We start from the raw sequence: 115,343 nt of genomic DNA, 5'->3' as shown, positions 1-115,343 counted from the left end.
TCCTTCTCACCACGCATCATAAGCCAGCGGGGGCTGTGCGGCAGGATCAGAACAATGCCGAGAAAACAGCTGGCTGGTACGGCCATGACCCCCAGCATCCAGCGCCAGTGCGCCCCCGGAGCCAGCAAGCTGTCAGAGACAAAAGCGAGGAAAATGCCAAGGGACACCATGAGCTGGTAAAACGAAATCATGGCGCCACGGACAGATTCAACCGTGATTTCAGAAATATAGAGGGGTGCAGCAAAGGCGGCCACACCAACCGCAAGCCCCAGGAAAAGCCGGCCTACGATCATGATCGTAGCACCCGGCGCCAGAGCGCAGAGCAGTGTCCCGATCAGGAAGAGGATCGCGGCCCCGAGCATGGCACCCGTACGGCCGAACCGGACAGAAATCCGCCCCGCAAACAGGGAACCCACCGTTGCCCCGGCCATCATCGAAGAGACAATCCAGCCCTGCAGGGCGTCACTGGCATGGAAATCGGTCGCAATGAAAGGCAATGCGCCGGCGACCACACCAGTATCAAGGCCGAACATCAGCCCGGCCAGTGCTGCCAGAATACCAAGGGTTGTCGCCCGTGCCGTGCTGCGGGTCTGCTCTGTGGACAGCTCCCCACTGGAAGACGAAGCAATCCCAACCATACCCGTAGTCACCCTCACCCGAAACACATTCCCCTCTTCATGGTGAGGGGGTACAGGACCAAACGTTCCGAAACCGGAAGCAGCTGGTCCTGTATTAATGATCGATCAGGGGTGTGGTCTATATCCAAACGAACAGAAAATCACTTTTCCGCGTAAGGATTTTTCGTTCCGCGAAGCTGCAGGCGCACCGGAACACCCGGCATGTCGAACGTTTCACGCAGCCCGTTGACCAGATACCGCTTGTAGGAATCAGGCAGCTGTTCCGCTCTGGTTCCGAACAGCAGGAATGTCGGCGGACGGGCTTTTACCTGTGTCATGTAACGCAGCTTGAGGCGACGACCATCCACAAGCGGCGGCTGATGGCGCTCAAGCGCATCCTCGAACCAGCGGTTCAACTCACCCGTTGAAACGCGGGAGTTCCAGATCTCATAGACGTCCCGCACGGCTGGCAGCAGACGGTGCACACCGGCTCCCGTCAGAGCCGAGAACGTCACGACCGGAATACCCCGCACCTGCGCGAGCGAGATTTCCAGACGATCCAGAATCGCCTTCTTCGTCGCGTTCCGGTCCTCGACCGCATCCCACTTGTTCAGCGCGATGACGCAGGCCCGGCCTTCACGCTCGATCAGACGGCCGATCTGAAGATCCTGCTCATGCACACCAAGCGTCGCATCGATCACCAGAACGACCACTTCCGCCATTTTCAGGGCTTCGATGGAGGCCGAGACGGACATCTTTTCAAGATGCTGTTCGACACGGGCGCGCTTGCGCATCCCCGCCGTATCAACCAGCCGGATCTCGCCATGCTCGTCATGCAGGGTGACCGCAATGGAATCGCGCGTCAGACCCGCCTCGGGGCCTGTAATCATCCGCTCCTCGCCCAGCAGACAGTTCAGCAGCGTGGACTTGCCCGCATTCGGACGACCAATGATGGCCAGACGCAGCGGACCAGCCGGACGCTCGTCCTCGCCGTCTTCACCTTCGGCTTTCGGAGCCTCACGACGACGGGTTTTTTCCGCAGGCGGCAGGCGCTCGGCAATTTCGCCCATAAGATCGGCAATGCCCTCGCCATGTTCGGCGGACAAGGCCAGTGGCGTTCCAAGCCCCAGTGAATAGGCTTCAAGAGCCGCATTCGTCCCAGCCTGCCCTTCCGCCTTATTGGCGATCAGCAGGACGGGCCGGTTCTGTCGACGCAGCCAGCTCGCAAAATGCGCATCCGCAGGCGTGATTCCCGAGCGTGCATCAATGCAGAACAGCACAAGATCCGCCATCGCAACAGCGGATTCGGAAGAGGCCCGCATCCGCCCGTACAGCGTATCCGGCGCCGCCTCTTCAAGACCGGCCGTATCGATCAGCCGGACACGGCGGCCGCGCAGAAGAGCCTCGCCCTCTTTGCGGTCGCGCGTGACGCCCGGCATGTCGGAGACGATCGCCTGACGGCGGCCGACAAGCCGGTTGAACAGAGTGGATTTCCCGACATTCGGGCGCCCGGCAATAACAACAACGGGCAGGTTCTCAGAGGTCATTCGTTCAGCCATAGGCCCGCAGAACGGCATCCTGCGACAGGGTCAGCACATGACCGTCACAGACGATCGGCTGAACCTGGCACGGGGCGACGGTCTTGCGGGTCAGTTCAAGTTTCCCGGTCACGGCATTCAGGACAGCCATGCCTTCTTTCGGAAAGGTGGAGAAGCAGATCAGCTTGCCGTTCACGAGAAGCGGGCCCACCCAGGCAATGGCGTCCTTTTCCGCATCTTCACGGATGAAGCGCCGCAGCTGGGTAATCCAGCGGACATGCCCGGACAGACGATCCAGACAGGCGATCTGCTGATCCGTGGACAGCACATACAGCCAGTCGCCACAGATCGCCATAGGGCTCTGTCCGCTGACTTCACGTTCCCACAGACGACGGCCCGACCGCATGTCGATCGCCACCAGCACGCGGGACATCGACACAGCGTAAGCCGTTCCGTCCATAATGACCGGCGCGCCCCGGATGCAGGAGAAATCGAGCATGGCGCCCATACCGTTGGAGCCGCCGAGACTGTCACTCCAGACCATCTCGCCCGACGCCGCACGCAGTGCCACCAGATCGCCGCTGCCAAAGCCTGCGAGAATGACACCATCCACGAAGGCCGGAGCAGACTGCCCGAAAATCACCGTGTCGGATGCAGTCGCCTGATACGTCCAGACCTGATGACCGCTATTGGCGTTCAGCGCGATCAGGCGCTCGTCGATCGTCCCGAAGACCATCAGGCCTTCCGCGATCGTCGGTGCCGAGCGGCCCGGCGTTCCCGTGCTGACACGCCATTTCACCTTGCCGGTCAGGGCCTCGACAGCAAGGGCCTGCGCCACGCCATCCACGATGTAGAGCGTGTCGCCGTCAAGAGCGAGACCGCCACCAATATTGGTCGAACGGCTTCTGGCCGTGGCAGGCTGAAGCGTCCAGACATGACGACGCTCCGGCCATGTCCAGGCCTTCACCACGCCCTGCGCGTCCGTCGTATAGATATGACCGTTGCCGATCACCGGTGGCGACTGGATGGCGCCACGGTTCGTCGGCATGATGGCGACCATCGACAGAAAGCTGGACGGATCGGTCTGCGCACCAACCGAATGGCTCCAGACCAGATCCGGGCCATTCCAGGCCGCATTCACGGCAACATGGGACGGGCTTCCACCTTCCTGCAGCCATTCGCGGACCGGCTGAACCGGACCCAGCGTGATTGGCGTGTGATCATCATGATCGACCGTCAGCCCCGCACCCGTGGAGAGGACATTCACACGATGTCCGGCCAGGGGGGGCTTCTTGTCATCTTCGAACAGGCTGCACCCGCCCAGAACGGCCAGGGCACTACCCGAGCAGGCGGTCCGCAGAAGACCACGGCGGCCCATGGGGCGGTTCATGGAAAGGGAAGAGCGGGAAAGAACAGGACGGCGCATCAACCGGCGTCTCCAAATGTCTCGAGCAGGGCCTGCGCACGTGCACGCACCCCTTCGGTCGCGTTTTCACTGCCAACGATCTGCGTCAGGATGCGCCGGGCTTCCTTCTGCTGATCAGCCGTCGCACCGGCACGCAGGTCCAGCGCAACAAGCCCTTCCTGAGCCAGCGATGCCCAGGCGCCTCCACCCTGCGCCAGAGCTTCATAGCCCGGACGAAGCGTTTTCGGATCGGCTGACGCGGTCCGGGCGTTCAGGCTCATGTAACGCGCCATGTCCCGCAGGGCCGGTTCGGCAGCGTTATCATCCGCAACACCCTGCCACGTCTTCAGCGCCGCGTCCGTCTGACCGGCCTGGCTCTGCAGATCGGCCAGACGCAGCGCTGCATAGGAGCGCACGCCTACGGGGCCATGTTCCGCCAGATCCTGGAAGGTCGCGGTGGCCTTCTGGGTGGCTGCGGCGTCATGCTTGGGGTCGGACAGAGCGGTCGTGGCGGTGAAATACCGCGCCGACGCCGCCTGCTGTGCTGCATGGCGGGCGTGACTGTTCCAGCCCCACACGCCACCCCCGATGGCTCCAATCACGGCCACGACACCCACCACGGCGCCAATGCGCCGTGCCATGGCCCGCAACCGCTGCGCCTGCATTTCTTCGTTCACCTGCGTGATGAAATCGTCTGCCACCTGGTCCCCTGCTGGATCGGTCTTCAAACTGTTTTGCCTGACCATACAGGTGCCGAACCGTCGCGGCAAACGCTTCACACGATCATTGAAGCGCCAAAGCGGACCGGAACTGTGAAAAACAGTACAGCCACAGAAAAACCGGCCGACATTCAGACTTCCTTAACAGCTCGGGAAGCATTCTGGACGCCATGAAAAAGCCCGTCCCGCTCCTGCTGCTTCCCCTGGTGTTCTGCGCGCTTGAAGGCTGCGCGCCGGACCGCATCGCGTCCGCCATCACGGGCAAGGACTGCAACACGGCCTATCTGTACGATGATGAAAGTTTCTGCGCCCGGCCGGTCGGGCCACCCCCGCCCCAGCCGTATTGCACAACAAGTTTCGAGGGCACGACCTGCTGGGCCCGCCCCGACCTCATGCCCAACGTCGCCCGACAGACCTATGGTGGCCCGACAACCCTGACCCCAGCCCAGAATCAGGAGCGCATGGGCCAGTAAAGATCACAGGCCGTACCATGAGGATACAGCCTGCAGGCGCTGACTGCTCAGTGATGGCCGAGTTTGCGTCCCGCAGCCGCCAGATTGGCAGACAGCGTCTGGAACGACGCTGCAATATGGGACTGCACAGCCGCGCTTCCCGCATGGACATGGGAAATCCGCGCACTCGCCTCCTGGCTGATGGCCGTTTCTTCCCGGTTGGCCTGAGCCGCAACACACGCATTGTAAACGCGGGCTGCTTTTTCATAAGCCGTCACGCGATCCACGCTTTCGTTATACTGCGCGACCGTCGCAGCCTTCACCGCAGGTGCCTGCGGCTCGGCACCACATTTTGAAGCAGTCCATGCCGCCTCGGCTGCACTGGCCGACCCGGCTCCGGCGATCCCTGCAAAAACCAGACCAAACAGCGCCGCCTTACGGATGGCGACAACGCAACGTCTCATACAGCTCCCTTTCCTGTTCGAAGCGTTGCGCGCCCTACGCCCAGATCAAGGCGCAAATTTGGCAGGCTCACCGGTCGGCCCACCGGAAACCTCATTGTCCTGCATCACGACCGCCCCACGAACGATCGTCGCCATGGGCCAACCCGTCACACGCGTTCCGTCAAACGGCGTCCAACCCGCCGGCGTGACGATCCAGTCATTGGTGATCTCGCGCTCGGCCTTCATGTCCACGAGCGTGAAATCGGCATCGAATCCGACAGCCATGCGCCCCTTTGTCTGCAATCCGTAAACCCGTGCCGGCCCTGCCGCCATCAGATCCACCAGACGCGCCAGCGACAGACGTCCCGCATTCACATGATCGAGCATGACTGGCACGATCGTCTGCGTCCCCGTCAGACCAGCCGGGCATTTCGGCCAGGGAAGCCGCTTGGCCTCAAGGGGATGCGGCGCATGATCGGACGAAACCACGTCCACCCGGCCATCCCGCACGGCCTGCCAGCTTGCTTCCCAGTGCGACCGGTCGCGCAGAGGCGGATTCATGACGGCCAGACCACCGAGCTTTTCGTAACATTCCGGCGCCACCTGCGTGAGATGGTTCACCAGAACCTCGACGGTGGAAATGTCGCGGTAATCCGCCAGATAGTCCAGTTCCTCAGCAGTCGAGACATGCAGGATATGCGCCGGACGGTTGGTCTTGCGCGCCAGAGCCATGATGCGCCTTGTGCCTAAGAACGCACATTCCACATCCCGCCAGACGCTATGCGTTTCGTAAGGCTGGCCTTCATGGAACATCGGCTTGCGAGCCTGAAGACGATATTCGTCCTCCGAATGATAGGCCACGCGACGATGCCCGGACCGCATGACTGCTTCGAGCCCGGCATCGTCCTCGATCATCAGATTGCCCGTGGACGAGCCGGCAAACACCTTCACCGCACACACACCCGGCTGCTGCTCGAGCATTGCCAGATCCGGTGTGTTCTCCCGCGTCGCGCCCACATAGATGCCGACATCCACATGCGCCGTCTTGCGGATATGATCGCGCTTCCAGTCGATCATCGTCACATCCGTCACACTCGGGGACGTGTTGGGCATGTCGAAAACCGTAGCGATACCGCCCAGCGCCGCAGCCCGCGTCCCGGTCTCCAGCGTCTCGACCTCGGGCTTGCCCGGATCGCGCAGATGAACATGCGCGTCAATCAGCCCGGGCAGAACATGCAGGCCACGCGCATCGATCACCCGGTCCGCCTCATCCGCCGATCCGACAGACAGCGACACCACTTTCCCGTTGCGTACGCCGATATCCGCTTTCGCCTCGCCCCAGGGAAAAACGCAGATTCCGCCGCGGATGATCAGATCGTAATGCATGTTCCGTCCTTGCAAATCAGTAAGACACTCAGGTCCAAAATCGTTCCGCTCATGAAGCGCGCGAGAGAGTTTCGAACGTATCCCCGTCCACGGGAACCCCTTCGATATGATGACGATGCCACAGCGCGAAAAACAGCAGCGTCCAGGCCTGACGCGCCACACCGCGCTGACTGGCCCGGGCGAAAAGACGCTCCACATCCGGCCCCGGCATCATGGCCCGGATACAGGGCTGACGCGCGACCAGAGGCCCAAGGCGCTGCGCCTGTTTTTCAATCCACGGCCCGACCGGCACGGTAAAGCCCTGCTTCGGCGCAAATGGACGCGCCTGCGGCAGCGCATCCTGAAGCCAGCGCCGCAAAAGCCACTTTCCGTAACCATCCCGCACCTTGAAGTGCTCCGGCAGCGGCCAGATCGCCTTGGCTACTACCGGGTCCAGCAGCGGCGTACGCCCCTCGACCGAATGCGCCATGAGGCACCGGTCCAGCTTGAGCAACAAATCGTTGGGCAGCCATTCCGCAATATCCAGCGCCTGAGCGCCTTCCAGTCCGGAGACCCCAAGGGCCAGTTCCGTCATTGCAATCCCGCACCGCCACTGCCGCCCGTGCTCTGCAAAACGCTTGCCGAACGTCCCGGACCGGTACGGCGCACGCCCGCCCTTCCACCAAGGCTTCATGACGCGCCGATAGCGGCCATAGCCTGCAAAAAGCTCGTCCCCGCCTTCACCGCTGAGAATAACGGTGACGTCTTTCCGCGCCTCACGCGCCAGAAACCATGTCGGGATGACAGCATAATCGGCGGCAGGATCATCCATGCACGCCACGATGGACGGCAGATCACGCCAGACCATGTCTTCCGTTACGGTCAGGACGTGATGCTCTGCCCCGACAGACGCCACCAGCGCGGCAGCATCAGCGGACTCATCCGCAGCCCCGGCATCAAAACGCGCCGTCCAGGTCCGCGGATGCGGCAGCCCCAGACGATGCGCCGCCGCCAGAATGACCGAACTGTCGATCCCGCCGGACAGGAACAGCCCGAGCGGCACATCCGCCCGCAGATGCGCCGACACGCTGTCGAGCAATGCCGTATTTAGCCGCGCCAGCGCCTGCTCGTCGCTCAGACGGGCCGGAACCGTATCCCGCGCTTCATGCAGAACATGCCGCCGACGCGATTCCACGATTCGCCCATCGACGATCCGCAGCGTCTCACCAGGCAAAAGCCGGCGAATGCCGTCGAAAATGATGTCCTGTCCCGTCGTGAACTGAAGCTGCATCAGTTCATCGCGCGCGCCATCCCGGATGCTGCGCTTGCCAAAACCGCCTGCCAGCAGCGCCTGCGGTTCGGACGCAAACGCGATGCCGCCCTCATAGGCCGCGATATAAAGCGGCTTGATGCCGAACGGATCACGCGACAGCACCATTTCATGCCGCCCATGCTCGTTCTCGACGATCGCAATGGCATACATGCCCCGCAGTTCATGCGTGTAGCCCGCACCATCATGCAGCCACAGATGCAAAGGCGGTTCGCAGTCGCTATGGGTCTGAAAACAGGTTTTGGGAAAGCGCCTGCGAATGGCCGGATCGTTATAGATTTCCCCGTTTGCAATCAAAGCCGCCGCGCCAAGCCTGAACGGCTGTGCTCCCCCGGCGATATCAACAATAGACAGCCGACGGTGACGCAACGCCGCACCACCCAGGTCCAGCCGCCCTTCCCCATCCGGCCCACGGTGGAAAATGGCCTGTGACATCCGCTCCAGCGCATCCTGATCCGGATGATGCCCCGGCAGGCAGGACAGACCCGCAATTCCACACATCAGGCCCGCACTCCGTCCAGAAAAGCCGACCATCGCGCCATGACAACGTCCTGGGCAAATTCCCGCTCGAACCGCGCACGCCCGTTTACGGAAAGGTTTTGCGCCACAGTCTCATCGTCCAGAACACTGCCGATCTGCGCCGCAAGATCGCGCTCGTTCTCGACCTCGGCCAGCAGACCGTCCTGCGTCCCTTCGAGGATTTCCTGCGGCCCCTGAATATTGCTCGCCACGACCGGCACCCCGGCCGACAATGCCTCGATCACGACATTGCCCAGCGGCTCGATCCGGGAGGGGCAGACCAGAACATCACACGCCCGCAACCAGGGCCCACTCTGCGCGATCCAGCCGGGAAGATGGACCCGATCCGCAACATTTTCCGCCTTTGCCAGTGCCTCAAGTGCAGAACGCTCCGGCCCCTCGCCCGCAATCACCAGATGCACGCCCGGCAGATGCTTCATTGCCCGGATCAGCACATCGAAGGCCTTGTTTTCATGCAGGCGCCCCAGAGCAAGGGCAAACGGTACGTCCGGCGGCAGGAACGCGGGCCGCTGTGGGGTTACGGACGAAAAATCCGTCGCGAAATTGGGCAGATGATGTACGCGGTCGGCCGCCCAGCCCTGCGCCCGCATCCAGTCTGCCAGGCCGCGCGTATTGCCGATCAGGTGATCGCAGCGGCGATAATTTGACAGATCGTAATACCCGCCCAGACGCCCGGCGATCTGCCACGGCCCGGACGGCACCAGCCGTGCAGCCCGACTCATCCACGCAACGACCACATCCGGCCTGAACGCTTTGAGACTGCGCCGCAGCCCCGGCGTGGTCCGCAGATCCAGCAGCCCGCCAAACCGGAAAGATTGCGTCTCGACGCCCGCTTCCTCAAGCCGTGCAACCCGGCCTTCATCCTGCCGGATCAGCGCCTGAACAGGACGTCCATCCCGCGTCTGGGCCATTGTCAGACGCTCGAAGAACAGCTCCGCGCCGCCCCTGGGAGCCCCAGCCATCACATGGGCCACACGACCCCGGTATCCATTGGACGATGCAGACTTCATCTTTCTTCTATCGGCCATGACCGACAGGGCATCAAGTCAGTCCGAACGCCTGTCCGGAACACATACGTCTTTTTCACGCAGGATTTCTTTCGCGGCCTTCAGCACAGCTGCAACACCTAAGCCTTCGATGGGCGCATGACCCTCCGGCCCTGGCGCCTCCACGAACCGCGCAAGCCGCCCGGCCGGCGCATATTCCGAGGCTCGCGACGGCCCGAACAGACCCAGCGTCGGCGTCCCTGCAGCAGCAGCCAGATGCATCAGTCCGGAATCATTCCCCACGAACAGCGTACAGCGCTGAAGAAGTGCAGCCACCTCACCCAGCGATCTGTCGCCGCCAAGGTCCAGAGCCTCTGGCAATGCCTTCAGCACCGACTCCGCCCGTGTGCGCTCTCCCTCACCGGGGCCATAAAACACGACGGGACGCAGATTTTCCGCCCTTAGCGCCTGCGCCAGTTCCACAAACCGCTCGGGCGGCCAGATTTTCCCGTCCCAGTTCGCCGTCGGCCCCAGCGCCAGCCAGCGTCCCTCGGGCAAGGCCGCAACAGCCTCCGCCCGCTGCGCTTCCGAGATCCAGACACGCGGCATGGGCGTCCTGCGATATCCGAGTGCCTCTCCAAGCTGCTCAACCCGCCGACCCGGACGGCGCCCGCCACGCACGATGATCCGACGGCGCGCCCGCAATGTCAGTCCGATCAGCGAACCGCGCAGATCCACGACCATGAACCAGCGCGTCCGGCAGCAGGCGCGCCACAGGTCAATCCAGTGCCGGTCATGTCGGCGCTTTTCCATGGTGATGATGCGCTCGCAACGCGGATCAGCCTCGAAAAGCCCCGCCGCCACCGGACCACAGACCACCGTGAACATCGCCGCCGGATAACGCTTCTGCAACGCCTCCAGCACACCGGTGGAAATAACCGCATCGCCCAGGCGGTTGGACGTGATGAACAGGATCCGCATCATTCGCGAAGCCAGACCGCATCCTTGATGGTGCTGACGAACGCCTCATGCGCCTGAAGCTCTTCCGCAGTCGGCGGCGCCATTTTGCGCGGCTTGCGGTTGGCGAGCGCATTGATCCCGTCCGTCATGCTGCGACTGCGGGACCGCCCTGCCAGCCCCAGCCCGCGCTGACGCCCGCCCATCAGTTCAACATAGACCTCAGCCAGAAGCTTGCAGTCCAGCAGCGCGTTATGGGTGCCACGCTGCGACAGATCGATGCCAAAGCGCCGGCACAGCGCATCAAGACTGGCGGGCAGACCGGGATATTTCTTCCGCGCCATTTCCACCGTGTCGATGGCCCGGCTGGCGTAATCGAGCGGCTCGCGACCGCAGGCCTTCAACTCGGCATTGACGAATTTGAAATCGAACCGGGCATTATGCGCGATCATCGGACTGCCCCCGATGAACTCCAGAAACCCGTCCGCAACCTCGGAAAATATCGGCTTTCCTTCCAGATCCTCGATCCGGAACCCGTGCACCTTGGTCGCCTCGGCCGGAATATCGCGCTCGGGATGGATCAGGACGTGATAGGCCTCCCCCGTTGGCAGATCGTCGATCAGTTCGAGGGCCGCGATCTCGATGATGCGGTCGCCCATATCCGGATCGAAGCCCGTGGTTTCCGTATCGAACAGGATGGATCGTTTCATGACGCCTCACGAAGCCGGTGCAACAGGGCATGGACCTGCCTGACGGCCTGCCCACGCGACAGGCCGGTTCGTATCACGATGTCGGCCCGGCGTCTGCGCTCATGGTCGCTCATCTGGCGCGCCAGTAATCCTTTGGCATCCGCCACGCTCATACGCCCCCCACTACGACCGCGCTGCCGGATGCGGGACAGGCGCGTGCCCATCGGAGCTTCAGCCACCACCACAACATCACAGCGGCGGTCCTCGCCGATTTCCATGAGCAGCGGAATATCCAGCACGCAGAACGGTTCCTGCCGCGCCCGACACTGCTTCAGAAACCGCTCACGCTCGACGCGCACCAGCGGATGCATGATGGCTTCCAGACGCTTCAGCGCCTCGAGCCGCCCCCGCACAGCCTCACGAAGCGCCGCGCGATCCAGACGCCCCTCAACCACGGTTCCGGGAAATGCATGCCCGATCAGCGGCAGGGCTTTCCCCCGTTCGCCCTGAAGAGCACGGACACACGCATCCGCATCAAAAACCGGCACGCCCTCCCTGCGGAAAAGCGTGGCGACCGTACTTTTCCCGGCCGCCATACCCCCGGTCAGACCAATAATCTTCACGCGTCAGTGCGCAGGCTCGCCGCCAGCAGATCGAACGTCGTCCGGTCGGCCTGCGGATCAACGCCAAACCATGCCCGAAACCCGGCCCGCGCCTGATGAACCAGCATCCCCAGACCATCCACGGTTCGCAGCCCGCGCGCCTGAGCCGCCAGCAGAAGCGGCGTCTCGCGCGGCGTATAGACAATATCCGTCACGCACAGCCCCGGTGCGGCTTCACGAAGAGCCGCATCCCAGTCCAGACCAGCCTTGCCGCCCATGCCCATCGAAGTAGCATTCACCAGCAGCGAACAGCCCGAAAGCAGCAACGGCCATTCGTACCAGGCCACGGCCTCACCGCCGCCGAGTGCCTCAACCAGTGCTTCCGCCCGTTCCAGGGTCCGATTGGCAATCACGACCTCGCAGCCCCGGTCCAGAAGCGCTGCCGCCACGGCCCGCGCCGCACCACCCGCCCCCAGAACCATGGCACGACCGGCAATCGCCACGTCATGCGCACTCAGATTGTCGCAGAACCCCGTACCATCCGTGCAGTCACCGATGATCCGTCCTGCCACGAAACAGATGGTGTTCACTGCGCCTGCCCGCTTTGCAGTCGGAGTGAGTTCATCACAGGCCAGCATCGCCGCTTCCTTGTGCGGAATGGTGACATTCACCCCCTGAAAACCGGCAGCCGCCAATCCGCGCAACGCCTGATCGAACCCTTCCGGGCGCGTCGGCAGCGGAACATAAGCCCCGTTCACACCATTCACCCGGCACCAGTGATTGTGCATCAGCGGAGAACGGGAATGCTCCACTGGCCATCCCATGACGCCCGCGAGTTTCGTATGCCCGTCAATCATGCGCCCGCTCCTTCCGTCAGTCTCTCCCAGACTTTTGGCAGAAGTACCACCAGACGCTCGGCCCAGTCCCGCTGCCCGGCCTTTTCGACGATCAGATCCTGCCGGATCTCGATTTCAAGATAAGGCAACCCTGCTGCCTCGGCGTGGCGCGGCACCGTATAGTCGGACGTATCGGTCAGAACGTAGGGCTCATTATCCCCGACACACAGGCTCGTATCCTCACGCAGCAGATCCAGCGCAATGGCTGCCATGCGGCTGTCCTGATTATGCAAAATCCCGATCTGCCAGGGGCGATCCTGCCCGTTCATCTGCGGTGTGAAGCTGTGCAGCGCGATCAGCGCGGTCGGGCGCGGCCCGCGCTCCACCAGAACCTCGGCAATCGCATCGTGATAGGGATGCAGGATTTCCTGCTCCCGCCTCGCCCGGCACGTAGCCTGCGCTGCCTGATTGGCCGGCACAGGCGTTCCGTCACTCATGAGCGGCATGGAGGTCGGATGGCCCGGCGCGCGATTACAGTCAATCACAAGCCTGGAATAGACCTGCTCGATCAGCGCCGAACCCAGCTTCTCGTGCAGGATGCGCCCCACGCCCACAATGCCGATATCCCAGGCGATATGCCGTTCCCAGTCCTCGGACTGCACCCCCATGTCTCCCAGCGCATCCGGAACCGCCCGCCCGGCGTGGTCGCTCACGAACACGAACGGGGACGGCGTCTTTTCAGGAAAAAGAAGGAAGGGCGCCGGATCATGGGCGCCAAGAAGGGGAGCAGACATCAGGACTTCACACTCTTACTATCCAGCCAGAGCCTGCACAGTATGCCTCACAGCGTCCGCAGACCAGTCCATGTTCCCGATGGACTCTGCCACGACCTCGCCTTTTCCGTTCAGGATCAGCGAACGCGGCACGCCGTGAAGGGACATGATATCCGGCGTCAGTTCCTTAAGGTCATCCGGGCGAACCTGCCGAACGGACTGCACTAAAGCCGCCTGATCCGCAGTCTCCATCATCACGCCCGAGACCGGATCAACCAGCAGCGGCAGGGCATCGATCCCGTGCGCGTCATAGAACGCCCGGACTTTCGGAACCGTACTGCCACGCACAGCCACGGCCACGATCTGCGGTCCATCCGCCCCCAGAGTCTTGGCCGTCGCATTCACGGAGGGCAGTTCCCGGATGCAGGGCGGGCACCAGGTTGCCCAGAAATGGAGGATGAACGGCTTGCCGTACCAGTGCGACAGCGGCACGTCCTGCCCCTGCTCGTTCTGCACGCTCAGCGACGGCAGAACCTTTGGCGTGGCCAGTTTGCCAAAAGAGTTCGGCTCAAATGCCAGCCCCTTGCCATCCTCTTCCTTCTCGGCTGCCGCGATGGCCCGCCCCGAAACCAGAAGGGCTCCGGCCCCGCCCAGAAGATGACGACGCGTCAGGGGAAAACTCATGTTGGAAGTCCATTCTTTCATCGGCAGCAGAGCTCAGCCGCGCATTCCGGCAACAATCTTGTGCAGGGCAGCAGCCGCATCCGGAGCCCCCCAGTCCACAGCCCCAGCAACCGATGCCCGAACGCGGCCTGCTCCATCAATCAGAATCGTTACAGGTATGGCAAGTTCCTCCTGCCCACCCCATGCCTTCAGATCACGCTCATCCACGGTCCAGACAGGCAGTCCGGCAACGTCATTTTCGCTCAGAAACGCCTTAACCGCCGCCGGAGACCCACTGGAAACCGCCACCGGAACGACCGGACAATCCGCTCCCCATGCCCGCATGAACGCTGCCAAGGCCGGCAGTTCATGCCGACAGGGCGGACACCACGTCGCCCAGACATGCAGTAGAAAAGGCGTCCCGCGACGAGAGAGCAGCGACGTTTGCGTCCCGTCGGGCCCGATCAGACTGAACTCTACCGGAGTCAGTGTCGGCCGCCCTGGAACCAGACTGGAAATCGGGGCGCCATGCCTTACGACCAGACCTGCCAGCCGCGACGCGCCAACGCCCACAAGAACAGCCATTCCCGCCGTTCCCCAGAAAACAGTCCGTCGACTGACCGGGCGCCTACTCACGCAGGTTTGGACGCCTGAAGGCCGGACAGAATTTTCTCCAGCGCGGCCTGAGCATCCGGCGCATTCCAGGCCATTTCCCCTTCAACGCTGGCCCGCAGACGGCCCTGCGCATCAATCACGCAGGTCGTGGGCAGGCTCGGCTCGCCGGAAGTGAACCATTGGGAAAATTCATGCTGCCCAAGCGTCCACGGCGCAATATGCGGCAGATTGCCCTGCGCCAGAAACATCATGACCTTCGGCAGCGGACTGGCCACGGCCACCGGGATCACAGGAACGGCCGCACCAGTTTTTTCAAGAAACGCATTCAGCGCGGGCAATTCGAGCCTGCATGGCGGGCACCATGTTGCCCAAAGATGCAGGATAAACGGCCGCCCCCGCATCGTGGACAAGGCAAGCGACGTCCCACCCGGCCCTGCAAGCTGGAAGTTCACGGGCTCAAGCTTCGGCGCACCGGGCGTGAGCGAGGGGAGCATCGGATGCGCGCCTTCCGTCTCAGCAGCGCGGGCGACATTTCCCAGCCCGCAATTGCAGAGGGAAGCCGCCGCGGCTAGGCTGGCGGCTCTTCCAAGAAGGGTTCGCCGGTCGATCTGCTTCCGAATCATCTGTTTACGGTTCCCATGAAAAACGCTCCTGTCGACACACAATCAGATGCCGCTACATCCTTTGAAGGCACAGCCGCCAATCCGCAATGGGGTGGCCGCTTTGCTTCGGGTCCTGCCGCCATCATGGGCGAGATCAACGCCTCCATCGGATTTGACAAGATCCTCTGGCGACAGGACATCCGCGGCTCCCTCGCCCATGCCGCCATGCTCCAGAAAGTCGGCCTGCTGACCGAGACCGAACTGGCCGAGATCCGTCAGGGTCTGGGTGACATTGCACAGGAAATCGGCGAAGGCCGCTTCAAGTTCTCCCCGGCCCTCGAAGACATCCACATGAACATCGAGGCCCGCCTGTCCGAGCGGATTGGCGAAGCCGGCAAGCGCCTGCACACGGCGCGCTCGCGCAACGATCAGGTCGCCACGGATTTCCGCCTCTGGGTCCGCGACGCCATCGACGGCCTGCAGGAGCAGACCGCCTCCCTGATGCGCTCCCTCGCCACCCGTGCGCTGGAACATGCCGCAACGCCGATGCCGGGCTTCACCCATCTTCAGGTCGCCCAGCCGGTCACGTTCGGTCACCACCTTCTGGCCTATGTCGAGATGCTGTCGCGGGACCGCGGCCGCCTGCGCGATGCCCGTGCCCGTCTGAACGAATGTCCGCTCGGCTCGGCCGCTCTTGCCGGAACGTCTTTCCCGATCGACCGCCGCATGACGGCCTCGGCACTGGACTTCGACCGCCCGACCGCCAATTCGCTCGACGCCGTCTCGGACCGTGACTTCGCGCTCGAATTCCTCTCCGCCCTGTCGCTTCAGGCCATGCACCTGTCACGCCTGGCCGAGGAAATCGTGATGTGGGCCTCCGCCCCCTTCGGCTTCATCACGCTGTCGGATGCTTTTACGACCGGCTCGTCCATCATGCCGCAGAAGCGCAATCCGGACGCCGCCGAGCTCGTCCGTGCCAAGATCGGCCGCATCATGGGCGATTTCGTGGGCCTGCTGACAGTCATGAAGGGCCTGCCCCTCGCCTATGCCAAGGACACGCAGGAAGACAAGGAACCCGTCTTCGACGCCACCGAAGCCATGACGCTCTCGCTGGCCGCCATGGACGGCATGATCCGGGACCTAAAAGCCAACACGACCCGGATGCGCGAAGTCGCGGGCATGGGCTTCTCCACCGCCACGGACCTCGCCGACTGGCTGGTCCGCGAACTGCGCGTTCCCTTCCGCACTGCCCATCACGTCACCGGACGTCTGGTCGGCATGGCGGAACAGAAAGGCTGCGATCTGGCCGATCTGTCGCTCGAAGAGATGCAGTCCGTCGAACCGCAGATTAACGCCGGCGTTTTCGATGTCCTGACTGTCGAGGCGTCTCTGGCATCCCGTACCAGCGAAGGCGGCACTGCCCCGGCCAATGTGAAGCATCAGGCCGAAGCATGGCTCGCCAAACTTGGAGAAACCGCATGAGATCACTGCTGCTCGTCAGCATGGCAGTCATGGCCCTCGGCCTGACCGCCTGCGGCAAAAAAGGCGCCCCGCACGCCCCGGGCCCCTCGCAGGACATCACCTATCCCGGCACTTACCCGCCGGAATAAGCTCCTGTCGGCAGGCTCGCCTCCAGAGCCTGCCGTACCAGCGGATGCTCCCGCACCTGCTGAGCCGTCCAGCCCGCCTGCCGCAGAACCCGTACCCCTTCCGCGCCATCCCGCTTGGACAGCTTGTGTCCGTCCGCATCCAGAATGAGCGCATGATGCGCATAATCCGGTTCCGGCCATCCCATCAGGTCCTGCAACACACGCTGGACTGACGTCGCCTCATACAGATCCCGCCCGCGCGTCACGGTCGTCACGCCCTCAAGCGCATCGTCATGCGTGACGCACAGATGATATGACACACCTGTATCCCGCCGCGCCAGAACGATATCGCCGAACGCATCGGCCTTCCCGGCAACGCGCCCGTGCCCGACCTCATTCCAGCCTGGCACGTCCTGCAACACATCCAGCGCCCGACCCATATCCAACCGCCAGACCGGATCACGCTCCTGCCCTTCCCGTGCCACGCCGTGCCGACACGTCCCCGGATAAACAAGGCTCCCATCCGGCGCGACCTGCGTCGCAGCCTCGGCAATCTCCCGTCGCGTGCAGAAACACGGATAGAGCAGCCCCCGCTCCCGCAGATTGCCCAGCACGGCATGATACTCCCTCAGATGCTCCGACTGCTGCCGGACCGGCCCAGCTGAATACAGCCCAAGCCAGTCCAGATCTTCACGCAAAGCCTGTGTCAGTTCCGGCGTACAGCGCGTCGTATCAATATCCTCGATACGAATCAGAAACTTTCCAGCCTTTCCGGCCATGATCCGCGAATACAGCCCCGAGACCACATGCCCCAGATGCAGGAATCCCGTGGGACTCGGCGCAAATCGTGTCGTGGCAGGAGGCGTCATGAATGTGTCACCAGCGTTTGCTTGCGGTCTGCGCAGTTTACTGGAATAGTTTTCTCAAAGAAGCCGACGACACGTGTTTTCCCGCTGTTTGTCCCTTTTCATTCGGCGCCGTAACCCCCGCATGTGTCGTCCTTGCAGAAAGGATGCGTGTGGTGTCCGTCAGCGGTCAGCATTTTCCGGCTCTTGTCCTGAACGCGGATTTCCGTCCGCTGTCCTATTTCCCGCTCTCGCTCTGGTCCTGGCAGGAAGCCGTCAAGGCCGTCTTCCTCGACCGCGTCTCGGTCCTCTCCGAATATGAAGACGCCGTCGTCCACTCCCCCAGCCAGAGCATGCGCCTGCCCAGCGTCATCGCGCTGAAAGACTATATTCCGACAGCCCGCAAGCCGGCCTTCACCCGTTTCAATGTCTTCCTGCGGGACAATTTTTCGTGTCAGTACTGCCATGACCGATTGCCCACGCATGAACTGACCTTCGATCACGTCATTCCCCGCGCCCGCGGAGGCCGTACAACCTGGGAAAACGTCGTCACCGCCTGCAGCCCCTGCAACCTTCTCAAGGGCTCAAAACTGCCAAGCGAACTGGGCATGCACCCGCACCGCAAACCCGTTCAGCCCAGCAGCCGCCTCCTTCAGGAAAACGGGCGCACCTTCCCGCCACACTATCTTCACGAAAGCTGGCGCGATTATCTGTACTGGAATACCGAACTCGAAACCTGAGCACACGTTCAGTCAGTCCAACTTCTGCAAGGATAGACTTCCATGCGTACTGGACTTCTGCTGACGACACTGGCCCTCGGCCTGTCGGTGACCGCCCTGCCCGCTTCCGCGGAAACGTTGCATCTCTTCGGCCCGTTTAAGGGCGAACATGGTGCAACCGCCCCCATCAAGGGCTCGGCATCCGCAATGCTGGATACCACCAAGAACACCCTGACCTACCGTTTCGAAGATAACGGCTTGTCCGGGCCCGTAACGGCAGCCCATCTGCATGGCCCGGCCCCGGACGGTCAGGACGCCGGTGTCCTCGCCCCAATCAACGGCCCTTACACGACCCGCATGACCGGCACGCTCCAGCTCACGCCCGATCAGGTCAAGGAAGTCCAGGCCGGACAGACCTACATTAACCTCCACACGGAGAAATATCCGGACGGAGAAGCCCGCGCCCAGCTCACGACCGAAATGACCGGCCACAAGCATCACATGGAATAAGCGTCTTTTTTAGGCGCATACAAAAAAGGCCTGCCCCACAAGGGACAGGCCTTTTTCGTAACTAGGGTTGAGATGAAGCTCTCACCTCGGAACAGATATTCTTACTGACCGGCCGCATCAGTTTTAGCGTCAGGCACCTTGTCCGAGGTCCCCGGATCAAGGTCATGAGCGGTTTTCTTCGTCCAGACGCCCGTATCGTGAACCGCCTCCTTCGTGCCGTTCTTGGTCGCTTTCCAGCCCTTTTCACTCTCCCGGCCCGTCCAGTGCGCAGCATGGGAAACACCATTCTTCGTGGCATCCCAGCCCTTCACGCTCTGCTTTTTCGTCCAGTCAGCCGCATCGGACGTCCCATGACGGACCGAGGCCCAGGACTGACGCACACTGCGGCAAAGATCGGTCTCACAGGGTTTCTCGGCAGTATCAGCCGCCATGGCCGTCGGCATAAGCACCACACCCGCCACGAGCAACGAAGCGGAAAAAGAAAGAAACCGGATCGACATCAGGATCATCCTTGTTTTGAAAGATTTCACACTGTCACTCCCAAAAGATCCGGACAAGTCCGACATCTCCCTTCGGAAATCACGGCAAAGAAAAACCCCGCATAGCTGCGGGGTTCCCAAAAGTTTCTACCGACCGATTGAATGCAGGATCATTCCCACTCAATCGTGCCCGGCGGCTTGGACGTAATATCGTAAGTCACGCGGTTAATGCCGCGGACCTCGTTGACGATACGCCCGGCCACGCGGTTCAGGAATGCGAAGTCGAACGGATAGACTTCCGCCGTCATACCATCCGTGCTGGTCACGGCGCGCAGGGCGCAGGCCTGATCGTAGGTCCGGCCATCGCCCATGACGCCGACCGTGCGCACCGGAAGCAGAACCGCGAAAGCCTGCCAGATCGCATCATACAGACCGGCGCGGCGGATTTCTTCAAGATAGATCGCATCCACCTTGCGCAGCAGATCCAGCTTCTCCTTGGTAACGTCTCCCGGAATACGGATCGCCAGCCCGGGGCCTGGGAACGGATGCCGCCCGACGATGCTCTCCGGAATACCCAGCTCACGGCCAAGCATACGGACCTCGTCCTTAAACAGCTCACGCAGCGGCTCGACCAGTTCCATGTTCATGCGGTCCGGCAGACCGCCGACATTATGGTGGGACTTGATGGTCACGGACGGGCCACCCGAGAAGCTCACGCTTTCGATCACGTCCGGATACAGCGTGCCCTGAGCCAGGAACTGCGCGCCGCCCAGCTTAGCAGCCTCTTCCTCGAAGACCTCGATAAACAGACGGCCAATCGTCTTGCGCTTGACCTCGGGGTCCGTCACGCCAGCCAGTTCCTTCAGGAACAGCTCGGAGGCGTCACGATGGACAAGACGGATATTGAAGCGGCCGCGGAACGTCTTGACGACCTCATCCGCCTCACCCGTACGCATGATGCCCGGATCGACGAAAATGCAGGTCAGCTGATCGCCGATCGCATCATGGATCAGCTTGGCCGCAACAGAGCTGTCAACACCACCCGACAGACCGCAGATCACACGCCCCGAACCGACCTGCTTGCGGATGCGGGCGATTTCCAGATCGCGGAAACCAGCCATCGTCCAGGTTCCGCTGCAACCCGCAACGTTGTGCGTGAAGTTGCGGATCAGCGCAGCACCATGCGGCGTGTGCACAACTTCCGGATGGAACTGCACGCCATACAAACGTCGCCCCTCATCCGCGATGATCGCGAACGGAGCCCCTTCGGAATGGGCAACGGCGCGGAAGCCCGGCGGAAGCTGCGTGACGCGGTCGCCATGGCTCATCCAGACCTGCTCACGCTTGCCGCGCGCCCAGACGCCCCGGAACAGCGAGCAGTCCTCGGCAATATCGATATAGGCGCGACCGAATTCACGGTGTTCGTGGCTCTCGACCTTGCCGCCCAGCATCTGGCACATCGCCTGCTGGCCATAACAGATCCCCAGCACTGGGCGGTTCAGCGCGAAGACCACATCCGGAATCGGCGGCGCATTTTCGTCATGCACACTGGCCGGGCTGCCGGACAGGATGATGCCGCGCGGATTGAATGCGCGGATCTTCTCTTCCGTTGCCGTGAATGGCCAGATCTCGCAGTAAACGCCGCTTTCGCGGACGCGGCGCGCAATAAGCTGCGTCACCTGGCTGCCGAAATCCAGAATAAGGATACGGTCTTCGTGAAGGGTTTCGTCGAGCTTTTCGACGGTGCTGGCGTCCTGCTGGGTCAATGTCATGGCCTCGCGTTCCGGTTTCATGGTGCCTTTTGAGGCTCTCCTATAAGGTGTTGTGTCGTCTGCGTCATCCATTCTGCAACAAGGAACAGGACCAACATGCGCCTGCCAGCACTTTTCGCCCTCTCCGCCACGGCTCTGCTTGCGGCCTGTGCCGGAACTCCGGACCCCGGCAATGATCCAACCGGCTCATGGGTTGGCGCACTCGTTGCCGATCAGGGTACCTGCCCGACCGAGCGACCCTCAACGCTCCGCATCCGCGACAAGGAAATTCTTTTTACACCGGCTGACGGCTCACAGGTCCTGCACGGAATCTATACGCCCGGGAATCATCACTATCATGCCGAACTCGCGATGACGGACATGAACCACCACAACACCGCTGTCGTCTTCAACGGCTACCCTGTCGGACAGGCCATTGGCGGTATTTTCGGCTCCCCATCCTGCCGCGCGCATATCACCATGACGCGAAACTGAAATTTTTTCCAAAGCGGGGTTGTCAGGTCAGTTAAGCCTCTGTAAAACCCCGCCTCACAGCGCACCCGTAGCTCAACTGGATAGAGCACCAGACTACGAATCTGGGGGTTAGAGGTTCAAGTCCTTTCGGGTGCACCAGTCTTCCTTTTCGGTAAGACTTCTACAATGTGTCCGCACCCGTAGCTCAACTGGATAGAGCACCAGACTACGAATCTGGGGGTTAGAGGTTCAAGTCCTTTCGGGTGCACCACATTGCTTTCCCCTCTTTATAATCTGTCGACAATTCAGTGCCGGACCCGCTTCAGGCAGCGATAGACCTCGTCCCATTCATAGGGCTTGGCCAGAAACATCGTGCCACCAGGCAATCGGCCCAGATCCTGAACACGCGTACCTGATGTCAGAACGACGCCGACATCCGGGCGCTTTTCATGAATGACGCGCGCCAGATCCACACCATCCATATCGCCGGGCATATTCACGTCCGAGAAAATCGTGCCGATATCCGGATGTCGTTCGAGCATTTCCAGAGCCTCGCTGGCATCCCCGGCAAGAGATGCCTCATAGCCGGCTTCCTCGAGCATATCCGCAGCAAGAAAACGCAGCAGCGCCTGATCCTCGACAACAAGGACATGCTTGCGGTTGACCTTTTTATGCTCCCCGCGTGATCCTCCTTTCGGAGTTAACCGGGACGCTGTCGCCTTCATGGGCATGGCATACATGGCAATCACCTTTGGGGTTTGAAAAACCTGTAACACCCTTTCGGGGTTCTGCCGTCTGCAACGTCACGACCGGCCAGATGTTTGCATGTGTGAATTTTTTCTGACGTGCAGTTCCTGCATGGCAACCCGGACCATTTTCGAAAATCTCAGTGCGGTAATGGCGCTGCAAACCCGCCACGACCAGAAGTTGCAAGCACGTCGACCCCGACAATACCCCACTGCCCGTCCGGCTGCTGGACCAGCAGTGGTCCACCGCTGTCTCCACGCGTTGCCGAACAGTCATGATGGATTAGCTGATTAACTGCTAACCCATTGATCTGACACGCAGTATCGCCATACGGCACCTCTGCCCGATCCTGCGGATATCCGACTAGCATGGCCGGAGCGCCCATCCGGGCTTCGCCATAAGGCACGAGATCTTCCAATGCTATGACAGGCCGATCCAGAACCAGTGTCGCCCGATCCTCGGATGCCGTTCCCCCTTCGTTGTCAGGATCATATCCGGGGGCAATAACAAAGTGTGTCACCTGCGCATGAAGCCGGTACTGACCCATCACATACCCCATCAGGACGTGAACATCCTGGGGCTGGATATAATGCCGCGTCGCCGGCAGCCACAGACAATGCGCCGCCGTGACCATCACGGTCGGCGCCACGGCAAATCCGGTGCAACGCCCACCCAGAGACGTCTGAACACGCCCCAGAATCCGCCAGGGCGCCACATTCACGTCCACCACGCTGCGATGACTGTCCGGGCCGAGTCCCGGCAATGCCACGGCCGGAGCGGCCATTGCCCCTCCCCCTGACAGACAGACCATCAGCAGCGCGGCAGCGCATTTCATCCCAGATGATCCGGCCCGAACGCGTCAGGCAGAAGCTCGGCAAGCGTCCGCGTCAGGAGCAGATCTCCCTTCGGCGAGATCATATGCACCTGTAAATCCGGCAGACCAAACTCCCGCAGCTTCTGCCGGCATCCCCCGCATGGCGTGCACGGCGCATCCCCGCCCACGATCACGATTTCCTCAATACGGCGCCCGCCACCCCGCACCATGGCGGCAATCGCGCCCGCCTCGGCACAGGTCCCAAGCGGATAGGCCGCATTCTCAACATTACAGCCGGAATGAACAACACCCTCACACCGCAATGCGGCCCCAACCTGAAAGCGCGAATAGGGTGCGTAAGCACGCGAACGGGCCTCGAGGGCCTCTCGGATCAGTTCCTGTATCATGCCGACGATATTATCCCCTGCGGGTTCAGCTTGGAACATGCTTCCAAGAGCGATACGGTAGCATCATCATGAGTGCACCGCTTCCCTCCGATCCCGCCACCGATCCATCTTTCTCCGACATGCTGGAAACCCGTCCCTCGCTGAAGATGGACGCACGGGACGGCCTGCTGTTCGAAGGCGTGCCCCTGCACGTCATCGCGGCCGCCATCGGCACACCGTGCTGGATCACGGGCGCCGAAACGCTGCGCCGTCGCGCAAAAGCCCTGCGCGCCGCGTTCGAGGCCCGGAACCTGCCGGTGAACATGCATTTCGCCATGAAGTCGCAGGACCATCAGGCCACCCTGACCATCCTGCGCCAGTGCGGCTACGGCGTGGACATCGTCAGCGGCGGTGAAATGCAGCGCGCCCTTCATGCCGGGATTTCGCCTTCGGGCATCGTGTTCTCCGGCGTCGGCAAATCCGATGCCGAACTGCGCGCCGCTGTCGAGCACGACATTGCACAAATCAATGTCGAAAGCGTCGAGGAACTCTACCGTCTGAACGACATCGCCCGCGCCTGTGGCCGCGTCGCGCGCGCCGCCCTGCGCGTCAATCCGGACGTGGACGCCGACACCCATGACAAGATCTCCACCGGCCGCGCCGGAGACAAGTTCGGCATCGAACACCGCCGCGCCGTCGCCCTCTATGGTGAAGCCGCCAGCCTGAGAAACGTCCGCCTCGTCGGCCTCGCCGTCCATCTGGGCAGCCAGATGCTCACCGCAGGCCCTTTTCGCGAAGGCTATGCCCGACTGGCCGACATGGTCCGCGAAATCCGCGCCGCCGGTCATACTGTCGAAGCCGTGGACTGCGGCGGAGGCCTCGGCATCCGCTACCGGGACGAAATCGCGCCCTCACCGGACATGCTTGTCGGCGTTATCGCTGAAACGCTAGGCGATCTCGACGTCCGTCTCAGCATCGAACCCGGCCGCTGGCTCTCCGCCCCCACCGGCCTCCTGCTGACCCGCGTGATCGAGACCAAGGCTGGCAATCCGGACTTCGTCGTGCTCGACGCCGCCATGAACGACCTCGCCCGCCCGTCTCTTTATGAGTCGTGGCACGGCATCATGCCCGTTGCCCCGAGCGGTCTGACCAGTCCCACCAAACTCTGGGACATCGTCGGCCCGGTCTGTGAAAGCAGCGACATCTTCGCCCGCGACCGCGCCCTGCCCGCAGAGACAAAGCGCGGCGACCTGATCGCCCTGCTCGATACCGGCGCGTACGGCTCGGTCATGAGCTCGACCTACAATACCCGCCCGCTTGCGGCACAGGTCCTGATCGACAACGGAAAATGGGAGATCATCCGCCAGCGCCAGAGCGTTGCGGAACTGATTGCAGCCGAAACCGTTCCGGAATGGCTGACAGCTAAGGACGACCATGGCTGAGCCAAACCCGGCCCTCCACCTCAAAGCCCTGCGCCGGAAAGCCCAGCGTGTCCTGTGGTGGGAACGCGCCTGGGAGCCCCTGCGCTGGCCCCTGCTGCTGGTCGCGTTCTACGTTCTGGCCTGCCTTGCGCGTATTCCCCAGTCCCTGCCGGACTGGCTGCATACCCTGCTGGAAGCCGGCGTTCTCGGCACGGCCCTGTGGCTGACCATCACCGGCCTGCGCCGTGTGCCTCCCGTCAGCATTCCCGTGGCCGACCGCCGGATCGAGCAGGATTCCAAACTCGCCTACCAGCCTCTTCTCAGCCTGACCGACCGGCCGGCCTTTGCTGGAAATGGCGAGCAGTCCGCCATCTGGTCCCGCCATGTCGAGCGCGTCACGGCCTCACTCGGCACGCTCCGCGTCGGCCTCCCCCACCCCGAAACCAGCCTGCACGAACGGGTCGCGCTCATTGCCGTCCCTATGGCCATCGTGGTCGCGGCAGTTCTCGGCGGCACGCACACACCCTCGCGTCTTCACGCAGGGCTGATCCCCGGCGTGGATGATGACAGCATTCCGCTCCCCACCCTTCAGGCCTGGATCGACCGTCCGTCCTACGCCCCCGGCGCACCGATTTTCCTCTCCGCCACGGGCCGCAATACGCTTGACGTTCCACAGGGCGCCATTCTGAACACCACCATCACCGGCGCGCATGGAAAACCCGCCCTGCACGGGATCGCCTCGCCCGAACAGAACAGGCTCGACGCTGAAAGCTGGAACAGCCACGGCACGCTGCAACAGTCCGGCACCATCAGTATCGTGGTCCGTGGCCGCACGCTCGGCTCATGGCGCGTAAAAGTCGAACCCGATCTGCCGCCCACCGTCACCTGGGACGGCAAACCCGGACCGCAGAAAGACGACTGGCGCACCGGCCTGCCCTGGCACGTCCACCAGACCTATGGCGTCGCCTCGCTTGAAGCCGAGATCAACCTTCCCGGCCTGACCCGGGGCCGCATCCTGCGCGTTCCCATCCCGCTCGACGGACAGCCCAAGGACGCGAAAGGCGTCGCCACACCAGACCTTTCCTCCGATCCGTTCGCCGGAATGGAAGTCGAAGGCCGCCTGCACGCCAAAAGCGCGTCAGGCCGCGAAAGCCGCAGCGATATCGTCAAATTCCAGATCGCTGCCCGCAAGTTCACCGATCCGCTGGCCCGCGCCCTCATCGCCCTGCGCCGCCGCCTCATGCTCGGCCAGCAGCGCGCCTCGCAGGCCGCAGCCGAACTGAACCTCCTGACGCAGACGACCGACGAACGCGCCATCCTCGCAGCCCTCGGCCTTGAGATCGCCTCCCTCCAGAAAGACGCCCCTGATGGCGCGGCGGACCGTGTGCCCGGTGAGCTCTGGGCGCTGGCGCTTTATCTGGACGATCTGCGCCGCGACGGTCCTGACATTGCAGATGCCGCCGCCGAAGTCCGCGCCGCCCAGCAGGGCGTGCAGCAGCAGCTCGACCACATGCGCGACCTCGGCGACAAGGGCCATAGCCTCCCCGAACAGGAAGAACTCCAGCGCCGCACACAGGCTCTCAAGGATGCCCTGAACCGCCGGATGCAGCTTCTGTTCTCGCGTGCCGCTCAGAGCGGCATCGTCATGCCGCAGTCCGGCACCAGCTCGGCCGATCCGTTCTCGGACGAAATGCGCCGTCTCCAGTCCGAAGCCAATCAGGGTCATGGCGACGAAGCCCTCAAGCGCCTCCAGCAGATGGAAGACATGGCCGAGCGCATGCGTCAGGCCAGCCCCGAGGACCTCAAGGCTCTTGCCGAACAGATGAAGGCACAGGCCGAAGCCCGTGCCCAGCGCGCGGCCCTGCATGATCTCATCCACCGCGAAACCACCCTGCTCGACCACACGCAGTCCCGTCTCTCGGCAGCTCAAAAGGCTGCGGCTCCCCCCGATGACGGCAGCCGACCGGATGTCAGCCAGATGTCCACGGCCGACCTGCTCCGTCAGCTTGGCATGCAGCCCCCGCCCGGCATGGATCAGCCAACGGACGCCAAGCCGCCCGCTCCGGTCGATCCGGTCACGGTCGCTGCACAGTCCGAAGAACGCCGCGCAGACCATGCCCTGCAACGCGCCCTTCAGCGCGTAAACGACATCCTGAGCCACCGTGTGAAGGACCTGACCGGCAAACCCGCTACGGCCTTCAACAAGGCAAAGACGGACATGCAGACCGCGCGTGAAGCTCTCGCGGACCGCAAAGATGCCGAGGCCCAGACTGCCGAGCAGAAAGTCCTCGCCGACCTCTCCGAAGCCGGAAAGCAGATGCGCCAGAACCAGAAATCAGGCGGATCGGGCAAGGGTCAGGGCGGCAGCCTGAGCTTCATCCCGTCTGGCGGCGCAGGTGGTTCCGGCAAACCCCAGCATGGCGCGAAAGGCCAGCAGGGCGATGACGGCGACCAGCCCCAGGCCGGTGACGAAGACGGGGATGACGACGACCAGAAGGATCAGGATCCGCTGGGCCGCAAACTGGGCGAAGGCGACAAGGGCAAGGATTCCGACGCCCATATCCCGGACAAGAGCGCCCGTGACCGCGCCCGCGACATCGAACGCGAACTCCGCCGCCGCGCCTCGGACCGCACCCGCCCGCAAAGCGAACTGGACTATCTGGAACGGCTCCTCAAATCGTTCTGACACAAAAAAAAGCCCGGCGCCGTCATGGCACCGGGCTTTTTCAATTCAGCTTCGGATATATCCCAGCGGGATGGCTGAATCCCACTGGAACCATCCGCTTCCCCGTTAAGGAATACGATAGAACGGATTGGGCAGCAGAAAGCCTTTCTTCGCATGACCACCCGCCAGATCGGACGGCTGATCCCCGAGGCTTGCGATGATCGTGTAACCCTTGCGCTCGATCCGCTCCCGCGTCGGGGTCTTGTATCGCGCCGCATAGCCATGAGACGTCATCGGCCGCAGATACAGCCCGTCCCAGTGCTGAATTCCCGCCAGATGCAGGTTCCGTTCCGTCGCATCCCGCTCGTCTTCATGCCGCCCCGTTACGAAAAACACCGCCACATGATGGGCCTGCGCATCCTCAATCAGCGCCCGCGTAGAGGCAAATGCCGGCGCACGCCCGCTTTTCTCCCAGGCATCTACGCCGCATGGCCCCTTGGGAAGCGCATCACACGGCCCTGATGCAATATAACCGAATCCGTCAGCCCGGATCTCATCCCAGTTCGACAGCGTCGTCTCGTCAATATCGAGCACGATCGCCGGACGCCGCGTCTTCGGCGCGGCTTCGTCAATCCACTGACGGGCCTGCGCAACAACAGCATCAAAATCGCGCTGATAATCGCCACTGTCGTGATAGGCGCTGGCGGCCAGAATGGCATCACCCACATTCGCCGGCTGTGCGGCCTGCGCTGCCAAAGGTGCCATCGCACCACCGACAAACAGGCTGGTGGCGAGCAGGAGGGAACGGATCATGGAGGAGCCACCTTTCGTGAAAGAAGAACAAGTCCGACCCCGACCAGGGCCAGAGCCGTTCCGATAACGGAAACACCGCTGTAACCCAACCCCAGAGACAGCGCGATCCCTCCCAGCGCCGCACCGATGGCATTTCCAAGATTGAACGCGCCGATATTCATGGACGACGCCAGAGCCGGCGCATCATGCGCGGCCTGCATCACCCGCATCTGAAGCGCAGGCATCAGCGAGAACGTGGCTGCCCCCCAGACAAGCGATGCAAACAGCGCACCCGGCACCGTCTGCGCCATCCAGGGAAAAATCAGCATGATGATGCCGAGAATGGGGAAGAAAACCAGCAGACTTCCATCCAGCGACCGGTCCGCGCTGCGTCCACCAATGGCATTGCCGATGGAGAACCCCACCCCCGTCAGCATGAGCGCAATCGTAATGACCGTCGGGCTCGCATGGGTGATGTGCTCAAGGATCGGCGCGATATAGGTATAGAGGACGAACATCGCCCCCGCCCCGATCGCGGTCGTCAACAGCGCCAGAAGCACATTGCCCTTCACGAGAACCCGAAGTTCCCGCCCGACTTCCGGCGCCGGACCGATCTCGCGGGCCGGGAGCGCAAACTGCACGGCCAGCATGGTCACCAGCCCCAACAGCGCCGTCACGCCAAAAGCGCTGTGCCAGCCGAAATTCAGCCCAAGCCAGGTTGCCGCCGGAACGCCGATGATGTTGGCGATCGTCAGCCCCATAAACATGGACGCCACCGCACTCGCCCGCCGCGATGGCGCGACAGACAGCGAGGCCTCAACCGCACCAAGCCCGAAAAACGCCCCATGCGCCAGACTGGTCAGGACACGGGCCGCGAAAAGCAGTTCATAACTGTTGGAAATGGCGGAGAGCAGGTTTCCCGCCACATAGAGCCCCATCAGCAGGATCAGGGCCAGCTTGCGCCGGAAACGCGCCATGAGAAGCGTGATGATGGGCGCACCGATCATCACGCCCATCGCATAGGCGGTCACAAGCCCACCGGCCTTGGGGACGCTGACCTGAAGACCATGGGCGATGACGGGCAGAAGGCCCATCGGAGTGAACTCTGTCGTGCCGATGGCAAAGGCGCCAACGGCGAGCGACAGCAGGGGCCAGTTTGGTGGCGATTTTGCTGCCAGTTTCAAGACCGGTCTCCGGAAGTGCAGATTGTTCGAGATTGATCGAACCCTGCCACACTGGAAATCACCGGACAAGTCGCAGCAGCGTCACATCATGCCGTTGGGATGCTCGCCCATATCCATGCCGTCCATGATCATCGTCTTGTGATGCGGATCGTCCAGATGGCAGGCATGATCCTGAAGTTCCTCGCCCGATCCATGGTCAAACACATGCGCCATGTCATCGAGCAGGATAAACCCGCCATGCTTGGCCGGCGTGATGACGAGCGTGTGGATGGACATGTCATCCGCCGCAATCACCCGGAACGGCGACGGATCCAGCGACGCCACGATCCGCGCCCGGTACGGATGACCATACAGCGACACGAGCGACCAGGTCTCGGTGATCATGTTCTTGTCGAGTTCGGCGCGGGCATAGGCCGTCAGGCAGTCCAGATGGATGTGCAACTGGTCCTGTGTCCGGCCGGGACGCGAATTGATGGCCATCGACAGATGGGCATCAGGAATCTCGAACCCATAGGCCTGCGCCACATGTGCACGCTCACCCCAGGCTTCTGCGAAATAGTTCGGCGTCTCCGGCTTCAGCAGAACCGGGTCTTCAACGCCCGGAACCTTCTGCGTCGGGATGACAAGATACTGCCCACGCCCGGTCTTGTCCTTGAGCAGGGCATAGCCGTCTTTCTCGTCATAGACCGTGCAGGGCTTGTGCGCGGCATCCGGCGCACACCGCCCATGCACGACTTTCCACAGCGCCCCACGATCATGGGACTTGCCACACCCTGACAGCCCGAACACCACAGCTGCCGCCAGAAAACCAACCTTGGCTGCCGTCCCGTAATTCCGCAAACTCATTCTTCCCTAACCTGACATTGAAGCTGCATCGCAGCCGCCAGCCTCTCGAAACGACGACGGACCGCACTGCCTGCCGCCCGAACACTGCGCGCGCCAAGGATCAGCACAAGCGTGCCGTCTTCCACGAGAAGCCTGCACTCATCCAGAAGGACTTTCGTCCCTGCACAGAGTGTATAGGCCAGCCGGAGCGCCAGACCCAACTGTACCGCACGGTCGATTTCCGAACGCGACAGAAGCTGACGGGAAGGTTCGATCAAAGGAGAATCCATTGAGACTTCATAACGCACGGCCAGCGTCAGACCGATAAAGGCCCGTGCGCTGTGATCAAAGCCCACGCCATGACCATGCATCACACGACGATAGGTCTGCTCGGCGCGGTATTCGGGGTGATCGTAAGACCCGATATCAGACAGCATGCAGGCCAGTTCGCGCAGACGCTTCTGAGTGCGCGTCTCTTCGCGGAACAGCGGTGCCGTCCATTTCACGAGAGGCTCGGCCAGTGACGCACTACGTGCCAGACGGTTGGCCATTTCCGTCGCCAGATCGGTCATGGGATCCAGATCCGCCACCGAAGACGCCACATGGCGCATGTACCAGCCTTCACGCAGCCCATCGACGCTGAACACGACTTTGGACGGACGGACTCGCTCCATCAGGCAGCGCAGCACAACGGCCGCAAAAGGCGCATCCGCCAGACGCTTGCGCGGCGCACCGGGAAGCTTTTCAAGCGTGCGCTTGGGGGCACTGATAACCCAGTCCGCCATCTCACGCGCCTCCCCTTCAGAGAGGCTGAACAGATGCACGAGGTTCAGCGGATACTGCGTGCGCGCAATCTGCAGACGCGCCAGAGCCCGGAAGGCACCACCCACCAGATAGAGCGGTCGCCCCGTCATGCCCGGCAGCCAGTTCACGGCCGCCAGAAGCTCGTTCGCAATTTCGGCCGCCCGCTCGATGCTGCCCTTCGCACGGTCATGCAGCCGGATCACGCCCAGCTTGGTCGTCACGGCCTCGAAATACTGGCCATCGGCCACATGTATCAGCTCCAGCGAGCCACCCCCAATGTCGGCCACCAGCCCGTTCGCTTCCGGCAGCCCACACAGGACACCACGGGCCGCATAATCGGCTTCCTCGGTCCCTTCCAGAACCCGGATCGGCACGCCCGGCATCCGCGCACGGATCGCATCCACGAAGTCCGGACCATTGGTCGCATCCCGGACGGCAGCGGTCGCAAGAACCTGAAACGGTTCCGCCCCCATCGCGCGGGCGACGGTATGGAACCGTCCCAGCACATCCATCGCCAGCGCCACGCCCTCTTCATTGAGGCGCCCTGTCGTATCCAGCCCACGCCCGAGCTTGAGCGTGACCTTTTCGTTGAAGATCGGAAGGGGATTGCGTGTCACCCCTTCAAAAACGACCAGCCGGACCGAGTTGGATCCAAGATCGACAATGGCGGAACGCTGTGCAGATGAGGACATGAAGATCAGTCTTCCAGAATCCTGTCGGGCCGCTCACGGGGGCGATGTGCCTCCGGAAGGACCTTCTCCCGCGCAGCCGATCCTCGGCCGGACAGGGACGGATTGTTCATGAAGTATTCGTGGGCGGAGAACGGATGTGCGCCCGGCGAAACCCGATGCCAGTAGCCGTCCCTCGTGAGCGTCCAGCTCTGAAGGTTGTCCTTGATGTTCATCGTCATGATCTGGCCAAGAATCTGCGCATGGACCGTCGGGTTCGTGATGGGCACCATGGCTTCTACCCTCCAGTCCATGTTCCGCACCATCCAGTCTGCGGAAGAAATGAAAACTTTTGCCTTGTGAGACGGCATCCGATGCCCGTTTCCGAAGGCAAAAACCCGCGCATGTTCCAGAAAACGCCCGACAATCGACTTGATCTCGATATTATCCGAAAGCCCCGGCACACCCGGCCGCAGACAGCAGATTCCCCGGATGATCCCGATGATCTTCACCCCGGCCTGCGAGGCTTCGTACAGTTTGTCGATCAGTTCGGCGTCCACAAGGCTGTTCATTTTCAGCCAGATGCGCCCCGGCCGTCCCGCCTTCGCATGGTCGATTTCATCGTGGATCAGCTGCTCAAGCGTCGAGCGGATGGTAATGGGCGAAAACGCCAGCGCATCCATCTTTTCCGGGATGGCATAGCCCGTCATGTAGTTGAACAGACGCGCCGAATCCGATGACAGCTTCGGATCACAGGTAAAGAACGACAGGTCCGTATAAATCCGTGCCGTGATCGGATGGTAATTACCCGTCCCGAAATGCGCATAGGACCGGAGCGACCCGTTCTCGCGACGGACGACAAGGCTCAGCTTGGCATGCGTCTTGAGATGCGCAAACCCGAACACCACCTGCACGCCCGCCGCCTCCAGCGCACGCGACAGGCGGATATTGGCCTCTTCATCGAACCGAGCCCGAAGCTCGACCATCGCCGTCACCGACTTGCCAGCCTCGGCCGCCTCGATCAGCGCATGCACGATCGGGCTGTCGCGGGATGTCCGGTACAACGTCTGCTTGATCGCCAGCACGTTCGGATCGAGCGCCGCCTGACGCAGGAACTGCACCACGACGTCAAAGCTCTCGAACGGATGATGGACCAGCATGTCCTTCGCCCGGATCGCAGCAAAACAGTCGCCGTCATAATCCAGAACACGCTCGGGAAAGCGCGGCGTATAAGGCGGGAACACCAGATCCGGGCGGTCATCCACGATCAGCTGCTTGAGATCCGTGACACCGACAAAACACGGCAGGACAACCACGTCCTCTTCGCCCACACCAAGCTCTTCACCCATCTCGCGGCCCAGCGCCTCAGGCAGCTTGCGGTCCAGCGCAAGATGGATGCACACGCCACGACGACGCTGCTTCAGCGCAGTCTCGTAGGACCGCACCAGATCCTCAGCCTCGTCCTCGAACTCCACATCCGTATCGCGGATCACGCGCAGCACACCGGCCACCCCGATCGCCAGCCCCGGGAACAGACGCCCGGCAAACAGCGTGATCAGATCTTCAAGCAGCACGAAGCGGATCTGGTCCGGCGTCTCCTGCCCTTCCTTCAGACGCGCCGGCAGTCGCAGGAAACGCGGCACCTGCGCCGGCAGCAGGATCAGACCATCCATGACATGCATGGAGGATGCCGGGTCCTTGAGCCGCATGAGCAGCGCCAGCCCCATATTGGGAATGAACGGCAGCGGATGGGACGGATCAACCGCCATCGGCGTCAGAACCGGAAAAACCCGCTCATCGAACAGTGTGGACAGCTGCGCCAGATCGGTCGCATCCAGGGAATCGGTCGTCAGAACGACAATGCCCGCATCCTTCAGCTCGCCTTCCAGCACATGCCAGACCCGCTGCTGCTCGGCCAGAAGATGCCGCGCCTTCTGTCGCACCTGCGCAAGCTGCTGGGCCGGCGTCAGCCCGTCCGGACTGCGGACAACCATGCCCTCGCGCACCTGCCCCACAAGCCCCGCCACGCGCACGGAATAGAACTCGTCGAGATTGCTGGAACTGATGGACAGGAACCGCACGCGCTCCAGAAGCGGATTGCGGGTGTTTTCCGCCTCATCAATGACGCGCTGGTTGAAGTCCAGCCATGACAGCTCCCGGTTCAGGAACCGCTCCGGCGAGGTTGGCATATGTGCGTAATCTTCGGCCTTGGCTGCGGCCGTCTGACGACGTCGGCTCCGGTTCTGGGCCGGCGTTACTGCACTGCGGGGCTTGCGGGGAGAGCGGCGGCGCGGAGCGGGCCGGGAATCTTCAGTCGTCACGATGGGGTCTTCCGGAACACACAGAAATACGGGTCGCACAAAAGGTCATGCCGCAGGATAGGCATGTCAAACGGAGTTTTTGTGTCACTCCTATGACGCCTATCCCTCGGGCGTCAGCAGATCCGGCAGCATTTCCATCGCCAGCGCCCGCGTGATCGGCTGCTTGCGCGCCAGAGCCGCCTCATCCAGCCGTTCAACCGCCGAAACCAGTGCATTGCCCGTCCGCGGCAGATGCCGCCACAGCCACTCCGTCACCGACTGTGACACCACAAGCTGTCGGTCCGCCAGCAACGACAGAAGCAGTGTTGCCCGCAGATCGTCCTCCGGCTCTCCGGTGGCCGTGGTCGCGGTCGCCCGAAGACGGCTCGCCAGATCCGGCAGCATGAAATGACTGCGCGACGGCGGAAGCTGCCCCGCCATCAGAACCCGGTCCCCCTGCGCAAACGCATCGTTCAGCAGATGCAGCATGGTCGCCTCATCGCCGGGCGAATCGGCATTGTCGATTGCAAGATTGCCCTGCACCCGGATCCGCCCACCCGCAGACGACCTAGAAAAGAGACGCGCATCCAGCACCGTCGCATCATGCTCATGCGCCCAGGCTGTCAGAAGATGCGTCTTCCCCGTCCCCGATGGCCCCCAGAGCCAGAGCCGCCCGTCAGGCCACTGGTTCCGCGCCAGCCAGGCCCGCGCAGCCGCATTGGACGGACCGTTGATGAAACGCTCGGATGTCATGGCCGTCACACGACGCAGCGGAAACGCCATCTGCGCGGACGCATGTCCTCCTGCGGCCCCGCCCGCATCCCGTTTTGTCATCCCAGGCCCCTTTTTCATGCCGTTACGCCTTCAAACAGGCGTTCCGCCAGCGCGCAGGATGCTCTAGAACGGCGTCACGTCAACCAGCGGGAACCTTTGACCATGACCGATCAGCCTGACACCTCCCCCGGCACGAGCCACAGCACGACCGGCGGCGCAAGCTATGCACAGGCCGGCGTGGACATCGCCGCAGGAGATGCGCTGGTCGACGCGATCAAGCCCGCAGCCAAGGCCACGAACCGTCCCGGCACCATGGGCGGCCTCGGCGGCTTTGGCGCCCTGTTCGATCTCAAGGCCGCAGGCTTCACAGATCCCGTCCTCGTCAGCTGCACCGATGGCGTCGGCACCAAGCTGATGGTCGCCATCGAAGCCGGCAAGCATGATGATGTCGGTATCGATCTCGTCGCCATGTGCGTTAACGACCTCGTTGTGCAGGGCGCGACCCCGCTGTTCTTCCTAGACTATCTCGCCACCGGAAAGCTCTCCGTCGAGGCCGCTGCGACCGTCGTGAAGGGCATCGCCAAGGGCTGTGCCGAATCCGGCTGCGCCCTCGTCGGTGGCGAAACGGCCGAAATGCCCGGCATGTACGCCGCGGGCCATTACGATCTCGCAGGCTTCAGCGTCGGCGCGGCAGAGCGGAACAACCTGCTCCCCGCCAACATCGCCGAAGGCGACACGCTGATCGGCCTGCCCTCATCCGGCGTTCATTCCAACGGCTTCTCGCTGGTCCGCGAAGTCGTGCGCCGCTCCGGCCTCGGCTGGAACGACCCGGCTCCCTTCGCTGAAGGTCACACCCTCGCCGAAGCCCTGCTGACGCCCACGAAGCTCTATGTCCGCACGGTCCTCGACCTACACGCCAAGGGCCTGCTGAACGGCTGCGCCCACATCACCGGCGGCGGCCTGCCCGGCAACCTGCCCCGCGTCCTGCCTGAAGGCCTTGGTGTCCGCATCGACGGCTCCGCATGGATTGTCCCGCCCGTGTTCCGCTGGCTGGCCGAAACCGGAAACGTCGCCACCGATGAAATGCTCCGCGTCTTCAACTGCGGCATCGGCATGGTGCTCGTCACCTCCGAGCCCGAGAAGGTCATGGCCGAACTGGATGCGCGCGGCGAAACCGGCTTCCTCATGGGCCAGATCGTCCGCTCCGACGACGCCTATACCCTGACGACCCCGGTCTCCTTCGCATGAAGAAGCCGCATTCCAGAACCAAAGCGAAAGCTCCGGCCAAAAAGACCGAAAAAGTCCCCATCGCGATCCTTATCAGCGGCCGCGGGAGCAACATGCGCGCGCTGATCGAGGCCTGCGCTCGTCCGGACTATCCGGCCGAAATCGTGCTGGTTCTCAGCAACCGTCCGGATGCTCCGGGCCTTGAAGTCGCCGAAGAAGCGGGCCTGAGAACCCTCGTCATCGACCACAAACCTTTCGGCAAGGATCGTGAGGCCCACGAACGCGAAATCGACGCCGCCCTTCAGGCTTCCGGCGCCATGCTGGTCGTCCTCGCCGGCTATATGCGCGTCCTGACGCCCTGGCTGGTCAAAGCTTGGGAAGACAGGATGCTCAACATCCACCCGAGCCTCCTGCCCGCCTTCCCCGGCCTGCACACCCACGAAGCCGCCATCAAGGCCGGTGTGAAAGAGCATGGCTGCACGGTCCATCTCGTCACATCCGGCGTGGACGAAGGCCCCATCCTCGGACAGGCCAGCGTCCCTGTTCTGGAAACCGACACGCCCGAAACCCTCGCCGCCCGCGTTCTGGAGCAGGAACACCTGCTCTACCCGGACGTGCTGGAAATGATCTGCGACGTCTTCGCGAAATAAAGCAGCCTCGGAAACGGTGGCCCTTTACGGCTTCGCGTAAGCGTAAGGGCCACCCTTTTCGATCGCCCGGCGATAGGCCGGACGGGCATGGATCCGCTCCAGAAACGCCCGCACATTCGGCCGCCCGAGCAGCGCCCCCGCCCGTGAGGCAGCCGCCTCAAGCGGAAAACTCATCTGGATATCCGCTCCGCTCAGATCCGTTCCTGCGAACCACCCGGTTTTCGCAAGCTCGCTCTCCCAGAAATCCATGTTCAGACGCAGCTGCGGATCCACAAATCCCTTCTCGGTTTCTGATGCAATTTTCCTGACCAGAGGTCGCAGCAGGAACGGCACCTTCTCCGGCAGCATCTGGAAAATCAGCTTCAGCAGAAGCGGCGGCATGGCAGAGCCTTCCGCATAGTGCAGCCAGAACACAAACCGCACCCAGTCAGACGTCTCTTCTGCCGGCATCAGACGCCCGTTGCCATACCGTTTGAGAACATATTCGATGATGGCTCCCGATTCCGGCAGCACCACATCCCCATCCACCAGAACAGGCGCCTTCCCCAGCGAATGCACCCGCTTGAGCTCAGGAGGCGCAAGCATCGTTTTCGGATCGCGTTTATAAAACCGGATCTCGTAAGGCAGTTCGAGTTCTTCAAGCAGCCACAGAATACGCTGGGACCGGGAATTGTTCAGATGATGGACAACAAGCATCGGGCTCTCCCTTGATCGGGAGCTAACGGTCGCAAGCAGCACGAGGTTGCCCCAGCCCCTGAGAGCAAAGACGGAGCAACAAAAAAAGGCGCGGACCGAAGCCCGCGCCTTTCCTTCAGGACAGAAAGTCCCAACCGCAGATTACGGCAGGATTTCGGTCTCGGCGAAGAAGAAGGAGATCTCGTTCTTCGCGTTCTCGAGGCTGTCCGAACCATGCACGGAGTTGGCTTCGATGCTCTCGGCGAACAGCTTGCGGACGGTGCCTTCAGCAGCGTCGGCCGGGTTCGTCGCACCCATGACTTCGCGGTTCTTGGCAACGGCGTTCTCGCCCTGCAGAACCTGAACGACAACCGGCTCGGCAATCATGGAGGACACGAGGCTGCCGTAGAACGGACGCTCCTTGTGAACCGCATAGAAAGCGCCAGCCTGCTTCTCGGTCAGCTGAATGCGCTTCTGGGCAACGATACGCAGGCCAGCGCCTTCGAACACGGCATTGATCTTGCCGGTCAGGTTACGCTTGGTTGCGTCGGGCTTGATGATGGAAAGCGTGCGCTCGAGAGCCATCTTTCTTCTCCTGGTTAGGACCGGCCCCTTCCGGGACCAGCGGGTAAATACCGCCGTTCCACTAGAGCAAATTCATCGTTCCTGATAGGTCTGTCGCAGTATTTTAACGTCCCCTGTTTCTTTTCTTCCGACTGATCGAGGCGCCCGTGAGCCTGCTCACCATCACCGACCTGACCCTCCGCATCGCGGGCCGCACCCTGCTGGACAATGCGTCCCTCAGCGTGGATCCGGGACGCAAGATCGGTCTGATCGGCAAGAATGGCGCCGGGAAATCCACCCTTCTGGCTGCAATCGCCGGTGATTTCGCCCCTGACGGCGGCACCATTACCCTCTCCGCTCGCGCCACGATGGGCCGCGTCAAACAGGAAACGCCCTCAGGCAGCACCTCCATCCTCGATACGGTCCTCGAAGGCGATCTCGAACGCACGCGCCTGCTTACGGAAGCCGAGACCGCGACCGACCCGGTCCGCATCGCCGACGTCCACGAACGCCTCATCGCCATCGACGCCTACACAGCCCCCGCCCGCGCCGGGGCCATCCTCTCCGGCCTCGGCTTCGATCAGGACGCCCAGAACCGCGCCGTCTCGGACTTCTCGGGCGGCTGGAGGATGCGCGTATCGCTGGCCACGGCGCTGTTCCTCAACCCCGATCTGCTGCTGCTCGACGAACCAACCAACCATCTCGACATCGAAGCCACGCTCTGGCTTGAATCCTGGCTCGCGAAGTTCTCCGGTGCCGCGATCATCGTCAGTCATGACCGTTCCCTGCTCGACAATACCGTCGATGCCATCGCCCATCTCGATCACCAGAAAATCAGCGTCACCCCTGGCGGTTACGACAATTTCGTCCGCATCCGTACAGAACAGGCCCTTCAGCAGAACCGCGCCGCCGAACGTATCGCCGCCCAGCGTGCCCATATGCAGTCCTTTGTGGACCGCTTCCGCGCCAAGGCCACAAAAGCCAAACAGGCGCAGGCCCGCCTGAAGGCCCTCGAACGCCTTCCCCAGATCGACAGCGTCGTGGAAGACACCCCCACCCGCTTCTCTTTCCCCGAACCTCAGCCCTTGCCCCCGCCGATGCTGAGCCTGAACAATGTCAGTCTCGGCTATGACGGCCGCGTCGTCCTCAAGGGCCTGAACCAGCGTCTGGATATGGAAGACCGGATCGCCCTGCTCGGCCAGAACGGACGCGGCAAATCCACCTTCGCCAAACTGCTGGCCGGTCGGCTGGAACCCATGTCGGGCACCTATACCCATTCGCCCAAGCTGAAGATCGGCTATTTCGCCCAGCACCAGAGTGATGAACTCGTCCTGACCGACACGCCCATCGACCATATGAGCCGCGCCATGCCGGACGCGCTCCCCGCCGCCGTCCGCGCCCAGCTCGCCCGGTTCGGCCTCGACGAAAACCGTGCGGAAACCAAGGTCGGAGAACTCTCCGGTGGTGAAAAGGCACGCCTGCTCCTCGCCCTGTCCACCCGCGAAGCCCCGCATCTGCTGATCCTCGACGAACCCACCAACCACCTTGATCTCGATGCCCGTGACGCCCTGATCCGCGCCCTGTCAGAGTTCGAAGGCGCGGTCGTGCTCATCAGCCATGACAGCCATCTCGTGGAATCGGTCGCCGACCGCTTCTGGCTGGTCGAAGACGGCACGATCGCTCCCTTCGAAGGCGACATGGCCGAATACCGCGCCTGGCTCATCGAACGCGCCCGCAAGGCCCGCGCCGAAATGGCAGAGCGTAACAAGGCCACCACGACATCAGCGGATGGCGGCTCCTCCTCCGCCCAGAAGCGGATTGACCGCAAGGAACAGACCCGCGCCCTTGCCCCCCTGCGCCGCAAAATCCGCGACGCGGAGAGCAAAATGGCCCAGCTCACCGGCGAGAAGACGAAAATTGAGGCCAAACTCGCTGATCCGGCCCTTTATCAGTCCGGCGATGCCGCAGAACTGACGTCTCTTAACGTCCATCTTGCCGCTTTGAACGCCAGCCTCGAAACCATTGAGGAAACCTGGCTCGAAGCCCAGACCGAACTTGAAGAAGCAATGGGCTGAAAACCTGCCATTTCAGCGGCAGGAAATTTTTAACAATAAGTTTTGTTATTTCTTAACCATTGCGGGAAATATCTGCTCGCCAGCGGGTTAACGCCCTGTTGCAGGTCCTGACCGGCAACAGGCGCAGGGGCTTCCGCCCTTACCTTCCCTGAGCAGATGGTTTTTCCAGTCCGACATATGGGTTGCGGGACGGAAACAGAATCCAGCTCTCAAGGTCTCTGACTTTCACAGGAAACAGAACCATGACCCGCGAATATTATTCCTCATCCGACTGCTACTACGGCCGCTCACCTAGTTCTCCGTCCTATGGAGCATATGGCTGTTCCTACAAGCCGCATCACGCGCAGTCAGCCTCAGGCCTGACCGTCAGCGGCTACGGCCGGACGCTGTATGTCCTTTATGGCGATTCCGTCACCAAGACATCCATCCTGAATGGTGGAACCGTCATTGTCGGATATGGTGGATCATCCAGCAACGCCACGATCGGCCATGACGGCCTTCAGGCTGTCATCTACGGCGGCACGTCCTCTGGCACGACCGTCCAGAGCGGTGGCCTCGAAGTCGTCTATGCCGGCGGCCGCACAGCCCAGACCGTCCTGAACGGTGGCGATCAGGTCGTGTTCGGCGGAACGGCCAGCAACACCACGGTCAACAATGGTGGCACGCAGTATGTTGCGGCAGGTCTGGCCAACGGTACCAGCATCAATAACGGTGGCACGGCCGTCGTTTCCAGCTGGGGCGCCATCAGCAATGCCTCCGTCCATAGCGGTGGCGAACTGGTCGTGAACTTCGGTTCCGTGGTCCAGAACACGAAGCTCTACACAGGCAGCACGCTCGACCTGAACTTCCTGCGCTACAGCAGCAGCACGACGGCCACGATCAGCAACGACTATCTGGTCATCAGCAGCAACCACGGAAAGATCACCTTCAGGCTGGCCGACAACTACAACGGCTACGCGAACCAGACCGTGACCCTGTCCCGTGACAGCGACGGCAGCACGCTCATCCACCTTCAGGAAGTCTGCTTCCTGCCCGGGACACTGATCGCAACGCCCGATGGCGAACGTATGGTTGAGACGTTCGAGATCGGCGACAGCGTTGTCACTCCCGGAGGCGAAACCCGCACCGTCACCTGGGTTGGCCGCGCCCATGCCCGCATCCGCGCCGGCGTCCCCGACGATCAGGCCGGCTATCCGGTCCGCATCCGCGCCAATGCCATCGCTGATGGCGTACCGCATTCGGACCTGCTGGTCACCGGCGAGCACTGCCTGTTCCTCGATGGCGGTTTCATTCCGGCCCGCATGCTGGTCAACGGCGCATCCATCGTCTGGGATTACAGCATTACGTCCTACGACTACCTGCATATCGAAACGGATGGTCATTCCGTCATTCTCGCCAACGGCCTGACGACGGAATCCTACCTCGATACCGGCAACCGCCGCAGCTTCATGCAGACCGGCCGCGTCGTTGCCTTCGGTGGCGCCCCGGCCAGCTGGGAACATGACGCCGCTGCCGAACTCGTCACGGACCGTGCCCGCGTCGAGCCTATCTGGACGGCCATTGCCGCCCGCGCCGGTGTTACCGCTGCCAGTGTCGCCATGACCACGGAGTCCGGCCTGAACCTGCAACTGCCCTGCGGAACACTGCTCGCACCGCGCCGCATCGCAGGTGACCGTGCTGTGTTCAGCCTGCCCGACGGTATCAGCGATATCCGCATTATCTCCCGCACCAGCCGTCCCTGTGACATGGTCGGCCCGTTCCTCGACGACCGTCGTGACCTCGGTGTTCTGGTCGGTAACGTGACGCTGTTCGAAAGCGCCGCCACCCGCCAGATCACGAGCCACCTCACGACGGACGCCGATGGCTGGCACGGTCGTGAATCTGACACCATGCGCTGGACAGCGGGTAACGCCGCGCTGAGCCTCAACACCATGACACCAGCGATCCTGACCCTGCAGATCATCGCCGCCGGCCCTTACAGCCTCGAAGACGATATCGCACCGGTCGCCCTGCGCGCCTGAGACAGAACCGGGCTTCGGATACTTTCCGGAGCCCGGTTTTACCCCCGGCGCCGCAGATGTTGTCCGTATGGATCGACTCTGGCGATGAGGACCCCATTGACCCTCTTTCCCTCTGCCCATAAGCCAGTCCGCGATGACTGACCAAGGACAGACCCCTTCCATGCCCATATCCTTTTCCGATCCGGCAGAACGCAGCGAGACGGAACCTCGCGCGCGGGAACTGTCCAGAATCGCCGGGCTCATGCGCATCACGCTGACCCTGACCCTGATTCTGCTGGCGATCTGGCTGGTCGGTGACGTGCTGGCCGTGATCTTTGCCTCGGCCCTGATCGCGATCGTCCTGCACGGCCTCGCCCGCATGCTCCGGCGTCACGTTCCCGTCATTCCCTATCAGGGCGCGGTGGCCCTTGTGACAGGCGTCATCCTGATCGCCATGATCGGCCTCGGCTGGAACAGCGGCCCCGCCATCAGTGACCAGTTCATCCGCCTCAAACAGGCCCTCATCACCCAGTCCGGCGAACTCCGGTCCCATCTCTCCGGCTCTACGGTCGGCCAGATGGTGCTCGATCACCTGCCATCCTCACTCGGTGGCAACGCCGCTGGAACGGCCAATCTCGGCTCACTGGGATCAGGCCTCGCCGGATCAGTCACCGGCCTGCTCAGCAGCGTTTTCGGTATTCTCGGAACGCTTCTGGTCGTCCTGATCGCAGGCCTGTATTTCGCACTCACCCCGGCGATCTATATCGACGGCATGCTCCGTCTCGTGCCGCCCCAGCATCGGCCTGCAGCACGTGAGCTGATGCTCACAGCCGGCGCGACCCTCTGGGCCTGGACCGCCGGGCAGGCACTGGACATGCTGGTCGTCGGCATGCTGTCAGGAATTGGTCTGTCGCTGATCGGCGTGCCGCTCGCACTGGCGCTCGGCGTCGTGGCTGGCCTGTGCAACTTCATCCCCTATATTGGCGCCATCCTCGGCGCGGTTCCGGCCGTGCTGCTGGGGCTTTCGCTCGGTACCCATGAAGCCCTGTTCGTTGGCATCCTGTACTGCGTGATCCAGTTCTTCGAAGGCAACGTCCTCGCTCCGCTGATCCAGCGCCGCGCCGTTCACATGCCGCCCGCCCTCGCCATCCTTTCACAGACAGTCTTCGGCTCGATCCTCGGCGCGCCCGGCCTGATCCTGGCCTCCCCCATTACGGCCGCCCTGCTGGCCATGGGCGACAAGGCCACTGCCCCGCTGGAAGACGAAAACCAGACCCGCCGCGCCGTCGGCGAAGTCACGGAAGAAGAAGAAAAACAGAAGAAATAAGTCTTCTGCGAAAAACAAAAAAAGACCGGCACTCCCGAAGGAGGCCGGTCTTTTTCATGCCTGAACCGTCACCGGTTCCTTACTTCGCAGGCTGCTGCGCGCCCTCAGGCTGAAGCGCCATGACCTGCGCATCCGGAAAGGTATTCATCCGGTACGGACCGTTCTTTTCAAGCTGAACCCCAATAATGTCGTCCTGCTTCTTGTGCTTCCAGATGGACACAATGACCGGTTGCCCCTGCGCTGTAGTCATTTCCAGAATAACCTGCCCCGGTGCAGGCGGACGCTCACCCGACGGTCCCCAGGCCGTTTCATGCGACTGAAGCCACAGATTGACCTTCTGGACTTCATCCGCCGTCAGATCACGGCTGACCGGCGCACTGATCTGCCCGGCCGTGACTTCCGGCAGCTTCCACGCATGCAGCAGCGGCCAGGTCACGAACCAGATGATGCCCACCGGGATGAGAACAAGGGCCGCAAAAACCAGCAGAAGTTTCTGTTCACGTCTCACGCCTGTTCTCCTGCCCAGCGGTTAAGGGCTGCAATAATGTAGCTGACGTCATCGTCCGTCAGTTCGGGATGAATGGGAAGGGCCAGAACCCGCGCACCAAGCCCTTCGGCCACCGGCAGCGAAGCCCCATCATGATGCGGCGCATAAGCCGGCTGATGATGGAGCGGCTTGGGATAATAAATGGCCGTTGGAACGCCCGCGTCTTTCAGAAACGCCTGCAGCGAGTTCCGCTTGCCCGCATCCGGCAGCAGAACCGTATAAATCGCCCAGGCGCTCTCGCTGTCGGCAACGCGCACAGGCGGCACGATCCCCGCAGGCATAGCAGCATCATAAGCCGAAGCAATCGCATCCCGACGCTTCAGCTCGTCCCCGAACACGTCGAGCTTTGCCAGCAACACCGCAGCCTGAAGCGTATCCAGGCGCCCGTTGATGCCAATCCGCTCGACTTCATAGCGCGTGCGCCCTTCCCCATGCGTGCGCAGGGAGTGATACAGCGCCGCCAGATCGTCATCATCCGTCAGGATCGCACCGCCATCTCCATAGCCGCCCAGCGGCTTGGACGGGAAGAAGGACAGCGTGGTCGCCTTCGCCTCATGCCCCAGACGGCGACCATGATAAGTCGCACCAAAAGACTGCGCGCAATCAGCCACCAACGTCAGATCTTCCTGCGCCGTCCAGGCCTTCAGTTCGTCCCAGGGCGCGGGCTGACCGAACAGATCCACGCCGATCACGACCCGGGGCTCCAACTCCTCAGCCTGACGCACGGCTTCAAGCCGCTCCTTCAGGGACTCAAGACTGATCTGGAAGGTCTGCGGATCCACATCCACGAAAACCGGCGTGCCCCCCAGCAGCAGAACAACTTCGGCCGTCGCCGTATAGGTAAAGGCTGGCAGAAACACCGCGTCTCCCGGCCCGATCTCCTCACCCATCAGTACCATCAGCAGCGCATCCGTCCCGGACGACACGCCGATCGCATGTCTCGCACCGCCGAACTCCGCCAGACGCTGCTCCAGTTCCTGCACTTCGGGGCCCAGCACGAAGCGGCAATGCGCCATGACGGCGTCCACACGTTTCTGGATGCTGCCCTTCAGCCGCGCCTGCTGGGCGGGAAGGTCGAGAAAAGCAATCTGCCTTGTCATGGCGCTATCATCTCCGGATCAGGATGGGACATCGCAAGCGGCGTATTGCCGTCACGGTTATGAAGAAATTCCGGCACCAGCCGATACAGGATAGCCATGACCGCGCCCAGATCACTCGCGTGACAGGCCGCCTCCAGCTCATCCATCGCAGCAGTGGCGACGGCAAAATCGACAGTACGGGGAGAGGCCATCCGCAGACCGGGCGCATCGGTCGGAACCGGCGCCTCACGGCCGTGGAACAGCTCCTCGAACAGCTTTTCGCCGGGCCGCAGCCCGGTAAAGCGGATCTCGATATCGCTCTCGGGCCGCAGGCCGGCCAGACGGATCATCTGGAACGCCAGATCCATGATCCGCACCGGATCACCCATATCAAGCACGAAAATACCGCCCTGCCTGAGACGCTGGTCCGTCGCATCGTTCTGCGCGCGCTCATGCGTCCCACGCACAGCCGCCTGCAACACCAGCCCCACGGCCTCGGGTACTGTCATGAAATAGCGCGTCATGTCCGGATGCGTGACCGTCAGCGGCCCGCCATGCTCAAGCTGCCGCCGAAACAGCGGCACAACCGAACCCGTGGACCCAAGCACATTGCCAAACCGCACGGTCACGCAGCGCATACCGCCCTGCCCGGCCCGCGCCCGCATATCGAGTGCCTGCCCGTACACCTCCGCACAGCGCTTGCTCGCGCCCATCAGACTGGACGGATTGACTGCCTTGTCCGTGGAAATCATGACCATCGCCTGCGCCCCGGCCCGCTCGGCCTCATCCGCGACGATCCGCGTGCCAATCACATTGGTCAGCACACCCTCGACCGGATTGTCTTCCACGATGGGCACATGCTTGAGCGCCGCCGCATGAAAGACGATCTGCGGCCGGTACGCGCCGAACACTTCGGCCATCCGCCGCCGGTCACGCACATCCGCGATGATCTGATGGCGTTTCACATCGCCAAAGCGTTCCGAAATATCCAGATTGATCTGCCACAGCGCATATTCGCTGCTTTCGATCAGCAAAAGCATGTCCGGCTGGAACGATGCGATCTGTCGCGTCAGCTCGGAACCGATACTGCCTCCGGCCCCCGTCACGGCAATGACGCGCCCACAGATCAGCCGTGCCATCCCCTGCGAGTCGAGCGCCACTGGCGGCCGGTTTAGCAGATCCTCGATCGCGATGGGCCGAAGCTCCACCCGATCAGCCGGCTGCAACGCAGTCAGCGATGGCGTACGCTGTACATCAATGTCATAGGCCCGTGCCGCTTCGAGAATACGGGACAGTTCCTTGCCCTTGATCTCCCCGGCCGTAATGACCAGCGCATCCGGCAGCTTTCCCGAAGCAAACAGCCGCTCCAGAATGGCTGGCGTCTCACTGATGGTTCCGAGAATCGGGCAGTCATGAATCCGCCGCCCGGCCTGCTGCGATCCACCAGTCAGCAGCCCAACCACACGCCGGTTGTTCACCCTGTCCCGCTCCATGGCCCGGATGAACAGATCAGCCTCATGATCCGCCCCAAGCAGCAGGATGCGCTCACCATTAAGCGCCACACTTTTGCGCCGCGCCGCCAGTCGCCACATCATCCGGATCGCGCCCAAGAAGACGAGCAGGACCAGCGCATGAATGATAGGGAAGGTCGGCGTCGGCAGCGGATAGCCCGCCACATGGAGCAATCCTGCAAACAACAGCGCGCTGAGGATAGACGCACAGGCGATGTTGAACAGGTCCGCCACACCTGAAAACCGCCAGTACTGCTGCGGAATACGAAAGGGCAGCCCCCCCACAAGCAGCGTGATCCCGCCCCCGGCAATAAACCACAGCGGGTGCAGCCATCCTCCCGCCGGATCGGCCAGCCAGCGCGCGACCAGCACAGCCGCTGCGGACACGACTCCGTCGAGCGCGACATTAAGTGCGATGCGGCGTGCCTGCATCGATGTACGCGAGGACGGGCCGGAAGGGGGCATTGAGGCCGGAGATGTGGGCCCTGTAGGATGAACAGATGTCACGCGCCCCTTATAGCGCCAAAAGCCTCCCTCCCATAAAGTCGTCCCATGCCCTTTTCTTTGCAGACCCTGACCAGCGGCGTCACACTTCCCTGTCTTGCCGCCGTTGTACTGTGCAATCTCCTGATCCTGCTCATGATCCTCGCCGGCGTGCTCGACCATCCCGTCGCCCGCAGCTCGCATACACGCCCCACCCCGAAAGGCGGCGGCATCGGCATCATCGGCGCCTTCGTCCTCTGCCTGATCCCCGCTCTTCATGCGGCTCATGCCTCCGCGCAGATCATCCCGCCCGTCACCGGACTGCTTCTGGGCATGATCCTGCTCGGCGCGGTCTCATGGCTCGATGACGTCCGCCCCTTCCCCGCGCGCTACAAGCTCGCCGCACAGTTCGTGGCCGCCATCGCCGCCGCGATTGGAACAGGCGCCCCGTTTTACGAACTGGTCCCATTCGTCCTGGCTGCCGTTTTCATCACGAATGCCCTGAATTTCATCGACGGTATCAACGGCCTCGCATCAGGCACCATGGCCATTTCCGCGCTCATTCTGGCCAGCGCAGGCATCATGCCCGCAACCTTCGTGCTGCTCGCCGTCTGCCTTCTGACCTTCCTGCCCTATAATTTTCCGAAAGCCCGGATCTTCATGGGTGACGTCGGCAGCCAGCCGATCGGTCTGGCCATGGCCTGGGGCGGCATGACCGGCTTCAATACCGGAGGCGGCCTGCTCGTCATCGCCCTGCTCTCAGGCGTGCTGTGGGATGCGAGCTTCACGCTCCTGCGCCGTGCACGCGCCGGTGACAGGCTCGCACAGGCCCATCGCGGCCATCTCTATCAACTGGCCATCCGCTCAGGACTATCCGTCCCGCTCGTCACAGTCATCTATTGGGGATTTGCCCTCTGGGGCGCTGCGGCTTTCGCCACAGGTCAGATCATCACAACTATCCTGATGATCCTCCTGCCACAGCTTGTGTGGACAGGATATGTCTGCACGCGGGCCAGAACCCGCGTGCAGGACCGCTGGTAACCCAGCGGCTTAAATCAGCCAGCGCGACGGCTGCTCAGACGCTCGACCGAAGCCGAAGCGCGTTCCGTGCGCGTGGAGCGCGTACCGGAAGCTTCCGCCATGACGGCGCGCATTTCACGCAGGAAGGTGGAGCCCTTCAGCGTACGCTGCACCAGCACCGAACGGCGATCCAGCGGATCGACCTTGCGACGTGCCAGATCCAGCTCGCCCAGACGGTCGAGCGCGCGGGTGATGGCTGGCTTGGAAACCTTGAGTTCCAGTGCCAGGCCACGGACCGTGTGAGCTCCGTCCCGCAGATAGCAGGTCAGGAAGACGGCGAGCTGACGGGCGGAAAGGTCGGGTCCGTCACGACGGACCATGGAAACGATGGTGTCGCACAGAAGGTTGAGCATCTGATCATTGGTAGCCTGGGGCATGATCTCTCTCCTAAGCAGTCTGCCCCCAGCCTGTTGCCCGATCCCATAACAGGACCCGGCAAGAAAGGGGCCGACATGAAATTGTCTCTGCCTCTCCGCTGCCGGAGAGACCGTAGTGGCACTCAGATGGTGATTCGAAACGCATGCGCAAGCATATGGGTTCCAAAACAATCCAGTAGACGATGACTCTGCATCGAAACGATAAGGGCCATATGCCTCATCCAAAGGCTTTTGACACCCCAATCTTTCAACACTCCGTCGCGTGAGCGCACTGTTCGCCTAGTGAAACGCTTTATGGAAGCTCAGGAATTATTATGAATTCGTGACAAAGTTTCCAGAATTGCCCGAAGACCCAGCACTTCTCCGCCCTCAGGCCGACCCGGTCGCGCGCCATCATTCCAAGCGTAAGTGTCGATATGCGCCCATTTCTGGCCGTTCGGAACGAATTTCTGAAGATAAAGTGCGGCTGTAATCGCGCCAGCCATTGGCTTGGACGTCACATTTCCGAAGTCAGCCACTTTACTATCCAGCCATGCATCATAGCCATGCCAGAGTGGCATTCTCCACATTACATCGGCTGTCGCTTTTCCCGATTCGATAATGAGTGAGGCGAGTTCATCGTCATTGCTGAACAGTGCCGGCACATCCGGACCGAGTGCAACGCGCGCGGCACCCGTTAAAGTTGCAGCATCCAGAATGGCACCCGGACGGCTTTCAGACGCTTCCGTTATCAGATCACACAACACCAGACGCCCTTCCGCATCCGTATTGCCAATTTCGACCGTCTTGCCGCTCCGCGTCCGCAGCACATCGCCGGGCCGCATGGCATGACCCGAGACACTGTTCTCGACACAGCCCAGACGCAGCTCCAGATCCACATCCAACCCAAGATCGATCGCCGCACACATGACGGCCAGCATCAGCGCTGCCCCGCCCATGTCCTTCTTCATGCGCAACATGCCTGCAGCGCTCTTGAGATCGTACCCGCCCGTATCGAAACACACGCCCTTGCCAATCAGCGAAATCCGCGGCGCCCCCTCACGCGCCTTCCACCGCGCCACAACCACAGCCGGCTTGCGCTCCGACCCCTCACCAACATCGGCCAGACACGGATACGCACTGCGCAGATCATCACCTTCGACAATGCTGACAGTAGCCCCGCGATGCACCAGCGCCGCACCGGCCATATCCGCCAGTTCACGCGGTCCCAGCAGATTGGCCGGCATGTTAATAAGGTCACGCCCGAACCAGACCGCCTTCGACAGCGCCACCAGCCGTTTCGCATCATCCGGCACGACCATCCGCGTCGTCAGAGGTTTGGCCTCACCGAGGCTGAACCGGTACGCCCCCATGCAGAACCCAAGCAGCGCACTTTCCAGCGCCGCCTCCCCGAGCCCATGCAGGACAACCGTCCAGTCCCCGTCCGGCAATGCGGTTCCAAGCGTTCCAAAAGCGGCCGGATCGTTCACCCGCGCGGACGCCACACACAGAATCGCAGCGCCAACGCCACTCTCACCCGGCAACAGCGTGAAGGCGCCGTCTTTCGAGGAAAAACCCTGCCCTTCAAGAAAAGCCGCGTGATCGCCCAGAAGCCCGGAAATCGCAGCGCTGTCCTCACAGGCCACAAGATGCACCAGACGGGCCGACGGCGCTTCGGCAGAGGTCACGAATGGAAGCTGGGGATGCGGATTCATATGACTTTCTTCCTCAAATACCGGCCCGACCCGATAAAGATCACCCGGATGGGCTTCAGATGCTTGCTTTTGCCCCGCAGGCACCCGACCATTCAGACATGAAGGGTGCATTCCACGGAACCTCGTCCAGCTATCATACCATGCCAGCCAGCATCCGTGCTGCCCTCGGCCCCACCAATACCGGCAAGACCCATTATGCCTTAACGCGCATGATGGCCCATGCGTCCGGCATCATCGGCTTCCCCCTGCGCCTGCTGGCCCGGGAAAACTACGAGCGCCTGGTGAAAATCAAGGGCGAGCGCAGCGTCGCCCTCATCACGGGCAAGGAAAAGATCGTCCCGCCCGGAGCACGCTGGTTCTCCTGCACCGTCGAAGCCATGCCGCTGGACCGCAAGGCCGAGTTCGTCGCCATCGACGAAATCCAGCTCGCCTCGGACCCGGACCGCGGCCACATCTTCACGGACCGCCTGCTTCACGCGAGAGGCACCGTCGAAACCCTTTTCCTCGGCGCCGAAACCATCCGCCCGCTGCTCCAGAAACTCGTCCCGGGCATTGAAATCGACATCCGCACCCGCCTTTCCAGCCTCGCCAGCACGGGACATACCAAGCTTTCCCGCCTGCCACCCCGCTCGGCCATCGTCGCCTTCTCCATGAGCGAGGTCTACGCACTGGCCGAAGTCATCCGCCGTCGCCGTGGCGGCTGTGCGGTCATCATGGGCCAGCTCAGTCCCCGCACCCGCAACGCCCAGGTCGAGCTCTACCAGAACCGCGAAGTCGATTATCTCGTCGCAACAGACGCCATCGGCATGGGCCTGAACATGGACGTCGATCACGTCGCCCTGGCCCAGCTCAGCAAGTTCGACGGCACTGTCCCCCGCCCCCTGTTCCCGCAGGAAATCGCCCAGATCGCCGGACGCGCCGGACGCGGCATGAAAGACGGCACCTTCGGCACCACGGCCGACTGCCCGCCCATGTCCAGCGCCCTCGTCGAAGCCGTCGAGCAGCACCGCTTCGACCCGATCCAGCGCCTCTACTGGCGCAACCACGAGCTGGACTTCACCAACCCCGCCAACCTGCTCAAAAGCCTGACCCGGCCCGCCCCGCTGCGTGGTCTGACCGCAGGCCGCGTCGCCTCGGACGTCACCACGCTCGAATCCCTGATGCTCGACCCGGACATTCGCGAGATCGCCCGCGGAAAACGCGCCACCGCCCTGCTCTGGGACGTCTGCCAGATCCCCGATTTCCGCAAACTCGGCGATGACAGCCACACCCGCCTCTGCGCCCGCCTCTACACCCATCTGGTCAAGGACGGCACGATCCCTCCAAGCTGGATGGAAGGCCATATCCGTGGCTTTGCCCGCACCGAAGGCGATATCGACACGCTGATGCACCGCCTCACCGGCGTCCGCGTCTGCTCCTACGTTGCCGCCCGCACCGAATGGAGCCGCCATTCCGCCCTGTGGCAGGAACGCGCCCGCGAAGTCGAGGACTTGCTCTCCGACGCCCTGCACGAACGCCTCACCGCCCGCTTCGTGGACCGCCGGGCCACGTCCCTGCTCCGCCGCCTCGACAGTGACACCGACCGCACCCTGCTCTCCGCCGTCAAACCGGACGGAGAAGTCCTGGTCGAAGGCCACAGCATCGGCCGCATCCGTGGCTTTACGCTGGAAACTGATGTCGCCTCAGGCCCCGACCGCCAGATCATCCTGCGCGCCGGTCGCAAGGCCCTGCTGCATGAAATCCCCCGCCGCATCCGCATGCTTCAGGATGCGCCCGACACCGCCCTCAGACTGGATACCACGAACGGCGAACTCTTCTGGGAAGACATTCGCCTCGGCCGCCTCACGGCAGGCCCGTCCCTGCTCCGCCCCGCCATCCAGCTTTTCCCGGCGGAATTCACGGATGCCGTCCAAAAAACGCACGTCGAAACACGCCTTCTGGGCTTCGTGGCACAGCTCATTCAGAAGGACCTCAAGCCCCTCTACCGTGCCCATGCCATGGCAGAGCGCGAACCCCAGTTCCGGGCCGTCCTGCATCGCCTCATGGAAGATGGCGGCATCACTGACGCCCTGCCCGAAGACCACGCCCTGACGCCCGAACTGCGAAACAGATTGCGCAAAAGCGGCGTAGAGATCGGACGCTTCTCGATCTACTGCCCGGCACTTTTCCGGACCCGCCCGCTGGCGCTGCTGGGCCTCCTCCACGCCCTGCATAACGGAACCGCATTGCGCGCCACCGCGCCCGGCCGTGTCTCCCTTCCCTGGAGCGACATTCAGGGCCAGTTCGGATGGATCCGCGCAGGCGATACAGGCCTGCGTCTCGACATCGCGGAACGCTGCATTGCGGAGATGCACCAACTTGCCCTCCGCCACGATCACGCAGCGCCTCCCGGTCTGGCCTCCAGACTGGGCATCAAAGCCGACATCCTCCTATCCGTGCTGAAGGGCTTGGGCATCGCCCACCGCCCTGCCGAGATGCCCCCAACAGCCCATGCCGGCCCACCCTCCCCCCTGATGATCCTGAAGGACCGCCGGACACGCGCCTCCCGTCGGCGCAAAACCCACTCCCATCAGACTCAGGCCAGACGCCCGGCCCCGCCCCGGACCGATAGTCCGTTTGCAGCTCTCGCAGCTCTCAGAGAAAAAGTCCGTCCATGAGTGAAGACTACCAGCGACTGGATCAGTGGCTGTATTATGCCCGCGTCGCCAAGACACGCCCGCTTTGCGCCGCCATCATCAGCAAGGGCCGTATCCGTATCAACAGACAGCCCACCAGCAAGCCCCACGCCAAACTTCACGTTGGCGACATATTGACTTTTCCGGCCGTTTCTGGCGGAGAAGTGCGCGTGTGGCGCGTCTTGGATCTTGGTGAACGCCGCGGTCCGGCAAAAGAAGCCGCACTTCTTTATGAAGCCATCACAGAAGACGGCTGACGATGCTTGCGTCTGAGGCCAAACCTTCGCATATCATCCCGCTCGGATGAAACCGGCCGGATGCCGGACCAGCAAGACGATCGGAGACGTCAATGACCTATGTGGTCACCGAAAACTGCATTCTCTGCAAGTTCACGGATTGCGTGGAAGTCTGCCCCGTAGACTGTTTCTACGCCGGTGAGAATTTCCTCGTCATCAATCCTGACGAATGCATCGACTGCGGCGTATGTGAGCCGGAATGCCCGGCAGAGGCCATCGTCCCGGACAGCGACAACCGTGCCGCACCGTGGATCGAGGTCAACGCGAAATATTCCACGCAGTGGCCGAACATGACCCGCAAGATCGACGCCATGCCGGACGCGGAAGAATGGAAAGACAAGCCCGGCAAGGCCGCCATGCTGTCCGAGGCGCCTCACAAGGACTGACCCCGCTTTTCTTTGGCGGCATCTTTCACCCGGTCTCCCAGGAGACCGGGTTTTTTTGTGCCCGCTTTTCCATGGAACCCTCCGGTTCAGAGACCGTCCCGGCCGGAAAGCCAGACACAAAAAAAAGGCTGACAGGATTTCTCCTGTCAGCCCTTCCCTCAGGTCTCGAAAGAAACCTTAGCGGGACATCATGTTGATCGCGGTGTCATGCATGATGAAGATCGTACCGCCGATGATGACGATCACCGATGCCGCAGCAAAGATGAAGCACATCAGGTTCCAGCTCTGCTCGGTGCTGGTGTTCATGTGGAGGAAGAACACCAGGTGGACGACGATCTGCACGACGGCAAGAACCGTCAGTGCTGCAAGCGCCATCCCCGGAGACAGGGCGTGGGACATGACAGCGGCAAAGGATGCCACCGTCAGGATCACGGCCAGAACAAAGCCGATCAGATAGGACGGGTAAGAGCCGTGGCTGTCACCCGTCATCGTGGTGGTAGGAGCCTGGGTCATTACATCACTCCTGCGAGATAGACGAACGAGAAGACACAGATCCAGACGATGTCAAGAAAGTGCCAGAACAGGCTGAGGCAGGCCAGCTTGTTCATCATACGCTCGGACAGATCCTGCGGACCCATCATCTGCACCATCAGCACTGCCATCCAGATCAGACCGCAGGTAACGTGCAGACCGTGCGTTCCAACCAGCGTGAAGAACGCGGAGAGGAATGCGGAACGGTCAGGACCATTGCCTTCTGCGATCATGGAGCTGAACTCGTTCAGCTCCAGACCGACGAAGGAAAGACCCAGCACGAACGTAACGGCCAGCCACAGCAGGACCATCTTCTTGTTCTTCGCCAGCGCGTTCAGCGAGGCAAAGCCGTACGTGATGGACGAGAACAGCAGGATAGCCGTCTCGATCCCCACGTTCGTCAGGTCGAACAGTTCCTTGCCCGACGGGCCACCGGCATACTGGTTCCGGAGGACCGCGAAGGCAGCGAAGATCGACCCGAACAGGACACAGTCCGTCATCAGGTAGAGCCAGAAGCCGAACACGTTGGGGGACTCGTGGTGTTCCCCGTGGTGATCGTCAGCGTGTGCCAGAGGCGACATGGTTGCTTCGTGAGCCATAAGTCTTATGCGCCCCTATTACTCTGCTGCCTGTGCAGCAGCGATACGACGGGAATAGACTTCCTCGTTGTGCTCGATTTCGCTTACCGGGACATAGTAGTCGACGTCGCGGTCAGCGCTGCGCAGGATCATGGTTGCAACGATACCGATCAGGCCGATGGCAGCGAGCCACCAGATGTACCAGATCGAAGCGAAACCGAGGATGAAGCTGAACAGACCGATGAAGACACCAGCAGATGTGTTCTTCGGCATGTGGATCGGAGCCAGCGGCTTACCGTGAGCCTGACGGCCCAGCTGCTTCTCGGTGTGGAACGTGTCGAGACCATGAATGTCAGGAATGACCGCGAAGTTATATGCCGGCGGCGGAGAGGAAATGGACCACTCCAGCGTACGGCCGTTCCACGGATCACCCGTCAGATCAAGGTTCTCGGGCAGGTTACGGTCACGGATGGAAACGTAGAGCTGCGTGAGCTGGCAGACGATACCGAGAGCGATAACGATTGCACCAACTTCAGCAACGAGCATCCACGGATACCAGTCGGGGTTGTCGTAGTGGTTCATACGACGCGTCATGCCTTCGAGGCCGAGGACATAAAGCGGAATGAAGGCCAGGTAGAAACCGACGAACCAGCACCAGAAAGCGCGCTTGCCCCAGGCTTCGTTCAGCTTGAAGCCGAAAGCCTTCGGGAACCAGAAACCCATGCCTGCAATGTAGCCGAAGTACACACCGCCGATGATGACGTTGTGGAAGTGGGCGATCAGGAACAGGGAGTTATGCAGGATCCAGTCAGCGGCCGGCATGGCCATCATGACACCGGTCATACCACCGATGGAGAAGGTGATCATGAAGCCGAGCGTCCAGTGCATCGGAGCCGTGAATTCCACGCGGCCCTTATACATCGTGAACAGCCAGTTGAAGATCTTCACACCCGTCGGGACGGCGATGATCATCGTCATGATACCGAAGAAGGTATTGACGTTGGCACCGGCACCCATGGTGAAAAAGTGATGCACCCACACGACGAAGGAGAGCACCATGATGGAGCACGTGGCGTACACCATCGTCTTGTAGCCGAAGAGCGGCTTCTGGGAGAACGTTGCAGTGACCTCGGAGAAAACACCGAATGCCGGAATGACAAGGATGTAAACTTCCGGATGGCCCCAGGTCCAGATCATGCTGAGGTAAAGCATGACGTTGCCGCCGGCATCGTTCGTGAAGAAGTGCATGCCGAGGTAACGATCAAGGCTGAGCAGAGCCAGCGTCACCGTCAGAACCGGGAAGGACACCATGATCAGAACGGTCGTGCAGAACGCGGTCCAGGTGAAGACCGGCATCTGCATCCAGCCCATGCCAGGCGCACGCATCTTGACGATGGTCGTGAAGAAGTTCACGCCCGTCAGCAGCGTACCGACACCGGAGATCTGAACGGCCCAGATATAATAGTCAACGCCGACACCCGGGCTGAACTGCATTTCGGACAGAGGCGGGTAAACCAGCCAGCCGCACTGGGCAAACTCACCGATGAACAGCGAGATGTTGATCAGCAGGGCACCGACCAGCGTCATGTAGAAGCTGAGCGAGTTCAGGAACGGGAACGCAACGTCGCGGGCACCGATCTGCAGGGGAACAACCAGGTTCATCAGACCCGTCATGAACGCCATTGCCATGAAGAAGATCATGATGGTGCCGTGAGCGGAGAAGATCTGGTCGTAGTGATGCGGCGGCAGGTAACCGGGATTACCCTTGTATGCCAGCGCGAGCTGGGTACGCATCATGATGGCGTCCGCAAAACCGCGGAACAGCATGACGATCGCCAGGATGATGTACATTACGGCAAGACGCTTGTGGTCGACAGTCGTCAGCCAGTCACGCCAGAGATAGCCCCATTTGCCATAATAGGTGACAGCACCCAGTACGGCGAGACCGATGACAGCAACACCAAGGAATGTACCGACAAGAATCGGCACATCCAACGGTATGGCTGATAAGGAGAGTTTTCCGAGCATCTGTCGGTTATTCCTTCATGCCAGTGTCGGACGGTGCAGCGTTGGAAGCAGACTGCATGTGCATGACCTTGCCCGTCTTCTTGTCCACCATCATGCCGTTGTTATACTTGGCAACGATGCCGTCGAAGAGATCCGGCTGGACATGCGCGAAATACTGTACCGGTGCAGCTTCCTGCGGTGCGGCATATTTCGGGTATGTGGTGTCGTCGAGATTTTCACTTCCGCTCTTCACCTTCTCAACCCAGTCGTTGAACTGAGCCGGATCCATGGCAAGAGTGCGGAACTTCATGTCCGAGAAACCACGACCGCTGAACTGTGAAGCCTCACCGAGGTAGTCCCCGGATTCACTTGCAAGCAGATGCAGCTGGGTCTGTTCACCCGGCATGGCGTAGATCATCGAACCCAGACGGGGGATGAAGAACGACGTCATGACGGAGTCAGACGTGATCTGGAAGTTCAGCGGCGTGTTCGTCGGGACATCCAGCTGGTTGATCGTTGCGATCCCCAGGTCCGGATAGATGAACATCCACTTCCAGTCGAGAGAGACCACCTGGACATTCAGGGGCTTGACGTTGTCAGCCGTCTGAAGCGGGCGGTACGGGTCATAGGCATGCGTGCTCCACCAGCTGATGGCGCCAAGAATGGCGATCAGCAGGGCGGGAACGCCCCAGATGACATATTCAATAGCGGTCGAATGATCCCAGGTCGGGAGGTATTCGGCCTCTTTGTTGGAAGCACGATACTTCCACGCAAAATAAAGCGTCGCGGCGCAGGTGGGAACCACGATCAGCATCATGATGACGAATTCCGCCACCATGACATCGCGGTTCATTTCTGCGACCGGGCCGCGCGGCTGAAGCAGATCAACCGTACAACCCGATAGCATCAGCGCCGGCAACGCTGGGAGATATCGCCAGAGTTTTTTCATCGGTCCTGCTTTCATCATCCGTTCCGGCTTGCAGTAGTCGCCGGGAAACGGTTTGACACGATAAGGTCCGCATCAGTGCCGCCGAACGCTGCCATAGTCTGCTACCTTTCTCGTTCGTATCCTGACGTCAGGAACCGGATCAAAGATCCGACCCTGAAATTCATTCAGCATGGGACACGGCTGTCCCGGTTCCTCAGGTTTTTTCTGCCTGAATCGCCTTAAAGACAAGGCTTATCACGGATTTCGTGAGCCCTCCCCCAAGATCAGCCCCAAGGTGAAATGGCTGTTTTTCGCCACATTTGATCGAATTACGACTTTCATTAAACGCGAACATTACCGATTTTTAATGTAAATCGATTTAGAATTCGCGAGAATAATTCAAGACTTTTTTGGTCCAAAAAGCAGAAAGGGGCGGCATTAACTGCCGCCCCTTCCATCATGCCCAATATCGTCCGGACAGTATTGTCAGTCGTTGTTACCTGAACGGACACCCATGAACTGGATGAGAAACTGGAACAGGTTCACGAAATTGAGATACATCGTCAGCGCATCATAGACACTGAGCTTCGCAACTTCCTCAGGACCAGCATAAGCCATGTACTGCTGATACGTGATCTTGATGCGCTGCGTGTCATAGGCTGCCAGCAGCGTGAAAAGACCCACACCTATTACTGAAACCAGCATGGCGAGCGGAGAGCTGTGCAGGAAAATGTTCACCACAGACGCCAGAATGATCCCGATCAGCCCCATGAACAGGAACGAACCGAGTCGAGCGAGATTGGCGCCCGTCGTGTATCCCCACAGCGACATTCCGGCGAATGTAATGGCGGTCACAAAGAAGGTCCGCGCCACGGAAACGCCCGTATAGCTCAGCAGAAGGCTGGCCATGCTGGCACCCATCGCCGCACTGAACAGCAGGAAAATCCCCTGCACCGCCGGGCGCGACAGACGGTTGACCCCGAAGGACAACACCATCACGAACACGAGCGGCGCAAAGATACTGATTCCGCCCAGCAGGGTCGGACGCAGGACGATGGCACCGTTCGGCATCTCGGCCAGATGGAAGAACAACGCACGCAGGGATGTCTGCGCCACGCCATAGGCGACCAGTCCCGTGATCACCAGACCAAGCGCCATCCAGTTGAAGACCCGGCACATATAAGCGCGAAGTCCGGCGTCGAGACTGCCGGCTCCGGCCTGCACACCAGCTCTGCTGAAGTTGGAATTGAAAGCCATGACACCTTTTCCAATGAGATGCCCTTCTGAAAAGGGCGCTTGACGAACCCGGGAGGGCCGTCCGTACACTCGGACTGAATGTGGGGTTTTTGCCGGAAGGGTCAAGAATGCTCCGCCGTCCCTTACTTCTTTTTCATGGGAAACACGCCACTTGAGACTTTTTGTCGCACTCGACCTTCCTGCTGATGTCCGGGAAACGCTTGCGCTGATGCGCGGTTCCATGCCCGGCGTGCAATGGGTTCCTGCCGAGAACCATCACATCACCCTCCGTTTCATCGGAGAGGTCACCGACAGGCACCGGATGGAGGAGATTGACCTCGCCCTCTCCCGCCTTGCCTGGAAACCCTTCGAACTGTCCCTCGCGCAGGCCGATATTCGCGAAGGCCTCAATGCGGACAGTCTCCTGATCGGGGTCGAGCGCACGCCGCAACTGGACGCACTCCAGTCCCAGGTCGAAAGCGCCCTCCGTCGCGCCGGATGCTTCCCCGCCAAGCGCCGGTTCCAGCCCGCAGTCACTCTGGGACATTTTTCCCCGAGCCAGAGAGCGGACGCTATCCAATGGGTCCAGCGCCACAACCTGTTCCGCAGCAAACCGATGCCGGTGGAACACGTTACATTGTTCGAGAGCCTGCGCAGCCTTGGTGAACATGTCTACGTTCCCCGGGCCGAATATGCCTGGCAGCCGGACATGCCGCTGATCCCCGAGGAAGAATGACATCACACTCTCCCCAGACCCAGGAGCGCCTTGAGGCGCTCGTTCGGGAAGTCCGGGCCTGCCGGGTCTGCGAGGCCCATCTCCCCCTCGGCGCCCGGCCTCTGATCCATGTTTCCGCAACCTCCAGAATCCTGATCGCCAGCCAGGCCCCCGGCACCAAGGCCCATATCGCCGGCAAGTCCTTTTACGATCCGTCTGGCAACCGCCTGCGCAACTGGCTCGGCATTTCGGAAGACGTCTTCTACGACACGCGCCATGTCGCCATTTTTCCGATGGGGCTCTGCTATCCCGGACGCCTGCCGCAGGGAGGCGACAACCCGCCCCGCCCGGAATGTGCGCCAATCTGGCGTCGTCGTGTCCTCTCGCTCATGCCGGATATCCGTCTGACACTATTGGTCGGAAGCTATTCGCAGAACCACGTTCTGGGACGTGGCTCGGTCACCGAGCGCGTCAGGAATTTCCGGGATTACCTGCCGGACTACTTCCCCCTGCCCCACCCGTCATGGCGCACAGGTGTCTGGGAAAAGAAGGCACCCTGGTTTCAGGAAGAGGTCATTCCGGCCCTGCGCGAACGCGTCCACGCGATACTAGCCGATCGCTGATCAGACAGCCTTGGCCTGTTTCAGTGCCTCGACCAGAAACCCTTCCGCGCCCGACGCCAAGATCTGAACACCAATCGCCAGCAGGATCAGCGCCGCAAGCCGGCTGACGATCCGTGTGCCCGTCACCCCCAGCATCGCAACAACGCGCTCGGCATAAGCGTAAACAACTGCCACCACGACCGCCATCGTGGTTGCAGCAGCCGACACGCCAGCATAATAGTCCGCCGTAGGCATATTCGGCGGCGTGGACGAACTGAGCGCAATGGCCACGGAAATACTTCCCGGTCCCACCGTAAATGGCATGGCCAGCGGAAAGAACGCCGTCTCCCGCAGATCCGGCGTCGTCACGGTCCGACCACCCTGAAGCGCCTGCTTTTCCTTGCGCGCCTCGGACGTCTCGGGTTGCAGCAGCATCAGCCAGGCACGCGATGCCACAACCAGCCCGCCCGTAATCCGCAGCGCATTGATCGAAATCCCGAAGAACCCGAGGATCCAGCTTCCAAACCAGATGGACACCAGCATGATGCCCAGCGAATTCAGCGCGACCTGACGGGCCAGTTCGACAACCTCGCGGCGGTCGCGCCCTTCCGTCGCCTGAGCGAAAATCAGCGACGCTCCAAGCGGATTGATGATCGAAAAGAGCGCCGGAAAGGCAATCAACCAGCTGCTGAGCGTATTACCCAGCCCGGGTGCAAGGCTCATGAACCTGTCAGACCTGACGCAGCCTGTGGCTGGCGCTTGCGTGCCAGACGTTCCTCACCCTTCAGAAAAGCCCGCAGCATCCGATAATCCTCGGAAAAACAGCACACCGTCCCAGCCGTCCTGTCCGGACAGACCGTCAGTCCCAGATCATTATAGACCGCCATCAGGGACTGGCCAACCTGTATGAAAGCGAGCTTGCACCCCTCCTGCAACGCCAGATCCCGCAGCCGCCAGATCGCCGCCACACAGTTCCGCTCCGCCCCGGCAGGATCGCCCAGACCGATGATGAACTGCCCCGTCCGCAGAAACGGAATGGCCGCGCGCCCCGCCTCGTCCATCAGCAGACCAGTCGGCCGTCGCGTTCCAAGCTGCGGCAATGCATGAGCCAGACTGTGATAGCGATGCGCATTCTCCGCCGTCCAAGCCTCGAACCGGATCCGCGTCCTGCGCATCCCCCGCCACAGAACATAGAATCCGCACAGGGCCGAAAACCCCAGAAACCAGCGCCCCACGGCCGTATGCGCGTCATAGATCATCGAGCGCCACCAGATCGGCCCCAGATGACGCTGCACGGCCACCCAGCCCACGCCCATCAGCCCCAGAGCCCAGAGCGACAGTGGGGCCAGCATGGATGGCGTCAGCGGAGCCGTCAGAAAATGTGCGCGCCGGTAATAGCAGTTTCGGAACGGCAGCAGCAGCAGCATCACGAGCATGATGACCAGCGGCCCTTCCCAGGGCGCATGCCGCAGGATCAGCAGCAGAACTGCCGCACCCAGCATCCCGAGAGAAAATTTCCAGGCAAGCGCCACACGCTGCGACAGCCCCCAGGACAGCGCTACCAGCCCGACACCCGCCACCGTCAGCAGCAGATCTGCGATCTGGGAGACCGCCGCGCCAAGGGATGTCTCAAGCGGCGGGAGGTTCGCAACTAGCGCATAAAGCACCAGCAGAATACCCACGACGGCCTGAACGCTCGTCGCCACGGCCACGGAAAAATCCGCTTCCGACTCCCGGATAACCTGACTGGGCCGCACCCGCCGCGGCGCCTGCCCGGCAGACGCCAGAGCCTGCTCTCCCCGTAGGAAAAGCTCGTGGCCGGCAAACATCAGCCCCGCAAGAAGCAGCGGAATGATGTAGTAGAACAGCCGGAAAACAAGGATGGCCCCCATGATCTGCGACGCCGGCAGATAGGCCTGCAATGCCAGCAGCATGGCCCCGTCAAAGACGCCCAGCCCCCCCGGCACACTGGCCACAAGACCCGCCGTATAGGAGGCCAGATAAATCGCAAGGAACGTCCCGAACCCGAAATGCGCCTCAGGTGGCAGCGGAGGCAGAACGCAATAGGCAATCAGCGCCGTCGCCGCCATATCCGCCGCACTGACGGCAATCTGCGCGATCGCAATGCCGGGGCCCGGCAGCTCGATCTCGTATTTCCAGACCCGCACATGCCGCTGGACACGCGCCACCAGCACATAGGCCAGCAGCACGCCCCACAGCGCCAGCCCTGCCAGACGGAGCAGGAACTCCGGCAGATGGGACAGCACCGGCACGGCATGCGGCTCGATAATCAGGATGCCGCCGATCAGCGCCATCGTCCCCAGCAGATACGTCGCCGAGCAGAACGCAATAATCTGCGCAATCGCCCCCGGTGCCACGCCCCAGCTCCGGTAGAGCCGAAAACGAACCGCCGCTCCGGAAATCGCCGCACAGCCCAGATTGTGGGACAGCACATAGGAGCAGAACGCCGCAAAGGCCGAACGCTGATAGGACACATCCGCCCGCACATGTAGACAGGCCAGACGGTCGTAGAAAGACAGAATGAAATAGGACAGGAGCGTCGCGGCCCCACCTGCCAGCAGCGCTGAATCCGGAATGGCGCTCAGACTGGCGGTGATGTCATGCAGCGACAGATGCCGCAGTTCCCGCCAGATCACGACCACGGCCGCGACCAGCAGAACCAGCCCCACCAGAGCCGGCGCACGGGACATCAGAACCTGCCAGCGCCGCTTCGGATGCCCGGCCTCCGGACACACCGCATCCGCCGGCCCCGTAACCACGGATGCTCCGGCCTCCTCTACAACGGAGGATCCCTGAACATCCTTCGGCTTCACGTCCGGTCTGTTATCCCTGGGCATGCCCACGGCTCAGTCCTGCACGGGCTCTTCAACAGGCCGCGCAAGCGCATCCCGGATCAGGCCGACCGTCTCCGGCAGCCCGAACAGCGATGCAAAAATCCCGAAGCGCGGCCCTTCGGTCTGACCCAGCAGCACCTCATACAGGCACCCGAACCAGGACCGCAGTTCCGACTTCGCGAAATAGCGCTTGCCAACTTCGAACACGACATCCTGCACATCGCCCGGTGCCGTGTCCGGCGCGAGCTTCGCCAGTTCGTCCGCCAGATCCTCAAGCCCCTTGCGTTCGGTCTCTGTCGGCGCACGATAAGTCTTGTTGGGGTAAACCTGCTCCTTGAAATAGGTCAGCGCACACTGCACGAGCCGGTCCACATACGGATGCGTCTCGGGCGACAGCGTCGGATCATAGCGCCGCAGGAACTTCCACAGCGTCTCCGGCTTGTCGGCATTCGCCACGTTCGCAAGGTTCAGCAGCGCCGTATAAGACACCGGGCTGGTGTCTTCCGGACGGATCGTCCCACCATGGATGAACCATACCGGATTGGCCATCAGCTCCGGCCCTTCCTGCGTCTCGGCCTTCTGCACAAGCGTCAGGTAATCATCCGTTGCACGCGGGATCACGTCAAAGAACAGACGCTTCGCCCTCGTCGGCTGCTGGAACATGTACTGCGCCAGACTTTCCGGCGTGCCGTAACGCAGCCATTCCTCAACCGACAGGCCATTGCCCTTGGACTTGCTGATCTTCTGCCCCTGCGCATCGAGGAACAGCTCATAGGTCAGACCCGCAGGCGGCTCCTTGCCCAGAATACGACAGATCTTCGAGGACAGCTTCACACTGTCGATCAGATCCTTCCCGGACATTTCATAATCCACGCCCAGCGCATACCAGCGCATGGCCCAGTCGGCCTTCCACTGCATCTTGGCATGACCGCCCAGAACGGACGTCTCGAACGTCTTGCCGGCCTCGTCCTTCCAGACCACCGTCCCGGCATCCGGATCAACCTTGATGATCGGCACCTGCATGACCTGCCCGGTCTCGGGATGGATCGGCAGAACCGGCGAATAGGTCGCCCGGCGCTCCGGACCAAGCGTCGGAATAATGGTCGCCACGACTTCATCATGGACTTCAAGCATACGGCGCAGCGCCGCATCGAACGTACCGTTCGTATAATATTCAGTAGCGGAGGCGAATTCGTAGTCGAAACCGAAACTGTCAAGAAACTGGCGAAGGCGCGCATTATTATGCGCGGCAAAGCTGTCATATTCGCCAAACGGATCCGGCACCCGCGTCAGCGGCAGGCCCAGATGCTGCGTCAGAAGCTCCCGCTGCGGCACATTGGTCGGCACCTTGCGCAGCGCATCCATGTCATCGGAGAACGCGAGCAGCCGCGTCGGACGACCGGTCAGCGCTTCATAGGCCTGACGCACCCAGGTCGTGCGCGCCACTTCGCCGAACGTGCCGATATGCGGCAGACCCGACGGACCATAGCCCGTTTCCAGAAGGGCCGGAGCCTGTTCCGAAGCATCAGAAGCGCGCGCGTCCATGCGCGCGGTGATTTTTCGCGCCTCTTCAAACGGCCATGCTTTCGGAAGCGGCGCGTCAGGAGAGAGGGACGGGGCGATAGGTGTCTTGGTTTTCTGCATGATTGCCGGAAAAGGTAGGGAGACACCTCTTCCCGGTCAAGCAATACGACACATTGCCGTTTCACTCGGACGCATCCATTACATTACGAAATATTTCAAAGACTTTTACGCGCTTTCTAACCCCTTGCAGACAGCCAGCTTTCACGTTCCGTTCGCAAACCCGCAAAACATCCTCGCCGGATTTTCCCCTACCCGCTACACTGGCGACAATGCTCCGCGCGCCCACCTTTCTCTCGCCATTCGACGCACCGGCCCTCGTCGCCCGTCGCGGCCTGTCCTCGCTCCTCACCCCGGATGGCGAACTGCTGGACCTGACAGCAGAAGAAACCCGCGAACGCCTCACCCAGCTTCCCCCGCCGCTTCTGGTCCACGGTCCTGCCGCCCTGCGCGCGCTGGATCTCTCCCCGCTCTCCCAGCCCGTCCCATGGTTCGACCTGCTGGACCTCTTCCTGTTCGTCCGCCCCGCGACAACCGTCGCCCCGACCCCACGCGGACTGGCCCTCGCCCTCGGCATCGAACCGCCCGAAACCATCGGCGCGGACCTCCTCCCCGTCCTGTGCGAAACCCTCCTCGACGAACTGCGGCACAAGGCCGAAACACCCAAGGGCGCCCGCCTGCGCGCCCTGATGGTCCCCCTGACCCGCGCCGGCTGGGCCTGGAGCGGCGAAGTCACGGACGTCCTCGGCACTCCACGAGACACAACAGGCGCCCATCCCTACGAAGCCATCCGCATCTGGAAACGCCTGCCCCGCTGGGAAGAAACCGCCCCTAGGCCCGCACCCGGAAGCCAGCCCGTCTCACCCAATGCCGCCCGCCAGCGTCTGCGCGAAATCCTCGGCGAAAACGCCGAAATCCGCCCCGGTCAGGCCGATTTTGCCTCGGTCGCCACGGCCGCTTTCGAGCCGCGCGAAAGCATAGGCTCCCCCAATGTCGTCCTCGCCGAAGCCGGAACCGGCACGGGCAAGACGCTCGGCTACATCGCCCCCGCCAGCCTCTGGGCCGAACAGAATGACGGTGCCGTCTGGGTCAGCACCTATACCCGCCACCTCCAGCGCCAGATCGAACAGGAACTCCGCCGCCTTTACCCGGACGAAACCACCCTGCGGGACAAGGTCGTCGTCCGCAAAGGCCGCGAGAACTATCTGTGCCTGCTGAACATGGAAGACCTGCTCAACGTCGCCACCTCCCGCGGCCCTGACGGTTTCGCGGCCCTGCTTCCCATGGCCCTGCTCGCCCGCTGGGCCGAAGCCAGCCGCGACGGCGATCTCATGGGCGGTGACCTCCCCGGCTGGTTCGGCGAACTCTTCGGCCACGGCACATTGTTCGGCGTCGCGGACCGACGGGGCGAATGCATCCACGCCGCATGCCCGCACTACCAGACCTGCTTCGTCGAACACGGCATCCGCCGCGCCCGTCAGGCCGATCTGGTCGTCGCCAACCACGCCCTCGTCCTCTCGCAGGCCGCTTGGGCCGCCCTCGCCCCACCCGGCCTTCCCGACGAAGACACCACCCCCACGCGCTACGTTTTCGACGAAGGCCATCACATCCCCGACGCCGCCGACAGCGCCTTCGCTACCGCCCTGTCCGGCCTCGAAGCCGCCGAACTCCGCCGTTGGCTGCTCGGCGCCGAAGGCAGCCGCTCCCGCGCCCGTGGTCTGCAACGCCGTCTGGATGATCTGGTCGAACGCCTCCCCATGATCGACACGCCGCTTCAGGCCGCACTTCAGGCCGCCCGCGCCCTGCCCGCCCCCGGCTGGAGCACGCGCCTGCGCCCGCAGGCCGAGACCGAACAGGACCCGGACCTTCTCCCGCTGCCCGGCGAAACACCCCTGCTGATCCCCGAAGACCCTGCACCTGAAAACCCATCCGAAGCCTTCCTGCGCGCCCTGGACCACCAGCTCCGCGCCCGACAGACCAAAGACAGCCGCGACGGCTATATTTCGGCGGAATGTGACCTGCACCCCGTCAATGAGGACGTCACCAGCGCCGCCGAAACCCTCAGCCGCGCCCTGACCCGCCTGCGCGATCCCATCAGAATGCTGGCCGACCGCCTCGCCGCACAGGTCGAGGACGATGCGGAAATGGACGCCCCGACCCGCCAGCGCATCGAGGCCATGATCCGCACCCTGCACCGCCGCGCCATCAGCCGCCTGTCCGGCTGGATCGGCATGCTGGACGCACTTCAGACGCCCCCCGAACCGGACGTCACACCCACTTTCGTGGACTTCATCCGCACCGAACGCCTGCCCCGCACCCGCGCCACACAGGGCGACCACGACATTGGCCTGTACCGGCACTGGCTGGACCCGACCATTCCCTTCGTCTCGACAATCCAGACACCCGCCCACGGCCTGCTCATGACGTCCGCCACCCTGCGCGACCAGACCGGCCATGGCGACGCGCAGAACGAGGCCAGCTGGCACGCGGCCGAACTGCGCCTGGGCGCCACGCATTTTCTCAAGCCGCCGATCCGCGCTTCGGTCATGAGCCCGTTCGACTACGCCACGCAGACGCGCGCCTATGTCATCACGGACGTCTCGGGCGAAATCCCGTCCCTTGCCCACGCTTTCCGTGCCCTGTTCGAAACCGCAGGCGGCGGCGCGCTCGGCCTGTTCACGGCCATCCGCCGCCTGCGAGAAGTCCATCGGCGCATCCACGAACCGCTGGAAACGCAGGGCTTCCCGCTCTACGCGCAGCATGTCGATGCGATGGACAACGCCACCCTCGTGGACGTCTTCCGCACCGAAACCCATAGCTGCTTGCTGGGCACAGACGCCATGCGCGACGGCGTGGACGTCCCCGGAGAAGCCCTGCGCATGGTCGTGTTCGAAAAGACGCCCTGGCCCCGCCCCGACATCCTGCACCGCGAACGCCGACGTTTGTTGTCCGAAGGCCGCCCAGGCGATTACGACGACCGCATCACCCGCATGCGCCTGCGACAGGCCTTCGGTCGCCTGATCCGTCAGGGCACCGATCGCGGCGTCTTCGTCATGCTGGACCGCCGCATGCCCTCACGCCTGCTCTCGGCCTTCCCCGACGGCGTGGACGTCCGCCGCATGCCGCTGGCCGAGGCACTGGAAGACATCGCCCGCTTCCTGCGCCCCGAAGAGCAGGAAAACTGACCACCCCTCCTTCAGGACTGACCCAAGAGCTGTACAGACCGCTGCGCTAAGCTGCGCATACACCTGCTTCTGGAAAGCCCGCATAAAAAAGCCCCCGACCACACGGGCCGGGGGCTTTTCAGGACCCTGAAAGGTCCAGGCCGTTTTTCAGACTGACAGGATCAGAAGTTCAGACCGGCCTGCAGGAAGAAATAACGTCCCTGGTAGAAGCTGCCATAGGTCGCACCGGCGCTGTTATCCACGCCACTGGCCACGAACGGCGGCTTCTTGTTGGTGATGTTGTTGATGCCGCTCTCGAAGTTCCACTTCTTCCAGCGATAGGCCAGCGTCAGATCCTGCTCGATCATCATCGGCGTCTTGTAACGGCCAGCCGTCGTGGAGTTCAGGAACTCGGACTGATCGTTCCAGCGCATACCGCCAATGAACTGCACCATATAGGTCGCCGTGAAGGCGCCATGGGTCCAGCCGAACGTCGCATAGTCACGAACGCGCGGAATACCATAGGATGCATTGGCGTTGTTCGGACCACCGGCATACAGCAGCGCACCGGTGTAGTTGGTGAACGCGCCACCCGGAACCAGCTGCTGCGTGTAGTTCAGCAGGTACTGGAAGTTGTTGGAGACTGACAGGACATCGTGACGTGCCACGCGGATACGGTAGTCGAAATCGAAGTCCACGCCGCTCTCATGCAGCGCACCCGTGTTCTGGTTCGTCGCCGTAACCGTATTGATCTGGCCATTCGACAGACGGTTGATCGTATTGCACAGCGAAGGGCTGGTACCCGTGTAGCATCCGTCCAGAATATACTGCGTCGGAAGCGCGCTGATCGTGTGGTTGACCGAATAGTGCCAGAATTCACCGGAGATGGAGAGGTTCGGGATCCAGCGCGGCGTGATGATCGTACCGAACGTGTAGGTCCGTCCGATCTCAGGTGCCAGATGCGCATTGCCGCCACCCAGCGTCGGAACCTGACCCGTACCGGACTGATGGAACGTGGACGTGTTGATCCCCTGCTTCGCGCAGGTTGCCGCAACCGCCGCCGAAGCAGCACCATAGGTGCCGACCTGACCCGCATCGCACGGATCGTTGGCAAGGTTGTAGCTGAGCGACTGACCGCCATACAGCTCATAGACGTTCGGCTGACGATAGGACGTGCCGATCGTACCGCGGAAACGGATGTCCTGCGTCGGTGCCCAGTTGATGGACGCCTTCCAGTTCTTCGCCGTATCCGACGTCGTGCTGTAACCGGACGCACGCCCCTGCACGTCAACCGTCAGATCCTTCGCGAGGAAAACGTTCTTCAGCAGTGTCGCCTTGGCTTCCGCATAACCTTCCGTCACGTCGAAGCCACCGCTCGTCGGCAGAACCGTGTTGGTCAGGCTCTGGCCGCTGCTGATCAGTTCGTCAGGCGTATTGGTCAGCTGCTCGCCACGATGCTCGAAGCCCACCGCAATACCCAGATCGCCGCCGCCCTTCCAGGGCATCGTCGTCACGTGGTTGTTGTTGATGCGCAGGTTCCAGTCACGGAGCTGGTAATGCGAATGCGTGTTCGTGTTGTAGTTAACGTAGGACGCGGCCTGGCTGCCCATCGTCCCGAACGGGTTGCTGCACCCGAAAGACGGGCAGACCGACGGATTGTAGACCAGAGCGCTCGTCGCGCTGGACGGGTCAGTCTGCTGCAGACCATAGGCGTTCAGCAGGTTCGTGTACGAACCCACGTTCTCCAGGTGATCCGTCGACATGTTGGAACCGTAGGTATACGACAGGTCGTAATCCCAGCCGTAAGCAATCTCACCATTCACGCCCACCTTGGCCGTGACCGTGTCGGTTGCGTTCTCGTCGCGGCGATCCCCGAGCTCCGTCAGACGCTTCGTGATGTCAACGTCCTGACCGAACGGGTTGTTCGGATCATTGGCTGGCACCGTCAGAACGGACGGCAGCGTGCTGGGCTGCACAGAACCGTCAAACGGCTCGGCCGCCATGTAGCTGGAGCTGGTCCGATGCGAGTACATCACATTGGAATACAGGTTGGCATGCCGGTTGAACTCGTAGTGGAAATCACCCGAGAGGCTGGCATCCTGAAGCTGGTTGATCAGGCTCTGGTGACGGCCGTAGTCATAACGGTTGTTCGTGCCCCAGTCGCTGACCGTCTTGCCGTCCGGTGCAACGGCAGCGTTCAGGCCCGATGCGCTCTGGACATGCGTATAGTTGGAGTAACCGGACCCGAAGGTCTCTGCGCCCGAACCCACTGGGTTATCGGACAGCTGCACCGGGTTGGCCCAGCTGCGGTCACGCTGCAGAACACCGCCCTGCGTCATGTACTGGCCGAACAGCGTCAGGTTGCCCTTGTCATGATCGAAGTTCCAGCCCTTGTAGGCGGAGATCATGCCCGTATCGTTGTCGCCCTGCCCGGTGATGCCACCACGGATCGTGATGTTTCCGTCCGAGAGGTTATGACGCATCTTGATGTTGATGACGCCCGACACGGCATCCGCGCCGTACAGTTCGGAACCGCCATCCTTCAGGATTTCGACGCTGGCGATCTGCTGGACCGGCAGTGCATTCAGATCGATGCAGTTCGACTGACCGTTCAGCGTGGCGCGCTTGCCATCGATCAGCACGAGAACGCGGTTGGAACCCAGGTTACGGATGTCCGTGCAGGACGCACCGCCCGTACCGTTGGTTTCCGAGTTGTTCGTGCCCGTTCCGCCGATGGACGGAATACGCGCAAAGAAGTCGCTGAGCGTCGTAGCACCCGTCTGCTGGATCTGCTTCGCCGTCACGATCTGGACAGGGTTGGCGTTCTGGTTGTTCGAGGAAGCCAGAGCCGATCCCGTAACAACCATGCGCTCGGTTCCACCCGAGACACCCTGCGCCTCAAGAAGCGCGGCACGACGGCGGCTGGAGGAAGCCGGCGCGGTCGTGGCGACAGGCACAGCAACGGACGATGTGGCGGCAGGCACAGCAACGGACGATGTGGCGGCAGGCACAGCAACGGACGATGTGGCGGCAGGAGCAGCAACAGCGGATGGCGTGCTCTTGGCAGCAGTCGTCGAAGTGGAAGCCTTGTGATGCACAGCCTTGTGGGCATTCTGCTCGGGCTGCGTCGTGGAAGCGGCAAATGCCGTCCCCGACAGGGACCCAACTCCGAGAATTGATGCACACAGCAACAGATGACGACGAGACGTGTTCAGCAAAGAACAAAATCCTTCAGAAGAATGGTGCCGTCTCTCTAAAGATCTCGAAGCGTGACTGTCACGAAAAATACATATCAGCCATGCTTTCAGCGCTCACTTAGATGCAACATGTGTGAAAAACGCAACACCATACCCCGGCCCGGTTTATCGTTGCATTTCAGTAACCAAGCAACCAAAGAAAAAGCCCCTGACCCGCAGGCCAGAGGCTTTTTTGCAACATCTGGGAGCCTTCCCCGCCCCTTCCGAGGAAGGGACAGGAAAGGAACCGGACTTGGATCAGAAGTCCATGTCACCCATGCCGCCCATGCCACCCGGAGCAGCGGCCGGAGCCTTCTTCTCGGGACGCTCGGCAACCATGGCTTCCGTCGTGATCAGCAGACCGCCAACCGAAGCGGCGTCCTGCAGGGCCGTACGGACAACCTTGGTCGGGTCGATGATACCGGCCGACACAAGATCCTTGTACTCACCCTTCTGGGCGTCGAAACCGAAGACATAGCCGTCGTTCTCAAGCACCTTGCCTGCGATGACCGCACCGTCTTCACCGGCATTGAACGCGATCTGGCGCAGCGGAGCCTGCAGGGCCTTGCGGACGATCTCGCCACCGACGCGCTGGTCGTCGTTGTCGAAGGTCAGACCCTTCAGAGCGGAGGATGCGCGGGCCAGAGCCGTGCCACCACCCGGAACGATGCCTTCTTCAACGGCAGCGCGGGTTGCGTGCAGGGCATCGTCAACGCGATCCTTGCGCTCCTTCACCTCGACCTCGGTGCTGCCACCGACGCGGATGACGGCAACGCCACCAGCCAGCTTGGCCAGACGCTCCTGGAGCTTCTCACGGTCGTAGTCGGACGTCGTTTCTTCGATCTGCGCACGGATCTGGTTGCAACGGCCCTTGATGTCGTCGCTGTTGCCAGCGCCTTCGACGATCGTGGTGTTTTCCTTCTCGATGTGGATCTTCTTGGCGCGCCCCAGCATTTCGAGCGTAACGGATTCCAGCTTGATCCCGATGTCTTCGGAAATCACCTGGCCGCCCGTCAGGATGGCGATGTCTTCCAGCATGGCCTTGCGACGGTCACCGAAGCCCGGAGCCTTGACGGCAGCGATCTTCAGACCACCACGCAGCTTGTTCACGACCAGCGTGGCCAGTGCTTCACCATCGACGTCTTCGGCGATGATCACCAGCGGACGGCCGGACTGAACAACGCTTTCGAGAAGCGGCAGCATCGGCTGAAGCGAGGAGAGCTTCTTCTCGTGGATCAGGATGTACGGGCTGTCGAGGTCAGCCGTCATCTTCTCCGGGTTCGTCACGAAGTACGGGGAGATGTAGCCACGGTCGAACTGCATGCCCTCGACCACGTCGAGTTCCGTGTGCAGGCCCTTGGCCTCTTCCACCGTGATGACGCCTTCGGAACCGACCTTCTGCATGGCAGAAGCGATCATCTGGCCGATCTCGGTCTCGCCATTGGCGGAAATCGTGCCGACCTGGGCGATTTCTTCCGGAGACGTGATCTTCTTCGTGTTGTTCTTCAGCTCGTCAACAACAACGCCAACAGCCTTGTCGATGCCGCGCTTGAGATCCATCGGGTTCATGCCGGCGGCAACAGCCTTGGCGCCCTCACGGATGATGGCCTGGGCCAGCACGGTTGCGGTCGTGGTGCCGTCGCCTGCGATGTCGTTCGTCTTGGACGCGACTTCGCGGACCATCTGGGCGCCCATGTTCTCGAACTTGTCAGCCAGTTCGATTTCCTTGGCAACCGACACACCGTCCTTGGTGATGCGCGGTGCGCCAAAGCTCTTGTCGAGAACAACGTTACGACCCTTCGGGCCCAGCGTCACCTTGACGGCATTTGCGAGGATATCAACGCCACGCAGCATACGCTCGCGGGCATCAGCGCCGAACTTGACGTCCTTGGCAGCCATAATTCTTACTCCTGAATGAGGTTCTTACGAGAGGAAACGGGGACGGCTGATCAGCCGATCACACCCATGATGTCGCTCTCTTTCATGATCAGCAGCTCTTCGCCGTCGATCTTGACCTCGGTGCCGGACCACTTGCCGAACAGCACCTTGTCACCAGCCTTGACGTCCAGAGCCACAACCTGGCCCTGCTCGTTGCGGGCACCCGGGCCGACAGAAACGACTTCGCCTTCGGTCGGCTTGTCCTTGGCGGTGTCAGGAATGATGATGCCACCAGCGGTCTTCTCTTCGCCCGTCAGGCGACGGACCACCACGCGGTCATGAAGGGGACGAAACTTCGTCATGGATCGCTCCATTTATGGCCACACCCTTGTACAAAGCAGCGTGACCGGGTTGCTGCACTCAATGACTGCAGTGCATTTTGGCACTCTCACATGGAGAGTGCCAAAGACATAGTCGCCCCCACCTTCTGCGTCAAGGATTCTCGCTTTCGTCCGAAGGGGCTCCGGAAGAAAGTTTCCGCCCGTCCAGGAGTGCCTGTATCCGCTGTTTTTCAAGCGTTTCAGCCAGTTTCTGCCCCTTGGTCCGGCCGTGCAGACGGCGGTTCGCATCGGCGAGCTTCGCATCCTCTACGCTCTTGCGGCGTTTGCGTTCCCGACGGAGATTGATGACGTCGCTCATGGCTCATGGCCTTCCGGGCATTACAAGACTGGATACACAGACATGAAACACAGCCCCTCGGACAACAAAACCCCTGCTTCCAGCGCTGACGGTCACATGACCAGCCTGACCGCATCTGATGGCCACAGCTTCAAGGCCTGGGAAGCCGGCTCCGCGGAGTCGCCCCTCGCCGTCATCGTCGTGCAGGAAATTTTCGGCCTCACCACCCATATCCGCAATGTCTGCAACGACTTCGCAGCCGAAGGCTTCCATGTTCTTGCCCCGGCCGTCTTCGATCGCGTCAAATCCGACGTCATTCTGGAATACACGCAGGCCGGCGTGACCGAAGGCCTCGAACTCCGCAGCAAGATCCCGTCCGAAAAGACCCTCGCCGACATCGCCGCCTGCGCAAAGGCCCTGCGCGAGGCTGGCCACAAGAAAGTCGGCATCATCGGCTTCTGCTGGGGCGGTCTGCTCGCCTGGCTCACCGCGACCCGCACCCATGACGTGGACGCAGCCGTGAGCTGGTATGGCGGCAGCATCGGTAGCCATGTCGAAACCGCACCGCACTGCCCGGTCGAACTGCATTTCGGTGGCGAGGATTCCTCCATCCCCCACACCGAAATCCAGAAGATCCGCGACGCCCGCCCTGAGGTCGAGGAATACGTCTATGACGACGCCGGCCACGGCTTCGGCTGCCCCGAGCGCCCGAGCTTCAACCGCGATGCCCGTGATCTCGCCTGGTCCCGCAGCGTCGATTTTTTGAAGTCTCATCTCGAACAGAAGTGAGCCCCACCATGACCACGGACAACATCGCCGGAAAAGTCGTCCTCATCACAGGCGGCAGCTCCGGACTTGGCGAGGCCACAGCCCGTTACCTTGCCGCTCAAGGTGCAAAGGTAGCCATCGCCGCCCGCCGCCGTGACCGGCTGGACGAGATCGTCTCCGAACTTACGGCACAGGGCCAGACCGCCCGCGCCTACACGCTCGACGTCACAAAACGCTCCGAGGTCGAAGAGACCGTCGCCGCCGTCACCCGCGATTTCGGCCGTCTGGATGTTCTGGTGAACAATGCCGGCCTCATGGCCATCGCCCCCATCCAGAAGCTGATGGTCGATGAATGGGACCGGATGATCGACATCAACATCAAGGGCGTGCTCTACGGCGTCGCCGCCGCCCTGCCGGTGTTCGAAAAACAGAAATCCGGACATGTCATCAACCTGTCCTCCGTCGCAGGCCTGAAGGTCTTTGCTCCGGGCGGGACAGTCTATTCCGGCACGAAATTCGCCGTCCGCGCCATCAGCGAAGGCCTGCGACAGGAAGCCGGCAACACCTTCCGCGTCACCTCCATCGAGCCCGGCGCGGTCCAGAGCGAACTCAAGTCCGGAAGCGGTGACACAGACAGTCGCAAAACCGTGGAAGAGTTCTATAAGATGGCGATCCCGGCGGACTCAGTGGCCCGTGCCATCGCCTTCGCCATTTCACAGCCTGACGACGTGGACATCAACGAGATCGTCCTGCGCCCGACCAGACAGGAGTTTTAAGATGAGCAGCAATCCGCTCGAAGCCGATCCCAAGCGCGACGCCGCAATCCGCCACGAAGCGCGCCTCCTGTGGGAAGCCGACGGCAAGCCGGCCTGTGGCCCGGAAGGCTATATCCAGAACGCCACCGACCTGATCGCCATCAAGGGCGTCCCCGAAGGCACGCCAGTCAAGGATCTGCCGCCGCCGGAACTCGACGGCGTGGAAATCGACGATGCCCGTGCCGGCATCGACCTGAACGCAGACCCGAACCACAACTTCGACTGATCCCCTCAGCCGATCACGGTTCCAGCCGCGCCCGCATCACGCAGGCGCGGTATCCGCAGAGCTTCAGCCCTGCTTCAGAACACGCCCTGCAACGGCATCGAGCTTGGCCAGCAGCTTCGGATCACGGGCAGCAGGTGCGGTGATGATCGCATGATCCAGAGCTCGCTCGGCGCTCGCATCCACCGGACGCTTTTTCCCGAGCACCGGAATGATTGCCTTCACCAGACGACGCGCATTATCCGCATTCCCCTTCATGACTTTCACAACGGCCTCGACCGTCACACTGTCATGGTCGGAGTGCCAGCAGTCGAAATCCGTGACCATCGCAACAGTCGCGTAGTTCATCTCGGCTTCGCGTGCGAGCTTGGCTTCCGGCATGTTCGTCATGCCCACGACCGAACAGCCCCAGGACCGGTACAGCTCGCTCTCGGCGCGCGTTGAGAACTGCGGGCCTTCCATTACCAGATACGTCCCGCCCCGCGTGAACGGAATCCCAAGCGAAGCCGCCTCGCCCTGCACCACATCCAGCACACGCGCCGAAACCGGGTCCGCCATGCCGACATGCGCCACACAGCCCGTGTCGAAGAAGCTCTTCTCACGCGCAAAGCTGCGGTCGATAAACTGGTCCACCAGCACGAAATGCCCCGGCGGCAGCTCTTCCTTGAGCGACCCCACAGCCGAAAGCGACAGGATATCCGTCACCCCGGCACGCTTGAGCGCATCGATATTGGCGCGGAAGTTCAGACGCGACGGCGGAATGGGATGCCCCCGCCCGTGACGCGGGAGGAACACGCACTGCACACCCTCGAACGTGCCGAACAGCAGTTCATCCGAAGGCTCGCCCCAGGGCGTTTCCACCCGGCGCCATTCCTTGTTCTCGAGTCCGTCAATGTCATATAGCCCCGAGCCACCGATCACACCGATGACGGGCTGGATTTCCTGTTCCGAAGACATGTCTGTTCCTGATTTCTGGTTGATCCGCTCCCCCGTTCTGGACCACGAGACGCCCCAACACGCAAGCCTTGCAGCCTGCAAGCCGCGTGTTGCAGCATTCAGAGAAACTTTTTCACAAAACGCTGCCGTTTTTACGAAATGAAAACGTCTTTGCGCCATTGTCCCGCCACGGATCACCGGCAGGCATGCATCAGCCAACTGTTCGGCAGCGGCGCGATTTGCTAGGACACTGCGCGTAACGAAGTTTTGTCCTGTATAGACGGGGGAAGAAAACATGGACCAGATCAGCCCCGGTTTCGCCGAAACCGTTCGTCCAGACGTGCCTCACGACGCCCTCAAGCAGGACGCCAAAGCCTGGTTCGAAACCCTCCGCGACCGCATCTGCGCGTCCTACGAAAAACTCGAAGACGAAGCAGCCGAAGGCGGTTCGCAGGTCCTGCGTGACCGCACCGCTCCCGGCCGTTTCGAGCGCACCGCCTGGAGCCGCCCCGAAGGCGGGGCCGGTGTCATGTCCGTCATGCGCGGCCGCGTCTTTGAAAAGGTCGGAGTCAACGTCTCGACCGTCTGGGGCGAGTTTTCCCCCGAATTCCGCAAGAACATCCCCGGTGCTGACGAAGATCCGCGCTTCTTCGCAACCGGCGTCTCCCTCGTCGCCCATCCGTGCAACCCGCATGTCAGTGCCGCGCATTTCAACACGCGCATGATCGTTACGACAAAAGGCTGGTTCGGTGGCGGCGGTGACATCACCCCGATGTTCCCCGAAAGCGCGGAAGCGCAGTCGGACGCCACCTATTTCCACAAATCCTTCGAAGACGCCTGCAACCGCCACGACCCGGAGCACTATCCCCGTTTCAAGGAATGGTGTGACCGCTACTTCCACCTGCATCACCGCAATGAACCGCGCGGTCTGGGCGGCATCTTCTACGACCAGTTCTATACCGGTGACGTTGATCTGGACTTCGCTTTCACCAGAGACGTCGGCATGGCCTTCCACGACGCCTATCCGGCCGTCGTCCGCCGCCGCATGTTCACCCCCTGGACCGAAGCCGACCGCGACGCCCAGCTCATCCGCCGCGGCCGCTACGTCGAGTTCAACCTGCTGCATGACCGCGGCACGCTGTTCGGCCTCAAGACGGGCGGCAACACCGAAGCCATCCTGATGAGCATGCCGCCGGAAGTCCGCTGGCCGTGAGACTGACCCGACGTGCAGCCCTGAAGGGGCTGGCGGCTCTGACCGGAGCCGCTCCCCTCCTGAAAAACCCGGCCCGCGCTGGCACCCTGACGGATGTCCAGCTCCTTCTGGGCGGCACGCTCGCCTCCATTCCCGGCCAGTTCGCGGAACTCGCAAATGGTGCCCTGTCCCACGCGCTGGATCTGGACACGCCCCTCGAACTGACCCCCGACATCGGACAGGACGGTGTTCGTGCCGCCAATCTGTTCGACGCCAACAGCGCGCCCGACGGCAACACAGCTCTTGTGCTGCCCGCTGCTACGCTTCTGACATCCCTGACCGGTGATTCCCGCGTCCATTATGATTTCGGCCGCTGGATCCCTGTTCTTGTGGCCTCCACGACAACCGTCGTCATCGCGCGCACGGAACTGCACAAGACCCTGCGCAGCCGCCTGACAGGCTTTTTCCACGATCATCCTGTCCGTCTCGCAGTCTCGCGGATCGAAGGCCCGGAACTGAATGCCCTGATGGGCCTCTCCCTACTCGGCCTGCGCCCCATCCCCATGCCCGGCTACGTCGATTCCTCAACGGCCCTGGCTGCGCTCCATGCCGGAACAGTCGATGCCGTTCAGGTCTCGCCCTATACCCTGGATCGCCCGCTGGATGACGTCCTCGCCAACCTGCCCGAAGGCACGAGCGCGATCTATTCCACCGGCGACCTGACAGACACCCATTCGACGACCATCCCCATTTTCATGGAAGCCTACCAGCAGGCCCGCCACCGCCCGCCCGAAGGCCCATTCTATCACGCCTGGCAGGCCGTCTCCGCCGCAGCCGACACCGCTATGGCCATTGCCCTGCCGATGCTGACGCCGCCTGACGTCGTCACGCAATGGAGCCATGCCTGTTCAGCTGCAGCCGCAGATTCCGGCGTGCGTCGCTGGGCCGACATGCATCATTTCAAACTGGCGACGGGTGAAAATGCCGCTCCGTTCCTGTCACGGACGGTCCCCGATCTCGGCGCCACGCTCGCCCTGCGCCGCTGGCTCGCCGTCAACACACCCCGCTGGCGCGAAGGACAGGAAACCCGCCACATCTGACCGGCTCAGCGGCGGCGGGTCTTCAGCAGAATACGAACAGAACCGTGATTGGCGGCATGGGGATGCACCACGGCCAGCACCATGGACCGCAGATCCCCCCGCTGAAGCCACATCGGCAGTTCACGCCGGATCAACCCGCTGGTCTGCCCGCTCCCCAGTCCTGTCACGACCTCGACACAGCGCCAGTTCCGCACCCGTGCACGCTGCATGAAATCATACAACCGCTCGAACGCCTCCTGTACGACATAACCATGCAGATCGAGCCGCGCATCGACCTTCATCTGCCCGCGGGACAGACGCTTCCAGCTCGTATCATCCAGCCCCGGCGCCCGCACACCAACGGCAAGCTCTGCCGGTCGGGACACGGGCTTTTTCGGCTGGGCCGGAACAAAGGACCGCCGCGCCGGCAAAGGCGCAGATCGCGCAATATCCGGCATGGGCGCAGGCAGTTCGGCTTTCACCACAGGCACCATACGTTTCGGAGCCCGCGGAGAGCGCAACGGCTTGATGTCGCGGACCACCATCCGCCACAGGGTCGCCTCGTCCTCCCTCAGATCCCGCTTCGCCACGCCGCCCTCACTTCCTGTCTGACCACCCCTCCCGAAAAACGGGATTCAGGCCCCGAGCATGTAACGGCTTCCGGTAGCGTTGAACAATGTTCTTTCGGGATTTCGGGACTTTCGCTGCCCTGATACGTTCACAGTCCGGGTTCCATTTCAGAAAGAACAGAACCATGAGCCATCTTTCCCAAGAAGAACGCGACAAACTCCCCGACAGCGCTTTCGGCCTCCCTGAAAAGCGCGCCTACCCGATCGATACCCGCGCCCGCGCCAGCAACGCCAAGGCCCGCGCCACACAGGAATACGAGCGCGGCCTTCTCACCGCCGAAGAGCGTGACCGGATCGACAAAGCCGCTGACCGCCGCCTCGCGCAGGACGACTGAACCGGAACGATCAGGCCACAGGCACCATCGGAAATTCACTTGACCTTAAGGGTCATGGCGTCAGTCTCGCCAGCACCGGGCATGAGAATGCCCGGCCTGCAAAGCAAGACTTACCAAGGATTTCCCATGCCCCTGCCTCCCCTGCGCAAATTCATTCCCCTGCTTGCAGGCACGGCCCTCTACGCCGCTTCGCTCACCAGTATGGCACACGCGGCCCCGTCCGGTGTCCAGAAGCCCGGAACCATCACCGCCTCGGCCCCACTGGCCGACGCCCTTGGTCTTCCGGACGCCGGACGCGCCCTGCGCATCACCTATCTTTCAACGAACGGCATCATCGGCAAGGCCCTCGTTCCCGTCACGGCCGAGATCATCCTGCCCGCCGGTCCCGCTCCGCAAGGTGGCTGGCCAATCGTCGCCTGGGCCCATGGCACCGTCGGCGTGGATGACAGCTGCGCCCCGTCCCTCAACCCTGTCAGCGACCGCAACCGCACCTATCTTTCCGCCTGGATGAAGCGCGGTTTCGCCATCGTCGCTACGGATTATCAGGGCCTCGGCACACCCGGCACCCATCCCTATCTGGACACCCGCGTCGAAGCCTACAGCGTTCTCGACAGCGTTCGTGCCGCGCTCGCCAACGTCCCGGACCTGAAAAACCGGATCATGATCGTCGGCCAGTCGCAGGGAGGCGGCGCTGCCGTCGCCACAGCGTCCTACGCACCAACCTACGCGCCTGAACTGGACATCCGCGGCACCGTGGCCACCGGCGCGCCTTACGTGACGCCCGAACTTCTCGGCAACCTGCTCAAAGCCGCTTCACAGCCCGGCGTCGGCTACAGCCCGCTGATCAATTACGTCTTCTACCTCGCCGCCGGGCTGGAAGGACACGATCCCCATTTCCGCCCCGAACAAGCCTTCACGCCCAAAGCCTTGCCCGTCTATCGCAACGCCGCCCATGAATGCCTGACATCCCTGTCTCATCAGACGCAGGAAGCCGGCCTGACCCTGCAGAACAGCCTCCAGCCAACCTTCCTCAAGGCCATGAGCCCGGCCCTGAAAGCCATGGCGTTCCCAACCCTCAAACTGGCCCAGCCGCTCTTCACTGGAACCGGAACAGAAGACCGCGACGTGCCCCCCGCCCTTCAGCTTGGTCTGGTCAAAGCTGCCTGTGCCGCAGGCTCAACCGTTCAGGCCCATCTCTACAAGGGACTGGACCACAACCAGGTCGTAAACGGCTCCCTGCCAGACTCTGCCGCTTTCACGACAGCCGTCATGACCGGCCAGCCTATCACTCCGCAGTGCAATCCCGTTCCCCAATAAACACCCGCAGACGCAGCTCATAAAAAAAACGGCCCCGGATCACTCCGGGGCCGTTTTTCATTCATGCAGCTTGCGCAGACTTCAGTTCGAAGCCGGAGCCCGCAGCGGCTGGTCAGCCGAGACATCCTTCAGCGGAATGCCCTCATACTTGCCCGTCAGCGTCTTGAGGAACGCCACGATATCCGTGACATCCTGATCGGCAATGTCATGATCCGGCGTCTCGTAACGCGCCATCTCCCGCACGACCTGCTCCAGCGTGGTGGCCGAACCGTCATGCAGCCACGGGCCCGTCAGCTCGACATTGCGCAGGTTCGGAACCTTGAACCGCTCCCTGTCGCCTTCCTGATGCGTCACAGCCATACGGCCTTCATCCGCAGCCGTCAGCTTCGTGTGTCGGTTCTCGAAATACGGACCTTCCAGACCAAGGATCTCGTAGGCGTCACCACCCACGGCAATGCCGCTATGGCACCCCGAGCAGCCGATTTCCTTGAAGCGCTCATATCCGCGCTTTTCCTGCGCCGTGATCGCCTTCGCATCGCCCTTCAGATACAGGTCAAAGCGGCTGTCCGGCGTAATCAGCGTCTTTTCATATTCCGCAATCGCCCCGGTGATCGTGTCCTTGTCGATCTGGTCGGAGCCAAAGGCCGCATTGAACTGCTCGGCATAACCCGGCGTGCTGCGAACATGATCGGATACCGTGTTCCAGTCATGCGAACCCATTTCCAGCGGGTTCATGACCGGACCTGCCGCCTGCTCCGCCAGATCCTTCGCACGGCCGTTCCAGAACTGCGCCATGCTGAACACGGAATTATAGACGGTCGGCACATTGATCGGACCCTTCTGGCCGCCAATACCCGTCGCGGTCGTCAGATTGTCCACGCCCCCCTTGTTCAGACCATGGCAGCTTGCGCAGTTGAGCGTGCCATCACCCGACAGCCCCTTGTCAAAGAACAGTGCCCGGCCCAGCTCAGCCTTCTTCCAGTTCACATCCACGCTCTCGGGGATCGGCTGGATCGGCTCGCCACGGAACTGCGCCGCCACACCCGGCGTCGCATAGTAACGCTCACGCTGCTCACGCACCCATTTCAGGATGTCCGCGCGCTGCTTCTCGTCCAGATGCGCATGCGGATGCATCAGCAGATAGGCTGCCGGCGGCATCCGGTTCTGCGTGATGACTTCCTCGATGCGGGAAAGCTGCTCGACGGAAGGCGGCTTGCCGTCCTGCAGCGCCGTCAGAACCGGCGCATATTCGAAATGACGCTGCCCCTGCACCAGATCACGCTTCATGATCTGATTGGCCAGCGGCAGCTTGAAATAGAACGGTAGTTCAACGTTCTGCGTATGGCAGTAATCGCAGCGTACTTCCCGAAGGGCCGCGAACGCAGCCATGGCTGTCGGGTCCTGACGCGTCGGGCTGCTGGCGGGCAGCTGCGGTGCTCCAGCATGATCAAAATGCTCAAGATAAGTGACGGTCCCGCCCCAGGCGACAACGCCCAGCGCCACCAGACCGGCAATTCCTTTTGTAATCGTGCTGGAACGCACCACTTTTCTCCTCATACTCACGGTGTCGTGATAATGCGGAAAAGTGATACACAAAGTCAAAGTGATTGAACCTGTCAGGAAAACAGGTGTTGTCGATTAATCCTCGTCCTCATGATCGATCGCCGCCCGCACCCGCTTGCGCGCCACGTTCACATAGGACGTATCGGTATCAATCCCGATCCCCACACAGCCCATCCGCTCCGCCGCCACCAGCGTCGTGCCCGATCCCATGAACGGATCCAGCAGCACACCGCCCGGCCGTAACCCGTGCAGTCGGATGCACGCCTCGGGCAAGGCCACCGGGAACGTTCCGGGATGGCTGAACTTCTCTTTGCGACTGCGCACGGTCTCGTAAGGAATGAACCACGTATCCCCCCGGCATCGCCGGTCCGTGATGTGCTGCCGCCGCACGATGTTGCTCTTGTCCGTAAACGGCACACCCGCATCCAGACGCGACACCGGCACATTCCCCGTCTTGGTCAGATGGAAGACATGCTCATGGTTGCGATTGACGAAACGCGCCGAGTTCAGCGGCTTGAAATGCCCATAGGTGATCTCGCCCACCGAAATCGACTTGATCCAGGTGATATGGTTCTGAAGCACGAACAGCTTCCGCAGCCGCGTCATCAATTCGAACGGCAGCCAGGGCTGTGAGGACGACCCCGCGATGTTCAGAAAGAACGATCCGTCATCCTTCATGACGCGGGACAGACTGGTGCAGACATCCTCCATCCAGTCCAGATACGCATCCTCGGGCAGCCGGTCCTGATAGGTCCGGTACGGCACTCCCAGATTATAGGGCGGCGACGTCACCACCACATCCACGCTCTGCGACGGCATCCGCTTGAGGACCGTCGTGCAGTCTCCCCGGATCAGCGTATGGACACCGAGCTTCTCCCGGCGACTGCGGATCATTGTGCGGCAGATTCCGCAGGAGGACGCGGCAGGAACAGCACCATCCGCCCATGCGCATGCAGGTTGCCGGCCACAGCCTGCGCCGCAGCCCCCCAGCCCGTGAACAGATCGGCCCGCCCGGCCCCTTTGATATCCGTCCCGATATCCTGCGCGAACACCAGATGATCCCAGTTCACCTGCTGCCCGCTACCATAAGGCAGCATCGTCTCAACCCAGAGCGGCATGGCAAACGGCACCATGGACCGGTCCACCGCCACAGAACGCCCGGCCGTCAGCGGCATCCCGAACGCGCCCTTCGGTCCCTGCGCCAGATTGCCGTCATCACGACGGAAAAACACATAATTCGGATTGCGCTCCATGACGGACATCATCCGGTCCGGATGCGCCTCAAGCCAGTTCCGGATGCTGTCCATGCTGACCCCATCCGCCGGCAGCTCGCCGTCCTGCACAAGAACACGCCCAAGCGGCACATAGGCCTGCCCGTTGCGCCCGTCATAGCTGACACGCACCTGCCCGCCATCCGGCAGAATCAGCCGACCCGAACCCTGGATCTGAAGGAAAAACAGATCCACCGGGCTTTTCAGCCAGGCAATCTCCAGCCCCTGCCCCGCCAGCGCCCCGCCATCAATCGCGGCACGGTCATAATACGGCGCAAACTGCCCGTTGACCCAGCGCCCGCTGACCATCTGGCCATTGGTCGCCTTCACCCGCACCAGATCGCGTGGCCGACCATAGACCGGCGTCTGATAGGCCCCACCCCGGGTCAGGGATGCCGGGATCTGCGGCTCGAAATAGCCGGTAAAGAACGCCGCTGTCCCGGCCTCGTAAGGCTGGAACCATGTCTGAAGATACGTCCGCGCATCCGTCGCCGTCGCCAGACCCGCACAGGCATTGGCCCAGTCGGCAGCATGACGGCCATACGTGATGTCCTCACTTCCGCCGAGCACCGTCTCGGGCGGCAACTGCGACAGGCGATGGCACTCATTCCGCAACAGCGGCATCAGGGAGGCAAAATCCTCCTGCCCCCACCCGGCAAGGGCGTCATAACCAACAGGAGAGAGCGAAAACGAAGACGGCGCATTCTGCGGGGTGCACCCGCAAAGCACGCCGAGCGTCACCAGGGTCAGCAGTTTTTTCATCGGATCGGTAAAAAACTCGAAGCAGAAAACGAAAGGATCAGGCCGGACGGGACGCCGCCAGCCGCCACCGCGCATCGGACTGCCCGACAACACGCTCGAAAAGCCACAGATCATGGAACTCGGTCACGGCCTCGGTCCCGACCACGGGCTCACCCGCACGGTCCGTCAGGATGTTCACCTGACGCGAAACAATCTTCACTTCGATTCGGCCCGTCCGCGCGCCATCCTCTGCCGATACGAGCATCGCATCAAGAATGGACAGGCTCTCAACACCCCGCAGATCGCTGCGCTGCGTCTCGCCCGCCTGTTCCCGCGTATCGATCGCAGCGGAAAAGGACTCCATGGAGACCGGGGTCAGCAGCTTCTGCAGCACCGCACGATCACCAACCGCAAACGCCGGCACCACCTGACGGAACGTGTCCTCGGCATCCTTCAGGAAACCCGAAGGCGAAAATCCCGGAAAAACGGACGCGATTTCGCCCAGCACCGTCCCGACCCGCGTTGCAGGTGCAGGAATTTCATAATCCACTTCCGGTGCCGCAGCCGCATTGAGCGCCCCGTTCCCATCACCCTGCCCGCCCGACGCCTTACCCGGCAGCGGCGGCGGAGCACTCGGACGGGACGCATCCGGCGCCGTACCATTCTTCGCGCCCGGACCGAAACGCCCGGCGCCCGGACGCTCCTGCCGAACCCCCTGCATCCCGACACGGCGGCCAAGAACGCGGTAAAGCCTCACCCCCAGCGCCACGGCGAGCACGAACAGGACCACAAGGTCCCAGGGAAAATGATGACCCGCGTGATCCATGAGACCGGCGGGGAGGTGGATGTCGCTGGAAGACATGACGTCCTGTGTTTCGCAGTGTTCGGTGAAAGATCTGTTGCCCTAGAGATAGGGTGCAATCCCTCCGATCTCAACCATCTGTCCGCCAGAACCGTGTCTTGGCGCGCAACGGACATCATGCTACCGCCAAGGGATCGCAATCGTTCCAATCGATGTCCGCCCTGGGGTGCGCCCCTGCGGATCCGGAGACTGTATGTCAGAGAACACCACCGACAACGCTGCCCTGGGCCAGGAAAACGTGCCGGCCATGCCGCTAGCCATCAACCTGCAGTACACGAAGGACCTGTCCTTCGAGGTTCCGGCTGGCGCTGCCATCTTTACCACGCTGCGCTCCGCCCCGCAGATTTCCGTCAACATCGACGTCCAGGCCAACCGTCTGGAAGAAGACCAGGCCGTTTATGAAGTCGCCCTGGCCGTCCGCGCCGAGGCCGCAGAGCCGCCGGCACAGGAAGGTGGACAGGCCGGCCGCACGGTGTTCATCGCCGAGCTGACCTACGCCGCCGTCGTGACGCTGAACAACCCGCCGGAAGAGCTGATCGAGCCGATCCTGCTGGTCGAAGTGCCGCGCCTGATCTTCCCGTATGTCCGCTCCATCGTCAGCGATGTCACGCGTGACGGCGGCTTCCCGCCCGTCGTGCTGCAGCCGATCGACTTCGTTGCCCTGTGGCAGGCCAAGCGCGCCCAGCAGTTCCCGGAACCCGCCGGCGAAGCCTGATCTCAGGACACTGGCCCGAGCTGCTCCAGCGGATCGGGCCACATCACCGCGCGCCATTCCTCCGGGTTCAGGCGCGCGGCAATGGCCTCTGACAAACAGAGCGCCCGCACGGCAGACAATGCCGTCACCTCTTCGGTCCCAAGCGCTTCCCTGAACGCTTCCGCCGTTTTTCCCGAATACAGCAGCACCGCCTCAACGCGCCCACTCCGAAGCGCATCCCGCGCCGTCTCCGGCAGAGCCTCGCACATGGCCGCCGCATAGACCTCGACGCGCTGCACGCCCAGATCCCGCGCCAGCTCCACGCCATAGCCCTCGCCACTGGCCAGCAGTACATCCGTGCCCATAATGCCGCGCGCCCGGCAGAACGCCGCCAGAGCCCGCGCATCCCCGTCCGCCGCCTCGACATTCACGAACCCGGCCTTGCGCGCCCGCGCCGCCGTCCGCGCACCCACGGCCACGATAAGCCGATCCCGTGGCCAGTCCCGCAGCGCAGGCAGCGCATTCGCACTCGTCACCAGCACGGCCCGGAACTTACCCGGCGCAACAGGCTCAAATGTCGTGATGTCCAGCATCGGACACGCCACAGCGTCCCAGCCAAGCGCCCGGACTTCCGCCATTGTGGCGGACAGTCCGGGCTCCGGCCGGGTCACTAGAACCACGCGACCCGGTTCAGGACGGGTAAGCGTCAGGGACGCCTCATTTCTTCAAAGATATGGGCCGGCGTATCGCGGCGAAGTTCGTCCGCAAGCTCGGTGCCCAGACGGGCCGCCTCAAGCGGCGCACCTTCGATCTCGCGACGGAGCAGGAACGTCCCGTCCTCGCTCGCAATCATGCCGCTCAGCTTGAGAACACCGTTCTCGATCCGGGCATAACCGCCAATCGGCGTCCGACACGAGCCGTCCAGTTCCGCCAGAAGCGCACGCTCGGCCGTCGAAACCGCCCGTGCCTCCGGATCCTCGATCGCGGACAGCAGTTCGCGCAGTTCCAGATCGCTCTCACGAACCGTCACGCCCACAATGCCCTGCCCCGAAGCCGGCAGCATCTGGTCCGGCTCCAGCACGACATCCACACGGTCTTCCATGCCCAGACGCCGCAGCCCGGCCAGAGCCAGAAGCGTCGCATCGCACGCCCCGGCCCGCAGCTTGTCCAGCCGCGTCTGCACATTGCCGCGCAGCAGGCAGAACCGCAGATCCGGCCGTACATGCAGCATCTGCGCCTGACGCCGCACCGACGCACAGCCGACCAGCGCCCCTTCCGGCAGGCAGTCATACGGACGCTGCGGATCAACCTTTACATCCCGGTCCCGCAGGATCAGTGCATCGCGCGCATCCTCACGCTTGAGCGTACAGGCCAGCACCAGGCCCGGCGGCAGGTTGGTTTCCAGATCCTTGAGGCTGTGCACCGCGAAATCGATCCGCCCGGCTGCCAGCGCCTCATGGATTTCCTTAGCAAAAAGACCCTTGCCGCCGATTTCCGCCAGACGCTGCGCCTGGTTTCGGTCACCCTCGGTACTGATCTGGTATTCCTGAAACGCCCCCATATCGCGCAGAACGGGGCAGAACCGCGTCAGGCGCGTCAGAAAGTTCCGTGTCTGGACCAGCGCCAGCGGAGACGCCCGCGACCCGACACGAAGAGGGAGCTTGCGGCCGGTAGGCGGCTCAGCGGCATGGGAGCGGCGGACGGCTTCCGCGGCGACTCTCTGGAGCGCCTCGGAAGGCAGGACGGGAGCATTCATGAACGGCAGCTTTAGCCCATTCACACGGGACTGTCATGATATGACAGACTCGGCCATAATAAGCCCCATGTCAGCCCCCGCCACTTCTCCATCCGCACCCACGCGCCCCCTTCTGGCCATCGAAACTTCCTGCGACGACACGGCCTGCGCCATCCTCGCCTATGACGGCACGATCCTGGCCGAAGGCGTCCTGTCCCAGACCGACCACGCCATTCTCGGCGGCGTCGTCCCGGAAATCGCGGCCCGCGCCCATCTGGACGCCCTGCCCACACTGGTGGCGGAAGTCCTGAAAAAAGCCTCCCTGACGCTGGCCGATATCGACACTTTTGCCGGCACAACTGGCCCCGGCCTGATCGGCGGCCTGATCGTGGGAAGTTCCTACGCCAAGGGACTGGCCATGGCGCTGCATCGCCCCTTCGTGGCCGTAAACCACATCGAGGCCCACATCCTCACCCCGCGCCTCCCCAGCCTCGGCGCAGATCTGCATTTCCCCTACCTGACAATGCTGGTCTCGGGCGGCCACTGCCAGTGCGTCTCGGTCGAGGAAACCGGCCGCTATGTCCGCCTCGGCGGTACGATCGACGACGCCGCCGGCGAAGCCTTCGACAAAGTCGCCAAAATGCTCGGCCTCGGCTGGCCCGGCGGTCCGGCCCTTGAAAAACTCGCCACCGAAGGCCGCGACGATGCCTACCCACTGCCGCGCCCCCTCAAGGGCCGCGAAGGCTGCGATTTCTCGTTCTCTGGCCTCAAAACCGCCGTCAGCCGCCTGATCGACACACAGGACCCGACCGGCAGCCGCGACGCCCTGCCCCGACAGTTCGCCGCAGACGTCGCCGCCTCCTTCCAGCGTGCGGTTGCGGACGTCATGGCCGACCGCGCCGAACACGCCCTGGCCCTCAGCCCGACCGCAACAGCTCTGGTCGTCGCAGGCGGCGTCGCCGCCAACAAGACCCTGCGCCACGCCCTCGAACAGGTCGCCGCCAACCACGGCATCCCCTTCTTCGCCCCGCCCCTGCGCCTGTGCACGGACAACGCGGTGATGGTCGCCTGGGCCGCTCTCGAACGCCTCCACGCGGGCGAAACCCCTAACGAAATCGATACCGCCGCCCGCCCCCGCTGGCCCCTGTCTGAACGCACTCCCGCCCACGCCTGAACACAGGAAGCCGCATGACCGCCATCCTCATCCGCGACGAGACCGGAACCGGTATCAGCAGACCCGCCCTGCGCTTTGACTGGAAAACCCGCAGACATCTGCGCGTGCGGGACCTGATCGCCGAGCGCGTCCGCCTCGAATGGGACAACGGCACCAAGGCAGAATGCGAAGAAACCGCCCTCATCCCGCAGGACGCACCCTGTATCGAAACCATCGAAGCCGCCATCGACCATGCCCTGAAGGCCTTCGAGCGCCGCGCCTATCTGGTCATCATCAATGACCGCCAGATCCCGCATCTGGACGACGACATCACCCTCACCCCGGATATGACGATCACCTTCCTGCGCCTCATCCCCCTGGTCGGAGGCTGACATGCAGCAGCGTAGTCCGATGGCGGTCGCCTCTTTGCCCGGCGGTGCGCTCTATCGCCTCCTGTCAAAAGTCGGCGACATGGAGCAGGCGTTCATAGAGTGGCGCGCCCTGATGCGCTCCCGCTGTCCTACGGTTTTCGAAGACGCCAGAAAAAAATGGGTCGAACTCTACGAACAGCAGAGATGCAACTACAAAGGCTACGCCTTTAAAGAGCATGCCTACCAATACCTCAGCGATAACATCCCTCTCGCCGCCTATTTCCTGCCCGAGACGATGGGCAATGCGCCACGGCCTGCGTCTCCAAAATGGCTGGAGCGTCTCTCTCGCGAAACCCTTGATCCCGAAGCTCCCATTCCGCTGCAAAAGCACGACTCTTACTGGAGCCGTTTCAGAACATTCTGTCCCGATCCCAACTCGCCCATCGACCCCACGACGCATCGCATCATGGATCTGAAATGGCTCGCTCAGGCCCGGGCAGATTATGTCCGGGTCCCGGTCGAACGCCCTGGGGCCTTCCGCCTCATCCGCCAGCACATCATTCGCCTGACCCTGTATCCGGGCAATGCGGACGATCCCGTCTTTGATCGCCTCTCCACCCCTGATAGCGTTACACCCTCTGTCAGAACCCTGCGCGACCGCGCCACCATTCTCGCTGCCCCTGACGGACAGGACGTTCTGACGCTGGCCCGCACCATCCTGCGCGATTTCGACACGGCACAGGGACGCTGGATCGACGGTCCGCTCTATCGGGCCGCCATTCTTCCCATCCTCGTCATTCATGCAAACAACCGCATCAAGGCCACAGGCTCCGTCCGCGAAGCGGCCTACGAACTCATCGCCAAGCCAGACGCTTTCATCCCGGAGCAAGAGACCCTCTGGCGAATGGACACTGCGGCACTGGGACTACAAAATCTTGGTAAACGCCCTCCAGCGGAACTGCTCAACCTCAATAAAATCCTGTGTGGCTGCCTCTGGCTCGTCGCCGTCAGTGGCAAGCCGGAAGACGTGCAACTCCTCAGCACGCTGGCGAAAAACTTCCAGAAGAACGAAAAACTTTTCGAGTTCAACCGCATCATCCGGGCCCTCGGTCTCACCGCCGACCGTGACGCCATCAACGAACAGATCGCCCTGCGCCAGAAAACCCGTCATTCGCTCATGCTCGGCCAGATCAACGCCGCCCTGGCCGACTCCGCCCGAAAATCCGGCATCAGCATTACGGAACTCGAAGAACGCTCCGCCTACACCCACGACCTGGACAGCCATCATGAACGCGCCGTCCCGCTTCCCAACGGCCTGACCGCAACCCTGTCCCTCAAGACCAACGCCTCCGGAACGGTCACACTGTTCTCCGCCGACGGCACAGAACTGCGCCCGGTCCCTCCCGCGATCCGCACAGAACTCAAGACCATCCGCGCCTATGAAAAACTCAGGGAAGAAGCCCGCGCCCTGACCAAAGAGATGCAGGTCCACCGCCTGCGCCTCGAACGCTCCTGGATCACACAGGAACGCTGGACGGCCGAACGCTTCCGCACGAACTATCTAACCCATCCCGTCCTGTCCTGGCTCGCCCGCCGCCAGATCTGGACCCTTACGGCACCCGACGGCACACAACGCACCGTCCTCTTCCCGAACGGCACCCCCATCGCCCCAGACAGCACCCCGACGGCCGCCCTGCGCGACGACGAAACCGTCACCCTCTGGCACCCGCTGGACGCCAATACGGCCCTCGTCAACCAGTGGCGCGACACGCTGGAAGACATCGCCCTCATCCAGCCCATCCGTCAGGCCTGGCGCGAAACCTATGTCCTGACCGATGCCGAACGCGCCACCTCCCCGGCCTCCCTCCGCTACGCAAGGCAGGTCCTGCGTCAGGCGCAGTCCGTCGAACTCGGCCGCCAGCGCGGCTGGCGCGTGCGCACCCTGAGCATGCACATGCCCTCAAGCGAGGGCGACCCCACCAGCCTGACCATCCCCTCCGCCGGTCTCCATGCCGAAATCTGGACCGCTGGCGTCGACGGTCAGGCCGCTTTCCATCACGGAACATTCACCCATATCCTCACCGACCGCGTCCAGTTCCGCACCGTGACGGACAAGGGCTCCTGGCGCCACGACGGCGGCAAGAAACTCGCCATCGGCAAGGACACCGTTCCCCTCGAAAACGTCCCGCCGCTGATCTTTTCGGAAGTCATGCGCGATCTTGACCTCTTCGTCAGCGTGTCCTCCATCGGCCTGGAGGTCACCTATCTCGACGGAGCGGAAGGCCACACCATCGCCCAATGGCGCCGCATGCCCGATCTGGCCATGTGGAACTACGACGAAACCCTGCCCCTCAACGGCCGCGCCCGCATCCGCTACGAGACGCTTGAACGGATTCTCCCCCGCCTCACCATCGCGGACCGCCTCGAACTCACCGACACGTATGTCCATGTTCGCGGCGTCCTGCACAGCTACAGGGTTCATATCAGGACGGGAAACATCTTCCTCGATCCCGACCGCCGCTATATCTGCATCGTACCCGACGCCCGCAAAAAGAAATCCACCATCGCCCTGCCCTTCGACGACGACCAGACCCTCGCGGTCATCCTGTCGAAACTCTTCCTTCTCGCCGCCGATGACAAAATCACTGATCCCGTCATCCTCCGACAGCTCCCCGCACCCACCCCGGAACACGTCTCTTGAACTACCGTCACATCTACCACGCCGGAAACTTCGCCGACTGCATGAAGCACGCGCTGCTTCTCGCACTCATCAAGGCGCTGAAGCGCAAACCCGCTGGCTTCGTCGTCCTCGACACCCATGCCGGATGCGGCCGCTACGACCTGACGTCCGAAGAAGCCGAAAAAACCGGCGAATGGCGCGCAGGCATCGGCCGCCTGCTCGACGGCACCGCAGACCCTGCTCTTGCTGACTATCTCAACGCCGTCCGCCCCAACGTGCAGGACCGGCACCGCTACCCCGGCTCCCCGGCTTTCGCCCGCGCCGAACTCCGCCCGCAGGATCAGCTCATTGCCTGTGAACTGCACCCCGAAGACGTTCGCCCCCTGCGCCGCCTCTTCCACGCCGACCCACAGGCCGCAATCCATCATCGTGACGGCTACGAAGCCCTCCGCGCCCTGCTTCCACCGAAGGATCTCAAGCGCGGCCTCGTCCTCATTGACCCACCGTTCGAGAAGCCGGACGATTTCGCCCGCTGCGCCGATGCCATCGCGCTGATCCGCACCCGCTTCCGCGCCGGGATCGTCGCCGTCTGGTACCCGATCAAACACCGCACACCCGTCCGCGCCTTCTACACGGCGCTTCAGGACGCCGGGATCCGGGACATGCTCGCCTGCGAGTTCCTGCTCCGCCCTCCCGTCGATCCCTCCCGCCTGAACGGCTGTGGCCTGCTGGTCGTTAACGCCCCTTTCGGCTTCGAGGACGAGGCCCGCAACATCCTGCAAGCCCTCGCCACCGGCCTGCGTTCTCCTGAGGCCGAAGACATCCAGATCAACATCGAACGGCTGGCAGAGGAATAACCATGACCAGACCCCATATCGCGATCATCGGCGCCGGAGCCTGGGGCACGGCACTGGCCTGCGCCACGGCCGCCACCGGCGCGGACGTGACACTCTGGATGCGTAACCCCGTCCCGGCTGGCACCCGCACGCTCCCGCGCCTGCCGGACATCACCCTGCCCGACAACGTCACCATCACCGGCGACTTCCCCCGCACCACCGACGTCGTCCTGCTCGTCACCCCGGTCCAGACCGCCCGTGACGTCTCCACGCGCCTTCAGACCGTGCTCGACCCCGCAGTCCCCGTCGTGACCTGCTGCAAGGGACTGGAACAGGCCACATCCCTCCTGCCGCTCGATGTTCTGGCGGAAACCATGCCCGGCCGCCCGACCGGCGTCCTCTCCGGCCCCAACTTCGCCATCGAAGTCGCAAAAGGCCTCCCCGCCGCCGCAACCCTTGCCTGCGCAGACCTCGCTCTCGCGCAGAAACTCACGGCGCTCCTCAACACGTCCAGCTTCCGCCTCTATGCCAGCGATGACGCTGCCGGCGTCCAGCTCGCAGGCGCTGCCAAGAACGTCATCGCCATCGGCGCCGGCATTACGATCGGCGCGGGCCTGGGCGAAAACGCCCGTGCCGCCCTCATCACCCGCGCCGTCGCCGAAATCGGCCGCCTCGCCGAAGCTACGGGCGGCCGCGCCAGCACGCTCGCAGGCCTCGCAGGCATGGGCGACCTCATCCTGACCTGCACCGGACGCGGCTCGCGCAATTACAGTGTCGGACTCGAACTCGGCGAAGGCCGTTCCCTTGAAGACATTCTAGCCTCACGAACCACGGTTGCCGAAGGCGTCCTGACCGCCCCGGCCATGCGCGCCCTCGCCCGCAAACACCATGTCCGCGCGCCCATCATCGAAACCGTCACCCGCATCCTGGGCGAAGGCTTCACGATTGAGGAAGCCCGACACCTTCTGCTGGACCGCCCCCCCACGCAGGAGTAACCATGATGACATGTGGATGAGAAACGAGAGGTTGCGCCGCATCATCGGATGCAGCCGCATCGCCCGGGTGCTGACCTTCGGGTTGCAGAACGCCCTGCAGATGCGACTGCTCTCCGGCCACAAGGACCCGCGGACCCTCTCCAGCCTCCGACATGCCATTCGCGGCACACGATCGCTTCTCAGCGCGGATGAAGCCTTCATTCTTCATGAAATCGCCGCAGCCCAGACCACCCTGCCCGGCGATTTCGCCGAATTCGGCGTCTATGAAGGCGCCTCGGCAGCCCTGCTCTGCTCGGTAAAAAACGACCGCACCCTGCACCTGTTCGACACCTTCGAAGGCCTTCCCGAAAGCGTCCGGAGTGGCGAAAGCGGCGTCTTCCACAAAGGCCAGTTCATCGGCACTCTGCCGCACGTAAAACGCAAGCTGGCCGGCTGCCGGAACGTCCGCTTCCACCCCGGCCTGTTCCCCGGCAGCACATCCGGCCTCGAAGACCTGCGTTTTTCATTCGTCCATCTGGACGTGGACCTTCATGACGCCACCCTGGCCGGACTGGACTATTTCTATCCCCGTCTGGTCCCCGGCGGCATCATTCTCACGCATGATTTTTCGATCATCCCGGGCGTCGCCCAGGCGTTCCGCACCTTCTTCGCAGACCGCCCCGAACGCATCATCGAATTCCCGACCACACAGGCCATGATCATCCGACACCCGGCCTGAACAGCCGGGCCTGCCTCAGTGCAGAACCGCGCAGGCCACGCGATCCCCCGAACCACCAATCGGCTGGCTCTGATAGTCGTCCGGTTTTGCATGAATGACCACGGACGCCCCATCCGCATCCATCAGCGCCGGACGCTCCCCCTGCCCCTTCAGTGAAACCAGCGTGGAATAAAGCTCCACCGTCGCCGTCCCATCCGCTGCGACATACAGATTGGGCAGATCACCCGCATCATTCGCATCCGCATTCAGCAGACCATGCACCACCGGCGTTGCCGCATGAACATGCGCGCCCGCACTGGTGAATTTCGGGGCCGCACAGCTCCCCTTTTCATGAAAATGAATTCCGTGCCAGCCCGGCGTCAGCCCCTGCACCTGAAGCCGCAGCAGAACGCCCTTCGGCGCCTCGGTGACATTCACAATCCCATGTGAAGAGCCATCAATCCCCTTCAGCTCCCCCGTCACACTATCGGCCGCACAGGCCAGGGAAGGAACGACCATCGCAGAGGCCAGAAGAAGGGTCAGAAATCCGGAACAACGCATGGAGAAACTCACAGTCCAGCAGGAAAGATGATAACTGTTCTCACCTTACGCCGGGCCTGACATATTTTCGGATCAGAGATTCGTGAACCGCCCTGAAATCACACAAACAGTCCCGCAATCACCGCACTCATCGCATTGGACAGCGTCCCCGCCACCACGGCCCGCACGGCAAACAATGCCACATCCGTCCGCCGTCGCGGCTCCGCACTGCCAAACGCCCCGATCAGAAGCCCGATCGTGGAGATATTGGCAAATCCGCACAGCGCAAAGGACAGGATCGTAATCGTCCGCGAAGACAGCGTATGATCATGGATCATCGGCGCCAGGTTCACATAGGCCACGAACTCGTTGAACGCGATCTTCTGTCCCAGCAGCCCCCCGGCAATCGTACACTCGCTCCAGGGCACCCCGAGCAGCCAGGCGAACGGCGCAAACACCGTCCCCAGAATCTGCGCCAGAGACAAACCGATTGCCCCCAGAAGTCCGTTCGCGAGCGCAATCAGCCCCACAAACGCAATTAGAACAGACCCCACAGCCACCGCGATCTTCGCGCCATTCATCGCGCCATCCGCAATAGCCTCGAACATGCTGTGATGCCCGTGATCCGCCCCGGCAATCTGCGCATCAGACCGGCGCGGCCCCGGAAACAGAATGCGCGAGAACAACAACCCACCCGGGATCGCCATGAAAGACGCCGCCAGCAGGTTCTCCATCGGCACACCCAGCGACGCATACCCCGCCAGCACGGACCCCGCGATGGAGGACGTCCCACTGCACAGCACCGTCGCCAACTCCCCTTCCGACATCTCCGCCAGACAGGTCTGAAGCGCGATCGGCATCTCGCTCTGCCCCAGAAAAATCGTCAGCACTGCCGAGAACGATTCGAGCCCCGTCGTCCCCAGCACCCGCGACAGCGCCCCACCAATCAGCTTTGAGAGGAACTGCAACACGCCCCAGTGCTGCAACAGCCCCAGAAGAGCTGCGACATAAACAATCTCCGGCAGGACCTTCAGCGCAAAAACGAAACTGTCATTGCCGAACAGTCCGTTCATCTTCGGTCCCACAAGCCCGCCGAACAGGAACGCACTGCCCACATCCCCGTAGGACAGGACCTTCGTTACCGCATCCGACACCACATGCAGCCCATGCGCACCCGCTGGCACCCACAGCACGACCGCCGCAATCAGCACCTGCAACAGCAGCGCCCGTCCTACGAAAGGCCAGTCAATGGCCCGGCGGTTGGTCGACAGCAGCGCACCCAGAATCAGAAGGCCGGCGATGCCGACAAGGACGCGCAGGATCACGCAGGCAAACTCCTCACCCAAAAACAGAACATCACACCCGGAACTGGAGCCGAAACGATCTGAACCTGTCTGGCATGTCACGTTCTGTCCACCCCTCCTCTCTCGCCTGCACGGCCTCAAACCGCTAGGATGCCGCAGACTGATAGGGAGAACCCCCATGACCTGTGCCTATGATTTCAGCCTTCCCGGCCTGTCCGGCGACACGATCGACCTTTCGGCGTATCGCGGACGACCGCTGCTGATCGTCAACACGGCGTCGAAATGCGGCTTCACACCCCAGTATGAGGACCTGCAACACCTCTGGTCCCGCTATGGCCGCGACTATCCCGAAGGCCTGATGATCGTCGGCGTACCGTCAAACGATTTCGGCCAGCAGGAACCCGGCTCGTCCGAAGACATCAAGAATTTCTGCTACCGCAATTACGGCGTGAGCTTCCCCATGACCGCGCGCCAGCACGTGCGCGGCCCGGAGACCACACCGCTGTTCCAGTGGCTGGACAAGCAGGGCGGCTTCCTCGCCCGCCCGCGCTGGAATTTCTACAAATACCTGACCGACCGCGACGGCAAACTCGTCAACTGGTTCACACCACTGGCCAAACCCGCCTCAAACCGCGTCGAGGAAGCCGTCCGCAAAGTCCTGCTGGATCACTGAACGCCAAGCCGTCCAGCCAGCGCGGCCTCGATCAGCGCAATATTCCGCAGATCGGCCTTGAACACCGTATCAAACAGATCCCCCGCCAGCGGTACGAGGCCCACCACGGCCTCGATCGCGACATTCCCCAGCATCCGCTGCACGGTCTGGCGGTCCACGCCCATCCGGCGCCCTTCCCAGACGATATAAAGCGACAGCGCCGTCCCGATCAGCGCACCGCCGCCTGGTAGAAGCCCCAGCAGCGTATCCAGCCCCGCCCGCAGCCGCAGGCCGGGAATCCGCGTGGCCGAGTTCAGCAGCCAGGCCAGACGGCGGATCCGCTCCAGCCTCCGGCGGAGTTCGGCAACACTGGCGGGCGGAGAAATCGTGGAAAAATCAGTCATGGCACCGGCTATCACGCAACAGCGAACCGGAAGTTCGTCTTTTTTCCTTGAACATCCGTATCGAAACCCGCCAGAGTTCAAGTCAGAAATGTGACAGGAGACATTTATGAAGGACTCATTGCTCCGCCCCATCCTGCCCCTTCTGGTCGTGGCTGCCCTCGGCGCCCTGACTCCGGCCGTGGCCCATCACGTCACGACCTTCCTTGGCCTGTCCGGCATTTTCTGGGCCAGCGCCATGCTGATGCCGGAAGTGACACTCCTCTGCATCGGTGTCGCCGCAATCCGCCCCACGATCCAGCAGCCTGCCAGAGCCGAGACGCCCCTGCACAACCGCGAAACGGTTCTGCGCTGACACCGATCCGCCACACTGCATTTTTCCTGCCCGGGAGCATATGTTGCGGCGCTGAATGATCGGCTAGGATCAGGAAATGCTTCGCAATTTCCTGACAGTCGGCAGCTGGACCATGCTTTCGCGTGTCCTCGGCCTCGTTCGTGACCAGCTTCTCGCTGCGTTCCTTGGTGCCGGCCCCGTTCAGGACGCCTACCTGATCGCGCTGCGGCTGCCCAACATGTTCCGACGCCTCTTCGGCGAAGGCGCGTTCAACGCCGCCTTCGTGCCGATGTTCACCGAGCGCTACGAAACAAAGGGCCACCAGTCCGCCCTGCGCTTTGCAGGGCAAGCCCTGTCCGGACTGATGCTCTGGCTCGCCCTGCTGACGATTCTGGCCGAAATCTTCATGCCGCTGGTCGTGGAATGCATCGGCTCAGGCCTCACCGGCACCCGCTTTGAAACCGCGGTGCATCTGTCGCGAATCACGTTCCCCTACATGCTGCTGATCTGCGGCGCGGCTCTCGTTTCGGGCGTGCTGAACGGCCTCGGCAAGTTCACCGCAGCAGCCGCCGCCTACGTCACCTTCAACATCATCGGCATCGCCGCCATCCTTCTCGGCGCACTGGTCTGGCACAACACCGCCGTCGTCAGCGCGTGGGGTGTGACGCTCTCCGGCGTCGTCCAGCTCGGGGCCCTGTACTGGGCCGCCCGACGCGCCGGAATGGCACCACACCTGACATGGCCCAGCCTGTCGCCCGACATGCGCGCTCTCCTGCGCCGCATGGGCCCCGGCCTCGTCGGCTCCGGCGTCACCCAGATCAACCTCACCGTCGACACCATCATCGCCACGCACCTGCCCGTCGGCACGCCTTCGATCCTGTATTTCGCCGACCGCATCAACCAGCTCCCCCTCGGCGTACTGGGCTCAGCAGCCGGCACGGCTCTCCTGCCGCTTCTCACGCGCCATATCGCCAATAAAGACCGCGCCGCCGTCCATTCGAGCCTCAACCGCGCCATCGACTACACGCTGCTCCTGACGCTGCCCGCCATGATTGGCATGATCGTCCTAGCCTCCCCCATCATGGCCGCCCTGTTCGGCTACGGCCATTTCACCGTCAGCGACGCCATCCTTTCCGGACAGTGCCTCCAGGCCTACGCGCTCGGCCTGCCCGCCTTCGTCCTCATCAAGGTTCTCTCCCCGGTCTTTTTCGCCGAAGGCGACACCGTCACACCCGTCCGCATCGGCTTCTTCACGCTGGCGCTGAACCTCGTCCTCAACCTTCTGCTTTACCGCCCGCTGGGCCATATCGGGCCGCCGCTGGCCAGCACAATCGCCGCCTTCGTCAACTGCACGCTGCTCGCCGTTATCCTTCACCGCCGCGGCCTCTTCATCGCAGACCCACTCCTGAAAGGGCGCGCCCTGCGCATCACAGGCGCCGCCATCATGATGGCCCTGTGGGTCGCGGCCGCCGAAAAGCTCGTTGCTCCCGGCCTGCCCTACTGGCACGGCGTCTGGCGTCTGGGCATGCTCACCGCGCTGATCGTCTTCGGCATCCTCGCCTACGCCATCATGCTCGACGCCCTCAAGGTCGTGCGCCTGCGTGACGCAGCCGTGGCTTTCCAGTCACGCCTGAACCGCCGACGCGCCCGCTGACCCTATCCCGCCGGTTCACACACCGGCGGAGAGACGTTATTTTCCCATCCCCTTCCCGAAGTGACAGCCCGGAGACCGGACCCATCGGCACCTTCATGCCCCTGCCTACCGCCGAAAACGCCAGCCCCGCGATGGCCCAGTGGTTCGACCTCAAACACCAGGAACCCGACGCCCTCCTGTTCTTCCGCATGGGCGATTTCTACGAGCTGTTCTTCTCCGATGCGCAGGCCGCCGCCATGGCGCTCGACATCGCGCTCACCGCCCGGGGCACCCATCAGGGCGAGCCGATCCCCATGTGCGGCGTCCCCGTCGCGGCGGCCCCGGCCTATCTGTCCCGCCTGATCCGCCGCGGCTTCCGCGTCGCCGTCGCCGAACAGACGCAGGCCCCGCCGAAAAAAGGCGAGAAGCCACAGAAAGGCCCGCTCGCCCGCGCCATCGTCCGCGTCGTCACCCCCGGCACCCTGACCGAAGACGAACTGCTCGAAGCCGGACGCGCCAACCTGCTCCTCGCCATCGCCCGCAGCCCGGAAAAGCGCGCCAAAACGATCGGCGCGGCCTGGATCGACATCTCGACCGGCGCCTTCGAAACCGCCTCGATCCCTGAAAACGCTCTTCCCGAACTCATGGCCCGGCTCGACGCCGCCGAGATCCTCTCCGAACCCGACCTGATCCCCCCAGACTACGCCTCCCGTCTGGCTCCCGTCGCCGTCCCGCCCACGCTCGACAGCGCCCGCACCCTGGTCGCCCGCGCCTATGGCGTCGCCCAGATCGACGCTCTCGGGGACTTCCCGCCCGAACAGGCCATCGCCTGCGCCATGGCCCTCAACTACGTCCAGCGCAGTCAGGCCGGAGCACTCCCGCGTCTCTCCCGCCCCATTCCGCAGGGCACGGACGGCGTTCTCGGCATCGACCCTGCCACCCGCGCCAGCCTCGACATCCTTCGCACCCGCGATGGCGAGACGAAACACAGCCTCCTCGGCGCCGTCACCCGCACCGCCACAGCCGCAGGCTCCCGCCTCCTCGCCCAGTGGCTCGCCTCCCCCCTGACCGACGCCACCGCGATCACGGACCGCCAGAACGGCTGGCTCTGGCTGCAATCCATCCCCGGCCTGTCCAGCGCCCTCGGCGACATCTTGCGCCGCACGCCAGACCCCGCCCGCGCGCTGGGCCGCATCTCCGCCGGACGCGGACAGCCCCGCGATCTCGCCGCCATCCGCGACACGCTGATCGCCGCCAACGACATTACCGCCCTGTTCCAGCCCGCCTGCGACCAGACCACACCCACGCTGATCCGCACCCTCACCGCAGGCCTGTATGGTCGCGCCGATGCCCTGCTGGAGCAGCTTCAGGCCGCCGTCGCCGAAACCCTGCCCGCCCGGATCGAGGATGGCGGCTTCATCGCCCCCGGCTACAATACGGAACTGGACCGCTATCGCGGCCTGCGCGACGAAAGCCGCCGCATCATCGCCGCCATGCAGGGCGAGCTGTCCGAAAAATTCGGCGTCTCAAACCTCAAGATCAAACACCACGCCCAGCTCGGCTACGTCATCGAAGTCCCATCCGCCGCCGGCACAAAACTGCGCGACAACCCCGAACTGTCCTTCCGTCAGGGCACGGCCAGTCTCGCCCGCTTCTCCACGGAAGAACTCGCCGGTCTGGACCGCGCCATCCTCGAAGCCGCCGACAAGGCGTCTGCGCTGGAACGCCGCATCTTCGCCGAGCTCTGCGCCCGCATCCTGCAAACCCCGGCCCTCGATGAAGTCGCAGAGTTCCTGGCCCTCGCCGACGTCCTGCGCTCCTGCGGCCTGCTCGCGGAAGGCGGCTCATGGTGTCGCCCCACCGTCACGGATGGCACCGAGTTCAGCCTCGTCGCCTGCCGACACCCGGTCGTCGAAGCCGCACTGGCCGAGTCGGGAAGTGCGGATGCCCGCTTCATCCCCAATGACTGCGCCCTGCCGCCCGAACACCGCGCCATGCTGCTCACAGGCCCGAACATGGCGGGCAAATCCACCTTCCTGCGCCAGACCGCCCTTGCGGTGATCCTCGCCCAAGCCGGCCTGCCCGTTCCGGCCAAATCCGCCCATATCGGCGTCGTGGACCGCCTGTTCTCCCGCGTCGGCGGTGCGGACGACCTCGCCCGCGGCCGCTCCACCTTCATGGTCGAAATGACCGAGACCGCTGCGATTCTCAATCAGGCCGGCCCAAAGTCCCTCGTCGTCGTGGACGAGATCGGCCGTGGCACCGCAACCCTCGACGGATTGTCCATCGCATGGGCAACGCTCGAGGCCCTGCACACCCAGCTCGGCTCCCGGACAATCTTTGCAACACATTTCCATGAACTCGGCGCCCTGACCGAATTCCTCCCCCGCCTCGCCCCCTACACGATGGCCGTAAAAGAGTGGCGCGGCGAGGTCATCTTCCAGCACGAGGTCCGCCCCGGTGCCGCCCGCAAGAGCTGGGGCCTGCATGTCGCAAAACTGGCGGGAATCCCCTAATCCGTCGTCAATCGCGCCAGCCGTCTCCTGTCCCAGTTCGAGCGCGAACAGGCCGAAGCCCGCTCCTCGCTGCCCCTTTTCGAAGCGGCCGCAGAGCCGGAACCACCGCCGCCTCACGCGCCTGAAACGCCGCCCGCCCCATCTCCGCTGGAAGACGCAATCCGGGCTCTGAACCCCGATGATCTCTCTCCCCGCGACGCATTGGATGCGTTATACAATCTGAAACGCCTCGCCTCCGGAAACGGCACTTGAAAGAAAACTCTTTCTGGGGCGAAACTTCTCCTCTTCCCTTCGCTGACGATACGGATAAGCCCCTGTCTGACCGAACCGCCCCCCCCCCGCGCGACCCGGCCTCACCGCTCAAGGCTGCCCTCGAGACCGCCGCGGCACAGGGGCTGACCAGCCGCGAGAACGTGCTCTCCATCCTGCGCCGCCATCTGGGCAGCGGGCACGCCACGGTCCGCGAACGGTTCGAAAAGCGCAGGATCTCGGGAATCGACGCCGCCCGTGCCCTGGCCCATCAGGCTGACGACATGGTCTGCGCACTGGCCGAACTCGCCGCGCAGAAACATGAAGCGCCGGGCGAGTCCCTCTGCCTCTGCGCCACCGGCGGCTACGGTGCAGGCCTCCTCGCCCCCTTCAGCGACATCGACATCCTCTTTCTGATCCCCGGCGATCCGACCCCGGCCATGACCACCCGGATCGAGTTCATTCTCTACGCCCTGTGGGATCTCGGCCTGCGCGTCGGCCACGCCACACGCTCCATCGCCGAATGCGTCCGCGACGCCGACAGCGACCTCACCATCCGCACCGCCCTGCTGGACCTTCGCTTCCTGCACGGCGAGCGCAGTCTGGCCCGCGACCTGCGCTGCGCCCTCGGCGCCGATCTGCAGAACGACCGGCTCTGCGAGTTCGTCATGGGGAAGATCGGCGAACGCGAACAGCGTCACCGCCGTTTCGGCGACAACCCCTACATGGTGGAGCCCAACATCAAGGAAGGCCGCGGCGGCCTGCGCGACCTCCAGACCCTGAACTGGATGGGACGCGCCGCCCTCGGCTGCGCAGTCTCGACCCCCGACCGCAACGGCGCGCCAGGCGAAGCGCCGGAAACACCGTCCTTCGCGTCCTTCGGCCTGCTCACAGACCGCGAATCCCACCGCGCCCGCCGCTCATGGGACTTCCTGTGGACGGTCCGCCTGCACCTGCACTACATTACCGGCCGTGCCGAAGAACGCCTGACCTTCGACGTCCAGCCCGTCATCGGCGGACGCATGGGCTACGCAACCCATGGTCGGCAGCGTGGCGTCGAACGCTTCATGCGGCACTATTTCCTCACCGCCCGCGACGTCATGCGCCTGACCAGCGTGCTGCAACCCGTCGTACTGATGCATCTTCAGGACCAGACCACCGGCGAGCCGCCCAAAATCGTCCCCGGCCCCGAAGAATTCCAGACCATCGCCGGCCGCATCTGTCCCATCGAGCCCGTGACCTTCGCGGCCCAGCCCCGCGAGATGTTCCGCCTGCTCGACTGCGGCCGCCGCCACGATCTGCCCCTGCATCCCATTGCGATGCAGCAGATCATCCGCAACGAACGCCACGCCGTCACCCTGCGCGACGATCCCGAAACCGCGAAAATCTTCTTGGACCTGCTCTGCGAGCCGAGTGCGGACGACACCAAAGCCGTCCCGTTCTGGCTCCCGATCCTGAACGAGACCGGCCTCCTCGGCCGCCTTCTGCCGGACTGGTCCCGCGTCGTCGGACAAATGCAGTTCGACAGCTATCATATCTATACGGTCGATGAGCATATCGTCGAAGCCGTGCGCATGATGGGCCAAATCGAAGCCGGCCGCATGGCGGACGAGATCCCCCTGGCCTACACGCTGGCCAGCGATCTGCGCTCCCGCCGCGCGCTCTACGTCGCCGTCCTGCTGCACGATATCGGCAAGGGACGCGGCGGCGACCATTCCGAAATCGGCGCCGACCTCGCGCTGACGATCTGCCCGCAGCTCGGCCTCGACCCCGAGGAAACCGACACCGTCTCCTGGCTGGTCCTGCACCATCTCCTGCTGTCCCAGACCGCCTTCACCCGCGACATCGACGATCCCCGCACGATCCTCGACCTCGCCGACACCATCCAGTCCCCCGAACGCCTGCGCCTCCTCCTTCTCCTGACCATCGCCGACATGCGCGCCGTCAGCCCGAAGGTCTGGAACGCCTGGAAAGCCACCCTCCTGCGCGAGCTCTTCTCCCGTGTCGCCGAGGTGCTGGAAGGCGGACTGGCCGCCACCGAACGCGACAGCCGCGTCAATCATGCCCGCGAACTCGCCCGAGACGGCCTTGCCGGAACCCTGCCCGAAAGCAGCATCGACCGCTTTCTTGACCTCGGCTATCCGAGCTACTGGCTCGGCTTCGACACCGACACCCAGATGCGCCACGCCCGCATGGTCCACGACTCAGACCGCTACCGCTCCCCGGTCACGGTCGAGGCCTACCCCATCCCCGAACGCGGCGTCACTGAACTCACCGTTCTCTGCGCCGACCATCCGGGCCTGTTCTCCCAGATCGCAGGCGCCCTCGCCGTGGCAGGCGCCTCCATCGTCGATGCCCGCATCCACACGCTGAGCGACGGCATGGCCCTCGACACCTTCTGGGTGCAGGACGGTGAAGGCTGCTCCTTCGAGGAAACGCACCAGCTCGGCCGCCTGAACCACCTCGTGGAACAGGCCCTTTCGGGACGCCTCGACATCCGCAAGGGCATCGAGGACGCCAGCCATCACAGCACCTCACGCCGGATGCGCGCGATCCACGTCCCGCCCCGCGTCGTCATCGACAACACGGCCTCGGACCGTCACACCGTCATCGAAGTCAACGGCCGTGACCGCCCCGGCCTGCTGCACGACGTCACCTCCGCCCTCAGCAGCGCGTCACTCCAGATTTCCTCAGCCCATATCACGACCTACGGCATGCGTGCCGTGGACGTCTTCTACGTGCGGGATCTTCTGGGCATGAAGATCACCGATCCGGTCCGCCTCGCCCGCCTGCGTGAAACCCTGCTCGCCTCCCTCACAAGCTCTCCGGTCACCACGCCCGCGAGCTGAGCGCCTCCGCAACATCCCGCAGCACGGCCTCCCATCCGGCGGCAACAGCCTCGCCGGAGGGCGGCCGGAACTGCCGGACATCCCCGTACCAGTCCACATCCTTCCACCGCCAGTCGCCCCCCTCACGGTTAAGCAGCCATAACGGCCGCCCCAGCGCCCCCGCGACATGCGCCACCAGCGTATCCACGCTGATCACCAGCGCACACCGTCCCACTTCCCGCGCCAGATCCACAGGCGTCTCAAGCGGAACCCGCTCCATCCAGTCCGGCACATCGCCGCGCTGAAGGGCCACAAACCGCGCACCGGATACCTGCCGCAACACGTCCAGACACTCCACCGGAACCGACCGCCTGCGATCAAACCGATAGGAGGGATTCCCTGACCAGCAGATCCCGATCCGCCCGGCCTCCACCCGTTCCGGCACCGTCAGATAAGGCCGGACAGACGGCACATCCTCCATCCCCAGAACCCGCGGCAGACTCAACAGACTGACCTCCGCCACAACCGGCCCATCAGCGGACAGAATCCGCCCCTGATCCAGCTCCGGCATCAGCTCCGCCAGCGCCGCCGTCCGAAACCGGAGCCGCAACGGCCGCCGCTTCGCCGCTTCTGTCAGAAAACGCAGAAACTGGACCTCGTCCCCCAGTCCCTGCTCTCCGACAACAGCCACCAGCTCCGCTCCCGCCGATCCATCCCATTGCGGAACTGCTGACGTAATTCCCAGCAACACCCGACGGCTCTCAAAATCCCGCCAGCCTTCCGCAAACCGCCCCTGCCCCAGCAGAATGGTCGCCCGGTTAAACCGCGCCCGCGCAGCTTCCTCGCCCGTCTCGCGCGTGATGATCGCCTGAAAGAGCGCCTCTGCCTCCTCCAGCCGCCCGACTTCCATCAGAACAGTGCCCAGACTATTGGCAATCCGCCCATCCAGAGGCCGAAGTTCCAGAGCCGCCCGCAACGTTGCGCAGGCTCCATCAAGCTCGCCCAGCGCCATCTCCACCAGCCCCAGACTGTTGAGCGTCTCCGCCGTCCATGCCCCAAGCTCACACGCCCGCAACAGGACATTCCGCGCCTCTCCGAACGCATTGCCTGCAAAAAGCGCCGCCCCCAGATTGGCCAGCGCCGTACCGTCCTGTGGCCTGCGATTCACAACCTGCCGGAACTGTCCGGCTGCCTGCTCCCAAAATCCATCATCCAGAAAAAGCGCCCCAAGCCGCGTCCTCACAAAACTGTCATCCGCCAGAAGGTCCGCCGCTTTCCCCAGTGCCTTGCGCGCTTCCTCCCGTCGCCCCAGCGCTACAAAAGCATCCCCCAAAGCAGCATGTGCACGCGGGTCCGAAGGCTGCAAAATCACGGCAACATTCAGGGCCGCCCGCGCCGCTTCAGCATGACCCTGCCCCAGAAGCGCAAGCCCCAGCGTGATATGCATCCGGGCCTTGCGATCAGGGGAAATGCCGCTTCCCTGCAAGGCCCGCCCGACCAGTGCGATTGCGGTAGCATCCTGTCCGCGAGCCCGTGCGAGACAGGCCATCCCGTGCAGGGCATCCGGCTGTTTCGGCTCTGCAGCCAGAATAGCCCGGAACGTAGCCTCTGCCGCAGCAAGGTCTCCCGTTGCGAAAGACGCAAAAGCAGGCTCGGTCGGATCATGCGAAAACAGAGGTCTCATCAACCCTTCGTGCTCCGAAATTCACGGAAAATCCAGCTGGACAGAAGTTAACGAAGTTTTCACAATTTTTTGGTCAGAATGACAAATCTAAGACGGTGTCAGAGGTTTTGAGACGATGCATCTTGAACAGAGAACCGGCCCGGTCCCGGGTCTGGTGTACGCGACGGTTCGACAGGGAATGACAACCCGCACATTCCCCATCGAAGTCCGGCGGACTGCTTCCGGTCACTATATTTCCCGCATGCCCGATAATCGCTGGTCAATCGAATGTCTGACCGTCGAAGCCGCCCTTCTGATGCATGCCGCCGTCCTTTTCCCGGTAGAGCACGAACTCTCGCCCTGGCTCTCAAATCCACGACCCGCACCTCTTGCCGTCGATCACATTCCAGGCCCCATCAAAAGCCCGATTGCTGACGGCCAGGAACTCCCAATGAGTGTTCCATACAAAACCGAAGTGGACTCCTGACCTCACTTCTGACTTGCCAAACATAGCTGGCAGGGCAATGTCAGAGGCATGAAAACCCGTCTTCTGCACGTCGCCGCTGCCACAGGACTGGCGGCACTGGCCTTCACAGCCACCCCCGCCAGAGCGGATCATCCCTGGCAGGACGCTCCTGCTCCCGCCTCCATCACAGCCGATGCAGCACTCCCGGGCCTTCAGCCCTCAACACTGCTGACTGGTACGAACGGAGCCTATCTGGCCCTCGATACTGAAGGCCATCCCGTCCGCATCACCTCCGCCAATACAACATCCCCCCTCCCCGGTCCCAACCTGCCGACCGAGCGCCTTGTCGCCCTGACACTCTCGGGAGACACATTATGGGGTCTCACGGCTGGCGATCAGCCTATTCTGATCCGGATGTCACAGGACGGTTCAGTCCAATCCCGCACACCACTCACCGGTGCCTCCATTACCGGCAGCAATCTGGTCGCCCTGCAGGTCCACGATACCCACGCCTATCTGGCTGACGAAGGCAAACCCGCCCTCGTCGTTGCGAACCTTCAGACCGGCAAGGCCACCCGCTTTCTGCCCTTCGACCCGTCCCTGACCGGCCGTCACCCGCTCCTGCGCGCCGGACAGCCCCAAATGGGCCCGGACGGACGTCCGATGGCCGGCGGCAATGTCCGCTTCCTGATGCTGGGCGTCAAAGGCCAGTGGCTCTTCTACCAGCCCGCCTGCGGCCCCATGTTCCGCATTGATACTGCCCTGCTGACCGACACGGACTTCACCCCGGTCGAACAGCTCGACGGCATCACGGAATGGCGCACGACCCCGAGCCTTGGCGGCGCAGCCCTGACCCCGGATGACACATTCTACCTGTCTGACATCACCGTCGGCAGCATCCTGAAATTCGGCAGCGACCGCATCCCGCTGCGGATCCTCAAAGACCCGCGCCTCTTTCACGCAGGCGCCCCTGCTATCCCAGAAGGCCATAAGATGGCCGTTCTGGTCACGGAAGATGGTACAACCCACATTCTCCGCATCGCCTTGCCCTGACAGGACGTGATATAAATTTTCCTATGCGCTACCGATCGACCCGCGGCGAGCTGACCGCCGACGCCCCGAACTTCTCTGACATCCTTCTCGCAGGCCTTGCGGGAGATGGCGGTCTCTACATGCCGGAGAGCTGGCCGAAGATCAGCCCCCAGATCCTGCGCGAGTGGCGCACGCTCTCCTATCCGGACCTCGCCGCCGAAGTCATTGCCCTCTTCACCGAAGGCGCGATCGACGTCGACACCCTGCGTGACATGACGCGTGACGCCTATGCGGATTTCGATCACGCCGCCGTCGTCCCGCTGGTCGAGGTCGAGCAGGACCTATACTCCCTCGAACTGTTCCATGGCCCGACGCTCGCCTTCAAGGACATGGCGATGCAGATGCTCGGCCGCCTGTTCGACCACGTCCTGACCCAGCGCAACCGCCACGTCACGATCGTCGGCGCCACCTCCGGTGACACCGGTTCGGCCGCCATCGAAGCATGCCGCGGCCGCGAACGCCTCTCCGTCGTCATCCTGCACCCCAAGGGCCGTACGTCTGACGTCCAGCGCCGCCAGATGACGACCGTTCAGGACGACAACATCCTCAACATCGCCGTCGAAGGCGATTTCGACACCTGTCAGGATCTGGTCAAGGCGATGTTCGCCGACCATACCTTCCGTGACGAAGTCTCGCTCTCGGCCGTCAATTCGATCAACTGGGCCCGCATCGCCGCCCAGATCCCGTATTACGTCCGCTCAGCCCTCGCCCTCGGCGCACCGGACCGCGAGGTCTCCTTCTCGGTCCCGACCGGCAATTTCGGCAACGTCCTCGCCGCCTGGGCCGCCAAGCAGATGGGCCTGCCCATCAAGAAGCTCTGCATCGGCTCCAACCGCAACGACATCCTCACCCGTTTCGTCATCGACAACGACATGAGCGTGCGGACGGTCGAACCCAGCCTGTCGCCCTCGATGGACATTCAGGTCTCGTCCAACTTCGAGCGCCTGCTGTTCGAACTGCTGGACCGCAACTCCACCCGCTGCGCCGCCATCATGCGCGAGTTCCGCGAGACCGGTCGCATGGCCGTCCCGCATGACGCCTGGACCCGCATGAAAGAGGTGTTCGAGGGCATGACCCTCACCGACGAACAGACCAGCGAAGCTATGCGCCTGTTCTACAATGAGAGCCTCTATCTCGCGGACCCGCACAGCGCGATCGGCCTCGCCGTCGGCAAGCGTTTCCAGGAACCCGGCATCCCCATGGTCGCGGCCGCCACGGCCCACCCGGCCAAATTCCCTGATGCCGTCATCGCCGCCACCGGCATCCACCCCAAACTCCCGCCGCACCTGTCCGACCTGTTCGAGCGCACCGAGCGCTACGAATGCATGGACAGCCAGATTGCCGGCCTTCAGGACGCCGTCCGCGCCCATATCCGGCGCGGCTGATCGTCCAACACAGGCTCCCCAACCGGGGAGCCTGCCTTCCTTCGACAATACGGAACCTCATGCCCGATACGATTGAAGTCACCAGACTCGATAACGGCCTGACCATCATCACCGAACGGATGGACCGCGTCGAAACCGTCTCCTTCGGAGCCTATGTCTCCATCGGCACGCGCGACGAGACCGCCGACAATAACGGCGTCTCCCACTTCCTCGAACACATGGCCTTCAAGGGCACCGAGCGCCGCTCCGCCTCTCGCATCGCCGAGGAGATCGAGAATGTCGGCGGCTACATCAACGCCTACACCGCACGCGAAACCACAGCCTACTACGTCAAACTGCTGAAGAACGACCTCGCCCTTGGCGTGGACATCATCGGTGACATCCTGACCCACAGCACGTTCCTCGATGCCGAAATCGAGCGCGAACGCGGCGTGATCCTTCAGGAAATCGGTCAGGCCAACGACACCCCGGACGACATCATCTTCGACCAGTTCCAGGAACGCGCCTTCCCCGAACAGCCCATGGGCCGCCCCACACTAGGCTCGGAAGAACGCGTCTCGACCATGACACGCGACACGCTCATGTCCTACATGCGCGAGCACTACACGACCCACAACATCACGATCGCCGCCGCCGGAAACCTGCATCACCAGCAGGTCGTTGATCTGGTGAAAGACCACTTCCGCGACCTCCCCACCCATCAGACGCCCCGCCCCCGCGCAGCCGCGTATGAAGGTGGCGAACTGCGTACGACCCGAGAACTGGATCAGGCCCACCTTGTCATGGGCTTCCCGTCGGTCAGCTACATGCACCCCGACCACTACGCGGTCATGATCCTCTCGACGCTGCTCGGCGGCGGCATGTCCTCGCGCCTGTTCCAGGAAATCCGCGAGCGCCGGGGTCTGGTCTACAGCGTCTATTCCTTCGCCTCCCCCTTCAGCGACAGCGGCCTGTTCGGCCTCTATGCCGGCACGGGCGAGGAACAAACTGCCGAGCTCGTCCCCGTCATGATCGACGAACTCAAGCGCCTGCAGGACGGCCTGAGCGCGGAAGAGCTGTCCCGCGCCCGCGCCCAGCTCAAATCCTCGCTCCTCATGTCCCTGGAAAGCACCGGCAGCCGCTGCGAACAGCTCGCCCGCCAGATCCAGGTCCATAACCGCCCCGTCCCCACGACCGAGACGGTCGGCAAGATCGACGCCGTGACGGAAGCCGACATCCTGCGCGTCGCCCGCACCATTTTCTCCGGCACGCCGACTTTCACCGCCATCGGCCCCGTCGGCAACATGCCCTCGCTCGAGGACATCACAGCAAGGCTCGCCGCATGACCAGCACAACGCCCGTCGAAGCCCTCCTCGCCGCCGCCCGCCGCCACGGCGCGGACCATGCGGACGCCATCCTTGTGCGCGACGAGTCCGAGTCCGCGCTCGTCCGCAAGGGCGTCCCTGAAGGCATCGAGCGCTCCGAGAGCGTCGCCCTCGGCCTGCGCGTCTTCCGCGGCAAGCGAGCCGCCACGGTTTCGACAAGCGTTCTGAACGAGGCCGAGTTCGACCGTCTGGCCGAACAGGCCTGCGCCATGGCCCTCGTGGTTCCCGAAGACCAGTATGCCGGCCTAGCCGAAGCCGCCCTTAAGGGCCGTTTCGACGCCGCCGGACTGGACCTCGAATGCAGCTCCGCCCCGAGCATGGACGACCTCCTCGCCCGCGCCCGCGAGGCCGAGGATACCGCCCTGTCCTTTGAAGGCATCACCAACACCAACGGCGCCTCCGCCGGTCACGGGCGCACCTCGGTCATGCTCGGCACCTCGGCCGGTTTCTTCGGCGCCTACAGCCGCACCGCACATTCCACCAGCGCCAGCGTCCTCGCCGGCGAAGGCGCCACGATGCAGCGCGACTACGCCTATCGCAGCGCCGTGCATCTCGAAGACCTCGAAAGCCCGACCGTTATCGGCCGCGAAGCCGCCGAGCGCGTCCTCGCCCGCATCAATCCTGGCCGCCCCCGCACCGGCACCTACAGCGTCATCTACGACCCGCGCGTCTCCAGCACCCTGCTCGGCCATCTGGTCGGCGCCAGCAATGGAGCCGCCATCGCCCGCGGGACATCCTTCCTCAAGGACAGCCTCGGCAAGCAGATCCTCTCCGCCGGCCTGACCGTCCATGACGATCCGCGCCGCATCCGGGGTGCAGCCTCACGTCCCTTCGACGCCGAAGGCTGTGCCGCCCTGCCGCTGGACCTCATCGCGGATGGCGTGCTCCAGACCTGGCTCCTCGACTCCCGCAGCGGACGCCAGCTCAACATGCCCACGAACGGCCGCGCCAGCCGTGGCATCGCCTCCCCGCCCTCGCCAAGTGTGACAAACCTTCATCTCGCCCCCGGCCCCCTTTCCGCCGAAGCCCTGCGTTCCGATATCAGTGAAGGGATCCTGATCACCGAACTCATGGGCTCTTCGGTCAACATGCTGACCGGCGATTACAGCCGTGGCGCTTCGGGCTTCATGATCCGCAATGGCGAGATTGCCGAACCCGTCGCCGAACTCACGGTGGCTGGCAATCTCAAGGACATGTTTGCCCGCATGATTCCGGGCAGTGATCTAATGTTCCGGCAGAGCGTTAATGCGCCGAGTATCCGGATCGACGGCATGAACATTGCAGGACTTTGATGCGTAAATTCCGACTTTCTACGACCGCCCTCGCCCTCCTCTGCGCTGTCAGCTTCGGCGCGCTGGGAACAGCGGATGCGCGCCCGGGCGGCGGCAGCTCCATCGGAAGCCGCGGCTCCCACACTTGGAGCGCCCCGCCACGCACCTCCATCACGCCCGGCTGGGCCCGCCCGATGGACCAGTCCGCCACACCGCGCACGCCGCCCGGTTACGGCTCGCCGGGCTATGCCAGCCCACGTCCGATGCCCGGCTTCGGCGCCCCGGCCTACAGACCGTCCTACCCGGTCCGCCATCCATTCATGAGCGGCTTTGCAGGCGGCTTTCTGGGCGCAGGCCTGTTCGGTCTGCTGAGCGGTCACGGTTTCATGGGCGGGATGACCGGCGGCACGTCCTTCTTCGGCTTCCTGCTGCAGGTCCTGATTATCGGCGGCCTGATCGCCTTCGTCCTGCGCATGTTCGGGAACCGTGGCCAGCGCAGCCCGATGGGCATGCCCTCTTCTACAGGCGCCCCCCCCTTCGGCAATGCAGGCGGCAGCGCGCCCGTGACGCTGACCAATGACGACTACATGAGCTTCCAGCGGCTCCTGCTCGACATCCAGGCCGCGTGGAGCGCACAGAACATGCGCGCCCTCGCCAGCATGGCCACGCCGGAAATGACAGGCTATTTCAACGCCCAGCTTTCCGATCTGGCGAGCCGTGGCGCCCGGAACATCGTCTCCAACGTCCAGTTCCAGCGCGGCGACCTCTCCGAAGCCTGGCGCGAAGGCAACCTGACCTACGCCACAGTTGCCATGCGTTACTCCATGACGGACGTCACCACGGACTCCATGGGCAACGTCATCGACGGCAGCTCTACCGAGCCCGTCACCGTGACCGAACTCTGGACCTTCGTCCGCGCCGACGGTCGCGGCAACTGGATCCTCTCCGCCATCCAGCAGGCCGGCTGAAAAGCCCCAGAAACAGAAAAAGGCCCGGGAAACCCCCCGGGCCTTTTTTATTGCCTGAATGAGACGCTAAACCCCGGCCGTTACAGCCGCGTCAGCGTAATCACGTAAAAGATGACGGCCAGCAGCACCACACCGCCAACAATCCCCGTAATCCTGCTCAGACGCCGCTTGCGGGCGAGATCAATATCCGTCGTCATGTTCATCCGATCAGAACCCGGTCAACCAGCAGTCCGCAGAACAACAGGAACAGATAGGCCAGCGAATACCGGAACGCGAACCGCGCCGGCTTGTCCTTCGTCAGGCTCACCCCTTCCGCATCCTGTTTGTCCATCAGCACCCGGAACGCGCAAAGAATGAACCCAAGGTCCAGCAGACTGGTCACAACCGTATAGGTCAGCCCGACTTCATGCACGAAGCTGGGCACCAGCGACACAGCTGTAAGAATGAACGTGTAGATCAGGATCTGCCACCGCGTATGCCGCGCACCCTTCACGACCGGCAGCATCGGAATGCCCGCCTTGCCGTAATCTTTGCACGCATAAAGCGACAGCGACCAGAAATGCGGTGGCGTCCACAGGAACACGATCGCAAACATCGCGACCGGCAGCACAGCCATGGAGTTCATGGTCGCAGCCCAGCCGATCATCGGCGGAAACGCCCCCGCAGCCCCACCGATCACAATGTTCTGCGGCGTGCTCCGCTTGAGCCACATCGTGTAGATCACGCTGTAGAAAAAGATCGAGAACGCCAGAATGCCAGCCGCCAGCGCATTCGTCGCCAGCCACAGCACAACCACCGACAGAACCGAGAGCACAACGCCATAAACCAGTGCCGCCTGCTCCGGCATACGCCCGTCGGGAATGGGCCGCACCACCGTCCGCTTCATGATCGCGTCAATGTCGCGGTCATACCACATGTTGATCGCACCAGCGGCCCCGGCCCCGATGCAGATGCAAAGGATGGTAATCAGCCCGATGGGAATGGACGGCCAGCGCGGCGCCACAGCCATGCCCGCAGCACCCGTAAACACCACCAGCGAAATCACACGCGGCTTGAGAAGTGCCAGCCATTCACGCAGGGACGGATCACCATCCTTCCCCGGAACGGAAAAAACCCCCGAAGGGGCTAAAGGTGTCGCCGTATCGCTCATGCCGAGACCCGGGCACGCCCGGTCTCCCTCAACAGGAACAGCCCCAGCAGACCAAAGGCCAGCAGGCTGATCCCCATAAGAATTTCACCATAGATCATGACGCCCGGCACCACGGAGCAGAACGCCCCTGCCAGCATCAGGCAGGCATGTCCCCGGCTCATCATCGCGGGGATCCGGCCGGGGAGAAGCATCTCAACCCAGGCATAGAACCCGCCGCACAGCGCCATGATGCCACCAAACGCCACCGCCGTATGATCGCCCGAATGCCCCGGAAGCCAGTCAGACAGCCACCCGGCCGTAAACAGCAGAATGCTGCCGATCGCCCAGAGCGCAGCACCATCCAGATCCCGCTTCTGCTGCCAGACATCCCGGCACAGCGCCCCGATCAGCACAACCGACGGGACGATCTGCGTCACGAGAACAAGGCTCGACGTCATGCCCGATGGCAGCGCCCCATAAAGCCCGTCCATCCACAGAAGCGGCCCGCCAATGCCCATCACGCCGAACACATAAGGCGCCACCGTCAAAGATGCACCGGCGCTGGCAGAACGTGACAGCAGCGCAGACGCCACCAGCCCCAGAGCCGGGGTCAGCATCAGCGCCATTTCCGGAAGATGCAACGTTTCGATCAACGCGTCCGTCGTGATCCCATCCAGCATGCCGCGCGTCACAACAGCCGCCAGAACCGGCGCCACGAGAACAACACTGCTCGCCGTCGCCAGAAGCGACCAGGCCAGCGGCGACATATCGCGGAAACGGCGGACGCGACCCTCAAGGCAGGTCGTAATCACATCGATCGCAACAGCCAGAATCCCGACCGACCATAGCAGCAGCGCCACAAACGGCAGAACCGGAAGCAGCACCACACCAGCCGACAGGAATCCGAACCCGGCCATCGTCAGGCCCCGAAGCACGGTCCGGTCAGTCCCCAGCGCAGACGGCAGAAGCCACTGGCCAAAGCCACCAAGCGCAGCAGGGCACATGACGAAGAACGTCATGAGAATACCGTGGCAGAACGCCTGCCCGCTTGTAGGATGTGTCTGAAGAAATGGCAGAGCCAGCGACCCGCCCAGCAAGCCGGCAAACAGTGCCAGCAGAATAAAAGACGTTCCGACTCGGCG

105 protein-coding genes, 2 tRNA genes and 1 pseudogene (2 of these 108 cut by a window edge) are annotated in these 115,343 nt (G+C 62.7%); 47 read left to right on the top strand and 61 right to left on the bottom strand.

Going from position 1 to position 115,343, the window contains the following annotated elements; all coding sequences use genetic code 11:
• From GRO01_RS03285 to GRO01_RS03270, 4 genes are all read right to left on the bottom strand, one after another.
• On the bottom strand, positions 1-638 hold the beginning of the coding sequence (locus GRO01_RS03285) for a sugar porter family MFS transporter (protein ID WP_062509304.1). It extends 775 nt beyond the left edge of the window; only the first 638 of its 1,413 coding nucleotides appear in the window; it begins with the start codon at positions 636-638; the stop codon falls past the left edge of the window.
• Between the two features lie 140 nt (positions 639-778).
• Positions 779-2,164, bottom strand: a complete 1,386-nt coding sequence (gene der, locus GRO01_RS03280; RefSeq protein ID WP_083541366.1) for a ribosome biogenesis GTPase Der — start codon at positions 2,162-2,164, stop codon at positions 779-781.
• A gap of 4 nt (positions 2,165-2,168) precedes the next feature.
• The gene (locus tag GRO01_RS03275; protein WP_083541365.1) at positions 2,169-3,581 is read right to left on the bottom strand and encodes a PQQ-binding-like beta-propeller repeat protein; all 1,413 of its coding nucleotides are present in this window, start codon (positions 3,579-3,581) and stop codon (positions 2,169-2,171) included.
• Positions 3,581-4,261, bottom strand: a complete 681-nt coding sequence (locus tag GRO01_RS03270) for a tetratricopeptide repeat protein (protein ID WP_231490286.1) — start codon at positions 4,259-4,261, stop codon at positions 3,581-3,583. The genes GRO01_RS03275 and GRO01_RS03270 overlap by 1 nt, the downstream gene beginning before the upstream one ends.
• A 188-nt stretch (positions 4,262-4,449) precedes the next feature.
• Between GRO01_RS03270 and GRO01_RS03265 the strand changes: the two genes are divergently transcribed.
• Entirely contained in the window at positions 4,450-4,752 is a 303-nt protein-coding gene (locus GRO01_RS03265) for a hypothetical protein (protein WP_062509310.1), read from the top strand.
• A 47-nt stretch (positions 4,753-4,799) separates the two neighbouring features.
• Here the strand turns inward: GRO01_RS03265 and GRO01_RS03260 are convergent, their stop codons facing one another.
• Genes GRO01_RS03260 through GRO01_RS03205 form a run of 12 tightly spaced genes read right to left on the bottom strand, consistent with a single transcriptional unit; the run spans position 4,800 to position 15,153 of the window.
• A complete protein-coding gene (locus tag GRO01_RS03260) occupies positions 4,800-5,195 on the bottom strand; it encodes a hypothetical protein (protein WP_062509312.1) in 396 nt (131 codons plus the stop codon).
• 45 nt (positions 5,196-5,240) lie between these two features.
• Positions 5,241-6,560 carry a dihydroorotase gene (locus tag GRO01_RS03255; protein WP_062509314.1) on the bottom strand — a complete coding sequence of 440 codons (1,320 nt, stop codon included), beginning with the start codon at positions 6,558-6,560 and terminating at the stop codon, positions 5,241-5,243.
• 49 nt (positions 6,561-6,609) lie between these two features.
• On the bottom strand, positions 6,610-8,370 hold the full coding sequence (asnB, locus tag GRO01_RS03250) for an asparagine synthase (glutamine-hydrolyzing) (RefSeq protein WP_062509420.1): 1,761 nt from the start codon (positions 8,368-8,370) through the stop codon (positions 6,610-6,612).
• Positions 8,370-9,419: a glycosyltransferase gene (locus GRO01_RS03245; RefSeq protein ID WP_062509316.1), complete on the bottom strand. Its 1,050-nt coding sequence runs from the start codon at positions 9,417-9,419 to the stop codon at positions 8,370-8,372. The genes asnB and GRO01_RS03245 overlap by 1 nt, the downstream gene beginning before the upstream one ends.
• A 36-nt stretch (positions 9,420-9,455) precedes the next feature.
• Complete coding sequence (locus GRO01_RS03240; protein WP_062509422.1) at positions 9,456-10,376, bottom strand: glycosyltransferase family 9 protein; 921 nt, start codon at positions 10,374-10,376, stop codon at positions 9,456-9,458.
• Positions 10,376-11,062 carry a DNA polymerase III subunit epsilon gene (dnaQ, locus tag GRO01_RS03235; RefSeq protein ID WP_062509318.1) on the bottom strand — a complete coding sequence of 229 codons (687 nt, stop codon included), beginning with the start codon at positions 11,060-11,062 and terminating at the stop codon, positions 10,376-10,378. The genes GRO01_RS03240 and dnaQ overlap by 1 nt, the downstream gene beginning before the upstream one ends.
• Positions 11,059-11,664 carry a dephospho-CoA kinase gene (gene coaE / locus GRO01_RS03230; RefSeq protein ID WP_062509320.1) on the bottom strand — a complete coding sequence of 202 codons (606 nt, stop codon included), beginning with the start codon at positions 11,662-11,664 and terminating at the stop codon, positions 11,059-11,061. The genes dnaQ and coaE overlap by 4 nt, the downstream gene beginning before the upstream one ends.
• Positions 11,661-12,500, bottom strand: a complete 840-nt coding sequence (locus GRO01_RS03225) for a shikimate dehydrogenase (protein ID WP_062509321.1) — start codon at positions 12,498-12,500, stop codon at positions 11,661-11,663. Before GRO01_RS03225 ends, coaE begins: the two co-directional genes overlap by 4 nt.
• The gene (locus GRO01_RS03220) at positions 12,497-13,273 is read right to left on the bottom strand and encodes an N-formylglutamate amidohydrolase (RefSeq protein WP_062509324.1); all 777 of its coding nucleotides are present in this window, start codon (positions 13,271-13,273) and stop codon (positions 12,497-12,499) included. Before GRO01_RS03220 ends, GRO01_RS03225 begins: the two co-directional genes overlap by 4 nt.
• A gap of 18 nt (positions 13,274-13,291) precedes the next feature.
• Complete coding sequence (locus GRO01_RS03215; protein WP_062509424.1) at positions 13,292-13,936, bottom strand: TlpA disulfide reductase family protein; 645 nt, start codon at positions 13,934-13,936, stop codon at positions 13,292-13,294.
• A gap of 33 nt (positions 13,937-13,969) precedes the next feature.
• On the bottom strand, positions 13,970-14,500 hold the full coding sequence (locus GRO01_RS03210) for a TlpA disulfide reductase family protein (protein WP_062509326.1): 531 nt from the start codon (positions 14,498-14,500) through the stop codon (positions 13,970-13,972).
• A gap of 47 nt (positions 14,501-14,547) precedes the next feature.
• On the bottom strand, positions 14,548-15,153 hold the full coding sequence (locus GRO01_RS03205; protein ID WP_062509328.1) for a TlpA family protein disulfide reductase: 606 nt from the start codon (positions 15,151-15,153) through the stop codon (positions 14,548-14,550).
• Positions 15,154-15,168: 15 nt separating this feature from the next.
• Between GRO01_RS03205 and argH the strand changes: the two genes are divergently transcribed.
• Entirely contained in the window at positions 15,169-16,614 is a 1,446-nt protein-coding gene (gene argH / locus GRO01_RS03200; RefSeq protein ID WP_141306761.1) for an argininosuccinate lyase, read from the top strand.
• Positions 16,611-16,742, top strand: coding sequence for a hypothetical protein (locus tag GRO01_RS13700; protein WP_264787776.1), 132 nt, complete (start codon positions 16,611-16,613; stop codon positions 16,740-16,742). The genes argH and GRO01_RS13700 overlap by 4 nt, the downstream gene beginning before the upstream one ends.
• Here the strand turns inward: GRO01_RS13700 and gluQRS are convergent.
• Positions 16,727-17,590, bottom strand: a complete 864-nt coding sequence (gene gluQRS / locus GRO01_RS03195; protein ID WP_062509331.1) for a tRNA glutamyl-Q(34) synthetase GluQRS — start codon at positions 17,588-17,590, stop codon at positions 16,727-16,729. The genes GRO01_RS13700 and gluQRS overlap by 16 nt on opposite strands.
• A 143-nt stretch (positions 17,591-17,733) precedes the next feature.
• Here gluQRS and GRO01_RS03190 point away from each other — a divergent pair, with 143 nt between their 5' ends.
• Both GRO01_RS03190 and GRO01_RS03185 read left to right on the top strand, forming a co-directional pair.
• Entirely contained in the window at positions 17,734-18,306 is a 573-nt protein-coding gene (locus tag GRO01_RS03190) for an HNH endonuclease (protein WP_034953612.1), read from the top strand.
• Positions 18,307-18,348: 42 nt separating this feature from the next.
• Positions 18,349-18,795, top strand: coding sequence for a CHRD domain-containing protein (locus tag GRO01_RS03185; RefSeq protein WP_062509332.1), 447 nt, complete (start codon positions 18,349-18,351; stop codon positions 18,793-18,795).
• Between the two features lie 101 nt (positions 18,796-18,896).
• On the opposite strand, the gene GRO01_RS03180 is transcribed toward GRO01_RS03185, so the two are convergent.
• Positions 18,897-19,295 (bottom strand): hypothetical protein, encoded by a 399-nt coding sequence (locus tag GRO01_RS03180; RefSeq protein WP_062509426.1) that lies wholly within the window; start codon positions 19,293-19,295, stop codon positions 18,897-18,899.
• Between the two features lie 149 nt (positions 19,296-19,444).
• Entirely contained in the window at positions 19,445-21,046 is a 1,602-nt protein-coding gene (gene guaA / locus GRO01_RS03175) for a glutamine-hydrolyzing GMP synthase (protein WP_062509428.1), read from the bottom strand.
• A 96-nt stretch (positions 21,047-21,142) separates the two neighbouring features.
• Here guaA and GRO01_RS03170 point away from each other — a divergent pair, with 96 nt between their 5' ends.
• From GRO01_RS03170 to GRO01_RS03160, 3 genes are all read left to right on the top strand, one after another.
• Complete coding sequence (locus GRO01_RS03170; RefSeq protein ID WP_062509334.1) at positions 21,143-21,520, top strand: hypothetical protein; 378 nt, start codon at positions 21,143-21,145, stop codon at positions 21,518-21,520.
• A 61-nt stretch (positions 21,521-21,581) separates the two neighbouring features.
• A tRNA-Arg gene (locus GRO01_RS03165) sits at positions 21,582-21,658 on the top strand.
• Positions 21,659-21,693: 35 nt separating this feature from the next.
• Positions 21,694-21,770 (top strand) — tRNA-Arg (locus tag GRO01_RS03160).
• Between the two features lie 34 nt (positions 21,771-21,804).
• On the opposite strand, the gene GRO01_RS03155 is transcribed toward GRO01_RS03160, so the two are convergent.
• The 3 genes from GRO01_RS03155 to GRO01_RS03145 form a co-directional block, all read right to left on the bottom strand.
• Entirely contained in the window at positions 21,805-22,239 is a 435-nt protein-coding gene (locus GRO01_RS03155) for a response regulator (protein WP_062509431.1), read from the bottom strand.
• 146 nt (positions 22,240-22,385) lie between these two features.
• The gene (locus GRO01_RS03150) at positions 22,386-23,081 is read right to left on the bottom strand and encodes a trypsin-like serine peptidase (protein ID WP_062509336.1); all 696 of its coding nucleotides are present in this window, start codon (positions 23,079-23,081) and stop codon (positions 22,386-22,388) included.
• Positions 23,078-23,467 (bottom strand): cytidine deaminase, encoded by a 390-nt coding sequence (locus GRO01_RS03145; protein WP_062509338.1) that lies wholly within the window; start codon positions 23,465-23,467, stop codon positions 23,078-23,080. Before GRO01_RS03145 ends, GRO01_RS03150 begins: the two co-directional genes overlap by 4 nt.
• 68 nt (positions 23,468-23,535) lie before the next feature.
• Here GRO01_RS03145 and lysA point away from each other — a divergent pair, with 68 nt between their 5' ends.
• On the top strand, positions 23,536-24,888 hold the full coding sequence (lysA, locus tag GRO01_RS03140) for a diaminopimelate decarboxylase (protein ID WP_062509341.1): 1,353 nt from the start codon (positions 23,536-23,538) through the stop codon (positions 24,886-24,888).
• Complete coding sequence (locus GRO01_RS03135) at positions 24,881-27,553, top strand: DUF4175 domain-containing protein (protein WP_062509342.1); 2,673 nt, start codon at positions 24,881-24,883, stop codon at positions 27,551-27,553. The genes lysA and GRO01_RS03135 overlap by 8 nt, the downstream gene beginning before the upstream one ends.
• 105 nt (positions 27,554-27,658) lie before the next feature.
• Here the strand turns inward: GRO01_RS03135 and GRO01_RS03130 are convergent, their stop codons facing one another.
• The 6 genes from GRO01_RS03130 to GRO01_RS03105 all read right to left on the bottom strand — a co-directional run bounded on the left by GRO01_RS03130 (position 27,659) and on the right by GRO01_RS03105 (position 34,939).
• The gene (locus tag GRO01_RS03130) at positions 27,659-28,345 is read right to left on the bottom strand and encodes an HAD family acid phosphatase (protein WP_062509344.1); all 687 of its coding nucleotides are present in this window, start codon (positions 28,343-28,345) and stop codon (positions 27,659-27,661) included.
• Positions 28,342-29,508, bottom strand: a complete 1,167-nt coding sequence (locus GRO01_RS03125; RefSeq protein WP_174787392.1) for an MFS transporter — start codon at positions 29,506-29,508, stop codon at positions 28,342-28,344. Before GRO01_RS03125 ends, GRO01_RS03130 begins: the two co-directional genes overlap by 4 nt.
• Positions 29,509-29,589: 81 nt before the next feature.
• Complete coding sequence (locus tag GRO01_RS03120; RefSeq protein ID WP_062509345.1) at positions 29,590-30,354, bottom strand: CDP-diacylglycerol diphosphatase; 765 nt, start codon at positions 30,352-30,354, stop codon at positions 29,590-29,592.
• Complete coding sequence (locus GRO01_RS03115) at positions 30,351-31,829, bottom strand: Ppx/GppA family phosphatase (RefSeq protein ID WP_062509347.1); 1,479 nt, start codon at positions 31,827-31,829, stop codon at positions 30,351-30,353. The genes GRO01_RS03120 and GRO01_RS03115 overlap by 4 nt, the downstream gene beginning before the upstream one ends.
• Before the next feature lie 5 nt (positions 31,830-31,834).
• Positions 31,835-33,994, bottom strand: a complete 2,160-nt coding sequence (locus GRO01_RS03110) for an RNA degradosome polyphosphate kinase (protein WP_371857374.1) — start codon at positions 33,992-33,994, stop codon at positions 31,835-31,837.
• Between the two features lie 231 nt (positions 33,995-34,225).
• The gene (locus GRO01_RS03105; RefSeq protein ID WP_062509351.1) at positions 34,226-34,939 is read right to left on the bottom strand and encodes a DnaA/Hda family protein; all 714 of its coding nucleotides are present in this window, start codon (positions 34,937-34,939) and stop codon (positions 34,226-34,228) included.
• Between the two features lie 102 nt (positions 34,940-35,041).
• Here GRO01_RS03105 and purM point away from each other — a divergent pair, with 102 nt between their 5' ends.
• Together purM and purN are read left to right on the top strand one after the other, a co-directional pair.
• Positions 35,042-36,127, top strand: a complete 1,086-nt coding sequence (purM, locus tag GRO01_RS03100; RefSeq protein ID WP_062509353.1) for a phosphoribosylformylglycinamidine cyclo-ligase — start codon at positions 35,042-35,044, stop codon at positions 36,125-36,127.
• Positions 36,124-36,756, top strand: coding sequence for a phosphoribosylglycinamide formyltransferase (purN, locus tag GRO01_RS03095; protein ID WP_062509355.1), 633 nt, complete (start codon positions 36,124-36,126; stop codon positions 36,754-36,756). The genes purM and purN overlap by 4 nt, the downstream gene beginning before the upstream one ends.
• Before the next feature lie 24 nt (positions 36,757-36,780).
• Here purN and GRO01_RS03090 read toward each other — a convergent pair whose 3' ends face one another.
• On the bottom strand, positions 36,781-37,452 hold the full coding sequence (locus GRO01_RS03090; RefSeq protein ID WP_062509357.1) for a glutathione S-transferase: 672 nt from the start codon (positions 37,450-37,452) through the stop codon (positions 36,781-36,783).
• Between the two features lie 141 nt (positions 37,453-37,593).
• Positions 37,594-38,016: a nucleoside-diphosphate kinase gene (ndk, locus tag GRO01_RS03085; protein WP_011253445.1), complete on the bottom strand. Its 423-nt coding sequence runs from the start codon at positions 38,014-38,016 to the stop codon at positions 37,594-37,596.
• 146 nt (positions 38,017-38,162) lie between these two features.
• Between ndk and GRO01_RS03080 the strand changes: the two genes are divergently transcribed.
• The 3 genes from GRO01_RS03080 to GRO01_RS03070 all read left to right on the top strand — a co-directional run bounded on the left by GRO01_RS03080 (position 38,163) and on the right by GRO01_RS03070 (position 43,397).
• Positions 38,163-40,070 (top strand): ABC-F family ATP-binding cassette domain-containing protein, encoded by a 1,908-nt coding sequence (locus GRO01_RS03080; protein ID WP_062509359.1) that lies wholly within the window; start codon positions 38,163-38,165, stop codon positions 40,068-40,070.
• 242 nt (positions 40,071-40,312) lie between these two features.
• Complete coding sequence (locus GRO01_RS03075) at positions 40,313-42,091, top strand: Hint domain-containing protein (RefSeq protein ID WP_062509361.1); 1,779 nt, start codon at positions 40,313-40,315, stop codon at positions 42,089-42,091.
• A 160-nt stretch (positions 42,092-42,251) separates the two neighbouring features.
• Positions 42,252-43,397 (top strand): AI-2E family transporter, encoded by a 1,146-nt coding sequence (locus GRO01_RS03070; RefSeq protein WP_062509363.1) that lies wholly within the window; start codon positions 42,252-42,254, stop codon positions 43,395-43,397.
• Positions 43,398-43,476: 79 nt separating this feature from the next.
• Here the strand turns inward: GRO01_RS03070 and GRO01_RS03065 are convergent, their stop codons facing one another.
• The 3 genes from GRO01_RS03065 to GRO01_RS03055 are packed head-to-tail and all read right to left on the bottom strand — an operon-like array spanning position 43,477 to position 46,999.
• The gene (locus tag GRO01_RS03065; protein WP_062509365.1) at positions 43,477-43,905 is read right to left on the bottom strand and encodes a hypothetical protein; all 429 of its coding nucleotides are present in this window, start codon (positions 43,903-43,905) and stop codon (positions 43,477-43,479) included.
• The gene (locus tag GRO01_RS03060) at positions 43,902-45,044 is read right to left on the bottom strand and encodes a DegT/DnrJ/EryC1/StrS family aminotransferase (RefSeq protein ID WP_062509367.1); all 1,143 of its coding nucleotides are present in this window, start codon (positions 45,042-45,044) and stop codon (positions 43,902-43,904) included. Before GRO01_RS03060 ends, GRO01_RS03065 begins: the two co-directional genes overlap by 4 nt.
• On the bottom strand, positions 45,041-46,999 hold the full coding sequence (locus GRO01_RS03055) for a polysaccharide biosynthesis protein (RefSeq protein WP_141306799.1): 1,959 nt from the start codon (positions 46,997-46,999) through the stop codon (positions 45,041-45,043). The genes GRO01_RS03060 and GRO01_RS03055 overlap by 4 nt, the downstream gene beginning before the upstream one ends.
• Positions 47,000-47,086: 87 nt before the next feature.
• On the opposite strand from GRO01_RS03055, the gene GRO01_RS03050 reads away from it, so the two are divergent.
• Positions 47,087-48,058 (top strand): glycosyltransferase family 4 protein, encoded by a 972-nt coding sequence (locus tag GRO01_RS03050; protein WP_062509371.1) that lies wholly within the window; start codon positions 47,087-47,089, stop codon positions 48,056-48,058.
• 14 nt (positions 48,059-48,072) lie between these two features.
• Here the strand turns inward: GRO01_RS03050 and GRO01_RS03045 are convergent, their stop codons facing one another.
• Positions 48,073-48,474, bottom strand: a complete 402-nt coding sequence (locus GRO01_RS03045) for a MarR family transcriptional regulator (protein ID WP_024717011.1) — start codon at positions 48,472-48,474, stop codon at positions 48,073-48,075.
• A gap of 302 nt (positions 48,475-48,776) precedes the next feature.
• On the bottom strand, positions 48,777-50,168 hold the full coding sequence (locus tag GRO01_RS03040) for a leucyl aminopeptidase family protein (protein ID WP_062509375.1): 1,392 nt from the start codon (positions 50,166-50,168) through the stop codon (positions 48,777-48,779).
• A gap of 59 nt (positions 50,169-50,227) precedes the next feature.
• Between GRO01_RS03040 and GRO01_RS03035 the strand changes: the two genes are divergently transcribed.
• The 3 genes from GRO01_RS03035 (at position 50,228) to fdxA (ending at position 53,525) form a co-directional block, all read left to right on the top strand.
• The gene (locus GRO01_RS03035) at positions 50,228-52,825 is read left to right on the top strand and encodes a helicase-related protein (RefSeq protein ID WP_141306759.1); all 2,598 of its coding nucleotides are present in this window, start codon (positions 50,228-50,230) and stop codon (positions 52,823-52,825) included.
• Positions 52,822-53,100, top strand: coding sequence for an RNA-binding S4 domain-containing protein (locus tag GRO01_RS03030; protein ID WP_062507469.1), 279 nt, complete (start codon positions 52,822-52,824; stop codon positions 53,098-53,100). The genes GRO01_RS03035 and GRO01_RS03030 overlap by 4 nt, the downstream gene beginning before the upstream one ends.
• Positions 53,101-53,192: 92 nt before the next feature.
• The gene (gene fdxA / locus GRO01_RS03025) at positions 53,193-53,525 is read left to right on the top strand and encodes a ferredoxin FdxA (RefSeq protein ID WP_062507470.1); all 333 of its coding nucleotides are present in this window, start codon (positions 53,193-53,195) and stop codon (positions 53,523-53,525) included.
• A 177-nt stretch (positions 53,526-53,702) separates the two neighbouring features.
• On the opposite strand, the gene cyoD is transcribed toward fdxA, so the two are convergent.
• From cyoD to GRO01_RS03000, 5 genes are all read right to left on the bottom strand, one after another.
• Entirely contained in the window at positions 53,703-54,038 is a 336-nt protein-coding gene (gene cyoD, locus GRO01_RS03020) for a cytochrome o ubiquinol oxidase subunit IV (RefSeq protein ID WP_062507471.1), read from the bottom strand.
• Positions 54,038-54,655: a cytochrome o ubiquinol oxidase subunit III gene (cyoC, locus tag GRO01_RS03015; protein WP_062507473.1), complete on the bottom strand. Its 618-nt coding sequence runs from the start codon at positions 54,653-54,655 to the stop codon at positions 54,038-54,040. The genes cyoD and cyoC overlap by 1 nt, the downstream gene beginning before the upstream one ends.
• An 18-nt stretch (positions 54,656-54,673) precedes the next feature.
• Complete coding sequence (gene cyoB / locus GRO01_RS03010) at positions 54,674-56,662, bottom strand: cytochrome o ubiquinol oxidase subunit I (protein WP_062507474.1); 1,989 nt, start codon at positions 56,660-56,662, stop codon at positions 54,674-54,676.
• A 7-nt stretch (positions 56,663-56,669) separates the two neighbouring features.
• The gene (gene cyoA / locus GRO01_RS03005; protein ID WP_062507476.1) at positions 56,670-57,608 is read right to left on the bottom strand and encodes a ubiquinol oxidase subunit II; all 939 of its coding nucleotides are present in this window, start codon (positions 57,606-57,608) and stop codon (positions 56,670-56,672) included.
• A 447-nt stretch (positions 57,609-58,055) separates the two neighbouring features.
• Entirely contained in the window at positions 58,056-58,826 is a 771-nt protein-coding gene (locus GRO01_RS03000) for a Bax inhibitor-1/YccA family protein (RefSeq protein ID WP_062507477.1), read from the bottom strand.
• 151 nt (positions 58,827-58,977) lie between these two features.
• On the opposite strand from GRO01_RS03000, the gene thpR reads away from it, so the two are divergent.
• Both thpR and GRO01_RS02990 read left to right on the top strand, forming a co-directional pair.
• On the top strand, positions 58,978-59,541 hold the full coding sequence (gene thpR, locus GRO01_RS02995) for an RNA 2',3'-cyclic phosphodiesterase (protein WP_062507479.1): 564 nt from the start codon (positions 58,978-58,980) through the stop codon (positions 59,539-59,541).
• The gene (locus GRO01_RS02990; protein ID WP_062507481.1) at positions 59,538-60,143 is read left to right on the top strand and encodes a uracil-DNA glycosylase family protein; all 606 of its coding nucleotides are present in this window, start codon (positions 59,538-59,540) and stop codon (positions 60,141-60,143) included. The genes thpR and GRO01_RS02990 overlap by 4 nt, the downstream gene beginning before the upstream one ends.
• On the opposite strand, the gene GRO01_RS02985 is transcribed toward GRO01_RS02990, so the two are convergent.
• The 3 genes from GRO01_RS02985 to GRO01_RS02975 all read right to left on the bottom strand — a co-directional run bounded on the left by GRO01_RS02985 (position 60,144) and on the right by GRO01_RS02975 (position 64,621).
• Positions 60,144-60,845: a MarC family protein gene (locus GRO01_RS02985; RefSeq protein WP_062507482.1), complete on the bottom strand. Its 702-nt coding sequence runs from the start codon at positions 60,843-60,845 to the stop codon at positions 60,144-60,146.
• A complete protein-coding gene (locus tag GRO01_RS02980) occupies positions 60,842-62,833 on the bottom strand; it encodes a lysylphosphatidylglycerol synthase domain-containing protein (protein ID WP_371857373.1) in 1,992 nt (663 codons plus the stop codon). Before GRO01_RS02980 ends, GRO01_RS02985 begins: the two co-directional genes overlap by 4 nt.
• Positions 62,834-62,989: 156 nt before the next feature.
• Positions 62,990-64,621: a lysine--tRNA ligase gene (locus GRO01_RS02975; protein ID WP_062507485.1), complete on the bottom strand. Its 1,632-nt coding sequence runs from the start codon at positions 64,619-64,621 to the stop codon at positions 62,990-62,992.
• A gap of 209 nt (positions 64,622-64,830) precedes the next feature.
• Here GRO01_RS02975 and GRO01_RS02970 point away from each other — a divergent pair, with 209 nt between their 5' ends.
• Complete coding sequence (locus GRO01_RS02970; protein WP_062507487.1) at positions 64,831-67,743, top strand: ATP-dependent DNA helicase; 2,913 nt, start codon at positions 64,831-64,833, stop codon at positions 67,741-67,743.
• 161 nt (positions 67,744-67,904) lie between these two features.
• Here the strand turns inward: GRO01_RS02970 and GRO01_RS02965 are convergent, their stop codons facing one another.
• The 4 genes from GRO01_RS02965 to GRO01_RS02950 all read right to left on the bottom strand — a co-directional run bounded on the left by GRO01_RS02965 (position 67,905) and on the right by GRO01_RS02950 (position 73,535).
• Complete coding sequence (locus tag GRO01_RS02965; protein WP_062507489.1) at positions 67,905-70,940, bottom strand: TonB-dependent receptor domain-containing protein; 3,036 nt, start codon at positions 70,938-70,940, stop codon at positions 67,905-67,907.
• Between the two features lie 276 nt (positions 70,941-71,216).
• A complete protein-coding gene (gene groL, locus GRO01_RS02960; protein WP_062507491.1) occupies positions 71,217-72,857 on the bottom strand; it encodes a chaperonin GroEL in 1,641 nt (546 codons plus the stop codon).
• A gap of 50 nt (positions 72,858-72,907) precedes the next feature.
• A complete protein-coding gene (gene groES / locus GRO01_RS02955; RefSeq protein ID WP_024717078.1) occupies positions 72,908-73,198 on the bottom strand; it encodes a co-chaperone GroES in 291 nt (96 codons plus the stop codon).
• A 130-nt stretch (positions 73,199-73,328) separates the two neighbouring features.
• Complete coding sequence (locus tag GRO01_RS02950; protein ID WP_062507493.1) at positions 73,329-73,535, bottom strand: DUF4169 family protein; 207 nt, start codon at positions 73,533-73,535, stop codon at positions 73,329-73,331.
• 42 nt (positions 73,536-73,577) lie between these two features.
• On the opposite strand from GRO01_RS02950, the gene GRO01_RS02945 reads away from it, so the two are divergent.
• The 3 genes from GRO01_RS02945 to GRO01_RS02935 are packed head-to-tail and all read left to right on the top strand — an operon-like array spanning position 73,578 to position 75,323.
• Positions 73,578-74,303: a dienelactone hydrolase family protein gene (locus tag GRO01_RS02945; RefSeq protein ID WP_231490056.1), complete on the top strand. Its 726-nt coding sequence runs from the start codon at positions 73,578-73,580 to the stop codon at positions 74,301-74,303.
• 8 nt (positions 74,304-74,311) lie between these two features.
• The gene (locus GRO01_RS02940) at positions 74,312-75,058 is read left to right on the top strand and encodes an SDR family oxidoreductase (protein ID WP_062507495.1); all 747 of its coding nucleotides are present in this window, start codon (positions 74,312-74,314) and stop codon (positions 75,056-75,058) included.
• A 1-nt stretch (position 75,059) separates the two neighbouring features.
• Entirely contained in the window at positions 75,060-75,323 is a 264-nt protein-coding gene (locus tag GRO01_RS02935; protein ID WP_231490058.1) for a hypothetical protein, read from the top strand.
• A gap of 63 nt (positions 75,324-75,386) precedes the next feature.
• On the opposite strand, the gene GRO01_RS02930 is transcribed toward GRO01_RS02935, so the two are convergent.
• The gene (locus GRO01_RS02930; RefSeq protein ID WP_062507497.1) at positions 75,387-76,277 is read right to left on the bottom strand and encodes an S-methyl-5'-thioadenosine phosphorylase; all 891 of its coding nucleotides are present in this window, start codon (positions 76,275-76,277) and stop codon (positions 75,387-75,389) included.
• Between the two features lie 274 nt (positions 76,278-76,551).
• Here GRO01_RS02930 and hemF point away from each other — a divergent pair, with 274 nt between their 5' ends.
• Together hemF and GRO01_RS02920 are read left to right on the top strand one after the other, a co-directional pair.
• Positions 76,552-77,469 carry an oxygen-dependent coproporphyrinogen oxidase gene (gene hemF / locus GRO01_RS02925; RefSeq protein ID WP_062507499.1) on the top strand — a complete coding sequence of 306 codons (918 nt, stop codon included), beginning with the start codon at positions 76,552-76,554 and terminating at the stop codon, positions 77,467-77,469.
• The gene (locus GRO01_RS02920) at positions 77,466-78,548 is read left to right on the top strand and encodes a hypothetical protein (RefSeq protein WP_062507501.1); all 1,083 of its coding nucleotides are present in this window, start codon (positions 77,466-77,468) and stop codon (positions 78,546-78,548) included. The genes hemF and GRO01_RS02920 overlap by 4 nt, the downstream gene beginning before the upstream one ends.
• A gap of 5 nt (positions 78,549-78,553) precedes the next feature.
• On the opposite strand, the gene GRO01_RS02915 is transcribed toward GRO01_RS02920, so the two are convergent.
• A complete protein-coding gene (locus tag GRO01_RS02915; RefSeq protein ID WP_231490062.1) occupies positions 78,554-79,117 on the bottom strand; it encodes a Smr/MutS family protein in 564 nt (187 codons plus the stop codon).
• 164 nt (positions 79,118-79,281) lie between these two features.
• Between GRO01_RS02915 and GRO01_RS02910 the strand changes: the two genes are divergently transcribed.
• Entirely contained in the window at positions 79,282-79,491 is a 210-nt protein-coding gene (locus tag GRO01_RS02910) for a hypothetical protein (protein WP_062507503.1), read from the top strand.
• A 126-nt stretch (positions 79,492-79,617) separates the two neighbouring features.
• Positions 79,618-80,808 carry an alpha/beta hydrolase gene (locus tag GRO01_RS02905; RefSeq protein ID WP_062507505.1) on the top strand — a complete coding sequence of 397 codons (1,191 nt, stop codon included), beginning with the start codon at positions 79,618-79,620 and terminating at the stop codon, positions 80,806-80,808.
• A gap of 81 nt (positions 80,809-80,889) precedes the next feature.
• Here the strand turns inward: GRO01_RS02905 and GRO01_RS02900 are convergent, their stop codons facing one another.
• The 4 genes from GRO01_RS02900 to GRO01_RS02885 all read right to left on the bottom strand — a co-directional run bounded on the left by GRO01_RS02900 (position 80,890) and on the right by GRO01_RS02885 (position 85,245).
• Positions 80,890-82,365, bottom strand: coding sequence for a cytochrome-c peroxidase (locus tag GRO01_RS02900; RefSeq protein WP_371857371.1), 1,476 nt, complete (start codon positions 82,363-82,365; stop codon positions 80,890-80,892).
• Between the two features lie 81 nt (positions 82,366-82,446).
• Positions 82,447-83,265 carry a DNA-methyltransferase gene (locus tag GRO01_RS02895; protein ID WP_062507507.1) on the bottom strand — a complete coding sequence of 273 codons (819 nt, stop codon included), beginning with the start codon at positions 83,263-83,265 and terminating at the stop codon, positions 82,447-82,449.
• Positions 83,262-84,518: a murein transglycosylase A gene (gene mltA / locus GRO01_RS02890; protein ID WP_231490064.1), complete on the bottom strand. Its 1,257-nt coding sequence runs from the start codon at positions 84,516-84,518 to the stop codon at positions 83,262-83,264. The genes GRO01_RS02895 and mltA overlap by 4 nt, the downstream gene beginning before the upstream one ends.
• On the bottom strand, positions 84,442-85,245 hold the full coding sequence (locus tag GRO01_RS02885; protein ID WP_062507509.1) for a Tim44/TimA family putative adaptor protein: 804 nt from the start codon (positions 85,243-85,245) through the stop codon (positions 84,442-84,444). The genes mltA and GRO01_RS02885 overlap by 77 nt, the downstream gene beginning before the upstream one ends.
• Before the next feature lie 193 nt (positions 85,246-85,438).
• Between GRO01_RS02885 and secB the strand changes: the two genes are divergently transcribed.
• Positions 85,439-85,960 carry a protein-export chaperone SecB gene (gene secB, locus GRO01_RS02880; protein ID WP_062507511.1) on the top strand — a complete coding sequence of 174 codons (522 nt, stop codon included), beginning with the start codon at positions 85,439-85,441 and terminating at the stop codon, positions 85,958-85,960.
• 2 nt (positions 85,961-85,962) lie between these two features.
• Here secB and GRO01_RS02875 read toward each other — a convergent pair whose 3' ends face one another.
• Both GRO01_RS02875 and hemC read right to left on the bottom strand, forming a co-directional pair.
• Entirely contained in the window at positions 85,963-86,619 is a 657-nt protein-coding gene (locus tag GRO01_RS02875; protein ID WP_231490066.1) for a uroporphyrinogen-III synthase, read from the bottom strand.
• Between the two features lie 26 nt (positions 86,620-86,645).
• Positions 86,646-87,695, bottom strand: coding sequence for a hydroxymethylbilane synthase (hemC, locus tag GRO01_RS02870; protein ID WP_062507515.1), 1,050 nt, complete (start codon positions 87,693-87,695; stop codon positions 86,646-86,648).
• Between the two features lie 67 nt (positions 87,696-87,762).
• On the opposite strand from hemC, the gene tsaD reads away from it, so the two are divergent.
• The 6 genes from tsaD to GRO01_RS02840 are packed head-to-tail and all read left to right on the top strand — an operon-like array spanning position 87,763 to position 94,427.
• Positions 87,763-88,848 carry a tRNA (adenosine(37)-N6)-threonylcarbamoyltransferase complex transferase subunit TsaD gene (gene tsaD / locus GRO01_RS02865; protein WP_062507517.1) on the top strand — a complete coding sequence of 362 codons (1,086 nt, stop codon included), beginning with the start codon at positions 87,763-87,765 and terminating at the stop codon, positions 88,846-88,848.
• A 14-nt stretch (positions 88,849-88,862) separates the two neighbouring features.
• Positions 88,863-89,219 (top strand): hypothetical protein, encoded by a 357-nt coding sequence (locus GRO01_RS02860; protein ID WP_062507519.1) that lies wholly within the window; start codon positions 88,863-88,865, stop codon positions 89,217-89,219.
• A 1-nt stretch (position 89,220) separates the two neighbouring features.
• Complete coding sequence (locus GRO01_RS02855) at positions 89,221-91,899, top strand: DUF4132 domain-containing protein (protein WP_141306757.1); 2,679 nt, start codon at positions 89,221-89,223, stop codon at positions 91,897-91,899.
• Complete coding sequence (locus GRO01_RS02850; RefSeq protein WP_062507523.1) at positions 91,896-92,735, top strand: 23S rRNA (adenine(2030)-N(6))-methyltransferase RlmJ; 840 nt, start codon at positions 91,896-91,898, stop codon at positions 92,733-92,735. Before GRO01_RS02855 ends, GRO01_RS02850 begins: the two co-directional genes overlap by 4 nt.
• 2 nt (positions 92,736-92,737) lie before the next feature.
• Positions 92,738-93,709 (top strand): NAD(P)H-dependent glycerol-3-phosphate dehydrogenase, encoded by a 972-nt coding sequence (locus tag GRO01_RS02845; RefSeq protein ID WP_062507525.1) that lies wholly within the window; start codon positions 92,738-92,740, stop codon positions 93,707-93,709.
• Between the two features lie 10 nt (positions 93,710-93,719).
• Positions 93,720-94,427 (top strand): TylF/MycF/NovP-related O-methyltransferase, encoded by a 708-nt coding sequence (locus tag GRO01_RS02840; RefSeq protein ID WP_167494561.1) that lies wholly within the window; start codon positions 93,720-93,722, stop codon positions 94,425-94,427.
• Between the two features lie 15 nt (positions 94,428-94,442).
• On the opposite strand, the gene sodC is transcribed toward GRO01_RS02840, so the two are convergent.
• A complete protein-coding gene (gene sodC / locus GRO01_RS02835) occupies positions 94,443-94,967 on the bottom strand; it encodes a superoxide dismutase[Cu-Zn] (protein ID WP_062507529.1) in 525 nt (174 codons plus the stop codon).
• 98 nt (positions 94,968-95,065) lie between these two features.
• Positions 95,066-96,271, bottom strand: coding sequence for a NupC/NupG family nucleoside CNT transporter (locus GRO01_RS02830; protein WP_062507587.1), 1,206 nt, complete (start codon positions 96,269-96,271; stop codon positions 95,066-95,068).
• A gap of 157 nt (positions 96,272-96,428) precedes the next feature.
• Between GRO01_RS02830 and GRO01_RS02825 the strand changes: the two genes are divergently transcribed.
• Positions 96,429-96,923, top strand: coding sequence for a glutathione peroxidase (locus GRO01_RS02825; protein WP_062507531.1), 495 nt, complete (start codon positions 96,429-96,431; stop codon positions 96,921-96,923).
• Here the strand turns inward: GRO01_RS02825 and GRO01_RS02820 are convergent.
• The gene (locus GRO01_RS02820) at positions 96,917-97,306 is read right to left on the bottom strand and encodes a DUF4112 domain-containing protein (RefSeq protein ID WP_062507588.1); all 390 of its coding nucleotides are present in this window, start codon (positions 97,304-97,306) and stop codon (positions 96,917-96,919) included. The two genes, GRO01_RS02825 and GRO01_RS02820, sit on opposite strands and share 7 nt — an antisense overlap.
• Positions 97,307-97,412: 106 nt before the next feature.
• On the opposite strand from GRO01_RS02820, the gene GRO01_RS02815 reads away from it, so the two are divergent.
• From GRO01_RS02815 to GRO01_RS02800, 4 genes and pseudogenes are all read left to right on the top strand, one after another.
• Positions 97,413-97,658, top strand: a complete 246-nt coding sequence (locus tag GRO01_RS02815; protein WP_062507533.1) for a hypothetical protein — start codon at positions 97,413-97,415, stop codon at positions 97,656-97,658.
• A gap of 76 nt (positions 97,659-97,734) precedes the next feature.
• Positions 97,735-99,291, top strand: coding sequence for a murein biosynthesis integral membrane protein MurJ (murJ, locus tag GRO01_RS02810; RefSeq protein WP_062507535.1), 1,557 nt, complete (start codon positions 97,735-97,737; stop codon positions 99,289-99,291).
• Positions 99,292-99,386: 95 nt separating this feature from the next.
• Positions 99,387-102,038, top strand: a pseudogene (gene mutS / locus GRO01_RS02805) (DNA mismatch repair protein MutS).
• On the top strand, positions 102,035-104,884 hold the full coding sequence (locus GRO01_RS02800; protein ID WP_062507536.1) for a [protein-PII] uridylyltransferase: 2,850 nt from the start codon (positions 102,035-102,037) through the stop codon (positions 104,882-104,884). The pseudogene mutS and the gene GRO01_RS02800 overlap by 4 nt, the downstream one beginning before the upstream one ends.
• Here GRO01_RS02800 and GRO01_RS02795 read toward each other — a convergent pair.
• Positions 104,865-106,547 carry a tetratricopeptide repeat protein gene (locus GRO01_RS02795; protein ID WP_062507537.1) on the bottom strand — a complete coding sequence of 561 codons (1,683 nt, stop codon included), beginning with the start codon at positions 106,545-106,547 and terminating at the stop codon, positions 104,865-104,867. The two genes, GRO01_RS02800 and GRO01_RS02795, sit on opposite strands and share 20 nt — an antisense overlap.
• A 178-nt stretch (positions 106,548-106,725) precedes the next feature.
• Between GRO01_RS02795 and GRO01_RS02790 the strand changes: the two genes are divergently transcribed.
• From GRO01_RS02790 to GRO01_RS02765, 6 genes are read left to right on the top strand one after another with little or no spacing between them, the layout of a single operon-like run.
• Positions 106,726-107,013, top strand: coding sequence for a hypothetical protein (locus GRO01_RS02790; protein ID WP_231490068.1), 288 nt, complete (start codon positions 106,726-106,728; stop codon positions 107,011-107,013).
• Between the two features lie 48 nt (positions 107,014-107,061).
• Positions 107,062-108,045, top strand: coding sequence for a hypothetical protein (locus tag GRO01_RS02785; RefSeq protein ID WP_062507541.1), 984 nt, complete (start codon positions 107,062-107,064; stop codon positions 108,043-108,045).
• Positions 108,046-108,068: 23 nt separating this feature from the next.
• The gene (gene thrC, locus GRO01_RS02780; protein ID WP_062507543.1) at positions 108,069-109,469 is read left to right on the top strand and encodes a threonine synthase; all 1,401 of its coding nucleotides are present in this window, start codon (positions 108,069-108,071) and stop codon (positions 109,467-109,469) included.
• A gap of 59 nt (positions 109,470-109,528) precedes the next feature.
• Complete coding sequence (locus tag GRO01_RS02775; RefSeq protein ID WP_062507545.1) at positions 109,529-110,794, top strand: M16 family metallopeptidase; 1,266 nt, start codon at positions 109,529-109,531, stop codon at positions 110,792-110,794.
• Positions 110,791-112,125, top strand: a complete 1,335-nt coding sequence (locus GRO01_RS02770; protein ID WP_062507547.1) for a TldD/PmbA family protein — start codon at positions 110,791-110,793, stop codon at positions 112,123-112,125. The genes GRO01_RS02775 and GRO01_RS02770 overlap by 4 nt, the downstream gene beginning before the upstream one ends.
• Positions 112,125-113,072, top strand: a complete 948-nt coding sequence (locus tag GRO01_RS02765) for a Tim44 domain-containing protein (protein ID WP_062507550.1) — start codon at positions 112,125-112,127, stop codon at positions 113,070-113,072. Before GRO01_RS02770 ends, GRO01_RS02765 begins: the two co-directional genes overlap by 1 nt.
• A gap of 199 nt (positions 113,073-113,271) precedes the next feature.
• Here GRO01_RS02765 and GRO01_RS02760 read toward each other — a convergent pair whose 3' ends face one another.
• Both GRO01_RS02760 and GRO01_RS02755 read right to left on the bottom strand, forming a co-directional pair.
• On the bottom strand, positions 113,272-114,222 hold the full coding sequence (locus GRO01_RS02760; RefSeq protein WP_041112112.1) for a heme o synthase: 951 nt from the start codon (positions 114,220-114,222) through the stop codon (positions 113,272-113,274).
• Positions 114,219-115,343: the 3' portion of a cbb3-type cytochrome c oxidase subunit I gene (locus GRO01_RS02755; RefSeq protein ID WP_062507551.1), read on the bottom strand. Its footprint extends 42 nt past the window's final position; only the last 1,125 of its 1,167 coding nucleotides appear in the window; its start codon lies beyond the right edge, outside the window; it ends in the stop codon at positions 114,219-114,221. The genes GRO01_RS02760 and GRO01_RS02755 overlap by 4 nt, the downstream gene beginning before the upstream one ends.

This window comes from Gluconobacter roseus NBRC 3990 (assembly GCF_006538885.1).
GTDB lineage: Bacteria > Pseudomonadota > Alphaproteobacteria > Acetobacterales > Acetobacteraceae > Gluconobacter > Gluconobacter roseus.
Note: the sequence above shows the minus strand (reverse complement) of the source record. Positions and strands in the feature narration are given on the sequence as shown.

Coding starts and splice junctions, on each gene's coding strand:
- der (WP_083541366.1), bottom strand. CDS start 2,164: ATGACCTCTGAGAACCTGCCCGTTGTTGTTATTGCCGGGCGCCCGAAT.
- GRO01_RS03275 (WP_083541365.1), bottom strand. CDS start 3,581: ATGCGCCGTCCTGTTCTTTCCCGCTCTTCCCTTTCCATGAACCGCCCC.
- GRO01_RS03265 (WP_062509310.1), top strand. CDS start 4,450: ATGAAAAAGCCCGTCCCGCTCCTGCTGCTTCCCCTGGTGTTCTGCGCG.
- GRO01_RS03260 (WP_062509312.1), bottom strand. CDS start 5,195: ATGAGACGTTGCGTTGTCGCCATCCGTAAGGCGGCGCTGTTTGGTCTG.
- GRO01_RS03255 (WP_062509314.1), bottom strand. CDS start 6,560: ATGCATTACGATCTGATCATCCGCGGCGGAATCTGCGTTTTTCCCTGG.
- asnB (WP_062509420.1), bottom strand. CDS start 8,370: ATGTGTGGAATTGCGGGTCTGTCCTGCCTGCCGGGGCATCATCCGGAT.
- GRO01_RS03245 (WP_062509316.1), bottom strand. CDS start 9,419: ATGAAGTCTGCATCGTCCAATGGATACCGGGGTCGTGTGGCCCATGTG.
- GRO01_RS03240 (WP_062509422.1), bottom strand. CDS start 10,376: ATGCGGATCCTGTTCATCACGTCCAACCGCCTGGGCGATGCGGTTATT.
- dnaQ (WP_062509318.1), bottom strand. CDS start 11,062: ATGAAACGATCCATCCTGTTCGATACGGAAACCACGGGCTTCGATCCG.
- GRO01_RS03225 (WP_062509321.1), bottom strand. CDS start 12,500: ATGATTGACGGGCATACGAAACTCGCGGGCGTCATGGGATGGCCAGTG.
- GRO01_RS03220 (WP_062509324.1), bottom strand. CDS start 13,273: ATGTCTGCTCCCCTTCTTGGCGCCCATGATCCGGCGCCCTTCCTTCTT.
- GRO01_RS03215 (WP_062509424.1), bottom strand. CDS start 13,936: ATGAGTTTTCCCCTGACGCGTCGTCATCTTCTGGGCGGGGCCGGAGCC.
- GRO01_RS03210 (WP_062509326.1), bottom strand. CDS start 14,500: ATGGCTGTTCTTGTGGGCGTTGGCGCGTCGCGGCTGGCAGGTCTGGTC.
- GRO01_RS03205 (WP_062509328.1), bottom strand. CDS start 15,153: ATGATTCGGAAGCAGATCGACCGGCGAACCCTTCTTGGAAGAGCCGCC.
- argH (WP_141306761.1), top strand. CDS start 15,169: ATGAAAAACGCTCCTGTCGACACACAATCAGATGCCGCTACATCCTTT.
- GRO01_RS13700 (WP_264787776.1), top strand. CDS start 16,611: ATGAGATCACTGCTGCTCGTCAGCATGGCAGTCATGGCCCTCGGCCTG.
- gluQRS (WP_062509331.1), bottom strand. CDS start 17,590: ATGACGCCTCCTGCCACGACACGATTTGCGCCGAGTCCCACGGGATTC.
- GRO01_RS03190 (WP_034953612.1), top strand. CDS start 17,734: ATGCGTGTGGTGTCCGTCAGCGGTCAGCATTTTCCGGCTCTTGTCCTG.
- GRO01_RS03185 (WP_062509332.1), top strand. CDS start 18,349: ATGCGTACTGGACTTCTGCTGACGACACTGGCCCTCGGCCTGTCGGTG.
- GRO01_RS03180 (WP_062509426.1), bottom strand. CDS start 19,295: ATGTCGATCCGGTTTCTTTCTTTTTCCGCTTCGTTGCTCGTGGCGGGT.
- guaA (WP_062509428.1), bottom strand. CDS start 21,046: ATGACATTGACCCAGCAGGACGCCAGCACCGTCGAAAAGCTCGACGAA.
- GRO01_RS03170 (WP_062509334.1), top strand. CDS start 21,143: ATGCGCCTGCCAGCACTTTTCGCCCTCTCCGCCACGGCTCTGCTTGCG.
- GRO01_RS03155 (WP_062509431.1), bottom strand. CDS start 22,239: ATGTATGCCATGCCCATGAAGGCGACAGCGTCCCGGTTAACTCCGAAA.
- GRO01_RS03150 (WP_062509336.1), bottom strand. CDS start 23,081: ATGAAATGCGCTGCCGCGCTGCTGATGGTCTGTCTGTCAGGGGGAGGG.
- GRO01_RS03145 (WP_062509338.1), bottom strand. CDS start 23,467: ATGATACAGGAACTGATCCGAGAGGCCCTCGAGGCCCGTTCGCGTGCT.
- lysA (WP_062509341.1), top strand. CDS start 23,536: ATGAGTGCACCGCTTCCCTCCGATCCCGCCACCGATCCATCTTTCTCC.
- GRO01_RS03135 (WP_062509342.1), top strand. CDS start 24,881: ATGGCTGAGCCAAACCCGGCCCTCCACCTCAAAGCCCTGCGCCGGAAA.
- GRO01_RS03130 (WP_062509344.1), bottom strand. CDS start 28,345: ATGATCCGTTCCCTCCTGCTCGCCACCAGCCTGTTTGTCGGTGGTGCG.
- GRO01_RS03120 (WP_062509345.1), bottom strand. CDS start 30,354: ATGAGTTTGCGGAATTACGGGACGGCAGCCAAGGTTGGTTTTCTGGCG.
- GRO01_RS03115 (WP_062509347.1), bottom strand. CDS start 31,829: ATGTCCTCATCTGCACAGCGTTCCGCCATTGTCGATCTTGGATCCAAC.
- GRO01_RS03110 (WP_371857374.1), bottom strand. CDS start 33,994: ATGCCAACCTCGCCGGAGCGGTTCCTGAACCGGGAGCTGTCATGGCTG.
- GRO01_RS03105 (WP_062509351.1), bottom strand. CDS start 34,939: ATGACAAAACGGGATGCGGGCGGGGCCGCAGGAGGACATGCGTCCGCG.
- purM (WP_062509353.1), top strand. CDS start 35,042: ATGACCGATCAGCCTGACACCTCCCCCGGCACGAGCCACAGCACGACC.
- purN (WP_062509355.1), top strand. CDS start 36,124: ATGAAGAAGCCGCATTCCAGAACCAAAGCGAAAGCTCCGGCCAAAAAG.
- GRO01_RS03090 (WP_062509357.1), bottom strand. CDS start 37,452: ATGCTTGTTGTCCATCATCTGAACAATTCCCGGTCCCAGCGTATTCTG.
- ndk (WP_011253445.1), bottom strand. CDS start 38,016: ATGGCTCTCGAGCGCACGCTTTCCATCATCAAGCCCGACGCAACCAAG.
- GRO01_RS03075 (WP_062509361.1), top strand. CDS start 40,313: ATGACCCGCGAATATTATTCCTCATCCGACTGCTACTACGGCCGCTCA.
- GRO01_RS03070 (WP_062509363.1), top strand. CDS start 42,252: ATGCCCATATCCTTTTCCGATCCGGCAGAACGCAGCGAGACGGAACCT.
- GRO01_RS03060 (WP_062509367.1), bottom strand. CDS start 45,044: ATGACAAGGCAGATTGCTTTTCTCGACCTTCCCGCCCAGCAGGCGCGG.
- GRO01_RS03055 (WP_141306799.1), bottom strand. CDS start 46,999: ATGCCCCCTTCCGGCCCGTCCTCGCGTACATCGATGCAGGCACGCCGC.
- GRO01_RS03050 (WP_062509371.1), top strand. CDS start 47,087: ATGCCCTTTTCTTTGCAGACCCTGACCAGCGGCGTCACACTTCCCTGT.
- GRO01_RS03045 (WP_024717011.1), bottom strand. CDS start 48,474: ATGCCCCAGGCTACCAATGATCAGATGCTCAACCTTCTGTGCGACACC.
- GRO01_RS03040 (WP_062509375.1), bottom strand. CDS start 50,168: ATGAATCCGCATCCCCAGCTTCCATTCGTGACCTCTGCCGAAGCGCCG.
- GRO01_RS03035 (WP_141306759.1), top strand. CDS start 50,228: ATGCTTGCTTTTGCCCCGCAGGCACCCGACCATTCAGACATGAAGGGT.
- GRO01_RS03030 (WP_062507469.1), top strand. CDS start 52,822: ATGAGTGAAGACTACCAGCGACTGGATCAGTGGCTGTATTATGCCCGC.
- fdxA (WP_062507470.1), top strand. CDS start 53,193: ATGACCTATGTGGTCACCGAAAACTGCATTCTCTGCAAGTTCACGGAT.
- cyoD (WP_062507471.1), bottom strand. CDS start 54,038: ATGACCCAGGCTCCTACCACCACGATGACGGGTGACAGCCACGGCTCT.
- cyoC (WP_062507473.1), bottom strand. CDS start 54,655: ATGGCTCACGAAGCAACCATGTCGCCTCTGGCACACGCTGACGATCAC.
- cyoB (WP_062507474.1), bottom strand. CDS start 56,662: ATGCTCGGAAAACTCTCCTTATCAGCCATACCGTTGGATGTGCCGATT.
- cyoA (WP_062507476.1), bottom strand. CDS start 57,608: ATGATGAAAGCAGGACCGATGAAAAAACTCTGGCGATATCTCCCAGCG.
- GRO01_RS03000 (WP_062507477.1), bottom strand. CDS start 58,826: ATGGCTTTCAATTCCAACTTCAGCAGAGCTGGTGTGCAGGCCGGAGCC.
- GRO01_RS02990 (WP_062507481.1), top strand. CDS start 59,538: ATGACATCACACTCTCCCCAGACCCAGGAGCGCCTTGAGGCGCTCGTT.
- GRO01_RS02985 (WP_062507482.1), bottom strand. CDS start 60,845: ATGAGCCTTGCACCCGGGCTGGGTAATACGCTCAGCAGCTGGTTGATT.
- GRO01_RS02980 (WP_371857373.1), bottom strand. CDS start 62,833: ATGTCCCGTGCGCCGGCTCTGGTGGGGCTGGTTCTGCTGGTCGCGGCC.
- GRO01_RS02975 (WP_062507485.1), bottom strand. CDS start 64,621: ATGCAGAAAACCAAGACACCTATCGCCCCGTCCCTCTCTCCTGACGCG.
- GRO01_RS02970 (WP_062507487.1), top strand. CDS start 64,831: ATGCTCCGCGCGCCCACCTTTCTCTCGCCATTCGACGCACCGGCCCTC.
- groL (WP_062507491.1), bottom strand. CDS start 72,857: ATGGCTGCCAAGGACGTCAAGTTCGGCGCTGATGCCCGCGAGCGTATG.
- groES (WP_024717078.1), bottom strand. CDS start 73,198: ATGACGAAGTTTCGTCCCCTTCATGACCGCGTGGTGGTCCGTCGCCTG.
- GRO01_RS02950 (WP_062507493.1), bottom strand. CDS start 73,535: ATGAGCGACGTCATCAATCTCCGTCGGGAACGCAAACGCCGCAAGAGC.
- GRO01_RS02945 (WP_231490056.1), top strand. CDS start 73,578: ATGAAACACAGCCCCTCGGACAACAAAACCCCTGCTTCCAGCGCTGAC.
- GRO01_RS02940 (WP_062507495.1), top strand. CDS start 74,312: ATGACCACGGACAACATCGCCGGAAAAGTCGTCCTCATCACAGGCGGC.
- GRO01_RS02935 (WP_231490058.1), top strand. CDS start 75,060: ATGAGCAGCAATCCGCTCGAAGCCGATCCCAAGCGCGACGCCGCAATC.
- GRO01_RS02930 (WP_062507497.1), bottom strand. CDS start 76,277: ATGTCTTCGGAACAGGAAATCCAGCCCGTCATCGGTGTGATCGGTGGC.
- hemF (WP_062507499.1), top strand. CDS start 76,552: ATGGACCAGATCAGCCCCGGTTTCGCCGAAACCGTTCGTCCAGACGTG.
- GRO01_RS02910 (WP_062507503.1), top strand. CDS start 79,282: ATGAGCCATCTTTCCCAAGAAGAACGCGACAAACTCCCCGACAGCGCT.
- GRO01_RS02905 (WP_062507505.1), top strand. CDS start 79,618: ATGCCCCTGCCTCCCCTGCGCAAATTCATTCCCCTGCTTGCAGGCACG.
- GRO01_RS02900 (WP_371857371.1), bottom strand. CDS start 82,365: ATGAGGAGAAAAGTGGTGCGTTCCAGCACGATTACAAAAGGAATTGCC.
- GRO01_RS02895 (WP_062507507.1), bottom strand. CDS start 83,265: ATGATCCGCAGTCGCCGGGAGAAGCTCGGTGTCCATACGCTGATCCGG.
- mltA (WP_231490064.1), bottom strand. CDS start 84,518: ATGATCTGTGGCTTTTCGAGCGTGTTGTCGGGCAGTCCGATGCGCGGT.
- GRO01_RS02885 (WP_062507509.1), bottom strand. CDS start 85,245: ATGTCTTCCAGCGACATCCACCTCCCCGCCGGTCTCATGGATCACGCG.
- secB (WP_062507511.1), top strand. CDS start 85,439: ATGTCAGAGAACACCACCGACAACGCTGCCCTGGGCCAGGAAAACGTG.
- hemC (WP_062507515.1), bottom strand. CDS start 87,695: ATGAATGCTCCCGTCCTGCCTTCCGAGGCGCTCCAGAGAGTCGCCGCG.
- tsaD (WP_062507517.1), top strand. CDS start 87,763: ATGTCAGCCCCCGCCACTTCTCCATCCGCACCCACGCGCCCCCTTCTG.
- GRO01_RS02860 (WP_062507519.1), top strand. CDS start 88,863: ATGACCGCCATCCTCATCCGCGACGAGACCGGAACCGGTATCAGCAGA.
- GRO01_RS02855 (WP_141306757.1), top strand. CDS start 89,221: ATGCAGCAGCGTAGTCCGATGGCGGTCGCCTCTTTGCCCGGCGGTGCG.
- GRO01_RS02845 (WP_062507525.1), top strand. CDS start 92,738: ATGACCAGACCCCATATCGCGATCATCGGCGCCGGAGCCTGGGGCACG.
- GRO01_RS02840 (WP_167494561.1), top strand. CDS start 93,720: ATGTGGATGAGAAACGAGAGGTTGCGCCGCATCATCGGATGCAGCCGC.
- sodC (WP_062507529.1), bottom strand. CDS start 94,967: ATGCGTTGTTCCGGATTTCTGACCCTTCTTCTGGCCTCTGCGATGGTC.
- GRO01_RS02825 (WP_062507531.1), top strand. CDS start 96,429: ATGACCTGTGCCTATGATTTCAGCCTTCCCGGCCTGTCCGGCGACACG.
- GRO01_RS02820 (WP_062507588.1), bottom strand. CDS start 97,306: ATGACTGATTTTTCCACGATTTCTCCGCCCGCCAGTGTTGCCGAACTC.
- GRO01_RS02815 (WP_062507533.1), top strand. CDS start 97,413: ATGAAGGACTCATTGCTCCGCCCCATCCTGCCCCTTCTGGTCGTGGCT.
- murJ (WP_062507535.1), top strand. CDS start 97,735: ATGCTTCGCAATTTCCTGACAGTCGGCAGCTGGACCATGCTTTCGCGT.
- GRO01_RS02795 (WP_062507537.1), bottom strand. CDS start 106,547: ATGAGACCTCTGTTTTCGCATGATCCGACCGAGCCTGCTTTTGCGTCT.
- GRO01_RS02790 (WP_231490068.1), top strand. CDS start 106,726: ATGACAACCCGCACATTCCCCATCGAAGTCCGGCGGACTGCTTCCGGT.
- GRO01_RS02785 (WP_062507541.1), top strand. CDS start 107,062: ATGAAAACCCGTCTTCTGCACGTCGCCGCTGCCACAGGACTGGCGGCA.
- thrC (WP_062507543.1), top strand. CDS start 108,069: ATGCGCTACCGATCGACCCGCGGCGAGCTGACCGCCGACGCCCCGAAC.
- GRO01_RS02775 (WP_062507545.1), top strand. CDS start 109,529: ATGCCCGATACGATTGAAGTCACCAGACTCGATAACGGCCTGACCATC.
- GRO01_RS02770 (WP_062507547.1), top strand. CDS start 110,791: ATGACCAGCACAACGCCCGTCGAAGCCCTCCTCGCCGCCGCCCGCCGC.
- GRO01_RS02765 (WP_062507550.1), top strand. CDS start 112,125: ATGCGTAAATTCCGACTTTCTACGACCGCCCTCGCCCTCCTCTGCGCT.
- GRO01_RS02760 (WP_041112112.1), bottom strand. CDS start 114,222: ATGAGCGATACGGCGACACCTTTAGCCCCTTCGGGGGTTTTTTCCGTT.